Raw genomic sequence first — 115,343 nt, 5'->3', positions numbered from 1 at the left:
TGCCGGCTCGAAGCTGAAAAAAGCGCAAGAACTGAATATAGACATTTGGGATGAGGAAAAGCTTCTGGAAGAACTCAATGATTAAAGGTGGAAGAATGAATGAAAAAATGGTTTTCTCTGCTGTTGGGAGCAGTTTTAATAACAGGGTGTGCACCTGGGTTTAAAGATGAAAAGGAAGTTGTCAAAAAGAAGGATGATCAAAAAGGAACATCCATCATTCCGAATTACCAGCTTCCTGATTCCTATCGTTCACTTATTCCTTTTGAGCCGAGCAAAGCAAGGGGGATGGTCGTTTCAAATCTCAATTCACGATACGATATCAATGAGTTTGAGACGGGATTGATGCGAGTAGCGACGGGACAATTCTCACCGGATAAATACGTATTCCAAGAAGGGCAGCATCTGGATAAAGAAACGGTTGGACTGTGGCTGAACCGAAAATTCACGAAGGAGCAGCTGAAGGAAAGAGGCCTCAAGGAAGAACAGAATGTGGGCTTGAATCCGTTGAACGACGGGAAAGGGTCTGTTGAGGAACAGAATGAAAAAAATCCGATTTACCTAGCTCATGTTTTGGAGCATAATTATTTAATCAAAAATGAAAAGTCAGTAAAATTGAGCGGGGTCGTTGTAGGGCTTGCCCTTAACTCTGTTCACTATTACCAAAAAGAGAAGTACGGGGCAACATTTGAACAAAAAATTTCTCACGACAAGCTCGAAGCCGAAGGGAAAAAGATGGCTGATGAAGTGCTGACACGGATGAGGGGCATGAAGGGAATGGGAGATGTCCCAATCGTCATCGCTTTGTTTGAACAAAAAGGAAAAAATGACGTCGTTCCTGGAAACTTCTTCACATATGCCGTATCAGATAAGGGCGATTCGTTGGGGGATTGGAAAAAGATCGATGAGAAGTATGTCCTCTTCCCATCTGAAGAAGCAGAAAAAAATCATCGCGATGACTTGACTTTTTATATGAGATTTAAAGATGACATTGAAGAATATTTTCCGAATTACAATGGTGTCATCGGACGGGGCTTTTATAAGGACGGTCAGCTCGTAGACATGAAAATTGAAATCCCGGTCCAAATGTTCGGTGAAGCTGAGGTCGTTGGATTCACACAGTGGGCTACATCATTAATTATCGACCACTTCCCGGATTATCTAAATGTCGAAGTGGAGATCAACTCAGTAAACGGGGCTGAAGCGCTTATAGTCAGAAACGCCGGCGAGGAGAAGCCGTTTGTGCATATTTACTAGAAAAGCGGAAGCGCTCGTTAAGCGACGTACAGACTGGACGCCTCCTGACGAGATAAAGGAAACACGGCAAGCCAAAGGCTTGCCGATGTTGACTTATCGTAGGAAGGAGAAGGAAGTCTGCTAGTCGCTGAGCGCTGCAGCTGGACAAAAGAAAAGCGGAAGGCGGCTGCTTAGCAGAGTTCGCACAATAAACGCCGATTTCGCACGATAAAATCGTTTTTCGCACGATAATCCTGAAATTCGCACAATTAGGGATGGAACAGTCAAGATGTTAAGCAATGGACTAATGATTTTTACAAGAGTAGAAAAAGCATGATCAAATGCAGCGCCAACACGTTGTATCTCTTGCCTGGCGCTGGCTTTTTCTGATATTATCAATAGTATTGCGATTGGTTCGAAATATAAATGGAGGTGTAAATAGATGTCAAGAATTACCAAAGAGCAAGTGTATCATATCGCGGATTTAGCCCGCTTGGAAATTAATGAAGAAGAGGCCGAATTGTTTACTAGCCAGCTTGATGACATGATCAATATGGTTGAGAAGCTGGATCAATTGGATGCTACGAATGTCAAACCGATGTCACATGTTTTCATCCAAGAGAACGTCATGCGGGATGATGAGACGGTTGAAGGACTTCCAATTGAAGAAACGATGAAAAATGTACCGGAATGCGAAGGCAGACTAATCAAAGTTCCGCAGATTTTGGAATAGGGAGGAAACCACATGTCATTGTTAGACCGTAAGATATCCGAAGTAAATGAACTTTTACATAAAAAAGAAGTTACGGTTTCTGACCTTGTCGATCAGTCTCTTGCACGGATCAACGAGGTGGAAGACAAAGTAAAAGCATTTATTACAGTTGACGAAGAAAATGCACGCGCGCAAGCGAAAAAACTGGACGAGCAGATTGGAACAGATTCATCCAACCAAGCTCTTTTCGGGATACCTTCAGGTATCAAAGATAATATTGTAACGAAAAAACTGGTCACAACCTGTGCGAGCAAAATGCTCGAAAACTTCGATCCTATTTATAACGCAACCGTTATGGAGAAGTTGAATTCAAAAGGTACGGTTACGATCGGAAAAACGAATATGGACGAGTTTGCAATGGGTTCGACAACGGAAACATCCTTCTTTCATCCTACATACAATCCTTGGAATCTGGATTATGTTCCGGGAGGTTCTTCTGGAGGCTCTGCTGCGGCAGTGGCGGCTGGAGAAGTCATGTTTTCCCTTGGAACTGACACAGGCGGCTCCATTAGACAGCCGGCAGCTTTTTGCGGTGTAGTTGGATTGAAACCTACGTATGGAAGAGTGTCCCGCTCCGGAGTCGTAGCATTTGCATCTTCTTTTGACCAAGTTGGTCCGATTACACGTACAGTTGAAGACAACGCGGCTGTGTTAGAGGCAATTTCCGGCCACGATGATCGCGATTCCACATCCATCAAGCGTGAGATTCCAAACTATGTGAACAGCCTCACAGGCGATGTTCGTGGGTTAAAAATCGCCGTTCCAAAAGAATATATTGGAGAAGGTGTGAGCAAGGAATCCAAAGAAGCTGTCCTTGCCGCATTAAAAGTCTTGGAAGGCCTTGGCGCGACTTGGGAAGAGGTATCCCTTCCATATTCTGATTATGGATTGGCATCTTATTATATCGTAACGTCTTCCGAAGCATCGTCCAACCTTGCCCGTTTTGACGGTGTCCGCTACGGATACAGAACTGAGAATCCGAAAAACCTTATGGACTTGTATAAAAAGACCCGTTCCGAAGGTTTCGGTGACGAAGTAAAACGCCGCATCATGCTAGGAACGTTTGCTCTAAGTGCTGGCTATTATGATGCCTATTATAAAAAAGCCCAACAGGCACGAGCTCTAATCAAGCAGGACTTTGACAACGTCCTTTCCAAATATGATGTTGTCATCGGACCGACAACTCCGACTCCTGCCTATAGGATGGGCGAAATGATCGACGACATTATGACGATGTATGCGGGCGATTTATTGACAATCCCTGTCAACCTTGCCGGACTTCCAGCGATTTCTGTTCCGTGCGGTTATAGTAACGGATTGCCGCTTGGTCTTCAAATCATCGGAAATTACTTTGACGAAGAGACCATTTATCGCGTGGCTCATGCATTCGAACAGGCAACAAACTATCATGAACAGAAACCACAACTGTAAGGGGTGAAAAAAATGAACTTTGAAACGGTTATCGGACTTGAAGTACACGTAGAACTAAAAACAGATTCAAAAATATTTTCACCGGCACCGAACCATTTCGGGGCTGAACCGAATGCGAACGTAACAGTGATTGACCTTGCTTATCCGGGAGTATTGCCGGTATTGAATAAACGTGCGGTCGAATATGCAATGAAAGCAGCCATGGCTTTGAACTGTGAAATTGCGACTGAAACCGATTTTGACAGAAAGAACTATTTTTACCCAGATAACCCAAAGGCATATCAAATTTCTCAGCAGGACAATCCAATAGGAAAGAACGGATGGATTGAAGTCGAAGTGAACGGCGAGAAGAAAAAAATCCGCATCAATCGCGTCCATATGGAGGAAGATGCAGGGAAGCTTACGCATACAGGAAAAGGCTATTCTTTGGTGGACTTAAACCGTGCGGGAACTCCGCTCATCGAAATCGTATCTGAAGCGGATATGCGTTCTCCGGAAGAGGCTTATGCTTACTTGGAAAAATTGAAAGCCATTGTCCAATTCACAGGCGTATCGGATTGTAAAATGGAAGAAGGCTCCCTCCGTTGTGACGCGAACATCTCTTTGCGTCCAGTTGGACAGGAAGAATTCGGTACAAAAACAGAATTGAAAAACCTGAACTCTTTTAACTTCGTAAAAAGAGGACTGGAATACGAAGAAAAACGTCAGGAAGAAGTACTCCTTTCAGGCGGAGAAATTTTACAAGAAACACGCCGATACGACGAAGCAACAGGGAAAACAATCCTGATGCGTGTCAAGGAAACAGCGGATGATTATCGCTATTTCCCTGAGCCGGACCTTGTCAACCTCATCATCGACGATGAGTGGAAAGCAAGAGTCCGCGCGGAAATTCCTGAACTTCCAGATGCGAGAAAACAGCGCTATGTCGGAGAACTTGGACTTCCGGAATACGATGCGATGGTACTTACGCTCACAAAAGAAATGTCCGATTTCTTTGAAGCAGCGATCGCTCAAGGTGCTGATCCGAAGCAGGCATCCAACTGGCTCATGGGAGAAGTATCCGCCTATTTGAACGCGGAGCAGAAAGAACTCCAAGACGTTGAGTTGACTCCTGAAGGATTGGCCGGCTTAATCAAGCTGATCGAAAACGGCACAATCTCTTCGAAAATCGCCAAAAAAGTATTCAGTGAATTGATTGAAAAAGGCGGAGATCCTGAAACAATCGTCAAGGAAAAAGGACTTGTCCAAATTTCCGACGAAGGAGCACTTTTGAAAATCATTGCTGAAGTACTCGATGCTAACGAGCAGTCCGTTGAAGACTTCAAGAGCGGAAAGGGGCGTGCGCTGGGCTTCTTGGTTGGTCAGGTGATGAAAGCTACAAAAGGACAGGCCAACCCGCCGCTTGTTAACAAATTGCTTGCTCAGGAAATTGAAAAAAGATAAGCTTAAAATGAAAGACAGTTTAATGCAGCTTGTGCTGATTAAACTGTCTTTTTTATTACGAATCCATACTTCCTGGAATTCATATTTTTTCGAACCAGATCTTATTTAGGTCAAGAGATGATTCAAAATGCAAAGAATACTGTTATTGATTCATCAAGGAGTTTTTTTATAGAATGAAAGGAGAAATTGACTTAGCTCTTTGAAACCAATGAGGAGGTGCCAAGATATGAAAACGGCTGTCCGTCAATATTTACAGCATTTACGATTGGAAGAGGAGTTACCAAGCATCAATTATTTACAAAGACTAATTCAGCACCATCTCTCGCTGGTTCCTTATGAAACTTTCAGCAAGTTTCACTATTATTTAAATGGACCTGAGCTGGTTCCTTCACTGCCCGATTTTGTAAAAAATTTAACAGAGAGAGGGTGGGGGGGAACCTGTTTTACCTTAAATATGAATTTCGCACGCTTGCTCTCTGAACTTGGCTTTGATTGTTCCCTGGTCAGGGTGCAGCCATCACACTTGGCAATTATGGTTAGAATCAACGGTAAGCGCTTATATGTGGATGTAGGCTACGGGTCTCCTATTACGAAGCCTGTCGAACTTGAGGCAAAACCTCACCATGTTCTGCATGGCTTTGGCGAAGAAATTATTTTTACAAAAATAAGATTTGGCGAATATGAAATAGACCGGCGCTCAAACGGAAAATCCTTCGTGAAAAAGTTGATCAAATGGGAGCCCCTTTCGGAGGAACAAATATCGCATGATATAGATGAGTCTTATGTTGATTCAGAAGAAAACATCACGATGAGAAGAATAACAGCTGTCCGTTTTAATGGACATCAGTGCTTTTTTCTTAGAAACCGCACGATGAAGGTGATGACCTACCGCAACATAAGTGAGCTGCAGATCAATGAACAGGAAAAATGGATCAACCTTATCCATGAAGTCTATCAAATTGATAGAAATTCAATAGAGCCGGCACTGGATTTTTTAAAAAAGAGAGGCGTAAATTTATTTTAGGGCTTCAAGTTTTGTCGAAGTTACCGATAAATAGATATAGTTACACAAAAATAGATTAATAAATGCATATTTATTCCAGCCAAACCGAATTATGGTAGAATAACAGTATATCTTTTTCGATCTAAAGGAAGTGATAGTGTGAAAAGAAAGCTCGTCATTCCCGGTTTGTGTTTTGCAGCATTATCGACAATAGCCTTTGAAGAGGCTGTACTGGCTGCTGAACCTCCGGCCATAAAAGCCCAATTAGAAACGAAATATGTTTCCGTAGACAAAGGTTCAGTACTTAACGTTCGGAGTAGTTCGTCACCGAGCAGCAGTGTGATTGCCAAATTGCCAAATGGAACGAAGGTATCCGTTCAATCAGAATCTGGCGGCTGGGCAAAAATAACAATCAATGGGAAGACAGGATATGTTAGTGCACAATTTTTGACGTCCGGCGCCTCAAAAAGCCAATCGGCTACAAAGCAGGCAGAAGCACCTGCACCAGTAGAACCAGCACTTGCTCCTGCACCAGCAGCAACACCAGCAGCAACACCAGCAGCAACACCAGCTAAAGAAGTGACAAAATACATAAGTGTAAATTCAGGTTCTTCACTGAACATGCGAAGCAGCGCTTCAACAAGCGGGAATGTAATTGCCCAATTGGAGCGAGGAACGAAAGTATCCGTTCAATCAGAATCTAACGGCTGGGCTAAGATTGTTGTTAATGGAAAGACAGGCTATGTAAGTACCCAATACTTGTCAGCCAGTATTCCCGTCAATCAGCCAAAAGCCAATAATAAACAAGCAGCGACGCCAATGGCAGCCGCTCCATCAAGGGTAGCTGCCCCATCAACGGTAGCTGCTCCATCAACGGTAGCTGCTCCATCAACGAAAAAAGCTGTTACAAAATATGTGAACGTTCAATCCGGCTCATCATTAAATGTGCGGAGCAACGCCTCAACAAGCGGAAGCATTATCGCGAAATTGTCTTCTGGGTCCAAAGTATCGGTTCAATCAGAATCCGGCGGTTGGGCGAAGGTAACAGTTAATGGAAAGACGGGTTATGTAAGCAGTGCGTATTTATCTGCGAGTGCACCTGCAACCAGCAAGCCTTCAGCTAATAAAGTGTCGTCAACATCATCCAAGGCCGTTACAAAGTATGTGAACGTTCAATCTGGTTCGTCATTAAATGTACGAAGCAAAGCGTCAACGAGCGGAAGTATCATAGCTAAATTGTCCTCCGGGTCCAAAGTATCGGTTCAATCAGAATCTGGCGGTTGGGCGAAGGTAACAGTGAATGGAAAAACAGGTTATGTAAGCAGCACGTATTTATCTGCGAGTGCACCTGCAACCAGCAAGCCTTCAGCTAATAAAGTGCCGTCAACATCATCCAAGGCCGTTACAAAGTATGTGAACGTTCAATCTGGTTCGTCATTAAATGTGCGGAGCAAAGCGTCAACGAGCGGAAGCATTATAGCTAAATTGTCCTCCGGGTCAAAAGTATCGGTTCAATCAGAATCTGGCGGTTGGGCGAAGGTAACAGTGAATGGAAAAACAGGTTATGTAAGCAGCACGTATTTATCTGCGAGTGCACCTGTATCTAGTAAGCCAACGGCCAATAAAGTGCCGCCAACGTCATCCAAGACTGTCACAAAATATGTGAACGTTCAATCTGGTTCATCATTAAATGTACGGAGCAAAGCGTCAACGAGCGGAAGCATCATAGCTAAATTGTCCTCTGGGTCAAAAGTGTCGGTTCAATCTGAAGCAAATGGTTGGGCGAAGGTAACAGTGAATGGAAAAACAGGTTATGTAAGCAGCACGTATTTATCTACGAGTGCACCTGCATCCAGCAAGCCCTCAGCTAATAAAGTGCCGTCAACATCATCCAAGACTGTCACAAAGTATGTGAACGTTCAATCTGGTTCGTCATTAAATGTACGAAGCAAAGCGTCAACGAGCGGAAGTATCATAGCTAAATTGTCCTCCGGGTCAAAAGTATCGGTTCAATCGGAATCTGGTGGTTGGGCGAAGGTAACAGTGAATGGAAAGACAGGCTATGTAAGCAGCACGTATTTATCTGCGAGTGCACCAGCATCTAGTAAGCCAACGTCCAATAAAGTGCCGCCAACGTCATCCAAGACCGTAACAAAATATGTGAACGTTCAATCTGGTTCATCATTAAATGTGCGGAGCAAAGCGTCAACGAGCGGAAGCATCATAGCTAAATTGTCTTCTGGGTCCAAAGTATCGGTTCAATCAGAATCTGGTGGTTGGGCGAAAGTAACAGTGAATGGAAAGACAGGCTATGTAAGCAGCCAATATTTATCTACGAGTGCTCCATCTGTTACGAAGCCTCCTTCCACGCAAAATAAAACGGTCACTAAATATGTAAATGTCAAATCCGGTTCATCGCTGAATGTACGGAGCAAAGCGTCGACGAGCGGAAGCATTATCGCAAAATTGTCTGCTGGAGCGAAAGTATCGGTCCAATCAGAATCTGGCGGTTGGGCGAAGATAACAGTGAATGGAAAGACAGGCTATGTAAGCAGTGAGTATTTGACAGCAAAGGCCCCAACTGAGGTTTCTCCAGTCGAAAGGCCTATTAACAAAACGATTAAATATGTGAATGTAAATGCTGGTTCAATCTTATATTTGCGAAGTCAGGCTTCTGCGAGTGCCAGTGTGGTTGATCGACTTACACGTGGAACTGCAGTTGAAGTTCAATCTGAAGCAAATGGTTGGGCGAAGGTAAAAGTAAATGGGAAAACAGGTTATGTAAGCAGTCAATTTTTAGCCAAGACCAATGGAAACACTGAGACTGCCGAACCAAAAACTAAATACATCAATAGTTCTTCTGTATCTGGAGCAAGTATGTATAAGAGCGCATCAACCAATTCGTCTATCGTCATTCAAATTGCTTCAGGAGTAGCTGTTCAAGTACTATCTGAAGAAAACGGCTGGGCCAAAGTCAAGGCCTACGGTTCTACTGGGTATGTTCAATCCAAGTTCCTCTCAGATAAAAAGCCCGTTAATAAACCGGATGAAGGATTGCCAGGCTCAACTGATCAAATTAGATATGTGACAGTTAATTCCGGATCTAATTTAAACATGCGATCTGCTCCTTCAACAACAGCAAATATAATTGCTAAATTGGCAAACGGCACCAAGGTAACTTATCATTCAGACGCTGGCGGCGGCTGGGCCAAGATTACAGCGAACGGCAAAACGGGTTATGTGAGCCTTCAATATTTATCGGCGGCTACTAATCCACCGGGAGATTTGGACAATGGCTCCAAAACAACCGATTACTCCAATTACAATCTTACTTTGGATGAAATGGTTAAAATTCAAATGGCTGCAAATCCACAGACAGATAAGCAGTATCCAACTTACATAAGAGAAGATGCATTAAAGCTAAACTCTGGTGCTAAGTCAGGAACTGTTTTAAGCGGTACTTGGAACGTCCGAAGTGGAGCCGGGGCTGATTTTAATTCCCTCGGAAAAGTCAGTGCAGGAAGCACTTTAAACATTATATCTTCCCAAAAAGGAAAAGATGGATATACTTGGTATCAGGTGCAATATAAAACCGGATGGGTAACAGCTAAGCCGGAAGATGTAAAATATTATCTTGATCCAAACAATTTCATCAATGATCCTGTAAAATCGCTTCAGTTTATTAATCTATCAAAAACAGCGAATGCCCAAGCAGCCGAAATAAATGAGAAAATCCTTTCCGGAAAAGGTATTTTAGCCGGAAAAGCTGCTTCATTCATAGAAGCGGGTAAAATTCATGGTGTCAACGAAATGTACCTGATTTCCCATGCTTTGCTTGAGACGGGTAATGGGGCTTCACAATTGGCCAAAGGCGTAAAGATTAACGGCAAAACAGTTTACAATATGTACGGCATCGGTGCTTACGATGGGGTAGCGGTACAAAAGGGAGCAGAGTTTGCCTACAATGCAGGATGGTTCACTCCTGAGGCCGCCATTATTGGAGGAGCTCAATTTATTGGTCAAAACTATATCAATGCCGGACAAAACACTCTCTATAAAATGAGATGGAATCCAGCAGCAGCAAGCAATACAGGGAAAGCCACCCACCAATATGCAACGGATATCGGATGGGCGGTAAAACAAATTACACAAATCCACAATTTATATATGTTGGTCAATTCATATACACTTGTTTATGATATCCCGGTCTATAAAAAAATGTAACCGAATGTTCGATATATCGAAGCACTCCCGATGTTTACGGTGAGTGCTTCGTTCATTTTAATAAACTTATATTTCCCTTCGCATTGCTTGCAAGACATCAATTCGTGTAGCTCGCTGAGCAGGCCTCCATCCGGAAAATATAGTGATGATCAAACAGATGGCAATGCTGATGAGTGCAAGGGTCCATGGGATATATGAAAATAGTAAATTCTCAGGCGGCGCCTCGTTAAACATACTTTCAACGACTATCGGCAATGAGAAATTGACTGCGAAGCTCACTCCATAGGCAACCACCGTTCCAACCAATGCACCGATCAATCCGATGTAGCTGCTTTCCAACAGAAATATCTTTTTGATGGTACTAGGGTTGGCGCCGATTGCCTTCATGATGCCAATATCAGGCGCTCGTTCCGTGACCGCCATTGTCATCGTGTTATAAATACCAATTGAAGCAATAATCAGAGCGATTGTACCTACTAATATCAATCCGATTTTCATGATGGTAAAGATCATATTCACTTGTTTCATTTCGTTGACGATTGAAAATGTCGCGTATCTGTCCATGTCCAGTTTTTCGATAATGCCTTCCACATCTTGAACACTGTTGGTATAAATATTCACCTGATCGTAAGTTTTTTCCTCCTCAGCTTTTATTTCTTTCTCTTCCACGTCTAATGAGCCTCCACGAGTCCCAGTAAAAGCCTCAATGTCCTTTAAAACGGAATCCGAAATAAATACATCAGAATTAGTCAGCCAATCTTTTGCAGGTTTTTTAGCAATCCCTACAATGGTAAGCGGAATCGTAGTTGTGGAATCCTTTCTATCCTTCACTTCCATACTGACAGTTTTTCCGATTAAGCTTTCTTTAAAGGCATATTTCTCTTTAACCGTTCCGTCATCGTTATATGGGTTGACGTCATCCTCAACTTTTTTTGCCAACTCATTTAGGAAGGAATAACCAACAATAATTTCATCTGATTTCTCAGGGAGGCGGCCTTCAGACAACTCAAATCCTGCTTTAACTTCTGCAGGGAAAAAAGCGGAAAAAGTGTTAGCTTGAATACTGTATTCTCCCAATTCATATATGGGAGTCTGCTGAAGCATCTGTCTCCTAGTGACTGCCTTGACATCATCTAATGCCTCAAAATATTCGATATGCCGATCATTGATTGCTTTATAGTTCTCTTTATCATCGATTTGGGCATGAACTTCTATTTCAGTCACAAGCCGATCTTCCATCAACTCCTGGATGATTGATTTGTGAAGACCAAAGCCAATTGAGGCAAGCACAATTAGGAATGCACAGCCAATGGCTGTTGCCAACATCGTCATAAAAATCCGGGACTTGTTCTTTTTCATATTTTGTCTGACAAACTTGATCTGATCTTTGAGCGTCATACCAACACCGCCTCCAATATTTTCCCATCGGCAATTTCAATCGCCCGGTGCCCGATTTCTGCAACCTTATCATCATGCGTAATAATTAAAAAAGTGATGCCCTCTTCATTCAATTCTTTGATGAATTGAAGAAGTTGCTCCTCTGTTTCGCTGTCAAGGCTGCCGGTCGGCTCATCTGCAAGAATAAGAGGAGGATTAACGGCAAGAGCCCTCGCAATGCTGACACGCTGCTGTTGTCCGCCTGACAGCTCATTTGGATAATGATTTTTGTATTCCAGCAAACCTACTCTTTGTAGTGTTTCATCTGTTTTTAGTTTACGCTTCTGCTCGTTCATTCCTTTTAAAACGAGTGGAAGCTCAACGTTTTGGAAAGCTGTCATACTAGGGATGAGTTGAAAGTTTTGAAAAATAAATCCAAGATGCTCTAATCGGAAATCTGCAAATTTCGTTTCATTCAGATCACTGACTTTTTCTCCGGCAATCCATACCTCTCCTTGAGTCGGCTTGAGGAATCCGCTGATTATATTTAATAGAGTTGACTTGCCTGAACCACTTCTTCCAACGATGGTGACCATCTCACCTTCCTTAACTGTAAGGGAAACGTCCTTGAGAACAGGTATCTTGTGTTTATGTCCTCTCTTTCCAACCTCGAAAGCATGACTTACATTTTTAACAACAATCACGATTTCTCCCACCTTTAACTAATTGCTCTAATCTATTAGACGAGCCGAACACAGAAAACACTACAAATAGATATAAAGGTTTTTTGAACAAAATAGAGAAGAGTTAATGGTGGAGGAGAACTTTGAAAATATAATTGTCGTTTTTATGCATAAATGTTCGGAGGGGCTGCACTTTACCGACTATCTTATTAGAAACAATGAGGATTTCACTAGGTTGAGGGTGATGACCTTGAGAACGGGGAATATGAAACTTCCATTTTAACTTCATTCAGCAGAAATCTCCCACTTCTGTAAGTGGTGAGATGAATGCGTATTGGTATTCCATTCAGTGGGGGTTCAAACCCCGGCTGAATAAAGTCAAAACCTCCGGCGGATGCCACAGATTTTCAGAGGAAATTTATCGAGCGGAGCTCGATAAAATCTGGGCGCAAATACGCCAAGGCGCATTTGATATGGTGATCAAGTCCACATGGAGGTGGATCAAATTGAGGAATCTAACCTGGCGAAAATTGAAGTAGGTAGAATATAGCAGGGGCTAGAAAAATAAACGGCTGTTCCTTTATGTGGAGCAGCCGTACACTCTCATTTTTTCAATAATTTCATTAATACTGCAAATAGGACGATGCCTGCCAAAGAACCAAGCACAAAACTCCAGGAAAAATAACCTGTGACTAAGTAGATGATTAGCATGCATGCGAAATAGCCTAAAGAAAAGCCGATTACATGATTTTTTATTTTCATTTCGAGCAACTCCTTTTTTACATAAATAGGGAAATAGAGCTTACAATTAGCGTAATCATAGATAGGAGCTGAAGTACATTGTGCTGGGCGTCGGGAATGATATGGTCTTTTATAGGTGGCAGCCATTTGATTGTGTCTTTGAAATGGGATTCGTAAAGAGATTTGGGAAACTGCTTTAAATGAATCCCGGTACAATAGGGCATCCACCAGGTAAGAATCTGCATTACAAGGAAGACAAGGTAAAAAATAACCGAAATAGCCATGAGCCATTTGATTTTTGTTGCAAACAGTCCGATACAAAGAAGGATGAATAAACCATTGGTGATGGCTTCCGTGAATGTCTCCTTACGGATATATTTTGATAGATCATTCCAGGGAAAAAGGTTGAGCAAAGTTGTCACTTCAAAATAAAAAAATAGTAAAATTTGAAGAACTATGGCAATGTTATAATAACCCATATATATTTCTCCTTTCTATAAATCTTAAATAAAATAATTTTTGATCTTATATAATACAATTTATTGACATGATGACTTTGAAAGGCGGTAGTTGAATGTCTGAAAAAAATGATCAGCCAGCTTGGCTGCAAAAGTATATGAAGTCCCCGTCAAAGCAGCAGGAGCTTTATAAGCGGACTCTCGTAATTGTCATGCTTTCCCAGATTTTTGGTGGTGCAGGACTTGCTGCCGGTATAACGGTGGGAGCGCTGATTGCACGCGATATGCTGGGAACAGACAGTTTTGCAGGAGTTCCTGTTGCATTGTTCACACTTGGTTCTGCTGCGGCAGCCCTGATTGTGGGACGGCTCTCTCAGAGATTTGGCCGGCGTTTCGGACTGGGAGCAGGATTCATAACGGGAGGCATTGGTGCAATTGGAGTAGTGGCTGCCGCAGTTATGAATAATGTTTTCCTGCTTTTTGTTTCATTGTTTATCTATGGAGCAGGAACGGCCACCAATCTTCAGGCACGCTACGCTGGGACGGATATGGCTAATGCGACCCAAAGAGCTACTGCTGTCAGTATCGCGATGGTTTCAACCACATTTGGTGCAGTAGCGGGCCCTAATCTTGTAGGTGTGATGGGCAGGTTCGCGGAGGGAATCGGCATTCCTCCTTTGGCAGGGCCCTTCATATTGGCTGCGGCAGCGTATCTGCTTGCTGGGCTTGTTCTAATTACTATGCTTCGTCCTGATCCTCTAGTAGTTGCAAAAGCGATAGCGGATGCGTCGGCCAAGAAAGAAACGCATTCTTTCAATAAAGAGGAAGTTACATCCGACAGGCGCGGAATTGTCATCGGAGCTACAGTGATGATCCTTACTCAAATCGTTATGGTTGCTATCATGACGATGACTCCGGTACATATGGAACATCACGGCCACGGATTGAGAGATGTAGGGATTGTGATTGGAATCCATATCGGTGCCATGTACCTGCCATCACTTGTTACAGGGATACTGGTGGATAAAATCGGGCGAATGACCATGGCTGCCGCAGCAGGTGCCACCTTGTTGGCAGCAGGTTTGGTATCTGGATTGACGTCTGGCGAATCGATGCTAATGCTTATCATCGCACTCGCTTTGCTTGGACTTGGCTGGAATTTTGGATTGATCAGCGGGACAGCTCTCATAGTCGATTCAACTAATCTGTCTACCCGGGCAAAAACCCAAGGTGCCATCGACGTCTTCATCGCTCTTGCAGGAGCTGCTGGCGGAGCGTTATCCGGCATCATTGCGGCCTATTTTAGTTATGCTGTATTATCACTTGCAGGCGGGCTCTTGTCCCTGCTGCTGGTTCCGGTTGTCATCTGGTCACGAAGTAAAAGAAAATCCAGAAAAGCGGCTTAATTTTTTAATCCAACAAGTCCCTATTGGTTTCAGATAATCGCTATCTGATGACCAACTGGGACTTTCTTGATTTTTCACTGAAAAATTGTAAATCTTTCGTCTGATCCTGCCGAGACAAGCCGTACTCTTTTTTAAACTGGGCGACTTTCTATTATCTTGTAACGCTCTAGGAGACACTAATTCAGGCTGTTGAACCAGACTTGAAACTCCTTCTCTCCATCTTTTTCATTCTATTTTTTAAAACCTCAAGGACTCTCAAATCAACTTCCTTTATTTTTTAAGACGAATCAAATGCGCCTTGGCGTGTTTACGCCCAGATTTTATCGAGCTCCGCTCGATAAATTTCCTCTGAAAATCTGTGGCATCCGTCGGAGGCTTTGACTTTATTCAGCCCGGGGTTTGAACCCCGCTGAATGGAATACCAATATGCATTCATATTACCACTTACAGAAGTGGGAAACTTCTGCTGAATGAAGTTAAATCCCACTGATTTCCTTCTTTATCTCTACGGCTTGCACTATGAAAAGTTTCCTTAAATGGTAAAATAGGAGGGTTGAGTTCTAATTGAAATATAGATTTTGACCTGAAAATACATGGGTATTATGATCAAATCCACGAACTCGGATCAAAATAGGACGTTCTCAAAAAAAATTTTATAAATAGTGTAGTGACCATACCACCAGCCGGCGTCTATAAGGGTGACGCATGAAAGGGGGGAGAGAAGTTTTGGATGATGTGCTCATTGAAAAAATCAAGAGCGGAAATGACCATGCATTCCGATTGATTGTGGAGAAATACCGCAATTACATTTTTCACTCAGTGTACGGTGTCCTGCGCAATGAAAAAGATGCCGAGGACGCTGCGCAGGAAGTGTTCATGAAAATCTATACTTCTCTCCCCCAATATGAGAAGCAAGGTTTTAAAACATGGATCACAAGAATTGCAGTTAATCATGCCATTGATATAAAGAGAAAAAAGGTTCGACGGCAGGAAGAGATGAATGTTGAGTATGAAGAGACGAGTCATGCGCCGCCCGGCGAAAGTGTCGAATTCCTTGTTTTGAAAAGGGAGCGGCAAAACCTTCTAAGGAAGCGGCTTGACGAACTTCCGGAAAATTACAGAGGGGTCGTCGAAGGATTCTACATAAAGGAGCAAACCTACGAGGAATTGGCACAAGAGCTGGATGTGAAAGTGAAGACGGTCGAAGTGAGGCTCTATCGGGCAAGACAATGGATGAAGAAGCACTGGAAGGAGGATGATTTTTCATGAACCATATCAATTATGAAAAATGGATGTTATATGCGACTGATTCTCTTAATGAAGAAACTCGCTCTCAATATGAAAACCATCTTTACAGCTGTGATCACTGTTTGGAGCTTTACTTGAAAGCTGTAGAAGAAGCTGAATCACAGATGCCGGTGCTGACTAATCCGACAGGATTTACAGATTCCATCATGAAAGAAATTGGCTGTGTACAAGAAAAAACGCAGAACAAAGTGAAGCCGAGGAAAAACTTGCGAAGGCAGACTTTGGTCCATTACACGATAGCTGCAGCAATGACACTTGTTCTTATGTCAACAGGTATCTTCTCACAATTGACGTCGACTATCAGCACTTTCGAAAATACAGCTGCTGAACAAGAACAGTCAGTTATAAATGACTGGTTAAATAAAACAGAGTCCATTACAGAAAAAATTGATGACAATCTTAGGGAGGGAAACAAGCATGAATAAAAATCCTATCATAGCTTTTCTTCTCGCCTTTTTTCCCGGCGGAGGATTGATGTATCTTGGAAAAGTATTGCGAGGGTTATTCTATACAGCGGTTGTTTTTGGCATACCTGCTTTGGCGGTAGTAGCTGTAGCTGTCACAGGTTCTCAGTTTTTTCTTGTCTTTGCTCTAGGCGGGCTACTCATGTATATCGTCAACTTTATTGATACAGTGGTGACAGCTTCGAAGCTGTATAATCGCACTGAGCCGATGGATGAAGGAGCAGTAATTGAAAAAAATCCAGATTCTGAACGCTTTTTCACTATTGTTCTATCCTTTGTTCCGGGGCTTGGGCACTTTCAGTTAGGCCTTGTCTATCGGGGAATCACGTTGCTAGCTGTGTTTTTGGGGCTTGGTGTTATGATTCTTTTTGTCACCATGATGACAGGACAGTCGGAGTTTCTCATTTTCTTAGCTTCGTTGCCAATTATTTGGATCTACGGATTTTTCGATGTCATGCAGCTGCTGGACCGCAAGTCAAAAGGGGAAGTTTTGCAAGACCGGTCAGTACTTGAAGAACTGGAAAGCAAACGGCCTGATGGCAGAAAGAGCAAGTCAATTGCTACATTGCTTTCAATCGTGCCTGGCGCAGGGCATTTGTACCTTGGTCTTCAAAAACGCGGGATCCAGTTAATGGCGGCGTTCTTGTTCGCCATCTATATTCTCGATGTGCTGAGGCTGGGGATTTTTCTCTTCATCGTCCCGATCATTTGGTTTTACAGCTTTTTTGACGGACTGCAGAAAGCCTCGCAATATGAAAGCGGGGAAGTGGAGGATGAACCGATTGTGTCTTATTTAGTCAATCATCAAAAATGGCTTGGCATCGGGCTGATCGTATTGGGTTTGTATTATATCGGAGCGAGTGTCATCTTTCCGATGATAGATCCGATCTTGGACGAAAAATATGGTATCAATCTTTATTTCTGGATTCAGTCATATGTTAAGCCTGCAATCATCTGCCTTATCCTAATAGGCGGGGGCATCAAGCTTTTGTCAGGTAGAAAAACAAAGTATAGCAGGGAAGGTGAATCAAAATGAGAACATGGAGAGTCGGTTCTTTTTCAATGGGGGCGGCCCTTTTATTGCTCGGCATCTTCCTGTTGCTGTCACAGGTTTTCAAATGGGGGGACCCGGCGGTAGCCCTTCTTTCTTGGTGGCCGTTCATTTTCATTGTTCTTGGTGTTGAGATTATTGTGTACTTGGCCCGCTCCCAAAAAGAGAAGGTAGCAATACAATATGATTTTATCAGCATTATTTTCATAGCAGCCCTTGGAACCTGCGGGCTGGCAATGGCGATGCTGAGTGCGAGCGGCCTTTTGGAATTGGCAGGTAATGTGGTGAGAGCTGAAGTCCAGACTGCCGATCTTCCGAAGTATGAAGAAGCCTCATTAAATGGAATTGATCGGATTGTCGTTGATACGGGAACCTTTCCTCTAACCGTTGAAAGTACTGAGGAAAAGGCTGTTTCTTTATTTGGAACCTATCAAGACGAGGCCATCAATGGTGAAAAATTGATCAAAAACGCTTCGGAGTATGTGCTGGCAGAGAAAAAAGGAGATACGCTTTTTATTAAACTGAAGGAATTACCTCGTCAGAGGTTTATAGATCATTACAGTGATGCAGACGCAACTTTGCTCATACCTGCAGACAAGGAGGTTGAGTTCAAAGGGAGTGAGAGAAACCTAACGTTTAAACCTAGGGGATTGAAAAATGATTGGGAGATTAATACCTCAGGCTGGGTAAAAATCGAGTCGGGCGAAAAGGCGGATATGAAGATTGAAGCGAACAAAGTATATGAACTGGAAGGCGAATGGAAAAATATCAAAGATATAAATGCAGAGGGCATAAAATCTGGACACATCTCTTTCGGAAAAGGGACAAATACTATCACGATTAATCATGCTAATATGGTAGAGGTAGACTAAAAAGTGATAAAAAGGTATGATTATTTAGTGGAAGCATCTAGATCAACGCTTCGGTATATAGAGTTCGAAGGATGATGTGAATTGAAAAGAGCACGTATTATCTATAACCCGACAGCCGGCCGTGAAATCTTTAAGCGGCGTATTGCTGATGTTTTACAAAAGCTAGAGAAAGCAGGATATGAAGCATCATGCCATGCTACAACGGGTGCTGGTGATGCGACAGCTGCCGCTCGTACGGCTGTGGAAAGAAAATATGATGTCGTCATCTGTTCAGGCGGCGATGGAACGATCAATGAAGTGGTTAATGGCCTGGCGGAGCAGGAATACCGTCCGAAGCTGGGCATTATTCCAACAGGAACGACGAACGACTTTGCCCGAGCCTTGCATATTCCACGGGATATTGATGCCGCTGTCGATGTTATCACAGCGGGTGATACGATACCGATGGATATCGGGCGAATGAATGATCATTATTTTATCAATATTGCCGGTGGCGGAAAGCTGACCGAGCTTACATACGAAGTACCGGCGAAAATGAAAACCGTCCTGGGACAGCTTGCCTATTATTTAAAAGGGATTGAAATGCTGCCGTCCATCCGCTCGACGGATGTAACCATCGAATACGACGGCAAACTTTTCGAAGGGGAAATCATGCTGTTCCTTATTGCGCTGACCAACTCGGTTGGGGGCTTCGAAAAACTTGCACCGGATGCCTCCATCAATGATGGCCTTTTCTCATTACTGATCTTGAAAAAGACTAATCTGGCGGAGTTCATCCGTGTGGCTTCACTCGCATTAAGAGGGGAACATATAGATGATCCGAATGTGATTTATTCAAAAGCGAATCATATAAAAGTCAAATCGAAAGAAAAAGTCCAATTGAACATTGACGGGGAATACGGAGGGCTGCTTCCAGCAGAGTTTTACAACTTATACCGCCATTTGGAAGTGTTTGTTCCTATTCATGATATTCGTCCGGAAGATAAAGTCTAAGCAGCCGTTGTCCGATTTCCGGCTGCTTTTTCGTGGTATAGGAATTATAAAATTCTATGTTTGTGTATAACTTGTTTATCAAATTGTGCATCGTCCAGCTCCAGCGCCTATCAACTAGCCTACACCTTCTTCAGCGCTCGTCTAGCTTTGAGCCGATAATCAGGTTACTCTCGCACTTCGTGTTTCTTTATCTCGTTGGAGTCACTATTGTCTAATTGCAGACGGTAGGGGCTCGAGGTCGCTTCGATCAATCCAATGAAGTCAAAGAACGACTTTACTGGATTGATCTCCGACGGACAGGATGTCCTAGTGCCGCCGACGTCACAGGACGTGGCGACATTCGGCGGCCAGCGCTTGTCGCCCCTAAACGCCGTCTTCACATTTCAGCTCAGTCTGTACGTCGATGAACAGGTGATTACGCTTTTGTTCTGGTGGTGGATGAGAGGATAAGAGCGGGGCCGGATCGAAATGGTGTCGCCCTAGCATAAATTGTTCTAGTGAAATGGTCTAAATCCCGAAATTTACAACAATTTATATAAGTAAAATTCATCAATCGGTTTGCCATTGATCATCAATGACTGGAACTTTTCACCTTCCACCTCGAATCCCATTTTTAAATACAGACTAAAAGCTCTTTCATTGTGTTTCATTACCGTTACTCCAAGCCGAGATAGTCCCACTTCTTTCGACCAACGGAATGCTTCTTTCAACAAGCGCGTTGCCACACCCTTACCTCGGAATTCCTCAGTTACTCCAACAGAAATGCGCGCGGCATGCTGACTTCGAGAAGACTCCCCTCCAAGTATCGTTACAAATCCAATCAGACGCTCATTGTCTTCTGCGACAATGATAGTGGAATTGCCCTGAAGAAGGATCTTCTCAATATTTTGCTCTTCCTGCTCTTTACTGGTTTTTCTTTCACCAGGTTCAAATAACATCATATTAGAGGAGTCGACGCTGGCAATTAAAGTGGAAAATTGCTCTGCATCCTCCAGGCGTATGTGCCTGATCTCCATAAGGCAATCCTACTTTCTTTATTTTACTTTGAGTTCTCTTTTTCGTGATAATACCCTATGAAAAATGCCAATCCTGACGCGAAAAAACAGCCCGAAGCAAGCAAAATCCAAGACATAACCAAATCAATATTATGGGAAAATTTCTTCGCAAAAATAATATAACCGACAGCTACCACTATCCCCAGCAGAAGAAGATATTTTGCTGCTGCAAACTTCTTTTTTCTGTCCTCATGGATATGCCTTCGAGTATATTTAACCCCCCATATCGCCAATACTCCTACTAAGATAAATGAAACAATCATAACCCCCAGGCCGATCAGCATACATAAATACCTCCCGTTCGCCAAATTTATTTTACCATAATTCAAAAATATACGCAGTTTTATAGGACATAAGTTCACTGACCTGTTAGAAAAAGGAGCGGCATCATGTTGAAATTCTTGTTTTAAAAAAGTACACTTTTTGTATAAATAACCATGAGAGGAAGTCATACAGGATGAAGAAGCTGTTCATTGTAGCTTTGATCATGATAAATATGGTGCTGGCAGCATGTTCAAGTACAGAGAAGGAACACGCAGATGACCAACATGTGAGCGAGGGGCAGGAAATGCAGCACGGTGATATTCGGGAAGAGACAAGCGGCCCACAGGAATTGCCGGAATTTCTCGAAGGCAAGCCTGAAGACATGCAAATCGTTTACCAGGCGGCTGCACTCAATAAAGAACTATTGGAAAAAATGCCATGTTATTGCGGATGCGGAGAATCTGTTGGACACAAGGATAACTATGACTGCTTCATACACGATAATAAGGATGACGACCGCATTGTTTGGGATGACCATGGAACCAAATGCATCGTCTGCCTTGAAATTGCTGCCCAATCAATCAGCGACTATAAAAATGGCAAATCCATAAAAGAAATCCGAAAAGAGATTGATGAGAAATACAAAGAAGGATATGCGGAACCGACACCAACGAAAGAAGTTTAAGAATGAAGGGCACAGGCTGAGGTTTGTGCCTTTTTTGGTTAGAAAAAAATATAAGGTGAGAAATACTATACTTGTTGTGCGGAAAAGAAACGCTGTCCACTTTGAGAAGATACTGTCTCAGGTAAGAGGAATACTATCCGGAAAAAAGCAATACAATCCAGTTTGGCCGAGATACTGTCCAAAAAAATGAAATACTGTCCAAGAAAAAGGAATACTATCCAATCCTCAAGTCAACTAAGGGATTCTTTTCCAGATAATGAAACAGCCGGGCCCGCAGCACTTAAAAACCGCTGTTGGGTGGTGGCTGTGATATCCCGAGAGTTTTAGCTGTCTCCCTGGTATTGGGATGATGTGTAGGATATACGCTTTCCTTGATTCAATAATGAATCGAGTAAATGAGTTTATCGCTCATTTGATTCAAATTTGAAGCCTTATATAAGTGTTTGCTTCAATGATGAATCACAAGTAGCTGTTTCTCATATCAATCCAATTCATCCCCTCATCTTCCGTGCTATACTTGTATGAGAACGGAAAGGAGTGCTGAAACGGTGCTGCTTGAGAAATTGAAAGAATCTACTTATACCGTTGTGCTGACAGGTGCAGGTATGTCAACTGAGAGTGGACTTCCTGATTTTCGATCTTCCGACGGTCTTTGGGAAAAAGAGGATCCAAGCCGGATCGCAAGCACGGATGCGCTGAACCGCAATATCGAGAAATTTTTTGAGTTTTACCGTCATCGCGTCTTGGGGCTGCAGGAATGTAAACCGCATGCCGGACATGACATTTTAGCTAAATGGGAAAAAACAGGAATCATTAAAAGTGTCATTACGCAAAACGTTGATGGCTTTCATACTGAAGCAGGTAGCAAGAATGTGGCCGAGCTTCATGGAACTTTGCAAAAAGTTCATTGCCATTCGTGCGGGAAAGAATACGATAGCGACAAGTATGTAAATAAACAATATCAATGCGATTGCGGAGGCAAACTACGCCCATCTGTCGTACTTTTTGGAGAAATGCTGCCTGAAAATGCCCTGCTGAGGGCTACTGAAGAAAGTAAGAAGGCTGATCTCTTTATCGTTTTAGGTTCATCGCTGACTGTAACACCGGCCAACCAGTTTCCTTTGATAGCCAAGCAGAACGGAGCCTACCTTGCCATCGTTAACATGGAACCAACGGACCTGGACATTTATGCAGATGAAACGATTCATGGCCGTAAAATCGGAGAGTTGTTGGAAGAGCTGGACGAGGGACTGGTGACTCAAAAATAGTAGCGGAAGGCTTCAGCCTTCCTTATTTTTATGGTATCGACTCATATGGTACAATCGTAAAAGCACATTAGCTGGAAAAGGACGAAAAAAATGAGCAAACAATATGTACCTATTAAGAAAAATGATGAAATAGATGTGATTTTTGAAGATTTGACCCACGACGGAAAAGGCGTGGCCAAAGTAGACGGGTATCCGTTATTTGTAGCCAATGCTCTTCCGGGAGAAAAAGCAAAAATCAAAGTGTCGAAGCTGAACAAAGGCTATGGCTTCGGCCGTTTGATTGACTTATATGAAAAAAGTGAGTTCCGAATCGAACCAGCCTGTCCAATCTTTGTGGAATGCGGAGGATGTCAACTACAGCATCTCAGTTATGAAGGGCAGTTGCAAGCGAAGGAAAAGCAAGTGCGGGATGTACTGGAGCGGGTTGGCAAGCTGGAAAATGTAAAAGTCCATCCAGTTTTTGGAATGGAAAATCCTTGGCACTACAGGAACAAAGCGCAGGTGCCAATTGGAGAACATGAAGGTGGACTCGTTGGCGGCTTTTACAAACAACGTTCCCACGAAATTGTTGATATGGAAGCTTGCCTCATTCAGCAAGAGGAGAACGATGCAGTTTTACAAAAAGTAAAGTCCATCTGCGGAGAATTTGGAGTCAGGGCTTATAATGAAAAAACGCACAAAGGAACATTGCGGCATATTATGGTCCGTTCCGGAAAAGTGACAGGGGAAATCATGGTCGTATTGATCACCCGTACGCCGGACATTCCGAACAGGAGAAAACTCGTCGAAAGAATTGTGAAGGAAGTTCCGGGAATCAAGTCGGTGGTGCAGAACGTCAACACGAAGCGAACCAATGTCATCTTCGGTGAGCAGACGAATGTACTGTGGGGAGAAGAATTCATCTTTGACTATATCGGAGACGTGAAATTTGCAATCTCGACCCGCTCTTTTTACCAGGTCAACCCAGAGCAGACGAAGGTACTGTACGACAAAGCGCTGGAATACGCCGGATTGAACGGTGAAGAAACCGTCATCGACGCCTATTGTGGAATTGGGACCATCTCGTTATTTTTAGCGCAACGTGCGAAAAAAGTGTACGGTGTAGAAATCGTGCCGGAAGCCATCGAAGACGCAAGGAGAAACGCTGAACTGAATGGCATTACAAACGTGGAATTCGAAGTGGGAGAGGCGGAGAAAGTCATACCTCGATGGTATGAACAAGGTGTGAAAGCCGATGTTTTGGTTGTCGATCCCCCTAGGAAGGGCTGCGACGAAACCTTGCTGCAGACCATTATTGAAATGAAACCTGAGAAAGTCGTCTATGTGTCATGTAACCCAGCTACTTTGGCGAGGGATCTCCGGGTTTTGGAAGATGGTGGATATGAAACCGTGCAGGTGCAGCCTGTGGATATGTTTCCGCAGAGTGTGCATGTCGAGGCGGTGGCGTTGCTGCAAAGACGATTGTCCCACTAAATATAAACATTTCTCAGGGCGGGGGATTTCGGTGATTAACTTTTTTGTTATACAAAAATGTAAAGCAAAAATCTTTTCCGATTGCAGCCCTGATTTTGTGAAGAAATACTTTTCCTATTTCGAGGCTGTTTCATGCTCAATCCCTTGTCCTTCCTGGATTTTCTCGTTATTTTTGAAGACATTATTTTAAAATGTGAAAAAATGCGGAAACCTGGACAATATGTCTATATCTGTGTCTCAAATCACCTCAACTTCCCCGATTTTTTTGCACTATTTATTTGTTAATATTAAAATGTATAATGATTAAAATTTACTGTTATTTGATAAAAGGTACTTAAGCACGATATAGGTGTAATAAAAGCAGGGAAATCCTTGCTTTTTATTTTTGGGGACAAGGGCTTGCCCAGGTGTCCGATAATGAGAGGATTTGAATATGAAAGATAATTTTTGGCGTGATTTACCAAGGCCGTTTTTTGTACTGGCACCAATGGAAGATGTGACAGATGTTGTTTTCCGCCATGTAGTGAGTGAAGCAGCCAGACCTGATGTGTTTTTTACAGAGTTTACAAACACGGAGAGTTATTGTCACCCACAGGGGATTCAGAGTGTGCGTGGGCGTTTGACTTTTACAGAGGATGAACAACCAATTGTAGCCCATATATGGGGGGATAAGCCTGAATACTTTCGGCAAATGAGTATTGGTATGGCGAAACTAGGCTTTCGGGGGATAGATATCAATATGGGCTGTCCTGTACCTAATGTGGCACAGAATGGGAAGGGAAGCGGCCTTATCCGTCGTCCAGAAGTTGCGGCAGATTTAATACAAGCAGCAAAAGCAGGAGGACTACCCGTAAGTGTAAAGACAAGGCTTGGCTACACGGATGTAGACGAATGGCAGGATTGGCTGACACACATATTGAAACAAGACATTGTCAATCTATCCATTCATCTGCGTACAATGAAGGAAATGAGTAAAGTAGATGCTCATTGGGAGCTGATCCCGGAGATCAAGAAACTGCGTGACAGGACGGCACCAGAAACATTTTTGACGATCAATGGGGATATTCCTGACCGTCAAACTGGCTTGAAGCTCGTTGATCAATATGGTGTTGATGGGGTTATGATTGGGCGTGGTATTTTCAATAATCCATTTGCCTTTGAAAAAGAGCCGAAAGATCATAGCAGTAAGGAATTGCTTGACCTTTTAAGATTGCATCTGGATCTCCATGATAAATACTCAAAATTAGAGCTACGTCCGTTCAAGGCTCTTCATCGCTTTTTTAAGATATATGTCAAAGGATTTCGAGGGGCGAGTCAATTAAGAAATCAATTAATGAGTACAGAGTCAACAGATGAAGTGCGTGCGATGCTCGATAATTTTGGGCCAAAGAATCTTGATGAAATGGGGGAACAGTAGATGATGTGACCCCCTGTATAAAATCGGGGGGCTTTGGTTCAATTCTTATGGCCCCAAACTGATTCATTCGGCTGGTTTTCCTGGTTGCTTTATTTAAGGAAATTAAGCAAATGGAATGGACTTAAATTCATTGTTTTTCTTCGCATTCGCTTTTATTTCAACAATGTAACCCAAAAATAAACTCTTCTTACATAAAATAAACATTTCCGATTTCGGGGTCTTTTTCTGTACAAACCTTTGCTGCTCCAGTCTTTACTCGATGTTTTTCTTCCTTCCATTATCGGTGGTCTATATTTTAAAACCGAAAAAAAGGTGAAAAAACAGGCGGAAAAGTGGCGGAAAAACAGGTAAAACTTTATCCTGAAAGTATGAAAAAGTGGTTTGGGATGAAATCTTAATTTTCACTCGAACGGAGGAATGCGGGTTGAGGACGGGTGAAATGGGAAGAGTATATTTTGGTTGCACAGAAATTGTCTCACTAAAATTGTTGGGATTTTCTGTCTGATCCTTTGATCTGTTCGGTTTTCTTTCTTTGTGATACATTGAGAAAACTTTATTTTAAATACGAAAAAAGGTGAAAAAGGGCGGCATTTTCCTCGAATTGGAGGGAAAATCAAGTTCTATAGGAAGTCTTTATTTATCGGCAATGGAATGGGGTTTTGTGAGAAAGTTTATTTTTGTTGCACAAACATAGGTAAGGAGCGGTTTTTATGTCGGGAACTAAACGAGAAAATATAAAACAAGGTACCAAAGTAAAAGTTGTACAAAAACAAGACCAGCGTTCTGGAAAATTAACAGAAGGTGTGGTTCTGGACATATTAACAAACTCAGCCACTCATCATCATGGTATTAAAGTCCGGCTTGAAAGCGGCATTGTTGGTAGAGTGAAGGAAATATTGGAGTAGTATACTACCCCAAGTTGATGTTTTCTTATATATCATTTATCCTATTTTGGGAGTAGTGGCCAGCCTATACGATTAAGTATTTCTTCCATTTTTCATCCGCGTTACATTAATAAAAAACTTTGGGTATTGCACGCAATAAGATCTAAAGTTAATATCCTCAATTCAATAATTAATTTCGATTCCAACCCCGATTTCGTGAAAATAAACATTTCCGAAGTCGGGGTCTTTTTCTGCTTAAACCCGGAATAGAACAAAGATTTCGGGTGTTTCCTCGTGTGCAATAATTTGAGAGGAATTTATTTAAAATACAAAAAAAGGTGAAAAAAGGTTTGCATGGTCTCGTGAAGCAACACCAATCCAATCCAATGCCTATTCAATGGGCAGAATTAGCACTTGCAGCTATCAGAAATATTATTATTTTTAGTCAAATCCGAAACAGGAAAGTTCATCTCCTTCCAAGCTGCAATACCTCCGGTCAGTTCTTTCACTTTATAGCCACGTTCTAATAAAAATGAGGCTACTTTGGCGGCTGTGTTACACCAAACATCCCAACAGTAAACAATAATTTCCTTATCTTTCGGTATTTCATTTAAACGATCTTGCAGCTCTTGTTGAGGAATAATGTGTGCATCCTTAATTGTTAAAGTTTTTACATGATCAGGACCATTTCTCACATCAATCAAAAAGTATTTATCTGGCTCGCTTGACGCTAATTTTAAATAATCCATAGGGCTAATTGTTGCTTCTAGACGTGCATTAAAATACTCAAGTGCATTCATAATTGTTACCTCCAGTTTTATAGAGTAATCCAAACTTTAATAAGGATCTCTTTCAATAATTGTTTTTCTGGCTCGCTTAAAGGGGCTAAAATTTCTGATTCTGTATGAGTCAAAAACTCCCAACGTGAGTCTAATACATCTTTTCCTTTAGCTGTAAGCAAAAGACTATAAGACCTTCTGTCATTTGGATTCTTTGTTCTCTCTACATATCCTAAACCTTCTAAGTGGTCAATATGACTAACCATTGTCGTTCGGTCGATTTGTAGTTTTTCAGAAATATCTTTTTGTGAACAATGAGGGTTCCCTTCAATAAATAAAAGAACACCATATTGTCTAGCATTAATCTCAAATGGAGAAAGGCCTTCAACAAATTTAATTTCCATTTTTTGAAGAACTTTTCCCAGCAAAAAACCATAGGATTGATTCCACTTTTCCATTAATTAATATACACCTCCGAATATTAATCAGCACATTATATAATCAGTATAACTGACTATATTTCGAAATTCAAGCAGAGGATATTCAATAACACATCAAAGAAACTATAGAAAAGCTTGCTAAGAAAGAGACCCAAACTCCGGGGGCTTTAGTTAAATTAGAAATGATCAAACTTTATTTTTTAAATAGATACTTTATCCCCTATCGGAAAACTATATTTTAAAACTGAAAACGGGTAAATATTCATGAAATTAAGGAAAGGTATGGTTCGGTAGGATATCTTTATTTTCACTCGGACGGAGGAATGCGGGTTAAGTGGCGGATAAAATGAGAGGGGTTTATTGCCAAACTTTTTAATTCGTATCTATGGATAGGATCCTTTTTCGATTACCTAAAAGTAATGATTGAAAATCCGATTAGACATGCTATAATAACAATATTCTACAATATATGACACACTCATATAATCGCAGGAATAGGGCCTGTAAGTTTCTACCGGTTTGCCGTAAACAAATCGACTATGGGTGGCAAGTGATTGGAAAAATAAGATTATGTGGAAATCTTGTTTTTCTATTTCTTTAAGAATTAAACTCGAAGACTTTGCTACCCTGCATTTAAAGAGGGGCGTTGTCTGCGAGTTTTTTGTATTTTAACTTCATTCAGCAGAAGTCTTCTTCTGTAAGTGGTGAGATGAATGCATATTGGATTTCATTCAGTGGGGGTTCAAACCTCGGCTGAATAAAGTTAAAGCCTTCGGCGGATGTCACAGATTTTCAGAGGATATTTATCGAGCGGAGCTCGATAAAATCTGGGCGCAAATACGCCAAGGCGCATTTGATATCAGTTAGTTGAAAGGGGACAACATTGTGAAGGCATTACAGGAAAAAATTGTTACAGAAGGAAAAGTTTTATCAGATACGGTGTTAAAAGTAGATTCGTTCTTGAATCATCAAATAGATCCACATTTAATGAAGCAGATTGGCGAAGAATTTGCCGCTCGCTATCAGGAAGCCGGTGTTACAAAAATTATTACAATCGAGTCATCCGGTATTGCTCCAGCAACGATGGCTGGACTTATAATGAACGTCCCTGTTGTATTTGCGCGGAAAAGGAAATCATTAACGTTATCTGAAAATCTTTATACTGCCAAAGTCCACTCTTTCACCAAAAAAGAAACAAATGAAATTTCCATTTCCGGTGATTTTATTCAACAAGATGATGTTGTATTGATTATTGATGACTTTTTGGCAAATGGACAAGCTGTTTTGGGTTTACTGGATATGATTGAGCAAGCAGGAGCAAGACTTGCGGGAGTTGGAATTGTTATTGAAAAAGGTTTCCAATCAGGTGGTCAATTGATCCGGGGTCGTGGAATTCGGGTTGACTCACTTGCAATTGTGGCCTCCTTACAAAATGGAAAAGTCGAATTTATGGAGGAGACTTCCACCTTATGAAAAATGCACTGAAGTCGACCACATTAGGAATCCAGCATCTATTGGCTATGTACGCAGGTGCTATTCTTGTTCCGTTAATTATTGGAAATTCGTTGGGATTCGATCATAAACAATTAACGTACCTTGTGTCGATTGATATTTTAATGTGTGGAGTTGCAACACTCTTACAAATCATAAGTAACCGATTTATCGGTATAGGCCTTCCCGTTGTGCTTGGCTGTACATTTACTGCGGTAGGTCCGATTATGAAAATTGGTGAGGAATTTGGTATATCTGCTATTTATGGTTCCATCATTGCCTCTGGCTTGATCATCATGTTGATTAGTGGTTTTTTTGGCAAATTGATCAAGTTTTTTCCGCCTGTTGTAACAGGTTCCGTTGTGACTATTATTGGGATTACGCTAATTCCAGTAGCAATCAATAATATGGGCGGTGGCCAAGATGCCGCAGACTTTGGATCATTGTCGAATATTCTATTAGCTTTTGGAACCTTACTAACGATTATTATAATCTTCCGTTTTTCCACAGGCTTTATTCGGTCCATCTCTATATTGCTCGGTCTTGGTGTTGGTACAATTGCAGCTAGTATCATGAATAAAGTTGATTTTATGCCAGTGCAAGATGCGGCTGTTGCACAAATCGTAAGGCCCTTTTATTTTGGATATCCAACATTTGAATGGTCAGCTATCCTAACGATGACAATAGTTGGAATGGTATCTTTGATAGAGTCTACAGGTGTTTATTTCGCCTTAAGTGATATTTGTGATAAGAAGTTGAGGGAAGATGACTTGGCAAAAGGCTATCGTGCAGAAGGGCTAGCCTCCGTCATTGGAGGTCTCTTCAATGCTTTTCCATATACAACATTTTCGCAAAATGTCGGTCTAATTCAAATGTCAGGTGTTCGGTCTCGAAAAGTAATTTTTATTACGGGTTCCATGTTAATCGCCCTTGGATTCTTGCCCAAAATTGCCGCATTTACAACCATTATTCCAACATCTGTCCTAGGGGGAGCGATGATGGCGATGTTTGGGATGGTCGTTTCTCAAGGGATTAAAATGCTGGGTAAAACTATTTCTGATTCTCAAGAAAACTCGATGATTATTGCTTGTTCTGTCGGCCTCGGTCTCGGTGTTACAGTTGCGCCTAACTTATTTTCAGCACTTCCATCAGGACTGCAAATATTGACAAGTAATGGGATTGTTGCGGGCAGTGTAACAGCGATTGCACTTAATATTTTATTTAATATGTTGCCAAATCGAAAACGGCAGGAAACTGTTGTTGTATCAAAGCGAAGTGCTTAAGCAGGTTAATTCATTTTGAAAATCATGTAGATGAATGGAACAGACAAAGAAGTTTTGTGGAGATGGTCATTTTAGATTTTGCAGGAATGCCTTATTTTGGGGTAATACAGGCGATGAAAACGAACCAGAAATTTATGTAGCGTCAAAGTGCTCTGCCGGATGTTGCATATAAGGTTAAGAGAAATAGATGTGAGTGGATCAAGTTGTTATTTTCAAAGTAAAATGAGTCTAACATTCATGTTTGACTTATGAATTTTTCTTTGTTACTATGAAGAACAATTTCATATTAAATTCTATGACGAGAAAGAGTAGTTATGTTTATCTTATCTACAGAGAGTTGACGATTTGCTGAAAGTCAACGTTAAGACCATAATGAAAATCCTCTCCGAGAAGCAAAGTTGAAAGTACATTAAACTTTGACGGCATTCTACCGATACCCAGGACACGTATGATAGTGCGTAGTGTGATATTAACTGATTAAAACCAACCACTACTGTGGTTTTTTTTATTTTGTTGATTGAAGGTTTTATCCTGATATAAACTCGGCCCTGCGTAAGTGGGGGCGAGTTTTTTTATTAAAATGAGAAATGAGGCGATGATGTTGAAGGAGTCTAGTGTTGAAAGAGAATTAAGAGTTCGTAAAAGCTGATTCACTAAGATGGGCTTTGTTAGCTGACAGTTCACCATGGAATAATAAACGTTTTTCTAAAAAAACTGTCAGTCATGCCAAGTCCAAAGTTATAGATACACTTTTGAATGTTTATTCCTTTTACTCAATGTATGCGGAAATTGATCAATTTAATCCAGAAAGTGACGTGGGTGGGGTTCAGACAACTCTCGATAAATGGATTATTTCTCGCCTAAATACTGTTATTAAGGAAGTTACACAAAGTATAGATGACTATGATATAACCAAAGGGGCGAGATCAATTTCAACATTTATTGATGAACTTAGTAATTGGTACGTAAGGCGTTCCAGGCAACGTTTTTGGAGTAATGGCATGACTGATGATAAGAGGTCAGGATTTAGCACCTTATATGAGGTCTTAAAGAAGTTGTCACAGCTCATGGCTCCTTATACACCTTTTGTTACAGAAGACATATACTCAAATTTAGTGAAAGATAGTGTTCATTTATCAGATTATCCTATACTAGATGAAACTCTTATTGATAAGCAATTAGAGTAGGATATGAATGCTGTCTTAGAAATAATAGAACTTACACGTTCAGTTAGAAATACAGTGGGGATAAAAACAAAACAGCCATTAGCTCAATTAGTAGTAATTCCGTCAGAAAAAGTTACGTTATCTCAGTTACAAAAGTATTCGTCGATTATTAAAGAAGAAATGAATATAAAAGAAGTGGAATTCAGGAAGGATTCCCAGGATTTGTTACAGCTTGATCTAAAATTAAATTTTTCTAAAGTTGGCCCAAAGTTAGGTAAACCAGTTGGAGAAGTAAAAAATATAGTTGATAAATTAGATGAAGAAAATAAGAAAAAATTCATTGGTGACAAAGAAATACAGTTATCATTGAATTCAGGTGAAACTGTAACTCTTACAACAGAAGATGTACTTGTTGAAAAAAAAGGAAGAACAGGTTATGAGTTATCAGAAGGAAGTAATTTTATTGTCCTATTAGAAACAACATTGACGCAAGAATTAAAAGAAGAAGGATTGGTAAGAGAATTCGTTCGAGCTGTTCAAAGCTATCGGAAAGAATTGAATCTTCCAGTTGATCTAAGAGTAGATCTTTTTGTTCAGACTGATTCGTGGCTTCAAAAAGTATTGATTAAATTTGATGAATTAGTTCAAAGAAATCTCATTATTAATTCGGTTCATTTTGAAAGTAAACCAGATATGAAAAGTTTCACGGTAGAGGGAATTGAAATAAAATTGTACATTAAATCATAGGACGGCCCCTGCTTAATTGATAAGAAAAAGCTGATTCTCTGGGTTTGTCAAATAGAGTGTACTTACACACTTTATTTGACAAACCCTATTACTTTTCCCATTTTTTACCTTTTTCTAGAGTTGGAGGAAGTCTATCACCTTTGTCTATAGTGACAATCCTAGGATTATCGACATTTCCCCCTCTAGGACCGACCTCTTTGTATTTTCCGGGCCTTTGAGTGTCCATACCAGGCTTTATTAAATTAGATATTGAGATAACCTCCTTTCTTTTGTAGTCGTTCTACTTTTAAAGTTTACCTAGGAATCTTATAAAGTGGGTAGCCGAAGACAAAGGGATTTAGGTAAGACACGATTTCCATGATAAAAAGTCGGTATTGAAACGGCAAGGAATTAAGGAATAACCTTCTACATCCCAAATTGGTCACATACTCGGAATGGATGGGGATATGAAGAAATCTATGGTGCTGACTTTTCCACTCTATTTTCCAAATGCCCAAAATATCTACTACATTGTTTATCGTCACCCATAAAAGTAAGAAATTGTTGGCGGTCGCAGGGATTAATTATATACTTACCATATATTTTAAGTAATAAATATTTTAATAGGCTGTGATAATATGTCGGAAAACGATCAAATGAACAAAGTAAAATTAATTATGAGTGAGATGCTTGAACTACAACAAAAATCCAAGAGATTTGTAAATTTACTTTCTGAAGGAGAATCACTCTCCCAAAACCAGCTTATTCTTCTTTTACAGTTAGAAATCAATGGTGGAATGAAAGCAACTGATATTGCTGATTTTTTCAATGTGACCCCTGGAGCCGTTACATCAATGTGCGATAAACTGGAGAAACTGAATTTAGTACAACGGGTAAGAAAAAGTGAGGATCGAAGAGTTGTAAAAATGGTTCTAACAAATATAGGTAGGGATAAGGTTCATGAAATATTTTTGAAATTCCCACAAGAAAAATTAACCAATATAGCAAAGGTACTAATGGATATCAATAAGTTAATGAATAAAATTTTTTAAGGATTTCACGATGTTGAAATCTTTTTTTTATTGTATGAGTAGATGTATGCCTTGCTTCAGTTTCTTCTAGTACTTTCCTTGCCCTACATTTTTTAGTGGTAGCTCGTATTAAATAGGGGTATATAATGGGATCTTCTATTCTTGCCACAATAAATCTGATATGATTTAATTAATATATATTTTAGTAAGTGAAATATATATTAATTAAACTATGGTGGTGTTAAAAAATGAAAGATGAACAAAATCAGAAGTTACGTAGCATAACCCTTACAAGTGGCACTATTAAAGATTTTTCAACAACATATGAACTATTAAAAATTCGTGGCTCTGTTGCTTTCCAGCAGGATATACATACTAATAAAATTTCAACTCATGGACATAGCTCCTTTCAAAATGATGTTGTAGCAGATGTTTTAAAAAACTCAGGATCATGTGTTTTAAAAAACAATTGCGATATTAAAGAAATTGTAAATACAGGTAATATAAAAATTAAAAAAGGGCAAACAACAAAGATTAACAGTTCTGGAAAGTTAACGGTAGAAGAAATTATTCAATCGGAAAATGTTGATTTAATAGGCATTGTTCAAGCGAAGGAAATTATTACAAAAAAGTTTCAGTTAAAATTATCAGGTGAAAGTGTTATTGAACGGCTTATAGCTGATGAAGCCTATGTAGAGAAGGAAAGGGTAACGTTTTCTTTATTAAGGAAAAAACTATTCTGCAAGTATATAAAAGCAGGTTGCCTGCGAATTTCCTATACAGATGCGGAAATTGTTGAAGGGGACACGGTAGTAATTGGTAAAAATTGCAATATCCAAAAACTTTATTATAAAGAAAATTATACAATCTCTCCAAACGCTAAAGTCCAACATATCATAAGGAGTGAAAAATAATGAACCTTAAAAAATCATTTACTCCTTTCTCACTAACAATCCCTGTCCTTCCATCCTTTACGTAGGATTAATAGTTAGTACGATCATTTGCATGCTTGCTGGGATACTGAGAACATTCGGTTTTGAGCAAATCGAAAACGGCAGGAAACTGTTGTTGTATCAAAGCGAAGTGCTTAAAAGGTAAAAACACAAGTCCTATTTAGCTTGAGGGATTAAATTCGCAAGCAAATAGGACTTTTTATTCTCCGTGAATGGCAAACGGACTTGTTATCGATATGATGTTTTGGGGAAGGTGTAAAATGTACTCTACACATGTCGAGGCGGTAGCGTTGCGTCAACGGCGACCCAGTAAAAACATCTCTCAATCCAACCCCTATTTGGTGATAATCAACATTTCCGAAACCGGGGTGTTTTTCTGTGCGAACCCTTGCTGCTTCAGTCTTTTCTCTTATTTGTAAGGAGATTTCCCTAAAAACAAAAAGAAACTGATTCCATATCTTAAGAATCATTTTCTTTTTTCTTGAGCAGCTCAATTAATTTGTATAAGTAATATGCTCCACGAAGTTGTTGTTCGATTTGGTGGTCCATATATGCCAAGGAATCCATTGTAATTTTTCTTGCTTCAGAAATACTATGTTGGTTGATTTTTTCTAAGACTTCTCTGACTGAATCAAGGAAATAGAGAGAGGGTTGGACGGTTCGAATAATTAATAAACGGCGAATATCTTCACGGTCATATACACGATAACCACTCTCCGGATGTCTACCAGGTTTAATTAATCCTTCCTTTTCCCAATGTCTAAGTGTTGAAGCAGGAACCTCTATCTCCTTTTCCACTTCGCCAATCGTATACCACTTTTTACTCCTTCTATCCAAAAAATTTTGTATATTTTCAGGTTTCAAAATTTCCAATGCTTTTGTTGCTTGTTCTTTTCTTTGAAATAAACTGGCTTGGACTCTATTTACTTCCCATAAGGCTTGAGTAAATTTATGCTTTTGAACCATTGGCATTATTTTTCGAACTGTTGTCATCCCAAAACCATGATACATTGCTCGTATACATTGGAAATATGCCTCGTGTTCTTCCGTATAAACACGATAGCCATTTGATTTCCGTTTGGCTGGCGGAACGATCCCCCATTCTTCATAATGACGTAATGCACTTGTGCCTACATCTAGTTTTCGAGAAATATCTATTGGTCTTAGTTCCATATGAACCTCCGGGAGTCACATTTTGTGCTGAAGATTAAATTAAAACATTAAAGCTCCATGACGAGATTGTTAGTTTAAAACTCCGCCATAATAGTAACATAATGCATAAAACCTTGCACTTGCATAAATGTTGTATGCTTGATTTAGAAGTTGAAAAGGAGGCGTTAGGTTTGAACGATGTCATTCATGTAAAGGGTGCAAGAGAAAACAACCTAAAAAATCTGTCGGTAACTTTACCAAAAAATAAACTGGTTGTGTTGACAGGTCCATCCGGTTCGGGAAAGTCCACACTTGCGATGGATACTCTATTTAAGGAATGTCAAAGACAGTATTTAGAATCTATGGGGTTACAAGGGATAAATAAGCCAAAGGTTGATTCGATGAGCGGACTTTCTCCGGCCATTAGTATCAACCAACAAAATACAAATAGAAATCCACGTTCAACTGTAGGTACAGTAACTGATATGTACACAAGTTTACGGATGGTTTTTGAAAAACTTGGTCAGAGACATTGTCCTGTTTGTCATCATGAAATTGATCCAACATTTAATTCTGAAGAGATTGAAAAAGAAGAAGGTAGTTTTAAAGAATACATTTTCTGCCCCAACTGTCATGATCGTATGGAAAAATTAACACGGACCCACTTTTCTTATAATAAGACGGAAGGAGCTTGTCCTACTTGTAAAGGGCTTGGAGAGACTGTAGACATACATCAGGAATCTGTCTTTCACCAACAACTTTCTATTGAAGAAGGAGCAGTTGATTTATGGAAAGGCCGTTATGCTGAATGGCAGATATCTGTTGTAAAAGCTGCAATGTCTTATTATGGTGTACCACTTGAAGAAAGAGTTCCTTTGCAAGAATACAGCCCAGAACAAAAAGCAATTCTATATTACGGTGTAGAGAGTGAAGAAGTGAAAGAGCACTTTCCTGATATGAAGCCTCCCAAAACTGTTGAAAAAGGTAAATTTGAAGGTGTTTTAACTGGAATGTGGAGGAGGTTTACAGAAAAGTCCGGTTCATCTACCGAGGCGGAAGAGTATTTTTATTCACAAGTTTGTCCTGATTGCGAAGGAGAGAGATTAAATGAAATAAGTAGAAATGTAACAGTAGAAAATATGACAATTCCAATGTTAGTCAGCCATTCTTTGGAAGAAATGTTCAACTGGACGCTTCATCTTGAGAAAACATTAGATAAAAAAAGTTACAAACTCGTTGAAAACTTTATACAAGATCTGAAAACGAAACTTACCAGAATAATAAAAATTGGGCTAGGCTATTTGACATTGGATCGTCAAGTAATCACTCTGTCAGGAGGAGAAGCACAAAGGTTAAAATTGTCCGCCCTTCTTGATTCAGCATTGACAGGTGTACTTTATATCATGGATGAACCGACTGTTGGACTGCATCCAAAGGATACCATGGGTCTAGTAAGTGTATTAAAAAGGCTAAGAGATTTAGGAAATACTGTTTTACTTATTGAGCATGATGTAGATGTAATGAAAGAAGCAGATTATATTATTGATATTGGACCAGGAGCGGGTAAACAAGGAGGAACAGTAGTTGGTCAAGGTACTCTGCAAGAGTTGATCAATATAGAAAGATCTGTGACAGGAAAGTTTTTACGTGAAGAAGGAGTTATAAAGAAAACATATCGAGATGGAACTGGCGAAGGTATAACTGTACATCATGCAGAGGTACATAATTTAAAGGATGTAACAGTAACTTTCCCAATTGGTTGTCTCACAGCTGTGACAGGTGTGTCTGGTTCAGGGAAATCGTCACTCGTTTTTGATGTTTTAGCAAAAGGCGATAACAAAATACATGAAGGCTTTGATAAGGTAACAGGACTTGACCATTTTGACCAGATGATCATAGTTGGTCAATCCCCACTTAGCAGGATGAAACGATCCAATATAGCAACTTATATTGATGTGTTTACACATATTCGAGGTATTTTTGCTAAGGATAGATCTGCGAAAGCAAAAGGGTTCTCGGCAAAGCACTTTTCTTTTAATACTGTAGGTGGGCGTTGTGAAAACTGTCAAGGGCTGGGGTATGTAACAACGAATATGCTCTTCTTTCCAGAGATGGAGGTGGTTTGTCCCGTTTGTCATGGCAAGCGATTTCAACAAAAGGTACTATCCGTAAAATATAATGGGCTTTCCATTAATGATATACTTGAAAGTTCTATTCTGGATTGTTCAAGTATTTTTAAAGAAGAGAAAAAAGTGAGAGGAGTTCTCGAATTACTTGTTGAGATAGGTTTGGGTTATTTAAAGATGGGACAATCATTAACGACCCTATCAGGTGGGGAAGGGCAACGGCTAAAACTAGCAAAAGAACTAATAAAGCAAGGAAATAAAAGGTCATTATATTTATTAGACGAACCAACAACTGGTTTACACCCAAATGATGTCACTCAATTATTAAAACTCTTGAATCGTCTCGTAGATGCAGGTAATACGGTTATTTTGGTTGAGCATAATAGCCAAATGATTAAAGGAGCTGACTGGATTGTTGATTTGGGGCCAGAAGGAGGAGATCACGGTGGTCAAATTATTGCTGAAGGAACACCGGATATAATTGTCAAAAATCCAAAATCTTATACAGGCAAGTATTTGTAACTGTAACATATATTATGATTTAACTTCATTAGGCAGAAATCTCCCACTTCTATAAGTGGTGAGATGAATGCCTATTGGTATTCTATTCAGTGAAGGTTCAAACCCCGGCTGAATAAAGTCAAAGCCTCCGGCGGATGCCACAGATTTTCAGAGGAAATTTATCGAGCGGAGCTCGGTAAAATCTGGACGCAAATACGCCAAGGCGCAGTTGATAAAAAAATCTTCTTAATTTAAGAGGTGGAAAGGATATTTTGCTAAGAAAGTGAGCTTTCCCTTAACTCTATAGGGAAATTCTTTGCAGTGAGAATTCCCTTTGTAATTAACTAATAATAATCGGGGGCGCTGGATAAATTCATTTATCCAGCGCCCCCGATTAAAATATCCTTTTTATTTATTGTCTTCAAAAACAGCCTTTTCCAAATTTCTGCGACGTTGATCCGCACGTTCGTTTTGAAAGTATTTTGGAGTATGTTCACCTTGTAGCAGCTAGTCTAATAGATTATATAAAAATATGAAGCCCTTAAGAACGTCACGGTATTCTTAAGGGCTGTACTGCAGGTGCCAGGCACCCGTATAATCCTGAATTATGTCTAAATTGCGCGGGTTCTTGGCACCACAACAACTCTACGCAATTTGCGTCCGTCAGCCAGCTAAGGCCGGCTCTTTCTTTAATTCCTCAATAAGGACCGGAATCACTTCTGCTTTGTCTGCCCCCATGGCAAGGGCGGTGCGAAGCTGCTTTTCCGCTTCTTCATCGCCTGCGGTGATGACCGTCACTGCCCCGCCGTGCATGTCTCGAAGGCTGACCGCCTCTTCCACTGCATATTCATCGTAAGGATTCATAATAAATTCGGCGTTGCTGTCGTCGATAGCGTCATTTGCAATCACGATGTTTTCTTCCGAATCAAATGTCCGTCAATAATACAAAAATCCATTATAGACCTCCGCGCAATCAGATTATAGTAAATCCATGCCGAACCTGGGAAAAACAGAATCTGTTTTGGCAGCTGTGGAAATATTGGCGTACCGCAAGCCCGGTAAGTGATTAATGAATGGCTGTTTCAAGTATCAACTGGTTATTGGCAAATCTTTCAACAGAGAGGGAAGACAGATCCATTGTTTCATATTTTCCAAGACGGATCAGTTCAGATAACCCTTTTCCCGCTGCAGGTGCTTGCTGGAACCCATGTCCGCTGAAGCCGGTAATGACGTAATAGCCATTCATTTCCGGATGTCCGCCGATAATCGCATTCTGGTCTACTGTATTGAAATCATATAATCCAGCCCAGCTACGTTCCACTTTCAGCTGTTCGAACAGCTGGCTTCTTTCATAGAAAATCGGCCATACTTCCTCTTCGAAAGTGGACTTATTCGAAGAGAATTCAAAGCTGTACGGATCTTTATGAGGCATACCAGTAATTACCTTCTCTCCTTCTTCGCGGAAGTAGAATCCGGTCGGATCGAAAACGAGCGGCAGTGATTTAGAGAATTTCTTTGTCAAATCCAGGCAGAAAATCTGATAGCGGAACGGCTTAACAGGAATGTTGACTTCGATTGTCTCGCTCAGTGCGCCTGACCATGCGCCGCATGCATTGACAACGATCGGAGCATGATACTCCTCTCCAGATTCAAGTCGGACACCTGTTACTCTCCTGTTTTCAGCAAGGAGTGACTGGACTGGTTGGTAGATATAATCCACTTCCATGGATCTCGCTTTTTTCGCATAGAACTGAAGGATTGTATACGGGTCCATGTATCCTGCATCTGTATCAAATGTGGCTCCGGCCAGATCCTCCGTATTCAGTTCCGGAACGATATGATGGATTTCTTCCACGGACAGGACTTCCATGTTGGCTCCGCACTGGTTTTGGAAGTTGGCTTCCTCTATCAATCTCTGCATTGTTTCGCTTGTACCGAGGTACAGATACCCGTTCTGCTTGAAATCGATCTGCGGTGTTTCGCCATTCACTTCCATCTCTTTTGCAAAATTTTTGTAAAAGTCCAGACTGTAACGGCTCATCTGTATATTGATTTCCGTTGTGAAAGAAAGGCGGATACCACCCTCACTCCGCGGAGTGGAAGAGAATTCGTACATCTGATCTTTCTCAAAAACCGCAATGCTTCCAGTGAATCCGTCTTTGCGCAGGTTGTAGGCCAGACTGGAGGCCATGATGCCTCCGCCAGCAATAATGACATCATATTTATTCATTTGAACCATCCTTTGCAAGGCATATTTTCATAAATGCAACGGTGAAGTGGTAAAAGGAAGATCGGAATTAGTCAAACATCAATGGGCGTGCGATTTTGTTGACGGCTGCCCCATCTACCATGAGTGTTTGTCCGCTGACATAAGAGGCTTCGTCCGAACACATGAACAGGCAGGCGTTGGCAATATCGTCTACTGTTCCGATTCTTCCCATTGGCTGAAATCTGAGCGTTTCTTCAAACGCTGCGTCGGGATCCTCCAGGCTGGCGAATGTTTGATGGAGTAGTGGGGTGTCCACTGAACTTGGGCATACAGCGTTTACGCGGATATTCAGTGGGCCGCAGTCAAGGGACATCTGTCTTGTAAGGGCGGTCATTCCTCCTTTTGATGCCGCATAGGCTGCTAGTCTTGTAATTGTTTTCTCTGCATGCCAGGAAGCGATATTGACAATGGCTCCGCCGCCGCGCTTTTCCATCTCAGGGATTGCATATTTTGAGCAAAGGAAAGCTCCTGTCAAATTGACTCCGATCACTTTATTCCATTCTTCAAAAGAGGTGTCTACAGCTGATTTCCGAATGTTGACCGCAGCATTATTGACGAGGAGATCTACCCCGCCAAAATGTTCGGCTGCTGTGCTGATCAAGTTTTTTACATCCTCTTCGCTGCTAACATCCGTTTTGACGAAAAGACAGTCAATTTCTTCGTCGATAAACCGGTCTATTACCAGTTTACCTGCTTCTTCGTTCACATCGGCAATGACAACCTTTGCTCCATTCTTTCCGAACGTCCGGGCGATCCCTTCACCAATTCCTTGGCTCCCGCCCGTAATAATTGCCACTTTATCTAGTAATCTCATTCTGTAACCCTCCAGTTGTTTTTCCGAAATTCGGACCAAATAGACCTTTTTTCGGAATTCGTTAAAGTGATTATATTATAAATTTTCTACCTTTTGCAAGCGTTTTTTTTAAATGTAGGAGAGTGGAGGATGTTGTCTATGTGAGGGTGTGGGCGGTATTTAGGGGAGCGGATGAGATTCTTTTCCATAAATAAGATGGCGGGCCATGGAAAAGCCTGAGTATTTGTTAAGAAATACCTAAGAAGAGGCGGCTGGAGAGGCTGCAAAGTGTGGATTTTTTAAAGAGAGAGCTGTTAAACCGCAAGAAAGAAATAAAAAGTTAGCAAAATAGATAAATTACAAGCGCCTTTTTTGTTGATTGTGCCCATATGAATTTCCGTTCTAAGTCGTTATAATGATAGATTAGTCAGTTATTTCTGAAATATAGGCAAGCGGTTGTCGTAAAAAGTAATGTAGCTAATACTGCTAGTCTGTTAACGATGACTGCTGATGCGAAGGAGGGTAATCCATGCTGATCATTAATGCTGAGGACCAGCAAAAGCTGCTGAATATGTCCGAAATGGTAGAAGTTGTAGGCGAGTCGCTGAGAGAATATTCGGCTGCTGGGACCACAACACCGGTTCGGACTGTCCTACAGTTGGAGAAAAAGGAAGGCAATGCCATATTCATGCCTTCTGTCGCGGAGGGTTTAAAAAGTCTTGGAATGAAATATGTTAGTAATTTTCCCGGGAATGCCGTTCTTGGGAAAAAATCTATCAACGGAGTGGTGTTGTTGGTAGATACTGATACGGGAGAGCCGCTTGCACTGTTAGAGGGCTCTTATTTGACGGTTATGCGGACAGGCGCGCTTTCAGGGGTGGCATCCAAATATTTGTCCCGTGCCGATTCGGGAGTTTTGGCTATTCTCGGTACTGGCGAGCAGGCGATCGGGCAATTCAAAGCAATCAAGGCAGTACGGGATATCACCCAGCTGAAATTATATAACCGGACGCAGGAAAAGGCCGAAATCCTTGCAGAATATATTCAATCGAGACATGAAGTGGCCATATCTACCCATTCTGATTCCGATGAAGCGATACGGGGAGCGGATATAATTGTGACGGCCACAAGCTCTAGCAAGCCTGTCTTTTCGGAAACTCTTGAGCCTGGTGTCCATGTCAATGCGATTGGCTCCTATACCCCATCCATGCAGGAGTTGCCTAGCCATGTCATAGCAAATGCGGGCAAGGTGGTAGTGGAATCAATCAACTCAGCATTGGAAGAAGCAGGCGATCTGCTGATTCCAATCAATGAAGGAAAATTTCATAGAGACAGCATCCATGGGGAGCTTGGACATATCATCAGTGGTCAGCTACCGGGGAGGGAGCACGAACGGGAGACTACGGTTTTCAAATCGGTCGGACTGGCTGTAGCTGATGTGGTCGTTGCCAGATACCTTTATGAAAAAGCACTTAAGGAACAGGTTGGCCAAAAAATTTCATTGGATGCACTTTCTCCTTTTTCATCGAAAATGGAGGTTTGATAACAAATACCGGAGCTTCCAAGCGGGGATTTGGCCTCATGAATTTTAACTTCATTCAGCAGAAGTCTCCCACTTCTGTAAGTGGTGAGATGAATGCCTATTGGTATTCCATTTAGTGGGGGTTCAAACCCCGGCTGAATAAAGTTAAAGCCTCCGGCGGATGCCACAGATTTTTATAGGAAATTTATCGAGCGGAGCTCGATAAAATCTGGGCGCAAATACGCAAGGCGCATTTGATATAAAAACAGAGGAACCGTCCAGAACTTCACGGAAAGTGATGCCTGGGCGGTTTTCTGTGTGAGTGAAGTTTGGGGAGGGGGCAAAGCTCAGCAAACGTGCAAATTGTGAACACCGAAAAAAGCGATTTTATGAAATAGTCATGAGACGTATAAATCGTATTTATCTAAAGCAAGAGGTCCCATGGTGATGCCTTGAGTCCTGTGAATCTTGGTCATCAGCAAAGAGGAGTTTCAAATAACCGCCATGGGGGCATGCCAAAACATGAACATCTGCCAAGAGACGCCTCAAGCCCCCCTCCTGCGGACTAACACTGCAGCAAAAAGCGCCGGGGTTGAAATACCCGACGCTTATTCGCTGCGAGGTTAGACGTTGATCGCATTTTCGGCAGATATTTCCTTTTCGTCTTTGGCAGCTGTTGTCTGCTTCTCGGGGAATAATAGACTGAAGACAATACCGAACGCGAGAGCAATAAAGAATGTTGTGAACCGGGAGGAGATGATTTCTTCAAGCGGCGTGGAGATCCACACGACTGTTGACACAAATCCGGAAATAATTGTTGCGATGACTCCGGCTCCGGAATATTTTTTCCAGAAGAACGTAAGAATGATCGCAGGCGACAATGTACATCCGACTCCGGCCCATGCCCATCCGACAACGAGATAGACGAGCGATTTGGAGAAAAGGGCGATCATCAGACCGACGATTCCGGCTCCAACAATGGTCAATCTTGATACTAATACAAGTTGCTTTTCGGTCAATTTGATGCTGAGGGCATTACGGATAATGTCCTCACTTGCTGAGCTTGTAATAACTAGAAGTTGTGAGTCCGCTGTTGAAATGATGGCGGCCAGTATACCGGCAAGCAAGATGCCTGCTGCCCACTCAGGGAAAAGGTCGAGTATCATGAACGGTAGAATCGTTTCCACATCAGCGAATGCCTGTCCCTGGTAAAGGGTCAATGCAGTCAAACCGATGAGAAAGGCGCCTACATAAGCTAAAATAACCCAGACTACCGCGACAGTTGCCCCTGTCCTTGCCTCTTTCTTGTCCTTCAATGCCATGAATCGGGCGCTGAGCTGAGGCTGTCCGCCCAAGAATCCGAAGAACCAGGCGAAGTTATTGAAGAGCAGAATACCCAAAGCGAATCCTGTCAACCCGCCGGTCCAGGAGTCCATTGTCGGACCTGCAGCTACAACGGCATCCATGACTGATAGGCCTTCAGAGTTGATTTTGATTAAAGCCATAATGGGAAGTCCGACGAGTGTAATGAGCATCATGACACTCTGAATCATATCCGTCCAGACAACACCAACAAATCCGCCAAGGTACGAAAGTGCGATGACGATGGCAAAGCTGATGAGAATACCGGTCAGCGGTTTAATCCCAAAGACGGTGAACAATGTCTTTCCAGCTCCAGCAATCTGGGCGCCGAAGTAAAACATCATAAAGCTACCAATTAAGATTGTTGCTAGCCAAAGGATGATTTTTCCTTTTGATTCAAATCTTGCTGCAAGGTATCCAGGAAGTGTCATAACATTATACTTCTTAGCCTCGTCCATAAACCTTCTGGCGAGGAAGAGCCAGGAGAAGGCAACCCCCAATCCAATCCCGACCCCCACCCAGATGGCGGAGAATCCTGTCATGAAGACAAATCCTGTATAACCCAAGAGCAGCCAGGCGGATTCTCCTGTGGCCCTTTCGGAAAAAGCGAGGGCCCAGCCAGGCAATTTGCCGCCGCCGATCAGGAAGTCGGAGTGTTCCATCTCTTTCCTGCTGAAATAATACCCAATGGCGACCATGGCGAGACAGTAGAGGATGAATTCTACTAAAATAGTCGTATGCATATAATCTACTCCCTTTTTGTTTGATTGGGAAAATCCCAGTTTAATAAATCGGCAAAGACGTCAAGTCTGCTGGAGAGCCGATGTCTACCCTGGGAATTTAAACGTTTATAATTTCCCGTTGAAATGTTTGGCAGCCGATTTCACCCGTCGGCTTGGAGTTGATCAGTCCGTTTAAGAGTCCAATGAACGTTTAACTTCATTCAGCAGAAATCTCCCACTTCTATAAGTGGTAAGATGAATGCATATCGGTATTCCATTCAGTGGGGGTTCAAACCCCGGCTGAATAAAGTCAAAGCCTCCGGCGGATGCCACAGATTTTCAGAGGAAATTTATCGAGCGGAGCTCAATAAAATCTTGGCGCAAATACGCCAAGGCGCATTTGATATCCTAGTAAACCTTAAATAAGCTTCGATTGGGTAATAAAAATATAAGAACATGTAAAGCGCTTTCAAAAATGATTACTTCAAGGCTTGCACATTCGTTTGTCAGCACAGACCTCAGGGTTCATAATTCTCCTGAAGACCTGCCACGGATAAAGTCCCTCATATTCGTCAGATCATCCTGTCTTACGGAATGCAGCTCGGATTTTTTCTCTATCAGTCCTCCTCCAGCCTTCCTCGGCCTGTTGTTATGTACATGTAATTATAACTAAGTCTATTTCCCTTTCAAGAAACAACATGCACAAAATTTAGAATACTATATCGTCTGTATTTTGATATAATCATTGCTATGTTGAAGTCTTGACAGTTGGGAGGTAAAGGAAATGAAGCTTTTTGAGCAGGTTGCACAACCTCTAGTAGAACAGGCATCATCATTGCTGGGCATCTCTCTCAGTATTACAGACGAAAAGGGTATTATTATCGGTTCCGATAACAAAGACAGGATAGGGACATTGCATCCGGTATCTTCCCGGGTAATCGAAGAGGGGAGAGAGGTCGTCTTCACGAAAGAGCAGGTGGATAACATGGAGAATGTTCTGCCGGGAATTGCGGCTCCCATCTGCTTTGACCATAAGGTCATCGGTGTTTTGGGCATTGTCGGCGAGCCGGAAAGTGTCAGGAAGTATGTGAAATTTATCCACAGCCATATTGAGATGTTTCTCAGGGAGAGCTTCCGCACGGAGTCAGAGCTTGTCCAAATGAAGACGACAGAATTATTTGTACAGCACCTGATTCATTATGAGGATTGGAAGGATACAAGTAAACTTGAAGAATACTGCCAATTGCTCGGAGTGCATTTCAACAGATTGAGGGTATGCTTGCTGATTCATTTTCCTGTCCTTCAGGAATCATCCTCACAGGCAGACCCGCTGCAGACACAACTGCAGAGCCTGATCGGCTACTTGTTTCGGGAAAGTAATGAGGACATTGTCTGTCCTGTCAATCAAGAGCAGTGGGTGGTTTTCAAAATCATTGATTCGAAGGGTGAGCCGAAATTAAGAAGGACATGTGAAAGCGCCATTGGCAAACTGACTGCCTTTTTGGATCGAGAAGGTGTCCGTGGTCGGGTCACCATCGCTTATGGGAAAAGTTATATGGGACTGGAAGGGGCGGCTCGTTCCTATCAACAGGCCAAGAAAGCCATAATGGCTGGTCTGAGAAGTGACTCGGAGGAAAGTGTGTATTCTTTTGACAGCTGGTCCATCCTGCCGGATATATTTCTGGAAGATATCGACCTTCGCTTTCTTGAGCTGTTTGCCGACGATATACGGAACATTTGGGAGTTCCCCGAATCTGACATGCTGATTGAGACCTTTATCGCTTACTGCGAAAGTAGCATGAATGTCAGCAAGGCTGCGAGAAATCTCTATATCCATCGAAACACTTTGATGTACCGGTTGAACAAGATTAGTGAGCTGAGCCGAATTGACCCCCAATCGTTTGAACAGTGTATTGTCCTTTACATCGCATTGAAAAAAAAGGAGAGAAATCCGTTGTTTATGAAGGTGTCAGGAAAAAACTATTAATAAAATTTTAAAAATAAATTGAAATTTTAAAAGTCAGTCGATATACTGAAACCATAGATTGAAACGATAGTTCATTTAATGAAACACAAAAAGAAAATGTAAGGGTTATCACACCTTCTACCAAAGGGGGCTATGCTCTTGAATTTTATAAAGTTGGACACGCCGATACCCGGACCGAGTTCGCAGGCGGCAGGAGGCTGTTCCGAATGGCATCTCTACGAATATACCGATTGGAACGTTGGAGGCATCCGGCGTTCCCGTCATTGAAGCTCTGAAAGCCCAGTTGGATGATTTCATTCATCCTGTTTTCCCAGTGTCCATGTATGACTCATATATCCAATTGTCAGAAAAAGTGAACAACTTTCCGGAAGATGCCATCATTACAAATGATGCAGCAATTTTGCTGGTTGCATAGCTATTTTTCATTTTCAACAAGCCGAAAATATATATTGGTCTGACTTCGGATGCTTGGGCTTCCGGCTGCAATCGGCGTCAAGACTGCTTACCCAGGAGCTGGAAACAGCGGCAAGGTACGACATTACCGTCATTGCCGTTATATTCAACAATAGTTTATACGGATCCATCCGCATGCATTCAGGAGATGCATTATCCGGAAAGAGTGTTGGCACCGAGCTGAGCCTTGGCGATTTTGCAAAGATGGGGGAATCTCTGGGTGTACATGCCGTGAGGGTCCAATACAAATGAAGAGTTTGATAGGGCTCTTGAAGAGGCTTTGGCTGCAAAAAAACATGCATCATTGAAGTGATGAAGAACCTGGAACAGATTTCAAGAAATAATACAGTCAGTTCCATCAGGAAAAAAAGCAAACAGTACGGTGAATTTCCATTAAGAAAAAAGCTAGGGTGATATTCATGAAATTTATATGTAAGCCGGCGGGTGACCAGGCCGTCCTTGTCGAGTTTGAAAATAAGATTGATCAAGAGACAAACGCAATGGTACGCCAGCTTGCTTATTTGGCGGAGAAGGAATCGGACGTTGGTATGGGCGAGGTTATTCTCGGTTATCGCTCTTTGCTGATCCACTATAATCCTGTGAAGCTTTCCTATGTGGAGGTGCAGGAAAAGCTGCAGGGATGGGGAAAGGACGCTTCTGCCGCCGGTTCATCCGGCGGCCGGGAGGTTCACATTCCTGTTTTATATGGCGGCGAACGGGGACCGGACCTGAAGGATGTAGCCGAACATAACGCCCTTAGTCCAGAGGAGGTCATCTCCATCCATTCAGGTGGAGAATATCTGGTTTATTTCCTGGGCTTTACTCCGGGCTATCCGTTTATGGGAGGCATGTCGGAGAAAATCAGTACTCCGCGACTGCCTTCCCCAAGGGTTTCCATACCCGCAGGAAGTGTTGGGATCGCCAACAACCAAACTGGAATCTACCCTGTTCAGAGTCCCGGTGGCTGGCGGCTGATCGGATGTACGCCTATGCGCCTGTACGATCCGGAAAAAGAGAATCCGTTCCTCCTGGAGTCGGGGGACAAGGTATTTTTCGAGGAGATTACCGAAGAAGAGTTTGAAGAGATAGAGAAAAACAATGAAACCTGGAACATCCACTCTTCCCAACGCATAAAGGGATGATGCAACAAGGGAAAGGAGGAGATTATCATATTTGAAGTATTGAAACCGGGATTATTGGCGACAATCCAAGACTTGGGAAGGCACGGCTATCAAAAATACGGATTGGCGGTATCGGGACCCGCTGATGGGTATTCCCACCGGATGGCCAATATTATAGTAGGAAACGATGAAAACGCAGCGCTGTTGGAAGTGACTCTCATGGGGTTGAAATTGCTTGTGAGCGAACCGGGCATCATCGCCATCACCGGTGGAGACCTCAGTCCGGATATAAACGGGAAAGAGGTGCCGATGTGGAAGTCTATCAAAGTCGAAGAGGGAGACGTGATCCAATTCAAGGGGGCACGCTCGGGATGCAGGTCATATCTGGCTGTGGCCGGAGGCTTTGATGTTCCACAGGTATTGGGGAGCAGAGCTACCGATCTTGTTGGAAAAATAGGCGGAATGAAAGGAAGGGCTCTGAAAAAAGGAGATATTCTCCGGGTTTTTCCGAAATCAAGTGACCACCTGAAGGGGAGGCGCCTACCTGATGACCTTATCCCCGAGTATACAGATGACATCCAGATCCGAGTGATTCTCGGTCCGCAGGGTGAATCTTTTACAGAAGAGGGAATTCGAACGTTCCTCTCTTCCACTTACAAGGTCACACAACAAGTGGACAGGATGGGATGCAGACTGGATGGCCCTGTCATTGAACATGTGGAGTCGGCTGATATCATTTCGGAAGGTATTTTTTACGGGGCCATCCAGGTGCCTAAAAATGGACAGCCCATTATTTTTCTTGTTGGAAGACAGAGTATTGGCGGCTACACCAAAATCGGGGGAGTGATCAGCGTCGATCTTCCGAAGCTCGGACAGGTAAAGCCGGGGGATACAGTTACGTTCACCGAGATTCCCATTGAGGAAGCACAGGAAGAGCTAAAGAAGCAGGAATATAACTTTCGGATTTTACAAGCGACTTGTTAATAAGGAAGGGGAATAGCCATAATGAAGAAAACGATCGATTTGAATTGTGATATGGGTGAAAGTTTTGGCCACTACAAGCTGGGGAATGACGACGAGGTTATTCAATACATCTCCTCGGCCAATGTGGCCTGTGGCTTTCATGCGGGAGACCCGAATATTATGGATCATACCGTAAAGATTGCCAAAGAGCATGGTGTGGAAGTCGGAGCCCACCCCAGCCTCCCAGATTTGGCTGGATTTGGGAGAAGGAACATGGACATTCCAAGAGATGAACTGATGAATCTGATTATTTATCAAATCGGCGCTCTGGATATCTTTTGCCAAAAACACGGGGTAAATATGACGCATGTGAAGCCACATGGAAACTTGAATAATATGGCCGATTCCGACGAACAATTGGCGATCAATATTGTTGATGCCATCCTATCTGTCAGACCCGATCTTACGGTGTTTGTAAAGCCACATTCCCAGCTTCATAAGGTGGCCGAGCGGAAGGGACTTCCGTTTAAGCTGGAAATATTCGCGGACCGTTCTTACCATAAGGACTTCTCATTAGTTTCCAGAAGAGAAGAAGGAGCCGTGATTTCAGATCCGGAGTTCGTAGCAGAACGGATCATCCGGATGGTCACAGAAGGCAAGGTAAAAGCGATCACAGGAGAAGAGATAGAAGTGAACGGGGAAACGATTTGTGTCCACGGAGATACGCCGACAGCATTGGAAATGATTAAGATTATCAAAAGAAGATTGGAAGAAGCCGGAATTGAGGTGAATTCCCCGTTTGCTTAAAAAATAATAACTGAGGTGGTTACCATGAGTTGGTTTACCGATATGTTTTGGATCTGGCTGTTTGGTGCGGCTCCGATCATTTTGTCTCTCGTGTTTGGTACTTACTATTTGAGAAATGATAGGTTTCCTTGGGAAAAAACAGACCAGCTTGAGGATAAAGAAACCGATACAGCAAAAAGTTTTACATCCTAGGGAGGAAACAACTTGAATTCACATATTTTACTCGGTATAGCTATTGTCTTACTGTTGATGTTTGGGGTAGCTGTTTATTCCTATATGAAATCAAAAGATTTGCTTTCTTTTTATATAGCGGAAAGAGGAGGGAAATGGTACCTCATTCTAGGCTCTCTTTTCGCTTCTGGTATTAGCGGTGCTTCCTTTTTGGGAATGATGTCCTACTATTATAACCTGGGAGCGGGGACTCTCTGGATTAACATAGGAATTGCGTGGAGCTATTTCGTTCTCTGTTTCTTTATTGGACCGAAATTGCGTAGGTTTGGTCAACTTACAATTCCTGATTATCTGGCAAGTCGATTTGACAGTCCACTATTAGGACCGATATTTTCCATCATTGCTTCTGTTTGGATGGTTGTTCTCCTGGGATCACTCTATGTACAGGGTGGATTATTGTTCTCAGAACTATTCGGTATGAGTTATTCCTCCAGTACAATTATTGTTTGCGCCATGGTGATTATATTCACGATTTTGGGAGGAATGGTAGTAGTTCTTAATACTGATTTTATCGCCATGATTATACTAACTGCCGCATTGGTTATCACAGTGCCTTTTTTGGTTAAAGCCACCGAAGGCTGGGGACCGGTAACTGAAGCTGTACGTGCGGCGCAGCCCGACTATTTTACAAATGCTGGTGAACTGACTCCTTTCATGGCATTTTCTTGGCTTTTCATCTGGCTGTTTGGCTATTTAGGGAACCCCGGTTATTTAACCAGATTCTATGCGGCTTCAAGTGTCAGGGATATTGTTAAAGCAGGCATGGCCATTGCATTGATTTATCTTCCGGTGTCATTTATATTTTTTGGGTCTTCATTCTTTGCGAAAACAATTTACCCGAATATACAAGATCCAGAAACAATTTGGTTAACCTATACGTTTGATCTTGCTCCTCCATTTATTGTGGGTATTGCAATGGCAGGTCTTTTTGTAGCCATATTATCCTCTGCAAATACCTGGCTTTTGGCAGGAGCAACAAGTTTGGGAAGAGACATTTATCAAAAACTGTTAAATAAAGATGTTTCTGAAAGGAATCTTCTTGTTGTGACCAAATTGCTTGTTCTTTTTTTGGGAGCCCTTTCAGTGCCGATTGGGATCTGGCGCCCAGCTTATATTATGGAGATGATGAATCTTGCTTATCTAATTGCAGGAAGCACAGGTGGCTTAATCATCATTATGAGTATGTACTACCGCAGTATGACAAAAGAGGCTGCCTGGGGCGGAATCATATCCGGCAGTATCATTGCCATCAGTTGGAAGCTCACGCAGAGAGTTGGCGTTATTTCTGCTGGAATTGACCCAATGATTCCGACATTAATCGTTACATGTATTGTCATTATTATTATTAGCAGGCTGACAAAGCCGTCGAAAAAAATGATAGCTGTTTTTGAAAAAATGGTAAGCTAAAAAATTAGTTTATTGTTTTGATGATTCTTTTAAAAATATAATGAACAAAGAGGCATGTAAATGAATCAAAGTGTCATTAAAACGCTAGGTATCTTGAATTTTTTCACTAAAGCTGAGGTTATTTGACACTGAGAGAGTTAGCGGTTCATGGTTCTTGAATGACTATGAAGAGAACGAAAGACAAAAACACCTTAAGGTTTTAGAGGATATGAAGCTGTCAAGACCTGTAAAACATCATCATCTGTCAAAAGTTGTTTCATGAATCCGCAAGAGACATTTCATATGAAGTCGTTAATGAAAGAAAGGAAGTATTCTCCATGTTAAAAGTACAGGAAATCCGAGAAATTATCAAGTTGATTGACGAGTCGGATATTGATGAATTTGTTTATAGGCAAGACGATTTAAAAATTGAATTGAAAAAGAAAGGTAAAAGTCCTGCACAGGAAACCGTACGATATGTGACAGGACCTGTGCCTGCCCTTCAGCCAGCCGCTCAACAGGAAAGCAAATCCAAACAGCCGGCTACGGAACAGGCACCTGTCGCAACTGAGTCCACTCTAGTTTCCAAGGCTGAAGAGAAAAGCAATTTATATGAAATTGTATCTCCGATGGTCGGCACTTTTTATCAGGCTCCTTCCCCTGACAGCGACTCGTATGTGAATGTCGGTTCTGAAGTCACTTCTGGCTCCATCGTATGCATCGTAGAAGCAATGAAGCTGTTCAACGAAATCGAAGCAGAAGTGGATGGGGAAATAGCGGAAATCCTTGTGAAGGATGGAGAGCTTGTGGAATACGGTCAGCCGCTGTTTTTAGTCGAGCCCAAGTAAGGAGCGTAAAATATGATAAAGAAACTTTTAATAGCAAACAGGGGAGAAATTGCTGTCCGTATCATACGGGCATGCATGGAGTTGGGCATTGAAACAGTCGCTATACATTCCGAGGCGGATAAAGAGGCGCTGCACGTTCAATTGACGAATGAAGCCTACTGCATTGGACCGCTCGCATCCAAAGACAGCTATTTGAATTCAGCCAATGTCATCAGTGTAGCTAAGCTGACGGAATGCGATGCCATCCACCCGGGCTATGGGTTCCTGGCGGAGAATGCGGATTTTGCCGAACTGTGCCGTGAATGTAATCTCATATTTGTAGGGCCGAGCCCGGAAGCCATTACGAAAATGGGGACCAAGGATGTGGCGCGCACCACGATGAAAGCTGCCGGGGTGCCGATTGTACCAGGCTCAGACGGGATCGTCGAAACGATGGAGGAAGCGAAGGGAATTGCTGAAGAAATCGGATATCCTGTGATCATCAAAGCGACAGCGGGAGGCGGCGGCCGGGGAATCCGGGTGGCTCATGCGGAGGAAGATCTGATCAAAGGGATTGAAATTACTCAGCAGGAGGCTGCCGTCGCATTTGGAAACCCAGGCGTGTACATTGAAAAATATATCGATGATTTCCGCCATGTGGAAATCCAGGTGTTGGCTGATGTCCATGGAAACACTATCCATTTGGGAGAGAGAGACTGTTCCATCCAGCGGAGGCTTCAAAAGCTGCTGGAAGAAACTCCGTCGCCTGCGCTGACACCGGAAATGCGGGAAAAAATGGGGCAGGCTGCTGTAAGGGCGGCAGAAGCGGTTGATTATACCGGTGCGGGCACAGTTGAATTCATTTTCGACCATAGGAATCAGGAATTTTACTTCATGGAGATGAATACCCGCATCCAAGTAGAGCATCCCGTCACAGAAATGGTGACAGGGATTGATCTCATTAAAGAGCAGATTTATGTTGCTTCGGGCGGAGAGCTGTCCGTGAAACAGGAAGAAGTCGGGTTTAACGGCTGGTCCATAGAATGCCGTATCAACGCAGAAAATCCGGAGAAAGGCTTCATGCCTTCAGCAGGGAAAATTGAGATGTATCTGCCGCCGGGAGGTATGGGAGTACGGGTAGACTCGGGTGTATACCCAGGCTATACGATCCCCCCTTACTATGACTCGATGATTGCGAAAGTGATTACCTACGGTTCTACGCGGGGAGAAGCAATAGCAAGAATGAAACGTGCACTTGAGGAGTTCATTATCGAAGGGGTTTACACAACTATACCATTCCATCTACAATTACTTGAGAATGAAACGTTTGTAGGCGGAGATTTTAACACGAAGTTCCTCGAGTTGAATCCTGTGATGAATACAGATTGATCCATGAAAAAAAGACGTTTCCTGTCTGATAGGTTGGAAGCGTCTTTTCATTGGATAGGTTCTTTAAAAAGTGCCATGGTATCCGAACTTCGAAGAAATAGCAAGAGCTGAGGCTTGAACATCCTTTATAAGTTCCGGTATTTCCTTCTCCGTAAAGTCCGCAGTGATTCCCGCAATGGTAATGGCTGCGAATGCCTCGTTTTTATGGTTGAAGATGGGTGCGGACAATCCTGTTGTATGATCATTAACTTCTGAATGGCTGAGGACATATTTGTCTTTGACATTCTTGTTTAAAACTTCACTTAACTGATCCTTATCCGTAATTGTTTTGGATGCCAACTTTTGAAGGGAGATGGTGTCTAAGTATGTTTTTTGCTTGTTCTCTGGTTGGAAAGCTAAAATAGTTCGTGCAGGAGAACCTGCGTAAAGGGGCGTCTGTCTGCCGATACTTGAACCTATTCTAATTGGATGCTCGGTCTCCAAAGCTGCAACTGTTATCACTTTATCCCCTTGTAGAAGGGATAGCATGATAGTTTTTCCTGTTTTTAGATATAGCTCCTCCATTATTGGCATAGCAATCTGATTGATATCTAACCTTTCCGAAACCAGATGCCCTAGTTGAAGAAGCTTCAATCCAAGGGAATAATCCCCGTGGCTATCTCTTTTCAAAAAACCAACTGCCTCAAATGATTGCAGTATTCTTAATATTGAAGTTTTCGGTCTGCCCGAAAGCTGAATGATTTCCTGTAAGCTTAATTTCGGCTGATCAATAAAAAGATCAAGAACATCTATTGCTCGGACAATCGTTACATTCATCGATTTGTCTCCTTCAAAAGCACATATAAAATTAGTCAGAGAATAATAATTATCCTAATTTTTATTGCTCATTTTGTGATTTAATTCAAGTTTAGCATATTCTTGATAACATTTTAACTTCATTCAGCAGTAATCTCCCACTTCTGTAAGTAGTGAGATGAATGCATATTGGTGCTCCATTCAGTGGGGGTTCAACCCCGGCTGAATATAGTCAAAGCCTCCGGCGGATGCCACAGATTTTCAGAGGAAATTTATCGAGCGGAGCTCGATAAAATCTGGACGCAAATACGCCAAGGCGAATTTGATTGCAGCGCTAGTGAGTTCAAATGTCCAACTTAGAACACTCTGTAAAAATAGGTTTTATTGATGAGTAATATGGCGATTTCTCAGATATTAGGGTTTATTCGAGCACGCCCCGAAACTGATGCCCTTCATAAATTCACGGAATGCAGCTGTTTTTACGATGTCTTTATGATTTATAAATTTTGTGGAAATCATACCGTATTCTTTTGGCAGTGTGAACTGTTTGATATTCTCACTTTGGTGGAGTCGAACTGCCACTGATTTTGTTATAAGAGCTATACCTAATCCGGCTTTAACACAACCAATCACGCCATCCAGAGTGTTCAGTTCCATTATCTTTGTTGGTATAATCCCTTCTGATTTCAGCCACTTCTCAAAAATACCTCTGTAAAAACATCCAGACTTAAATACAATAATGATTTGATTTTTTAGTTGGTTAAAATCTAGGCTGAAAAGGATGTTTTCCTTTGAAATCAAAACCAATTCCTCCTCAAAAACCTCCAGTTCTTCCAATTCTGGATGATTGACTTCACCCGCAACAAATGCTCCATCAATCTCACGATTCAAAGATGATTCTATCAGTTCTTCTGTAGTTCCGGTTCGAAGGGCTAACTCCACTTCCGGATATTGCTCATGATAAACGGATAAAATATCTGGTAAACGACTTGCAGCGGTTGTTTCCATAGTCCCTATTGACAGTGTTCCAGAAGGGGCGGAGCTTTTTAACTTTTTTTCAACTTCGTCCATTAGCTGCAGAACTTGTTCTGTATAGGACAAAAGGATTTTTCCTGGAGAAGTAAGTGTGACCCCATGCTTATGGCGATAAAATAACTTTGTTCCATATTTTTGTTCGATTCGTTTCATTTTTGCCGTTACATTTGATTGGACAAAGTTTAGGTTATTAGCAGTTTTTGTGATGTTACCTTCTTTTGCTACTTCTTTAAAAACACGCAGGTCTTCGATATTCATGAGTTACCTCCCAACATCATCTAATCATCACTTTTTTTGATGGTAAACGATAAAAAATATCATTTTACTTAATGTTTTATCATGATTACAGTAAAGAGTAAAGGATTTGAAAAATTAAAACAGAAAGTGAGGAAATATGAAATGTGGCATGAGAATAAAGTTACCCAAAACCTGAATATAAAATATCCAATTATACAAGCAGGGATGGCTGGCGGTATCACAACACCAGAACTTGTTGCTGCTGTTTCAAATGCAGGTGGACTTGGGACCCTCGGTGCCGGTTATATGACCCCTGACCAATTGCGATCGAGCATTCTTAAGGTTAAACAACTTACGAATAAACCCTTTGGCGTAAATCTATTTATTCCTGAAATCCAGGATGTATCTGAAGAAGAAATTGAAAAAGCGAATGAATGGCTCCGGCCTTTTCGAGAACAATTAAACATATCAGAAATCCCGAAAGTGAAAAAAACAACTGAATCCATTTTTGAAAAACAAATAGAAATCATTATGGAGGAACAGGTGCCTGTATGCAGTTTTACTTTTGGAATTCCATCAAAAGAAACAGTTCAGCAATTAAAAAAGAGAAAAATTGTGATGATCGGAACCGCAACGACTGTACAAGAAGCAATCGCCAATGAAGAAAACGGTATGGATATGGTGGTTGTACAAGGAAGTGAGGCCGGGGGGCATCGTGGAACCTTTATGGGCTCTTTTGAGGACGCTATGATTGGAACGATGGCGCTTGTTCCACAAACTGTAGATCATGTTGAGATTCCAGTGATTGCAGCAGGTGGAATCATGGATGGTAGAGGTGTTTTGGCAGCTTTGGTATTAGGGGCACAAGCTGTCCAAATGGGAACAGCCTTTGTCACCAGTCTGGAAAGCGGAGTAACAAAATCGCATAAAGAAGCGATCTTGAACAGCAATGAGGAGCAAACGGTTGTGACCTCTACATTTAGTGGAAAGCCGGCAAGGGGCATTCGAAATGAGTTCATCTTGAAAATGATGAAGCATGAAAAGGAACTTCCAAAATACCCCATTCAAAATACATTAACAACATCGATTCGACGTGAAGCGTCCAAACAAAAACGGACCGAATGGATGTCCCTTTGGTGCGGTCAAAATTCACGTTCAAGCCAATATCAATCAGCAAGCGAAACGATTTCAGATATTCGTTCTCAGGTGGATGAAATGGTGAAAAATAAAAAAGCAAAGTGGTTGTGATGAGACCTATTTTCGTTTTGCTAGCCGGTATCGCTTCTTTAATGATTTCAATGGGGATAGGAAGGTTTGCATACACTCCGCTTCTTCCATTCATGCAAAATGATGTCCATTTTTCTCATTCAACGGCTGGATACTTGGCTTCTTTTAATTATATCGGTTATCTTTTGGGAGCATTAATGCCTGGCTTTTTTAGCTGGAATAAAGGAGCAGCCAAGCGTTTAAAAATATATCTGGTCATCAATATAATCACGACTATATGGATGGGGGTGACAACAAACGTAGCGATTTGGCTGATTCTAAGACTTGTTTCTGGTTTTAGCAGCGGTATCGTATTTGTTTTATCTTCAAGTATTGTTCTGGAATCGCTCAAGGCAGCCAAACGGCCACATTGGTCGGGAATCTTCTATGGCGGTGTAGGGTTGGGGATACTTTTGTGTGGTCTTGTCATACCGGTCTTTAATCGTACTTTAGGTTGGAAGGGTTCATGGATTTGCTTGGGAATCATTTCTGCTTTGCTCAGCATTGTTTCGTTTCTCTGGACAAAGGACAATGAATTGAACAAACAATTGGTACGTCCCGAGAAGCCTGCGAGTAATCATAAAGGTCAGAAAGAACCTATTTTCAAATGGTTGCTTTTCTCATACGGATGTGAAGGCATTGGTTACATCATTACTGGCACGTTTATTGTAGCTATTGTGCAAGGAATCCCGCAGTTAAAGGATTATGCTTCTTTAAGTTGGGCGTTTGTAGGATTAGCAGCCATTCCTTCCTGTTTGATTTGGACCTTAATGGCCAAAAAACACGGTCATATCAACACTTTGTATGTTGCTTATATTGTCCAGATCATTGGAGTCATTTTACCAGTTTTTACTCAAAGTGCTATTGGTGTTTTTCTAGGTGCTTTCTTATTTGGGGGAACCTTTATGGGGATTACCACATTGATCGTTTCCAAGGGGCAAAGCTTATCCTTTCCAAATACGAATAAATCGATTGGTTATTTAACAGCTGCTTTTGGGATTGGACAAATTATAGGGCCTGTTGTAGCTGGGATTTTGACATCCCACTCAAACAACTATAATGGTGCATTGATTTTTGCTTCCGCTATTCTGTTACTAGGCTTTATCTTTCTGTTTATAGGACATTTGAATCAAAAAATAGTAGTTTCATAGTAGGGATCATAAATAAAGAAGACAAGTCATTCGTAGATGGTTGAGGTTACTACTATCATTTTTAATCTTTTGGGATAAGTAAATCGGAATAGATAATGAATGTTATAACGTTTTTTTAACTTCATTCAGCAGAAAGTCTCCGACTTCTAAAGTGGTGAGATGAATGTCTATTGTATTCCACGAAGTAGGGGTTCAAACCCCGGCTGAATAAAGTTAAAGCCTCTGGCGGATGCCACAGATTTTCAGAGGAAATCTATCGAGCGAAGCTCGATAAAATCCGGGCGCAAATACGCTAAGGCGCATTTGATAAGCCTTACCTCGCAATATCCATTCACTGCATCAATCCCTTCAATATAAACGACTGGTTGGTGACGACTAAAAATGAGTGTCGCGATTTCCTTTCTGATAAGGTGTTAGAATTTCTTGAACACGACTTTAAATAAGAGGAGATATAGAGAGTGAGTTTTTTATTGCCATATTGACAACTTTAATCTATATTGATACACACAAGGGAAGACATTGAGATTTGCCATTTTCCACAGCTCGGTCAATACCTGATGGAGTTTATAATTAAAGGCTTGATGAGTTGATATTTGATTGATTTGTCTATCGTGGTACAAAGGAAGTTTTGCAAGAAAAGAACAAAAGGATTCATTCACTTGGATGCAAACACTTATCTGGTGCATATTTTCGATACAGCCTTTGCTTTACCGTTTTACTCTATTAGATAAGTAGTATAAAAATTATGTATAGGAGGCGTTTTTATGAAGTACAGTAAATATCATTGGGTGCAATTTAAAGAGGGAGCGTATCATTGACCCTATAAACTACGTTAACCCTCATTAATGGAGGGAAAAAGTGTATACACCTTATTCACAGTCCGTTTTACGCCATAATCAAATTTTAATATGGCTTTGTGTTCTTTCATTTTTTAGCGTATTAAATGAAATGGTTCTGAATGTCTCTTTACCTGATATAGCCCATGATTTTAATAAAGCCCCAGCAAGTACAAACTGGGTGAATACAGCTTTTATGTTAACCTTTTCTATAGGAACAGCTGTATATGGAAAGCTGTCTGATCAGCTTGGTATTAAAAAATTACTCCTATTTGGGATTATAGTGAATTGTATAGGATCATTGATTGGATTTACTGGACATCATTTTTTTCCTATACTTATTTTGGCTCGATTGATACAAGGAGTTGGCGCAGCTGCATTTCCTTCACTAGTAATGGTTGTCGTTGCCAGATATATTCCAAAGGAAAACCGAGGGAAGGCATTTGGCCTTATCGGATCTATAGTAGCAATGGGTGAAGGGATAGGACCGGCTATTGGAGGAATGATTGCCCACTATATACATTGGTCTTACTTACTGCTCATTCCTATTGTTACATTTATAACTGTTCCATTCTTGATGAAATTATTAAAAGAAGAAGAAACGATAAAAGGTTCCTTTGATGTTGCAGGGATTATTTTTATGTCCATTGGTATCGTGTTTTTTATGCTATTTACAACGTATTACAAAATGACTTTTCTTGTGATTAGTATTCTCTTTCTTTTAATCTTTTTAAAACATATTACAAGAGTATCTAATCCTTTTGTTGAACCTTCATTGGGAAAAAATGCTTCATTTATGATTGGAATCCTTTGTGGTGGGCTTATATTTGGTACAGTAGTTGGATATGTTTCCATGGTTCCTTATATGATGAAAGATGTTTATCAATTAAACACTGCGATGATTGGGAGTATGGTCATTTTTCCTGGAACGATGAGTGTGCTTATATTTGGTTACATTGGAGGATTACTTGTAGATAAGAAAGGACCTTTGTCTGTATTAACACTAGGTATTGTGTTCATTAGCTTCAGCTTTATTGTATCTGCCTTCTTTATGGGAATGACACCTTGGCTTATAACCATTACGTTCGTTTTTGTTTTTGGAGGTCTTTCATTTGCGAAAACCGTTATCTCCACAGTCGTTTCAAGTAGCTTGAAACAAGAAGAGGCTGGTGCTGGAATGAGCTTGCTTAATTTCACAAGCTTTTTATCAGAAGGAACAGGTATTGCCATTGTTGGAGGCCTATTATCGATACGGCTATTGGATCAAAAGTTTTTGCCGATAATTAGTGATCCATCCACTTATTTATATAGTAATATGTTATTGCTTTTTACTGGAGTCATAGTCAGCAGTTGGTTGTTGACAATGACTGTATATAAGCGATTATGAAGACAGTCTAACTAATGTAGTCAATATTAGTTTTTTCTGGACATCAGACAGATAGAAAATGATTTGGGCTAGAGGCTTATGTTCCTTTATAGCTTTTGGCTAATAAAAGCCTTCTTCTTATGATATTTGAATAACAACACTAAGCTATAATAGTTTTTCCTAAGATAGCAAACAGATTGATTTTATATTCTGTTTTATAAAACAAAATAGTTTTGTGTAAAGTGTATATCAATGGGGAAACAAATGATGGAGTCATCCAATAAGTCGATTTACGGCAATTGGATGACTCCATATTTGATGATTAGAAAAGTTAGTCAGTGGATAAGTTCAAACAACCAGTATGTTTTCTTTCTTCAATGCCTGATTACGTATGTCCATAAACTAATACGATGCGAAGATGTTTAAAGTGCTTTCTGATGTCTTTTTCGCCTTTGCATTTTTTAAAAAGGGATTTTCTATTTTTTGAATCATCCACTGCTTCTCTTCATCATCCCCGTCTTCGACCACTTTATTGGTTCGATATAGTTTCCGGGGGATTAGTCTTGCTCGCTGTATCATTAAGCCGTTTACGAGCAGAATTCTGATTTTTAGTTACTGGGATATGTTTTAACGCTTTTCCAAGACCATAAAGTGGCATATTTCCATAAATGGATTCATAATTCCCGCTATTGATCTTATAGGTTTCGTGATATATTCCCACAGCGTCGTTGTTGCCTATTTTTTTATTGAAGTTTGCCCATGCTTTCAAGTGTTTCTCATTTTTGGCATAAGAGAGTAGGTCCTCAGTTGAACGCCAATATTGAATCATAACCGTCGTTCTAAGGCCAAAATAGCTTTCCATTGATAAAAAACCTAATTCATCTTTGTTTGTATACAACTCTTTAATCATCCCCGGCATGCTTTGAAATACTGGAAGCCATTTATGTAGTGCTAACCGCCTGTTCACCCTCATACCAATAATGAAGACGACGATGTCCTCTTGATTCTCAGTCGTGTAACGCCCAGTATAGATTTGTTTGCTCATTTTCATGCCTCCTGATCTGAAATTTGTTCAAGGGTAGAGGTACACCACTCAATTGCAGCCTTTGTCACTCTTTTTCCATAATCTAATGTAAACAACCAAAACAACGAGTCCTTTTCTTTGTCTTTGGATTTGGAAATTGCTTGTTCAATACTTACATACGTTAGGTAACGATCCTCTAGCTTGTGCTTATATTCTTTGAGGAGGGATACGGTGCTTTCTTTGGATTGATAGCGCCCAAAAAATAATTTAAGCAAAATTTCATTTCGTTCAACGGGAATCTGGTGAATGGGCTCCTCCAGCCAGCTTTTTAACGTTTCGATTCCCTTCGAAGTGAGGAAGTACTCATTTCGATCAGGTTTTCCTTTTTGTGAAGAAGTTTGGACTTCTGCTAAGCCATCTTCGACCAATGTTTTTAATGTCGGATATATTTGGCCATAACTAACTTTCCAGAAATGATTTAAGCTATGATCAATTAGCTGCTTAATGTCATAGCCGGATCTACATCCCGTGGTTAAAATTCCTAGAATGGCATATGTTGTATAATTATAATTTTTCAAAGTAGTCCACCCTAACTAAAAGATATATATCATTTAGATATATTATACAAAACCTTTTTGAAAAAAGATACAAAAATGTAGGAGAACGATTAATGGGCCAACAAATATTAGAAAATAAGTTGACAATACGATTTTGAAATTATATTATCATTTTATAAAATGATAATGGTTAGAGGTGTTCAAATGAAAGGAAAGGCTGATTTACTTCTTCATCCTGTACGAATGCGAATCATTCAACAATTGTTACTAGGTAAACCACTCACAATCGCACAACTTGTAGAGATACTTGGTGATATTCCTCAAGCTACGCTATACCGCCATATGAATCTTTTACTTGAAGCAAACCTTGTTGAAGTCATTGAAACGAAAAAGGTGAAGGGGACTGAAGAACGCATGTTCTCAGTAAAAAGAGATAACCTGCACATTCCCGAAAGCGAAGTTGAAAAGACTTCACGCGAAGACCACATCCAGCATTTTTCCGTCTATCATGGCAATTTATTTCAATTAGCCACCTCTTATTTGGCGGAGACGTCCCCTGAACAATATGAAAAAGAAGGATTCAGTTACGCGTATATACCTTTGCATCTATCGGATGAAGAATTTCAAGAGCTTACACAGACCATCCAGCAAGCCCTTGAAAAAGTGGTCCACAACCATCCGACGTCTGCACGAACTACCCGAATTTTTGCTAGCATGTTTATCCCGCAAGACTCACAGGAATCGTAAGGAGGTTTTGACATGCATTATGGCTATCACATTGGGATTGACGAAATTGGTAATTGGTTACCGTTGATTTTACCCATCGTGATCTTACATCTCATTTTATTTTCTGTGGCATTATGGGATCTATTAAAAAGAAATCAAAGCAGAGAATATAAATGGATGTGGGGAATGATTATTGTTTTGATTAATATGATCGGCCCCATCTTGTACTTTATCTTCGGAAGGAGGCACAGCATAGATGCCCCTACTTCAAGTAAGCCAGCTTCAAAAAAAGTATGGAAATCATGAGGTTGTTCAACAGATTGATTTCCATATTAATCAGGGAGAATGTGTCGCTCTTCTCGGTCCCAATGGGGCAGGTAAAACAACGATTATTAAAATGATCCTAGATATAAACAAACTTACTGGTGGTCAAATCTTGATTAATAGAAATAACCATGGCGAAATGCGCAAATATATTGGATATTTACCGCAGCACCCCACTTTTTATCCGTGGATGACAGGGAAGGAACTGCTTAAATTTATGGGGGGCCTTTCAAATATAGAGAAGGAGGTTTTGGAACAAAGAATCCATGAGCTGCTGGAGCTGGTGGGACTGAATGGGATGGAAAATCAGCCTATTGGCACTTATTCAGGAGGTATGAAGCAAAGATTAGGAATCGCACAAGCACTCATCCATCAACCGAAATTACTGATAATGGATGAGCCGGTCTCTGCATTGGATCCATTAGGGCGCAGGGATATATTGGATTTGCTCAAAGTGATCAAACAGAAATCGACCATTCTTTTTTCTACGCATATTTTACATGATGCTGAAGAGCTTTGCGATAAGATGCTGATCATAAATAAAGGGAAGTTACTTGTGAACGGATCGATTAATCAAATCATTCAACAGACTCAAAAACATATGTTTATCATTCAGGCGCCGCGAATAAGCGAGTGGTCAAACCAGTTAGTTAATGAAGACATTGTTGAATCTATTGAACTGACAGGAAATGCTGCCAAAGTGCGAGTTAAAAATATCGAGCAAGGGAGAGACTGGCTGTTACGTAATATTACAAATTTACATCTTCCTATTCAAAAATTTGAATTGGTACAGGAAAGCTTGGAAGAGATCTTTATAAGGATGGTGAAGTCGTCATGAACCGCTTCACAGTTCTGATGAAGAAAGAATGGCTGGATGCTAAAAGAAGTTACAAAATATTATGGCTGCCTGTCGTTTTTATCTTTTTAGGAATCCTTCAACCTTTATCGTCCTTTTATTTACCCGAAATATTGAAAATAGCCGGTGGATTGCCTGATGGATTGGCTATTACCTTGCCCGAGTTAACGGCTGATGAAGTATTAGCTGGTGTTTTAACCAATCAATTTGACCAAATGGGATTAATCGTTATTGTTATTGCAACAATGGGGGTCATCGTATCGGATAAAACTAACGGGATGCTGGCGTTTATTCTTACCCGAGATACGACACTCACTGAGTATTTGCTAAGTAAGTTATTTGGGCATGCAGCTATGATTGCTGGTTCGGTCTTCATCGGATATTTGACGGCTCTATTTTATACTTTTTATTTATATCAAGCTGTTTCCCTTGTTAGGATTGCAGCAGGACTAGGAGTTTACTATATTTGGTGCTTGTTTATGTTGACTTTCGTAATAGCAATAGGCGCTTTATTGGTTAGAACATCCGCCATTGCACTGCTGTCTGTTTTTGTTTTAATACTAATGAAAACTGTTACCTTGTTGGGCGGAGGATTTCAGATTTTGAATCCGGCGCATTTAACAAATCAAGCTGTGAGCATTATTACGTCTGGTAATACGTTACCTCACTTGTTAACAACAATCATTGTAACCATATTACTTATTGTTTTCTGCTTAATATTTGCAACATTGTGCTTATCGCGAAAGGAATTGCCTTCTATGTGACTTGTTTCATCATGTCTAGGGTTGGAAAAAACAGGGGAAAACCGTGTGAATTGGAGGAGTTAACTGATGAGCTTTCAAGTTGTATCGAATGATAATGAGTTATTACTGAAAATTTCGGGTTGGACAGCGGCGTTGACTATGAGGAAGGAAATCAAAATTCCTTACACTATGATTGAAGAGATTCGGGTGGGTTCATATAAATTTCCATGGAAAACTGCCGTTAAGCGAACAGGCATTACGACATCTGGCCATAAAGCTGGAATATTTATGATTGAAGGCAAGAAATACTTTTTAGCCTATCATAGCGCAAATGAAATCGTTATGCTTCGTTTGAAAGAACATGAATTTGATTATGTTGTATTTGAAAGTGGAAATAATGAACAACTCGTAAATGATATTTTAAAGCGCTGCCCTTCAATCAATATTGAGAAAACATAAAAGGGATTGGAAGAATGATTGACAAATTTACTGCCTTTCTCATTTTTTACGCAGCTTCGGGATCTGGCTGGTTGTAGATCATTTTGGCATGGATGATCTCTTCCGGCTTTCCCCGGAGCAAGGATTTCGGTCGCGGGTTTTCACTTTATTCAGCAGAAGTCTCCCACTTCTGTAAGTGGTGAGATGAATGCCTATTGGTATTACCCCAGCTGAATAAAGTTAAAGCCTCCGGCGGATGCCACAGATTTTCAGAGGAAATTTATCGAGCGGAGCTCGATAAAATCTGGGCGCAAATACGTCAAGGCGCATTTGATTATTACATATTTTTCTAAATGGACTGTGTCCACCTTGATTCAGGTTTGTCATTTTACAAATGTGATAGGGTATTCGTTCAGGTTAATAAGATAAAAACTTCACTTCTTAACTCTATTTCATAAGCTTTGACATTTAAACTCTTATGGATTATAGTTTAGTTTAATTAACTTAACTATATTAATAGGAGATGAGATTATTGAGATTATTTGAAGGAGTTTTAATCGCTGTTCATATATTTTGGCTTTTTTCTTTTCTGTTCAGGTTCGACTCAAAAGTAAAAATAAGTACTAATTTAGTAGCGCTCATATTTATTATTATTCATTTTGGGGTAGAGGGTCAGCGGTGGCAAATGGGATTAACCTACGTATTATTTATTTTTTTGACTGTATTCACACTGAAACCGTTCATTCAGAGGAATAGTAAAAAAGTTAAATTGGAAAGTGAGAATAAAAAGAAGGTCAAAAAAATTTCGTGCATTTTGTTTACCCTTATCTATTCGATTAGCAGCTTTGGTTTAGTCATTGCGATGCCTGTATTTCAATTTCCAAAGCCTACAGGACCTTTTGAAGTAGGCATGACTTCAATGCATTTAATAGATGAATCCAGAAGTGAAAGTAGTTTATCAAAACAAGAAGCCCGAGAAATCATGATACAAATATGGTATCCGGGAGAGGTGACAGATGATAATCAAGACATTCAATATGAAGCATTTCCTTATGAAGAATGGTCGGGAACGATGGAGTTCATTTTTTCTGTTCCGCGTTCTTTCTTTGAGTATCTAAAATATTCCGAATCTAACAGTATAAAAGATATTGCAGTCTCCGATCGGGGAAACAAATACCCGATTCTAGTATTTTCTCATGGATTTGGCAGTACCAGAATGCAGAGTTATTCCCAAATGGAGGAACTAGCAAGCCATGGATACTTCGTTGTCAGTATTGATCATACGAATGATGCAGGATATACGAAATTTCCTGATGGACGGGAAGTAATGAATCGCGCGGATGCTTATTCTTATTCCTTTAATATTGAAGATGAGAAAGATGTCAAAACGAGATCAAAAGATGTGAGCTTTGTAGTCGATCAATTAACAAAAATAAATAAACAGGACCCTCAAGGGTTGTTCACTGGAAAGATGGACATAGATAGGATTGGAATTTTTGGACACTCCTATGGGGGATCAACAGCTGCTCAAGTATTGTTAGATGATTCCAGATTTTCATCAGGAATCAATATAGACGGGCCTTTGCATGAACCAGTAGCAAGCTCAGAGCTTGAAAAGCCTTTTATGTTCATATTAGATGATGATTATCTCTATATAACGGATGAAGAAATAAAGTATACAAATGTTACACCAGAGGAATTCCATGAATATCATAATAAAATTACAGAACTTGCAGATTTTCACTATGAAGAAGGAATAAAAGATGACACATATAGGCTCACTTTTATAGCTGGAGATCATTATACTTTTACGGATTTCCCCTATCTTTCACCTTTATTGTCAAGGGGTATCGATGTCGATCAATTCCATCAAGTGATGAATCAATACATTTTGGCTTTCTTCAATCAATATGTGAAAGGTGAAAAAACCGATCCTATACTTCTGAAAGAGAAAAAAGCAGATGAGTTTTATTATTTTGAAACAAATATTAAAAATTGATGTTTAGAGAGGATATAAGTTGAATGAAAGAGCCCTTGATCCATTTACCTTCATTCAGCAGAAGTCTCCCACATCTGTAAGAGGTGAGATGAAAGCCTATTGGTATTCCATTCAGTGGGGGTTCAAACCCCGGCTGAATAAAGTTAAAGCCCCGGCGGATGCCACAGATTTTCAAAGGAAATTTATCGAGCGAAGCTCGATAAAATCTAGGCGCAAATACGCCAAGGCGCATTTGATATACTTTCTCTACAGTGTAATAGAAAACATTAATAATGCCGTCGGATTTTAGCCACTTCCAAAGTCCAAACGGTTGATTGTAAAATTCCTTCTGAACTTGTTCCAAAATGCCCTGTTTGTGATTATGAACTGTCCTATTAAAAGGGGAATTCTCATGAGCAAGATTAATTAGAGTTTTCTGGGATAATAGAGATACTACAATAGGTTAACAGCTTATTTTTACTCAATAAAAACCTTCGTTTCTACTAAACGGTCTATCCATCAAATTGAATAATTTCTAATACACTATTAATGAGTCGCTCGATAAACAATAGGAGAGATGTAAATGTGGTTTGAAGAGGAGTTTAAGGACGAGCGGTTAAGACGGCGGGTAAGATGGATTAATGAATGTCGTGAAGTGAGGCACGAGCGTAAATTCGAATGCAGATGCAGGGGCATACATATATATATACACGTAAAAAGCAGGCCCGGTGCTGATGTGGTGCCCCCTAAAAGTTAGAGTTTTATATCAAGCAGTCAATTTTCTAGTGTGAAATAAATTCAGACAGCTGGATTCCAATACCTGACAGATAGATTTTCCGGTTTGTTCACAAACCACCAATCAGATGTTAACCCTTTGTATTGATAAGCGATCTTGAGTCATCATGACTACTTCTATTGTGGATTTCCTTTACTTTTTTTATGATAATATAGATAAAGTTCAATTTGGATACGTCTTTTGGAGGTATTTATGAAAAAAGTCGCTGTAATACAGGATTTGTCATCTTTTGGTAAATGTTCATTAACAGCTGCAATTCCGGTTCTTTCGGTAATGGGAGTGCAGGCTTGTCCTTTGCCGACAGCAATATTATCTGCGCAAACCGATTATCCAAGTTTTTTTTGTGAAGATCTAACTTCTAAAATGCAATATTTTGAAGAGGAATGGAGCAAACTGAATGTAGCTTTTGACGGAATCTATACCGGTTTCGTTACCGGGAGAGAGCAAATCGATAATATTTTTCGTTTTTTAGATAAGTTTTATAAAAAAGAAACGCTTTTACTTGTTGACCCTATAATGGGAGATAGGGGTGAAGCCTATAAGCTTTTTACAGGTGGAATGCTGGTACGAATGAAAGAACTTGTGAAGTGTGCAGACGTAATTACACCAAATGTTACGGAGTGCTGTCTATTAACAGGATTATCCTATGAAAAATTATATAATTATACAAATGAAAGGGATTTTCTGAAAGCGTTAGAAGAAGTTGGTAATATTATGCAGCAAGAAACTGATGCTCAGGTTATTATCACTGGTGTGAATCCACAAACAACAGATACAGATAATCAGTTTATTGGAAACATGTATTTGGACGGAGATCGAACTTTTTATAGGGCTACGCCCTATAATGGTAAAAGTTATTCTGGTACTGGTGACTTATTTGCATCTGTGATGATGGGAAGCATGATGCGTGGAGAGGATCTTAAAAAATCGATTCAACTTGCAGAAGAGTTCCTGTCAGCAGCAATTAGTGATACCTGCTTGGAGCAGACTCCAGAAGTAGCAGGAGTCAACTTCGAAAAATATTTGAGAATGTTATTATAGAATGTTAACAATGATTATAATAGGGGTGTAAGCTATTACTGGTTCGTATATAGTACTTGCGCCCCTGGTTCTTTAGTTTTTATATCAAATGCGCCTTGGCGTATTTGCGCCCAGATTTTATCGAGCTTCGCTCGATAAATTTCCTCTGAAAATCTGTGGCATCCGCCGGGGCTTTAACTTTATTCAGCCGGGGTTTGAACCCCCACTGAATGGAATACCAATATACATTCATCTCTCCACTTACAGAAGTGGGAGGTTCCTGCTGAATGAAGTTAAACCCCGTTTTCGATAAAAAAGGAGGGGCGTTCTGTCTCTCTATATTTTGCTACTGGCCGAGGCCCCTATTTTAAATGTTCATCAAGCAGAAAACTACGTATATCCTTCTCTTTTTTCCTTCAACTGAAGGTAAACTTCCATTGTTCCGTATTGGCGAGAAAATTTTTTCTTTTAACTTGCACCCCGCTGTATTCTATTTATCCGCAATATCCTTCACCACATCATTAAGGGTTACATTTTTAAAAATCTCTTCCATGGCCGATTGAGCTGCAAGAAATATTGGTTCTATTGTTTGTTGGATATTCTTTCCTACCAGACAGTCTGGGTTTGGATTGTCATGTATACTAAATAACCCGTTCTCATGAACGACATTTACAGCCTTATAAACATCAAACAGGGTAATATCCGATAGTTCCTTAGTAAGTTTAGCTCCTGCAATACCAGGGGATACTTCTATTAAGCCTGCTTTTTTAAGCATGCTCATAATCTTCCTTATCACGGCAGGGTTCGTGTTAACACTCGAAGATAAAAATTCAGAGGAGCTCGTTCCTTCTTTATTTAATTCAATTAAAGTTAATATGTGAATGCTCACTGCAAATCTGCTACTGATAGCCAACCTTAGTCACCTTCTTTATAATTATCTCAACTCGATCTTTATCATTCATGTAATTAATTTGATTACAAGCTTATTATAGCGTAAAAAAGAACGTAAATAGAAATAGTGAATGTTGACAGGAAGAAAACATGTAACTATAATAGTTACATGTAATTATATTGGTTACAGGTATTGGAGGGATTTAAAATGAAGATAGGTATTATTGGGGCAAGTGGTAAAGCCGGAAGTCTTATTTTACAAGAAGCTGTTGAAAGAGGGCATGACGTCACAGCAATTGTTAGGAATGCATCTAAAGTTACAAACAAACAAGTGACAGTAGTGGAAAAGAACATCTTTGACATAAAATCACGAGATATAGAGGCTTTTGATGTCGTAGTGAATGCATTTAATGCTGCACCTGGACAAGAGCAACAACATGTTGAAGCAGGGAGAGTTTTAATCGAAGCATTAAAAGGTACTCAAGATACACGATTGGTAGTCGTGGGAGGAGCGGGAAGCCTTTATGTAGATGAAGCAAAAAAAGTTCGAGTGATGGAAACGCCTGATTTTCCTGAAGCATATCTACCAACAGCTTCAAACATGGCTGCAAATTTACAAGAACTTAAAGATACAAGCGGCATAAAATGGACTTATATTAGCCCGGCAGGATTTTTTAATCCAGAAGGTAAACGAACTGGTTCATACACAAAAGCTCGGGAGATACTCACTCTAAATTCAAAAGGTGAAAGCTACATTAGCTATGCCGATTATGCCATTGCCGTTTTAGATGAAGTTGAAAGTGCCGAACATATAAATCAGCGATTCTCTGTTGTTGGTGAAGCTGAATAAGGTCTTGGAATGCCGGAACATAAATTGACAACTAATGGATTTAAACCGGGTGAAATCGAGTTTTTTTAATTTGATTTCACTCGGTTTATTTATTTGGGGCATGGATCTGGCCTAGCTACGACTACCTATAATTCTTTCTCCCTGAAACCGAAAGTCGTTTTACAGCTAGAAAACAATCTACCATAAGGAAGCGGTGCTTTATCTCATCGGAAGATGAGTAAAGTGCCTATTTTTTATTGAAGTAATAACCATTTCCATGTGATGCTTGGGCGATCAAATAGCCATTGGAATGATGATGATCTAAACGAATACTGATCATAAAATTTTAGTGAAATGGAGAAGAAGCTAGTGACTTACCTCTCTTAAGAAGGGATGGGCAAAAATGGATAATCTTCATGTTTGGGACATATGTCCTTTAATGAAAGCTATAATTTATATATGCTGAAAACAGAATAATGAGGTGCACCAGGTGAAGGGAATAGTTGATAGAAACTTGTGGGGAGATTATTTAAAGAAAATCGATCCCCGAGTATCGCTCGATCAAATCCAGGTAAAGTTGATTGAATTTGAGCCGGGAGAGTGTTTATGTGAGCAAGGATATGCATTGGACTATCTGTTTTTTCTTGTAAAGGGAAAGGTGAAGATTTATGTTACCTCTTCGGAAGGTAAGCGATTAATTGTTACATTTAACCGTCCAGTTCAGATTTTTGGAGATATTGAACTCATCCAAAAGGTGAATGTACTAAATACAATTGAAGCTGTTTCAACGGTACACGCATTTGCTATCCCAGTAGAAACAGCTAATAAATTATGTATGGAAGCAGCATTTAATCAATACTTACTTGAGGTAGTTGGACGTAAGTTTTTGACAAAATCAATGACTCTTTCATTTCACCTGTTGAATGAGGCAGATGCGCGTTTTGCTAGTTATTTATTTTCTATTTCACATAATGAAAATGGGCAGTTTTATCAACCATTTATTGCTAAAAAAGACCTGAAAGAAATAGCTGAATTTATTGGAACAACAGTACGGCATCAAAACCGGATTATACAAATTTTTCAACAAGAAGGTATTCTTGAACGAGCTCCCGATGGCATCAAGATTTCCGACCCCAATTTATTAAAAGAAAAAGCAAAAGATAATTTATATGAAATGCAGTAAGGAGAGAAAATGGACACATTTATTTTTGATTTCGATGGTACGTTAGCAGATTCAAAACAATGCAGTTTACTGGCTACAAAATCGGCTTTTCAAGCAATGGGGCTTACGCTGCCTGCTCAAGAAGTGATTGAATATTATATGGGAATTCCGATCGAAACATCGTTTAAAGAGATGGCTAATAGAGAGTTAACTAATGACGAATTTGAGCAATTGCTAGTAGTGTTCCGTCAAGCGTATAAAGAATTTGAAAATGACTCATTAATGCTTTTTCCACAAATAAAAGAAGTATTAAAGATTTTAACTCAAAACGATGTTGATTGTTTTATTGTATCAAGTAAAAAAACAGATGTATTATTCAGGAATTTAACATCACTGGATATTACTGGATTCTTCAAAGACTGGATTGGGTCAGATCAAGTCAAACTATATAAGCCGCACCCTGATGGCGTTTTATCAATAGTGGAACGATGTGATTTGGATGTTTCAACATGTATAGTAATTGGTGATGCGATATTTGATATTCAAATGGGGAAGGCGGCCGGTTGTAAAACCTGTGCTGTTACATGGGGCAGTCATACGAAGGAACAACTGTTGCAAGAGGAGCCTGACTATTGTATCGACGAGGTTTCGATGTTGGTGAACCTATTAGAAAAGAAATTGTGATGTTAAATAAGTATTCAACAGAAGATAAAGATTGTTGAATTTGTTGAATACTTAATAACTAATCCCGTTGGAAATTATTTCCAATGTTTTCGTATCCAATATACAAATCGCATTGTCTCTTCTTTCGATCACTTTCCTTTCAGTCAGAGAGTGAATCACTCGATTAAGGTGACGGTGTGTCGTACCAAGCAAGTTCGCAATTTCTACAATATTGGACGTTTTTAACTCTTTGCCGAATTCATTCTCAGGTTCATGAGACATCGTAGATAAAAGATAACTTGCAAATCTATTCTCAACTGAGGCTAGTAAATTAACACGAGAAGCCGTCGTACAAGTTTGAAGTTTATAGCTAATATGATCTAAAAGCATGTGTAAGAATTCGGAGTTGTCTTTTTCGTGCTTATCAATATAGTCAAATGGCAGTCCAATGAATAAGCAATCATTCACAGCTTCAATTTGAGATTGGACAGGAATGTTTCGAATCCACTCTAAATCTCCCACAATGGATAAGGGTTCGCTAAAGCGGAGCAATAGTGACTTTCCAGTTTCTATACTTGAAGTGACTTTTATTTTTCCTTTTACCAAAAATAATAAAGTTTGTGCCTTAGCTCCTTCATATAAAATAACTTCACCTGATTTGTATTGGTATAAAGTAAATGGGATTTGTTTACTTAAGTCAAAGATATGACCTAATTGAAATTTATTAAGCATTAACTTCATGAGATCTGAATCACTAATAAGCTTCATTTAAAAACCCCCTACCTGGACAATTGTCCTTTTCATTATAAAATAAACTGTTATGATAAGAACAATTAAAATTTGTTGGAGTGGAATAAATGAAATTTGTTTTTGATTTAGATGGGACTATTTGTTTTAGAGGGATACCTGTTTCAGATAAGATTCTTAACAAGTTGGAGCAATTGGTAGAACAGGGGCATGAAGTACTTTTCGCTTCTGCAAGGCCAATCCGAGATTTGCTTCCAGTTTTGCATGAACGTTTTCATCATTATTCAATGATAGGTGGAAATGGAGCGATTGTTGCAAATCAAGGGAAAATCATCTCCACTACAGGTTTTGATGAAACGACACTTTCCAAACTGAAAGCTTTAATCAATATGTATGATGTTACTTATTTAATTGATGGTTCTTGGAACTATGCATATACGGGGACAACTGAGCATTCTATTATTCGTAATCTTGATCCACACAAATTGGCTAAAAATGTTCCGCTGGGCGAGTTGCACCCGATAATAAAAATATTAATGCTGACTTCAAATAATATGGAAAAAGTAAAACAAGAGCTTGATACCCTGGATGTAGTAGTGAACGTTCATGGAAATGAAGGAGTATTAGACATAAGTCCAAAAGGAATAGATAAATGGGCAGGATTACAACAGCTTGGTGTCATTGATGGAGAATACTTAGCGTTCGGTAATGATGCAAATGATATTACAATGTTTCAACATGCGAAACATTCCATTATGATTGGTGAAAACTCTCAACTAAGACCCTTTTCGACAGAACTATTGCCAATGAATAATCATATAGAGAACACCTTAATAGAAAAATTAAGGGATCTCGGAAGTTTTTATCCGCCTTCTGCCATGAATATGGCAACGTGATCGATAATGCAATTGGTTTTAAGTGATCATCCACGACCGAGGTAAGTATTGAACGTAAAAAATATCAACTTTACATAGTTACACCTTCGGTTTTAAGCAGGAACGAGCTCACATGTGTGAAAACTGACTTTCGCACGATAAACCTGGATTTCGCACGATAAATATGATTTTCGCACGATAATCTTGTTTTTCGCACGATAACTGTGAATTTCACACGAAACCCGGAACTCGCACAATAAATATGATTTTCGCACGATAAACCCAGATTTCGCACAATAAATAGAAATGTCGCACGATAATCTTGTTTTTCGCACGATAACTGTGAATTTCACACGAAACCCAGAACTCGCACAATAAATATGATTTTCGCACGATAAACCTGGATTTCGCACAATAAATAGAAATGTCGCACGATAATCTTGTTTTTCGCACGATAACTGTGAATTTCACACGAAACCCGGAACTCGCACAATAAATATGATTTTCGCACGATAAACCCAGATTTCGCACGATAAACCCAGATTTCGCATAATAAATAGAAATGTCGCACGATAATCTTGTTTTTCGCACGATAACTGTGAATTTCACACGAAACCCGGAACTCGCACGATAAATATGATTTTCGCACGATAAACCTGGATTTCGCTCGATAAATAGAAATATCGCACGATAATCTTGTTTTTCGCACAATAAACCAGAAAATCGCACGATTCCCGGATCTCGAACCAAACATAGGGTTCGCGTTTGTAATACGTGCAGGAATCTGATTTAGGATTTGGTTACATCACAGGACCGTTAGTACAAACAAGTGCGTATGCTCTAAATACTTCTTTTAAAGCTGTGTCATCATTAAACTTGGATAAATGAAAATAAACTGCATTAATCCTTTAAGAACTGGATTAATGCAGTCCCCTAAATATTAAGCTGTTTGCTCCACGAGCTCGGATCGGACAGATTCTTTTTTTACTTTTCTTACCTTACCTACAATGAAAGCGCCGAAAGGCAAATATGCAATCAATTTTATCGTTAAAATGGATGCAGTCAGTGAAACGACAAATAATAATAAAACACTGGCAAAGTAGCTGGAAAACAATCCAACAAAATGTGGGGCGAGAAGCCGCTGGAATTGCCAATGCAATAAATAAATGCCAAATGAGTAATTACTGATAAGATTAACTAGCTTACTTGCTGGAATTTTTTGTCCCCAAGCAAATACTGCTAAGCAGAAGGAAATGACCACTGGAAATAAATCCATCCTTCTGGAATGCGTCCCAGTTACAAGACCAGAACTATATGAAAAATATAGAAAAGCAGCGGATAGTACAAATAATACTAAAGTAAGCCAACGGTATTTCAATAATGTTTTTGAAAGTGTCTTGTAATACTTCCCAATTAGATATGCAGCGGTAAAATAGCCAAACCATGCAAGGAACGGGAGTCTTAGAACATGTGAATAGCCATCAAGCTTAATGAGTTCCTCGTTGATCAGGAATAAATAACTGAACATTGATATTAGACTTAATGGTAACATCCACTTCATCGACAATCTAAATTTAGTAACGAAGTAATGGAGTGCGTAAAACTGAAAGATGACAAGAATGAACCACCCGACAAAATTTCCGGTGAGTATATTTTCTGTGATTTTTTCCTTAATCACAACATTGTTATTCAAATAATGAGTCACGAAGGCATCAACTACAGCGAAAAATAAAAACGGAATAAATATAAAGTTTATTCGTTTTCTCCAGAAATTATCCGGCAGCCGATGTGGATAGCGATTTGCTAAAATCACTATAGATAAAACGATAAAGGCTGGCGTCGCCATACATAAAAAGATTCTGCCATAGTAATAGAGATCAATTTCAGGATGGTCCATTATCTTTGACATCTGCGTTGTGCTATGAAGAAAAACTATACTTAAACAGGCTAATGCCCGCAATAAATTCCATTCTTTGATCATATGGCACCTCCTTAATTTTGGACAGTACCATAATATAATTCATCCTTTTATCATCTTCAATATGGGGGTTTTGGCAGCGGTGGAATTATATTGAAATATTTTTTATATAATACTACTACACTAAATTTTTTAAGCTGCTTCAATCAAATTATAATTTTGCCTACATCAGGGATAAGTAGATCGTTCAATAACTCATGAATCCAAAATAGGAATTTACGCTAATTTTGTTATTACTTATAGATACTAGGACTATCTGTTGGAGGAACTCCTCCCGAAGGAAAAGTTTCAAAGTTCAACATTGTAGAAACCTAACAACAATTCAAAATTACCGTAATTTAAAGCTGGTAGCGATAATCGTTTGCCAGCTTCATTTTGTACCGAGCAGTTAAAAGTACTCAGGATTTCTTATTGACCTGAACCATTCATTTTATTATAGTAGTGATACTGATAACAACTAGGGGGAAGTGCTAGAGATGGAGCATTTAATCGGAAGGTTCGAAGAAATTGGCTTTTCAAAAAATGAAGCGAAGACTTACATGGCATTACTAAAGGAGCCGGGGATGAATGGTTACGAAATTAGTAAAAAAAGTGGTGTACCACGGTCCATGGTCTATGCTGTTATCGATAAATTAGTGGCGAAGGGAGCAATCATAGAGTTGCGTACTGAAACGCCAACCTATATCCCACTATCTGTAAAAGAACTGATAGCAAATAGAAGAAGGAAAGCAGAGAATACACTCGATTTTCTTGAGAGAGAATTGCAATCGGTTGAAAAGCCAGCAATGGTAAATGTAATTAAGCATATTGAGGAACGTTCCCAGATCATCGGTGCTATGAAAAAACTGATATTAAACGCAAATAAGGAAATCTGGCTTTCTGCATGGGAGGAAGAACTCGAAGAACTGCGCAGTTCAGCTGAAATACAATGTGAAAAAGGGATTAATATGTACTCGCTGCTATTTACGCATCAAGAGACAGCGTCTTTCGGAAAAGCATTCTATCATCGTCCGGATACATCTTCCATTGAAAAACAGAGAATGGGGCAAAGATTAACGATTGTTATTCAGGATCATCAGGAAGTGTTGATTTCAGGCTTTATTGATGGTCAGACTCCGCAAGCTATCCAAACAACTGATCCAATGCTGGTTATATTGGCAAAAGAATATATCCGGCACGATATGATGATGAAGGTTGTGACTGAAAAATGGGGGAGTGACGAGCTTGATTCACTATGGCGCGGGAACGAATTAATCACCTACATTGTCCATAATATAAAGTAAAGAGATGAGGATATTTTATGTATATGGAAATTTTTCTGATAGGTATTTTGGCGGCTTTGTCGCCGGGGCCTGATTTTGTAGTTGTTATGAAAAATAGTCTGGGGATGGGTAGAAAAAATGGTATGGCTACGGCACTAGGAATTGCCAGTGCACTAATTGTTCATGTTACCTATACCGTTTTGGGCTTTACGATTCTATTGGAAAAATGGCCGGTTGTCTTTAATATGATCAAACTATTTGGAGCTGTCTATTTACTATGGTTGGGATTACAGGGGATCCGTTCGAAAGCCCATTTGAACAAATTGCATGTAGGGCAACTACTTAGTCGGTCTGCAGGGCAGAGTTTTCGTGAAGGTTTTTTATGTAATGTCTTGAATCCTAAGTCGGCTTTATTCTTTCTTAGCGTATTTTCGCAATTTATTGGACATGGCACTCCTGAATGGATGCGTTGGATATATGGCGGCGAAATTATAGTAGCAGTTGGACTTTGGTTTATTCTACTTGCGATACTTATTTCAAATGATTATTTCAGAGACATTTATAGAAAATATATGCATTGGTTTGACCGTGGTCTTGGTGTCCTTTTAATTATTTTTGCAGTAACTATTGGGATAACTGCATTTTCAGGTTAAAGGGCAATGGGGAAAAAAGTGCCCTTCACTATAGAATTGAATTTTTCCCCAAAATAATTATAATAAAATTAAGAATTTGCTGGCATGATAGCTAATGATTCATTTTGAAAAATGGGAGGGAAATGATGGGAAGATTAGTTCATTTTGAAATTCATGTTGATGACATGGAGCGGGCAAAGAAGTTTTATGGTGAGGTATTTGGATGGTCATTTCAAGACTGGAGTGATTATGCAGGAATGCCTTACTTTGGTGCAGTGACGGGTGATGAAAGTGAACCTGGGATCAATGGTGCATTGATGCAGCGGCAGAGTGCTCCGCCGGAAACAAATCAACCTTTAAATGGATTTGCTTGTACAATGGGAGTGGAACATTACGATTTAACGGAAGCAAAAATTATTGAGTATGGCGGCAAGGTCGCTATGCCCAAATATGCTCTTCCCGGAATGGCATGGCAGGGATACTATATGGATACCGAAGGAAATGTTTTTGGAATTCATCAACCTGATGAAAATGCAAAATGAAACTCTTAATAGGTGAATAAAAATATGAAATCCTTAGATACGGCAGGAATACTTGAAAATTTGCGCAATACCTGTCTTGCACTGCCTGAAGCTGTTGAGCATATCGACGGTTTTGGTCACAATACATTTAAAATCAATGGAAAATCATTTGTGATTTCAGGTGAAAACAAGAACGGATTCGGTATATCCTTCAAGTCAGATCGGGAAACCCAAGCATTATTGCTGCAGAAAGAGAAATTTTTTAAAACGCCGTATATTGGGCGGCATGGCTGGGTGTCTATCCAAAATCCAGTTGAGGAAGACTGGATTGACTTGATAGATCTTATTCAAGAAGCCTATTTACGCGCGGCACCGAAGCGTTTGGTGAAACAATGGATGGAGTTGCAAAATAAGTAAAGAAAGGCCAAATCTTTTGCCTTTCTTTGCTTATATTAGTTTACAGACTTGGTGGACTCCACTGGCATTTCTACTGTTTGACACGTATATCTAAAAGATCATTATAACCATTTGCCTTCTGCTATAACAAAAATACTGCCCCCTACTTGTATTAGAAAGTTGTCATCGTTCTTTTTAGCTTTTATTTTCAATAGTGATGGTCTTCCAATGGAATAACCTTGTTCAACACTATAGCTGATGTTATTTTTATTAAAAAAGTTATGCTTTAATAAGTAACCAGCTAAGTTTCCATTGGCACTGCCAGTTGCAGGGTCTTCTAAGTGACCGGAAGTAAACATAAAAACTCTTGCGTGCAGGTCGTTTTCAGGATGTATCGTTTCTTCTGTAAAAACGAAAAGGTTAGCATCTCCGATTTTTTCTAACATTTCATCATATACTTGATGATTTACTTTACATCTATTCACCGCATCCAAGGTCTTCAGATTCACAATAATGCTCGGTAAACCTGTTGAAACTACTTGAACTGGATAGTCGTTATTTATATCCTCTATATCAATTTGTAAAGATTTGGCAATTGTTTCAACATCAATTTCAGTGCCAAAAACAGGTTGATTTTGTGTCATCCAGGCATATTGATTTTCAAATACTACAGGAACTTGTCCCACTTTAAGATTTAGTTTAATCTCAGCAGCTTTATGATCTTCAAACAATTGTTGAATGATAAATGCAGTTCCAATTGTAGGATGCCCTGCAAACGGTATTTCTGAGTCGGGGGTAAAGATTTTTACATCATACCCACCGTTCTCTTGCAATCCAGACATGATGAAAGTCGTCTCCGAAAAATTGGTTTCTTTTGCAATCGCCTGCATCTCTTCTTGCTCTATATTTTCATCAGGGAGACAAACGGCTAATTGGTTTCCTTCATATTTGTTTTTTGCAAATACATCCACAATATAAAATTTCATCTTCATCTGCTCCTTTTTGAATAATCATAACAGTTATATTCAAGTTTTGATATCTTAATATTCTGAGAAAATGTAGGCGTTTTTGATGTACAAAAAAAGCCCACCGCTATAGTAAGGCTTTTGGAACTCTAAAAAAATTTCTCAATTTCTTCTATGATTATCTTTAAGTTCTTGTCATTTTGAAAATGGCTTGCATTGTTTAAGGTGACGGTTTTAGATAATGAAAGGAAAATGTTCCTTGCCCTTGGTACTACTTTTTTAGCGGGGAAAAACACATCGTTCTCAGCCGCAAAGAGTAGAGTGGGAGCTTTGTAGTTTTCCATCTCTTCCTTGGTGGCATAACTTGGGAATGTGGTCTCTAGTTTAACATAATCATAAACATACTTTATTTGCAGAAGCAGCTCAGGATCTATTTCTGTATCAAACATTCCTTGGCAAGCTTTGTATAAGTTTTTGTCACTGGGGAACATTTTATAAATGGCAAGCGGTAAAGAGGTTCCAATTGAATAGGGAACATAAGTAGCGCCCAACCATTTAATTAAATGTATCTTATTAAGGATATTTCCCTTACAGTGTCTGGAAAAAATCTTTTTCAGTCAGATCTATTAATTTCTTGTTGAGGCCCAATTTCGTTTGCTCATGGAAAATATCATAGCAATATTTGATTGGCGGCACTCTAACACACTTTAGTCTTCTCCCTTTGATGAATTCTTGGCTAGCCTCATCATCAATTTTGGCAGAGTGATTTATGATTTTTTCTTAAGAAGCAAATCTCATCTTTTCAAAAAAATCTATCAACATTTTAAACAACAAAAAAGGCTTCTAGCATTGTAGAAGCCTTGAAATGATAGAATTAATGATGCCGTGAGTGGGAGTCGAACCCACACGCCCTCTCGGACACTAGAACCTGAATCTAGCGCGTCTGCCTTTCCGCCACCACGGCTAAAAACCAACTTCATTATTATAACATATTTTCTTAAAAACAAAATAAATTTTTAAAACGATTTGAGATAAGAATAGAATATTATAGTATTATTGGTACATGTTTACGGTTATTTAGAAATGAGGAATCATAAGCATGAACGCTTCTGAAGGGGGAGCGCCCTTGATTCAAAATAAACACTTGGGAGTGGGGAATATGGGAACCTGGGGAACAGGGATATTTGATGATGATACTACGTGTGATGTAAGAGATGATTTTCTTGATTATTTGGATGAAGGACAATCTGCCGAAGAAGCAGGCCGCGCTATCTTGGAAGGCTATTTGGATGAGTTTAATATTGAGGACGATTTAGAGGTAATGTCTCTGGTGTTCATTGGGCTTGCAGCTGTTCAATTGGATAAAAATTGCCTTCAAGAGCATATCCGTACTCAAGCAATTGATCTGATTAATAGAGGTGCTGACCTTGAATTATGGGAAGAAGCAGATGATGCTGAAGGGTATGAAGAACGGAAAAAAATCTTAAATGAACTGAAGCAAAAGCTAATAACCTTCAAGCTGAAAAAATGACTTTGGTTATTTCCCTTTTAATTACACTCTTTATCGGAGCCATTGTGTTATTCATCTATGGCCGCGAGGATATTGGGTGGCTCAAGGTTCCCTTGCCTATTTTGTTGACAGGGGACTTTTTGCTTTTGCTTGCAAAGTTTTCGACAGGTGATCCTTTCCTAGCCATGCTGCTTTCTTTCTTGATAATGGTGATGCTTATATTTCCTGTATCTTGGCTGCTCATTATTTTTATTAAAAGTATGAAAGAAAAAGTCAGCAATAGAAAGCTGCTTGCCATCGCATTTTCCCTTGTGATAACTTTCAGTCTATTTTTCATTCCTGCAATAAAAAAAGAAAATCAATTCGAACCCTATAGAAATGATTTCTATGCTGTGGCTAATGCTATTTTCGAAGCTTACGATGAGGGAAAAGTATCTATTGGAAATCAGTACCATTCACCGTCATACAGCACAAATGATCTGGAGGAACTTGAATCACTTTTCCCAGGAAATATTATCCAAACAATGGATAGGTTAAACAAGTCGGCTGGTGTCCACACTTATATTGTTGCAGATAAAGATGTCATCTATTTTAGCTATGGGGCTGTTTTCCAGTCCATCAGCGGAATTGCTATCTGCCGTAATGATAAAGATCCATCTTCAGATGAAACATTGAGATCCAGATTTTTTGATGGAGCGATACAATACGAGGACCTAGGAAAGGGAGCTTATCTTTTTAGTGACGGATTATAGGATCATTTTTTGCTGTATTGTAATGAAGGAAGACGATTAGTTAAGGATAAATAAGAAGGAGTTAAAGTAAAGAACGCCATATCCTTAATAACGAACAATCCCAAGGCTGCTTTTAGGCCTTGGGACTTTTTGATGTAAAGGAAAAAGTGATTGGATTATGTTAACTTCATTCAGCAGAAGTCTCCCACTTTTGTAAGTGGTGAGATGAATGCATATTGTTATTCCATTCAGTTGGGGTTCAAACCCCAGCTGAATAAAATCTGGGCGCAAATACGCCAAGGCGCATTTGATTGTAGAAAGAATTAGGGTAATTGACAAAAGATAGAGAAATAAAGGTATATTGATTTTCTGAAATAGCTTTATTTACCTTGTAAACGTTATCATATATGATATACTTATTTGGTATTATTATTCACATAAAATGTTGGAGGGAGTAGAATGTCTGCTATAGACAAGGAAAAAATCGTATCTAGTGTTCCCCAAAAAGGATTTTTCGGACACCCTAGAGGTCTTTTTACTCTTTTCTTTACGGAGTTTTGGGAGCGCTTTTCGTATTATGGGATGAGGGCCATTCTCGTTTTTTATATGTATTATGAAGTATCAAAAGGTGGTTTGGGGCTTGATGAGCAAACGGCTCTTTCGATTATGTCTATCTATGGTTCACTCGTTTATATGTCGGGGGTTATCGGAGGTTGGTTAGCTGACCGGGTTTTCGGTACTTCGAAATCTGTCTTTTATGGCGGGGTATTGATCATGTTGGGCCATATTGCCCTGGCTTTGCCAGGAGGCTTGACAGCTTTCTTTGTTTCCATGGTTCTAATTGTAATTGGGACGGGGTTGCTTAAGCCGAATGTCTCCTCAATGGTTGGCGATATGTATGCTGAACAAGATGATCGCCGTGATGCGGGATTCAGTATTTTTTACATGGGTATAAATTTGGGAGGGTTTCTCTCACCGTTGATTGTTGGATCTGTCATGGGATATAGCTTTCACTTGGGATTTGGCTTCGCTGCGATTGGAATGTTCTTTGGACTTATAATGTTTCTCATTACAAAGAAGAAAAACTTGGGACTTGCAGGTACTTACGTTGCCAATCCTTTATCTCCTGCTGAGAAGAAAAAGGTCTATCTCGTGATGGCAGGAGCCGTGGTTTTACTGGGAATTATTTTAGCTGTCACAATTCCAACAGGATTGCTTACGATCAAGTTATTTATTGCTCTTGTGGGGATTTTGGGTTTCCTTATTCCAACTATTTACTTTATTGTGATGTATCGGAGTCCAAAAACAACTGAGGTGGAGCGCTCCCGCGTTCTTGCCTATATTCCGTTATTTCTTGCATCCGTCATGTTTTGGTCCATTCAAGAACAGGGTTCAACCATTCTTGCTAACTTTGCGGATAAGCGGACACAATTGGACATCGCGGGGATTCATCTATCTCCTGCATGGTTTCAATCATTGAATCCGTTATTTATTATTCTGTTGGCACCGGTATTTGCCTGGTTATGGGTGAGATTAGGAAAACGTCAGCCCTCCATTCCACAAAAGTTTTCTTTGGGGTTATTATTTGCCGGCCTTTCTTTTCTCCTCATTTTAATACCAGCATACTTGGGTGGAACAAATTCGTTAGTGCATCCAATCTGGCTCGTGCTTAGTTATTTGGTTGTTGTGATCGGTGAATTATGCTTATCACCTGTTGGATTATCTGCAACTACGAAATTGGCTCCTGCTGCATTCTCAGCTCAAACAATGAGCCTATGGTTTCTTTCCAATGCAGCTGCCCAAGGCTTGAACGCACAGATTGTAAAATTTTATCGCCCTGAAACGGAAATGTTATATTTTGGAATCATTGGTTTGAGTGCTATATTGCTGGGGATCATTCTATTCTTTGTTACTCCTTTGATTCAAAGACAGATGAAAGGTGTGCGTTAAAGGTCTCTCTTTTGAAAAGAACTCCTTTCAAAAGAGTCAGCTTGTAGAGAAAATAGGTGTTTTTCTCTACGAGCTTTTTTATTTTGCATAGATTTTTAAGGGATTCTTGGTATTTGGATTATCAAGTGGAAAACCTCGACGCTCAAATAATAGTTCTTAAATGTGAAGGAGATAAAGAATGATGAGTTACGCAGACATTAAAACAAAGACCGTTGAAGAAGTTATTTCGGAAGAACATTTTTATACTCTAAAGGAATCTTTACTTCAGTCATATCTATTTATAGATGAACCTAGCAAACAAGTGGTCAAGGAACTTTTACCTTCATTCAGCAGAAGTCTCCCACTTCTGTAAGTGGTGAGATGAAAGCATATTGGTATTCCATTCAGTGGGGGTTCAAACCCTGGCCGAATAAAGTTAAAGCCTCCGCGGATGCCATAGATTTTATCGAGTGGAGCTCGATAAAATCTGTGCGCAAATACGCCAAGGCGCATTTGTTTTACGCTTTTATCATCAAAGAAGAAGAACTTATTGAACGTTCTTCTTCTTTCCATAAACATAAATCTGAAAGAGTAATACTACCATCAGCAATTGAAACGGCTGAACAATGGATGGAAAAGTCGAATATAAAAAAGATATACCCTCACTACTTGAATTGACGCATACGAATGTCAAAATTTTTGGACCAAAAGGTTCGTTTATTGGAAGCCAACATTTAGCTGATTGGTTGGAACGAGCGAGGCTTCATTTAGAAAAGCTTACTCGTTTTGCTAAGGAGCATCATATTGTTCTTGAACAAGATGGTACATGGTATGAAGAAAATGGTGATGTTAGAGGACAAGCCACAGTCTATACTTTTATGAAAAACCGAAGGAAAAGTAGCCTTGATTGCGCGGTATGATAATAAAGAGGACGCCTTTCAAACCAGTGGATTAAATGAAGAAAATAAAATTAATTAACAAAACAACCTATGTAGCGAAGTTTTTTATGGTGAATCAAAAGACTGTTATTTTGAAGATCTGATTAAGTCAATGAAATTCAACTATTTTACAAGCGCCCTGAATCGTTTATTATACAATGAATCATATTGTTAGTCGTTATGAATGAGGTGTGAAGAACTATCGTGCTGACTTTTCCACTCTGATAAAGGCTATGGAAGAGGGGAACTTTCTAACCATCTCTCCACACCTTTTCTGAATGCCGCCTTTCTTCATTGTTAGTACACTAAAGACTCCTCAAGGTATATAACCGGAGGAGTCTCTTAACTCTATTACGGAATATCAAGCAAATCTGGGATGGTCACCATTTTAAATCCTTTTTTTCGCAAATCATCGATTACCATCGACAATGCTTCCACAGTTCCCGATAAATCCCCTCCTTCTCCGGTTCCAGAATGAAGTAAAACAATGGATCCAGGATTCACACCAGAGAGAATATTGTTGACAATCTCTTCAGACTTTAATCCTTTCCAATCAAGGGAGTCAACGTCCCATTCCACGACGACTCTTTTGTATTTTGTCAGCCACTCTATCTGTTTATCATTGATTTCTCCATAAGGAGGCCTCACGATCGTGGGGACGGAGCCTGTCAAAGAGGAGATTAATTTGTCGGTTCTGTTAATTTGCCTTTTGAAATCTGCTTCTTTCATTTGTAGGAAGTTAGGGTGATTATACGAGTGATTTCCTACTGCATGGCCTTCTTGCACAATTCGTTTTGCGATGTCAGGATACTTTTCAATTCGATGCCCCACAAGAAAAAAGGTGGCTTTTACTTTTTTCTCCTTAAGGATATCCAAAATCTTAGGGGTAAAAATATCATCCGGTGCATCATCGAAAGTTAAAGCAATTTCGCGCTTTGTTGAAGGGCCTTTCATGATCAATGCTCTCTCGGATTTATTTTTCATGTTGAATATAGGCTGTTCCAAAGCCAGGGCTTTCTCTTGAAAAGGGCAGTAAAGAAAGTTGATGGATATCAAAAACATACAGGCTAATAGCCAAACATATCTCATTTGGAATTCTTCATCCTTTTCTTAAGAAGGTTTATATGGGTAGAATTTGTAAAACAGCGGGGATTATACATGTCTGAGAAATTGTGTTAGATTGGAGGGAGATTAATGATGATTTTGTTTATCCAACTGATTCAAAAGGAACAGCACTGAACAGGGTTACAGGAGGGTCACCAGAAGTTATCTTCGTTTTGAAGCCTTTTGGATACAGATATTTACTACTCTGATCTCGTGAAAATTCATTCTTGAAATCAGGGTTTTTATATGCTTTTTTATCTCTTTTTTCACTCAGGGAAGATTTAACTTCATTCAGCAGAAATCTCCCACTTCTGTAAGTGGTAGGATGAATGCATGTTGGTATTCCATTCAGCGGTGGTTCAATCCCCGGCTGAATAAAGTTTAAGCCTTTGGCGGATGCCGCAGATTTTCAGAGGAAATTTATCGATCGGAGCTCGATAAAATCTGGGTGCAAATACGCCAAGGCGCATTTGATTGGAGCACTGTTTCGAAAAAAGTTGAAAAATATCTCGAAAAATACCCCTTAATCCGACAAGAATTTCATCTGAAAGTGAGTAAAATAGGGATTCGCGAGGAGTTTCTGTACAGATAAGGATGTTATACTTTTGTTCTATTCGCAATCGCTTTTTCAAAATCCTTTTTCTTTTAGAGGTTTGACAAAATGATTTTCGGGTATTCATTCATTGTTATGATTACATATTAGGGGGAATGTGGTCATGGGGGAGAGTCATCCTAGCCGAAGACAATATAAAGAAGAGAAAGGAAAACAACCAAAAGTAAAAGGGAAATTCCGAAGCCTGGCCATTCGTACCATGTTGGTATTCTTCATTTGCGCGACTTTGATTACCGGGGGCTTTGCCTACACTGCTTTTGCATATGTAAAGGAAGCGCCCAAATTAAATCCCGAACAGCTAAATTCGCCATTGTCGTCCACTATCTACGATATGAATAATAAAAAGATTATGGATGTGGCCGGAGAGGAGTACCGAAAAAAGGCTTCCTTGGATCAAGTGCCAAAAAGCGTACAGAATGCATTTGTATCTGTCGAAGATGTGCGGTTCTGGGAGCACCATGGCATTGATTTCAAGCGGATAGCCGGCGCAGCGCTTGCAAATATTAAAGAAGGATTTGGGGTTGAGGGAGGCAGCACGATCACACAGCAGCTCGTAAAAATGTCTTTTTTATCCCCGGAAAAAACCCTTGAGAGGAAAGTGCAGGAAGCCTATCTCGCTTTAAAATTAGAAAAAAAATATACAAAAGAAGAAATATTGGAGATGTATTTGAATAAGGTATATTTCGGTCAAGGTGCATACGGTGTTGCAACTGCAGCAGATGTGTATTTCGGAAAGTCCGTTAAGGATTTAAATATAAGCGAGGCAGCGCTGCTGGCGGGATTGCCCCAAAGACCGAGTGGGTATAATCCTTACGAACATCCAAAGCTTGCTGAGGATAGGAGGAATCTCGTTCTTTCTTTAATGAAAGAGCATGAATTCATTACGGAAAAGGAAAAAAAGGAAGCGCAATCGATTCCAGTAAAAGATATGCTTAAGAAACAAAGAAAGAAAAATACATATAACAGCTTCACGGACAGGGTTATAGAGGAGTTGAAGGAAAAAGGGATTAAGGAGGACCAGCTTTATACAGAGGGTCTCAAAATTTATACAACATTTGATCCAAAGGCCCAGAAGATAACCGATAAAGTATTAAAGACAGATGATTATATTGCTTATCCTGATGATCAGTTCAGAGCGGGGGTTGTACTTTTAGATACAAAGACAGGGGAAGTACGGGCAATTGGTGGCAGCCGTGAGTCAAATACAGAGGTTCAAAGAGGTTTCAACTATGCTACTCAAATGAAACGGCAGCCCGGTTCGACAGCAAAACCGATTATGGCCTATGGACCCGTAATAGAAAATCTGAAATGGTCCACATATGAACAAATAAAAGATGAAGAAATTGAATTGAATGGCAAGGTCTTTAAAAACTGGGATAACCAGTTCCATGGTAATGTCTCTATGAGAACCGCCTTGCAATGGTCGTACAATATTCCTGCCATCAAAGCAATGCAGGAGGCAGGTGCTGAAGAAGCCAAGGAATTTGCCGGAAAGCTTGGCATTCACTTGGATGAAGTATTTCCGTCTTACGCCATTGGCGGATTTGAATATGGTGTATCTCCGCTTGAGCTTGCTGGAGCTTATTCGGCATTTGGGAATGAAGGAGTGTTTAATGAGCCGCATACCGTTCGTAAGATTGTGTATATGGATGGCAAGGAAAAGAATCTTCAGCCAAAATCAGTTCAGGCGATGAGTGATTATACAGCTTATATGATCACAGATATGCTTAAGACAGTTGTTACAGAAGGTACTGGGGATATGGCAAATATACCTGGACTTCCTTTAGCAGGTAAAACAGGAACAAACGAATTGCCGGATGACATCTATGGATACGGCGTAACGGATGCCTGGTTTGCGGGATATACGACCCAATATACCGCAGCTGTATGGACAGGGTACGATAAGATTGGGCAGGATAGCTTTGTGCGTATGGAAGACTCCCACAATGCCAAATTGATTTTCAAGCATATTATGTCAGAGGTTTCTGAAGGGATTGAAACACCGGATTTTACCATGCCGTCATCCGTTGAAAAAGTGACAATTGGAAATCGGATGGAACTGTTTATAAAAGGAACTGTACCGGAAAGAAAGCCCGTCATCATTAATAAGCCGCCGGCAAAGAAGAATGAAGTGGAAAGCAAGCCAGAGGTTACTGAGGAGGAAGAAGTGGTTGATGAGGATACTGAAGAAGAAGAGGAAGAAGAGGAAGAAGTAGAGGAGCAGGAAAAGAAAGAGGAAGACGAGAATTCAAAGGAGCAGGAAAAAAAGCCTGAACAGAATGTAGAAAAGGAAGAGCCTGATAACAGTAAGACGAAAAATCCGGAAGAAGAAAATCCAAACCATGAAAATACTCAGCCTCCTGAAGGAAACAAAGATCAAGATGGGGGCAATAATGGTCATTCTGATGGGGATAAAGGGGAAAAAGATAAAGAAAATCCGGGAAATAAGGATACTCCACCGAAAGGAGAAGAAGGAGCTACTGGCTCCGACCCAAATAAAGGTAAACCATCGGGGCAGAGTCCACCCCCGAATAGAGAAGACGAAAATAAGAAATAAAGAATTTCGGTAGCTCAGAAACCAGACCTATCAAACACCCCCAATGAACCAAGCTTTCGTTCATTGGGGGTGTTTTTGTAATGCACTCATGAAGTTGGATATAGAAAATGCCAATTCTTTTGCCTCTATTTCCAAAGGGGTGTTCGTAAACGATCCTCCGAAAGCTTGGAGTACAGTTTCTATTAAATGAACTCTGGGTTGGTCGGATTGAATTTCATCCATCAAAAAATCAACATATTGTTTTCCTTTTTGCTCTTCTTCAAGTGAGTCTGAAAAAAAAGATAATCTTTCAAGTATTTTTTCCTTTGTACAAAAGTCATCATATGAAACTTCGTTATCAGGCAAATAAATACGGTCCCCCAGCAGTTTATCTTTCGTTTGAATCATATTGAGAATAATGGAATCTGTTCTGCAAAGGATAAAGTTAATTAGCTTGAATAGGTTGATCTCCTCTTTCAAGGAAGAAACCCAAACATTTATGAAATGCTTGAACATGCCTACTACCATGATGGCACCATCCAATGCATACGGCTCTGCTTCTCGTCCATACAGATCAACGAGTCTTCGGGAAAGCCAAGTCAGCTCCACCATATGGTGTTTCTTAATAAAGTCCCTTAATTCAGGGTCTTTGGAGTGAAATATCGCCTCGAAAAGAGGAACCAATTGATGTTCGCGATTGATTTCCATCCGAACTGCAATTTGTTTGGCGAAAATCTCCCTGTCTGCTGGGTCTTTTCCTATCATTAGTTCTTTTCTTCTCGCATCCGTAATTTCTTGTGCGTGACTTAGGATTGTCATGAGACACTCATTTTTTGATGAAAAATAATTATAAAATGTTCCCTTGGAAATATGGGATTCATTTAATATATCCTGTACAGAAGTAGCAGCGAAGCCTTTTTTGATAAAAAGCCGCTGAGCAATTAATAAAACTCGATGTTTCCGCTCATTCATTCAATCACCTTTAGACATTTAGTATACTTTTATAGTAGCGGTTATTTCTATATTTATCAATGGTTTGAAGAATATAGGAATTTTTTTATTGCAAAAATTGAACGCAGAGTATAAAATGTGAAAAGTGAATTATGAATGAGCGATTTCAAGGTGAAAGAAGGGGAACAAAATGGATATGGAAACACTGCATAAGAAACCGCCGTATGGCATCATTGCTATCCTGTTTTTTGGCGCGTTTGTAGCTTTTTTGAACAATACATTGCTGAACGTGGCGCTCCCGACCATTATGGCTGAATTTGAGGTGAAGCCGGCTGTTGTTCAGTGGCTTACGAATGGATATATGCTTGTTAATGGGATTTTGATTCCGGCAAGTGCATTTTTTATTCAGAAGTTTACTAACCGGAGATTGTTTTTGACGGCCATGTCGTTGTTTACATTAGGAACTGCACTTGCTGCATATGCTCCCCATTTTGGTGTCCTTGTAGCAGGAAGAATGATCCAGGCTTCTGGAGCCGGAATCATGATGCCGCTTTTGATGAATGTGATGCTTGCTGCATTTCCTGTTGAGCGGAGAGGAGCTGCGATGGGGATGTTCGGACTTGTGATCATGGCTGCCCCGGCCATAGGGCCAACACTTTCGGGCTGGATCGTTGAGCATTACAACTGGAGAACACTTTTTGAAATTATCCTCCCGTTTGCTGCGCTGGCTTTGATTCTTGGATTTTTTAAATTGAAAAACATTACTCCAAATCGCGATATTAAAGTGGATGTCTTTTCACTTATTTTGTCAACCATTGGCTTTGGCGCTCTCCTGTATGGGTTCAGTACAGCTGGAGATAAGGGCTGGGGCGCTCTGGAAGTGTATGGAACAATCATCATTGGGGTAGTGGCGATTGTCATCTTCATACTTCGCCAGCTTCGAATGAAAGATCCAATGTTGGAGTTTAGGATTTATAAATACCCGATGTTCGCTTTGTCTTCTGTCATTATGGTTGTGGTTTCTGCCTCCATGTTTTCTGGAATGATTTTAACCCCAATCTATGTTCAGACAGTAAGGGGAATTTCACCGTTCCATGCGGGGCTATTGATGCTTCCTGGTGCCATCTTGATGGCGATCATGTCGCCGATTACAGGAAGATTGTTCGACAAATATGGAGCAAGGGTCCTGGCAACAATCGGTCTTACGATTACAGTGGTGACAACTTATCTTTTCCATCTGCTTGATGTAGACACTGGATTTTATCATATTATGCTCCTCTATACGGTTCGTATGATGGGAATGTCGCTTGTTATGATGCCTGTTATGACGAATGGATTGAACCAACTTCCGATGTCTGCCAACCCTCATGGAACTGCTATGAATAACACTTTGCAGCAAATATCCGGAGCAATTGGAACTGCGGTCCTTGTTACGGTAATGAATAATAAATTGGAAACAAAAGGTACTGAGCTTGCTGAGGCAGCTGCAGCAGCCGGCAAGTCACTGCAAGACCCGGTTGTAATGAAAGAACTAGCGCAGCAGGCAACACTTGGTGGAATTACTTACGCATTTCTTGTTTCAACTTTTATTGCAGCAGTAGCTCTCATTTTGGCCTTGTTCATGAAGCGCGTCACTCCGCCCAAGGCTGAGAGGGCAGGTGCTAAAGAGTTAAAAGCTCAAACGGAATAAAATATTGTTTTACACCATAAGGGATGGATTTGAGCCTAGCTCACCATCCCTTATTTTTTTGCCTCGGTGTAGAGAATGAAAAGTGCCTTGCTTCTCCACATCTGTCCCGTACATCAACGATTTACTCACATACAATAAAGGAGATTATAGGTTGGGAAGTGAAAAAATGTATACTAAACATAAAATCGGAAAGAAGGTTGATCCGTCCAATCCAGATACCGTCCCGAAGTTCGTAGATGAGCTTCCAATTCCTTCGGTTGCCAAGCCAAGAGAAGTCGTGAAAGGAAGTCCGTATTATGAAATTGCGATGAAACAAATTCAGCACCAGTATCATTCATTTTTTCCTCTGACAACGGTCTGGGGATATGACGGACTGCAGCCTGGTCCAACGATAAAAGTCCGGAAAAATGAAAAGATCTATGTGCGGTGGAAAAATAAACTGCCAAGAAAACATCTTTTGCCAATTGACCGAACGCTACATGAATCAGCCGGTCCCCCTGATGTTCGGACCGTTGTCCATTTGCATGGTGCGAATGTCGCCTGGGAAAGCGATGGTCATCCTGAGGCTTGGTTTTCAAGAGATTTTGCTGAAACGGGATCGACCTTCAAGCGCCAAGTATATGAATATACAAACAGGCAAATGGGAGCAACTCTCTGGTATCACGATCATGCGATTGGTATTACAAGATTGAATGTATACGCTGGTTTAGCAGGCTTTTATCTGATTGAGGATCCGGTGGAAAAGCACTTGAAATTACCCAGAGGCGATTATGATATTCCTTTAATGATTCAGGATCGATCGTTTCGTTCTGACGGTTCGCTGCAATACCCTGAAAACACCACTCCTCCAGCACCAGTAAATCCTTCTGTCCAACCGTTTTTTGCCGGAAATACGATAGCGGTTAATGGGAAAATCTGGCCCAAGTTAACAGTCGAACCTCGCAAATACCGTTTTCGGATATTAAACGCATCTAATACAACCGCCTATACATTAAGATTGGGAGATGAGAGGGTTTTCTATCAAATCGCGACAGATGGAGGATTGATGGAAAGACCTGTCGAGCTAACAGACCTTCCTTTAGAACCTGCCGAGCGTTCAGAATTGATCATTGATTTCTCAAAGCATAAAGGAAAGAAAATGATATTGCAAAATACAAATGATGACGGGAATATGGGGGTGATTATGCGTTTTGATGTGCTTCTTCCTTTAAAAGGAATGGACTCAGGCGAAATACCGCGCAAGCTTATTTCGGATGAGGAAATATTGGATGAAAAACAGGCTGATAAAACCAGACTATTGAAGCTTGATGCAATCGAAGATGAATATAAAAGACCAGTGCTGTTGCTGGATGACCGAATGTGGCATGATCCTGTCACAGAGAAGCCCGTTATTGGCGATACGGAGGTTTGGAAGTTTGTTAACGTCACAAATTTTGCTCATCCTATGCATGTCCATTTGATTCAATTTAAAATTTTGCATAGGACACCTTTTGACTTGGAGCGCTTTAACCAGGATGGCCATATTCAATATACAGGTCCCCCGATTAAACCTGAAATACATGAGAGGGGATGGAAAGACACAGTGAAAGCCGAGCCGGGGATGGTTACAAGTGTCATCATGAAATTTACGGAAAATCCCGGTGAATATGTATGGCATTGCCATATACTGGAACATGAAGATTATGATATGATGCGACCGATGAGGGTGGTGGAAAAGGAAAAATCATGATGAGGGCATGTCTCGCGTGCCCTATCCTTGTGCTACAATGAAATGGACAAGTTATATCAGGGTGTGATGGATATGGAGGAGAAAGAGCAGAAATATGACGACAGCGACTTAATTGAAAGAATCGACGAAGAAGAAATGCAGGAGCTTGTCCGTCAAGCCCAGGAAGATGCCTTGTTTAAAGCTGCTCTTGAAAAACAGCCTGAAAAAACATCACGGCGTTTTCCTAGATGGTTGTTTTGGCTGATCTCCAGTGTGTTTTTATTCAGTACCTTTTCCTTTGTTTTTCAAATTTATTCGATACCTGCGATTGAATTCTTGGCAGCATCGGCCCGGCTGTCAACGGATGAAAAGGTTAAAGAACATAAAAAATCAGTTGTTACAATTGCCGCTGGTGAAAGTAAAGGAACGGGGTTTTCCATCTCAAGTGATGGAACAATTTTAACAAATTATCATGTTATTGAAGGCCATGAGCACGTGACGGTGGACTTTCCGGAAGCCGGGGTCTTTCAGGCTGAAGTTGTTGAGACGTATGAAGTAGTCGATTTGGCTCTCCTTAATGTTGATGGAGAAAATTTGCCTTATTTGGAGTTGGCGGAACATCCGGACTTTCCCGTGGATGAGCAGATAATGTTCATCGGGAATCCCCTTTATTTCCACGGCATTGTGAACGAAGGAGTGATTATTGATTCCATCCGTTTACGTGACTGGGATCATGACGTCGTAATGATGAAAGCTCCAGTATATCATGGAAACAGCGGGAGTCCAGTGATTGATGAAAATGGCCAGGTCATAGGAGTGGTTTTTGCGACTATGAAGTATGAGGGATATGGGAAAGTCGGTCTCTTTATACCGATTAGGTTATTTCTTAAACATAAAAAAACTTGAACTGATGGAACTTTAAAGTCTATAGTTCATTTATGTTGCTTTAAAGCGTTCAGTTCAAGCTCTGCATCCGCAACTCTACGATTTACAAAGATAACATTTTCACGCATTGTCCTTATTTCATGTATAAGGATGTTTTCAGCATTTATGTTTTCAATATGATAATCATCAACCTTTTTGATTAATCGGTCCAGCTTACCTTCGACGTTACTCATATTGGTTTCAAGATTAATCATTTTGTCAGAGAGCTTACCTTCGACGTTACTCATATTGGTTTCGAGATTAATCATTTTGTCGGAGAGCCTATCTTCGACGTTATTCATATTGGTTTCGAGACTAATAATCTTGTCAGAGAGCCTATCTTCGACGTTACTCATATTGGTTTCGAGATTAATCATTTTGTCGGAGAGCTTACCTTCGACGTTACTCATATTGGTTTCGAGATTAATCATTTTGTCGGAGAGCTTACCTTCGACGTTATTCATATTGGTTTCGAGACTAATAATCTTGTCAGAGAGTCTATCTTCGACGTTACTCATATTGGTTTCGAGATTAATCATTTTGTCGGAGAGCTTACCTTCGACGTTACTCATATTGGTTTCGAGATTAATCATTTTGTCGGAGAGCTTACCTTCGACGTTATTCATATTGGTTTCGAGATTAATAATCTTGTCAGAGAGTCTATCTTCGACGTTATTCATATTGGTTTCAAGATTAATCATTTTGTCAGATAGTTTATCTTCGACGTCACCAATATTGGTTTCGAGATTAATCATTTTGTCGGAAAGCTTACCTTCAACTTTATTAATACGGGTAGTCAGTCTTTCCCCAAGGGAGGACATTTTGCCTTCAACGGCTTTAAGGTCTTGTTTAGTGGCTGTTTTCTCTTCCAAATTGGAGAATTTTTGATTCAAATTTTGCAGTTCGCTGATAATAAAATCAAGCTTTTGTTCCAATTCAAGTGACTCCTTTCACCCTTGTTTGCCATTTGACATCATTATATTCTATTACGATAGAAATCGGCAACAAGACAAAATTCAATTATGGGGAGTGTTTTTGCTGCTCTAGTTGAATCCATTTCTTTCAATAACATCTGCGTTTTTTATCGTGAAAGAAACCTTTAAAAATTAATTACATAAGCCGCCGGAGGGGATGAAGATGATTAGGAGAAGAATCAAACATACCCAGCGCTATCAGGAAATCACTAATGCTTTTTTAAAAAACGGGCTAAGCCACTTTTTGTTTCGCATGGGTTTGATTGACCGTTCAAAAAAAACGCAAAATTCAGAGGAGAACATACACCTGAAAGACATAGGGATCAGGCTACGCTCTACCTTGCAGGGCTTAGGGCCGACTTTTATTAAGCTTGGCCAGATTGCAAGCTCACGCCGTGATCTGATTCCGGAAGAAATTGCTTCTGAATTGGAAAAGCTACAGGATGATGTTCAGCCTTTTTCCTATGAGGAGGTTCATGAAATTGTAGAGGTCGAGCTTGGAGAGCCGATCGAAAAACTTTTTCAGACTTTTAACCAAGAGCCGCTAGCGACGGCTTCTATTGGTCAGGTTCATGTGGCACAGCTTTTCACAGGAGAGGAAGTAGCTGTAAAAGTCCAGCGGCCAGATATTCGGTCAATTATTGAAACGGACTTGGAGATATTGCACGATTTGGCCAGAGTAGCCGAAAAAAGGGTGGAATGGGCAAGAAGGTACCGTATTCGGGAAATGATTGAAGAGTTTTCCTTTTCTTTGCGCAATGAGCTGGATTACGAAGTGGAGGGCCATAATGGAGAAAGGATTGCGAAGCAATTTGAAAATGTACCAACCATCCATATACCGAAGGTTTATTGGGACTTTATATCAAAGAAAGTCCTGACAATGGAAATGATCAAGGGGATCAAAGTAACGCATATAGATACACTGGATGAAAAAGGCTATGATCGGGAATTGATTGCTGCCCGGCTTGCCGATTCAATGTTCACCCAGATTCTGGAATATGGATTTTTCCATGGTGATCCGCATCCGGGCAATATTTATATTTTACCTGATAATGTGATTGCTTATTTGGATTTTGGAATGGTAGGCCAGTTAAGGGAGGATTTGAAGTATCATTTCTCCTCTCTTTTGATTAACCTGCAGCAAGGGAGTTCTAAGGGAATGATCAAGACATTCTCCGCAATGGATCTTCTTAATGAGCACACGGATGTGACGGAGCTGAAATATGATTTGGATGGTTTGATCACCAAATACTATGACACTTCCTTAAACGAAATCAGTATGGGAGCTGCGCTCACAGATGTATTTGCCATCGCTTATCAGCACCGGGTGAGTATTCCAACTGAAATTGCCATTTTAGGCAAAGCGATTCTTACAATGGAGGAGATCATTAAAAAATTGGATCCCGGTTTCAGTGTGATGAAAGCGGTCGAGCCTTTTGCTGAGAAATTGTTCAAACAAAGATTAAATCCCAAAAATATACTAAGCAGATCGTGGGACGAGTTCCTTGAAAACATTGAAGTCGTCCGGGATTTACCAAAGGATTTAAAGGAAATTGCGACAACAGTCAAAAGAGGCAGATTGCGTTTCGATATCAATGTGAAAGACCTGCAGACATTTCTACAAAGGCTTGATAAAATCAGCAACCGTCTTTCTTTCAGTATCATCCTGCTCTCCTTCAGCATCTTAATGGTCGGCTTGATCATCGGAACCGCCATCGCTGACAAGCAATCACTATTATTTAGGCTCCCTGTCATTGAGATAGGCTCAATTATTGCAACACTCATGTTTTTATTTATGATTTTTTCCATTTTTAGATCCGGAAGGATGTAGCAAAAAGCCCGATTTCGGGTTTTTTTGCGTTTATATGGAATAAGCTGTCCAGAATCCAAGAATCAAAGTCGCTTCCCTCTTGCGATTGGAGATCTGCATGGTTCGTAGGGAGGACAGGCCTTTTTTGCATTTCTTAAAAGATAGCAATTTAAATCAAAAAGTCCCTTTTTCATTTTGTTATCTTATAGTCAAGGAGGCTTGGAGATGAGTTACAGCTCTTATATTCAAGAAACCATACAATATATAGAAAATCATTTATCAGCAGATTTAACTTTGGAGAGCATTGCTCACTTTGCAGGGTTTTCCAAATATCATTATCACCGGGTTTTTCAAAAAGAGGTAGGGGTGTCCATATCAGAATACATACGATATCGAAGGATTGCAAACTCAGCTAATCTGTTGCTTTATACTGATGAAAAGATCATTGATATTGCTCTTTTTTACCGTTTTGAATCGCAAGAATCCTATTCTCGAGCCTTTAAGAAATATTATAACCTGCCCCCTGGACAATACCGCCGATTCATGGGCAAATTGATTATTCAAAAGGAGGAAGTGAAAGTGAAAAACGATCAATTGTTAAAAGGATGGCAAATGAGTGGAAGCCACCCATTTAATTATCAAATGGGTATTGACCGCGAGGTGTTTCATAAAGGGAAGGCATCTGGTTTTTTAAAATCGGTCACTGTTGAAGAACAAGGAGAATTTGCGACAATGATGCAGCAGTTCAAAGCCGATAAATATCTTGGAAAAAGGTTAAAACTCTCTGGTTTTATCAAGACAGAAGCAGTGGAGGGATTTTGCGGATTTTGGATGCGGGTTGATGATCATCTTCATGATGTTCTGCAATTTGACAATATGAGTGATCGTCCCATAAAAGGAGATAATGGGTGGAACCATTACTCCATTGTCTTGGATGTACCCGAAAATAGTGCGGTGATTGCTTTCGGTATACTTCTTTCAGGGAGAGGGAAGGTATGGGCTGACGAAATTACGTTTGAAGAAGTGGATCGCAATACTCCAACAACAAATATAGACTACTCTAGTGATCTTTTGGATGAACCGATCAACTTGTCGTTTGATGAATGAGAGAGGAGTATTGGAACCCGAAATGGAAAATACAAAACAGCGGGTAATATCATTCGTTATAAGTTTGGCTATAGTCATCACCATCACGGCTTTTAAATTTACGGGAGGTACTGTTATTACTTATTTTATAAAAAATACCTTCGGTTGGATTTGGGAAAGTCTGACCGGTTAGCAGATGAAGAAACAAGCAGTCAAATAGGTAACCACTCCTTTTGGACTGCTGTTTTCTTCATATTTTCTTGAAATCTGACAGAAAATTAATGATATAATAGAATAAAAGATTTCCAGGAAGGGGACCGTCCGTTTTATGAAGATTAATAAATTTGTCATGCCAGAGCTTATATTTGGAAACGGTTCCATCAATCTGGTAGGTGAAAGCTGTGCAAGGCTTGGGGCAAGGAAAGTTTTTATCACCACTGATTCAGGAGTACTGTCTTCAGATTGGTTTGAGCAGGTGACGGAAAGCTGTCATAACGCCAAGCTCTCCTATGTAATTTATTCTGATATTACGACGAACCCGAAAGATTATGAGGTAGATAAAGGGGTACAAAAATATTTGCAAGAAGAGTGTGATGCGATTGTCGGTGTAGGAGGTGGCAGCGCTATTGATGTGGCGAAAGCAATCGCTGTACTGGCAACGAACGGTGGAACCATTCAAGAGTATGAGGGCGTCGATAAAATCAATCTGCCCCTGCCTCCGCAGGTGATGGTGGCAACCACTGCCGGATCGGGGTCAGAGGTTTCTCAATTTTCAATTATTACAGATTCAGAGAAAAAGAAGAAGCTGACGATTATCTCGAAATCTCTCGTCCCTGATATTGCAATTGTTGATCCGCAAACTTTGATGACAAAAAGCCCCCATTTGACAGCAACGACGGGATTGGATGTTCTCACTCATGCAATTGAGTCATTTGTCAGTATTGCAGCGACACCTCTGACAGATGTGCAGGCAAAAAGCGCTATTTCACTCGTTGCCAAATATTTGCGGCCATCTGTCGCTTCCCGAATGAATAAAGAGGCAAAGGAAAAGATGGCGATGGCGAGTGTACAGGCAGGTCTGGCTTTCTCAAACGCGATTCTTGGAGCGGTCCATGCCATGAGCCATGCAATTGGCGGCCGATTTCTCCTACCGCATGGGGATGTGAACGCCATTTTACTTCCTCATGTAATGGAATTTAATTATTTGGCCTGTCCTGAAAAGTTTTTACAAATTGCGGAGTTGTTTGGAGAAGAGGTCAGCAGCCGATCTACGATTGATTTAGGGCAAAGGGCGATTGAATATGTTAGAAAGCTTTCGGTGGACATTGGAGCTCCCCAGAGGCTATCCGAAATGGGGTTGTCTGAATCTGATGCAGCTATCATTGGCCAGGTGGCCATTGAAGATGCCTGTATGATTACGAACCCGCGTGATATTACCGCAGCGGACGTTGAACGGCTATTTAAACTCGGACTATAGGAGGGCACCTTATGTCAGACAGACTACAGATGATTGAGCGGCTAGTCGGAGTTTCGTCGTCAAAAATCAATTATTATACGGAACTCAAAAAAACGATCGAAGAAATGAAAAAGAAAAATACGCAACTTGAGATCATCAATGAAGTGATGAGAAGTTTTAATATCGATATGTCGATGGACGACATGCTGAAAAATATATTAGAAAAGCTACAGCAGATTTTTCCCCTTAAAAGATTAAGTCTTGCTATTTTTAAGAGCGGCCAACTCATATTGACCAATGTATACCCCCGCGATTATGCGCATGTTGATGTCGGCAATCCGATTCAGAAGGCAGGGTCTCTTTATTGGGAAGTGGCGGACTCAGGCAACTCTTATGTGTATTTGGTCGATCAGGATAATAGGAAGAAATACAATGAAATTTCGGCTTTTGAAAAACTAGAATTGCGTCAGGTGCTTGTCTTCCCACTATTTGGAAAAGGACGGATTCTGGGTGTCTTAAGTCTTGGAAGCACCTGGAAAAAAGAGTACGACGGAGAAGATCTCTCTTTTTTGCAGCAGCTTTCGGACCAATTGGCGGTCTGTATTGAAAATGTCCGTTTATATAATGAAGTACTGAACAGTAAAAAAGAATGGGAACAAACATTTCTTGGGGTTGCTGATCCCATCATGTTAGTCGATTTGAATGGTCATATCCTGAGGTGTAATGGATCCGCCTATTCATTTTTTCAGCTAAGCGGAAAAAATGTCTCATACATAACATTGGATGATTTATTATACGGTCAACAAGTAGAGTCTGACAGTCCGTTTCAAGAAACTAGGAATACGAAGGAGATGGCCTACCGGGAAATTACCTTAGATGACCAAACGATTTGCGAAGTACATACATATCCGATTATGAACGAAAAGGAAGAGATGTATGGAGTCATCGCCTATATAAAAGATGTAACTGAAAAACGTCACTTCGAAGCGCGTATGATGCAGTCAGGAAAATTGGCTGCACTGGGAGAAATGGCTGCAGGAGTCGCCCATGAATTAAATAATCCTTTGACGGCGATCCTCGGAAATACCCAGTTGCTGATGAGGAAAATGAATGAAAACGAGCCTTCCCATGTGTTGCTGGCAGATATTTTTAAATGCAGTAAACGGTGCCAGGACATCATTCGAAACTTGCTCACTTTTTCCCGACAGGACGAATATCTTTTTCAGACCTGCTCAATCAATGAGGCGGTTGAACAAGTGCTGAGCTTGATTGGGTATCAAATTCGTCAAAGCCATATCGAACTGGAGGTCAGCCTGGATCCAGATGTCTCTCTTATTGATGGGAGCATTCAACAATTGGAGCAAATCATCATCAATTTACTTTTAAATGCAAAAGACGCGCTGGATGATGTGAATAGGACCAGTAAAAAAATCTTTCTCCAGACAGCAGCTAGTAAGGAGGAAGTCACTCTTTCGGTCATTGATAATGGAACGGGGATCGATTCGGGCGGATTAAAAGAAATATTCCATCCCTTTTATACAACGAAAGAAGCGGTAAAGGGGACAGGGCTCGGTTTATCAGTCAGTCTTGGTATTGCTGAAGCTCACGGCGGAACGATTGATGTAAAAAGCGAACTAGGAAAAGGAAGTGAATTTATCCTTCGTTTGCCAGTCAAAAAAGATTCGGTGTAAAGGCGGTGAAAAGTGTGGCCAACATTTTGATAGTTGATGATGATCAGGAGGTAGGAAATTTTTTACGATATTTTTTAATGGAAAAAGGCTTAGAGGTGTACATAGCGTATAGCGGCAAGGACTTCAGACAGCTATTTGTGCAGCGGGCCTATCACTTGGCATTAATCGATGTGAAGCTTCCTGATACAAGCGGATTGGACATTTTAAAGGATTTGAAGGAACAAATGCCTTCGTGTCAAACAATCGTTATGACTGGTTATAGTACGGTTAAAGTGGCAGTTGAAGCAATAAAGCTTGGCGCCAATGATTTTATTGAAAAACCGTTTGATGACTTGGATGCTTTGGAAAGAACAATCGATCATCTACTGGCGAATAAGGCGACAACGGCGGAAATCAACATCGATGAACTGGCAAGGCAGAGCGGTATCGTGACAGAAAAAAGCGAAGCGATGAATCGCTTACTGACGCTTGCTTATAAAATCGCTCCGAAAAATATAAACGTTCTTATCCAGGGAGAGACAGGAACAGGAAAGGAGCTTTTTGCACAATTCATTCACCAAGCGAGCCAGAGAATTGGTCAGCCATTTATCGGGATCAACTGCGGCGCTTTATCAGAGACGCTGTTGGAAAGCGAATTGTTCGGTCATGAAAAGGGAGCTTTCACCGGAGCCGCGAAGGAAAGGAAAGGCGTGTTTGAAATTGCGGAAAAAGGGACTTTGTTTTTGGATGAAATCGGAGAGGCGTCGATGTCCACGCAGGTGAAGCTACTGCGGGTTTTGGAGACCGGAGAGTATATGCGTGTGGGCGGTGAAAATGTACAAAAGACCAATACTCGTATTGTCTCTGCCACTCATGTCGACCTGGCTGAAGCAGTTGCCAGTAAAACGTTCCGTGAGGATCTCCTGTATCGGTTGGATGTCGTAAAACTAGTTATTCCTCCATTGCGGGAGAGGCGGGAAGACATCCGGTTGATTGCCGAACATCTGTTGAAAAAAACAGGATTAGTCATCCAGTTGAGTGAGGCCGCTGCGATTCTCCTTGAACAGTATGAGTGGCCTGGGAATGTAAGGGAGTTGTCCAATGTCATTAAACGAGCCATATCGATTATGGACGAGGGAACTGGAGTAATAACAACAAAGCATTTACCGAAAAAAATTCTGTCGGGAAAGCCTCTGTTGATGGAAAAAGCAAAATCATCAGAACAGAGTTTTGAGGAATTTTTAAGACATTGGACTGATGATATGTTGGGAGCTTGGAATGATGAAGGGAAAGTGGAGATGGAGATGGTCCTCAACAAGGTGAAGTTGCTGGAGCGTGAAATTGGTAAGGCATTTGTCATGAAGGTTTTAAAAGAAACGGTGGGGGATCGTCAGGATGCCGCTAGAAGATTGAACATAAGTATGCGAAAGCTTCGATATTTATTGAATGAAAAGGGGCAGCCGTCGATTAAATGACCGGCTGTCCCTATTTATGGGTAAATATGCTGTAACTAGCTCCGAACCGGATGATGCACCTGGGATTGCATATCCGGGTCATCTGTTGGAAGCGGATGACCAGAGTTTCCTTGCAAGAATGTGTTCCAGCTAAATTTTTTTTGTTAAACTTTACTGGAGAAGCTGCCTAGTTTTAAAATGTTAACACAACACGTCCATTGATTTGTCCTTTTTCCATTCGATCAAATACTTGGTTAATTTCATCAAGCTCTGCAGTAGAAACGATGGCTTTCACTTTCCCGTCTGCAGCAAATTGAAGGGCCTCTTGCATGTCTTTCCTCGTACCAACAATCGAGCCTTTGACAGTGACACCGTTTAAAACTGTATCGAAAATTGGAACAGGGATTTCATCGTTAGGCAACCCAACAAGTACTACCGATCCGCCTCGTTTGACGGAATGGTAAGCTTGTTCAAACGCGGTTTTGTTTACGGCAACGCTGATAGCAGCCTGCACACCGCCTACTTGATCTTTAATGACCTGGGCTGGATCGGAAGTTTTTCCGTTGACAGCCAAATCAGCACCTAAGTCTTTAGCAAGCTGAAGCTTATCGTCGTTGATATCAACAGCCACTACATTGAAGCCCATGGCTTTTGCATATTGAAGTGCAATATGACCTAACCCGCCGATACCATATACGGCCACCCAATCACCAGCCTTGGCACCTGACACTTTTAAAGCTTTATAAGTGGTTACTCCTGCACATAAAATCGGGGCAATTTCTACTGGATCGACGCCATCTGGAATTCTTGCGACGTAATCGGCGGGCGCCACGCAATATTCTGCAAAGGCACCATCAGCGGAATAGCCGCCGTTCAATTGATTGGGGCAGAGCGTTTCATTTCCAGATAGACAGTATTCACACTCTCCGCAAGCTCTAAAGAGCCATGGAACCCCAACGCGGTCTCCTTTTTTCAAAGAAGTGACACCTTGTCCAATTTGTTCAACAATACCAACACCTTCATGACCAGGAATGACTGGAAGCTTTGGTTTGACCGGCCAGTCTCCATGTGCGGCATGCAGGTCAGTGTGACAAACTCCGCAGGCTTCCATTCTGATCAATACTTCACCAAGCTTCGGTTGAGGAATTTCCACCTCCTTGATTTCAAGCTTTTCTTGAAACTCATTGACGACAGCTGCTCTCATTACTGATTCCTCCTTGTGTATGATGGCTTGCTTATAAATTTAATATTGCAAAAATAATGCCAACTTGAGATTGTGCATAAATTGGGAGAATGAGAGCTTTCTCTGCCATTTTATTGTTTCATTTTGCCGAAAATTTGGCTTAGATGGCCGAATTTTCGTTAAAGAATTTTTAGCGAAAATTTAAAACGTGAAGCGAGTCTCCCTAAGAAGGCTCGCTTCACGTTTTTAGACGCTCAGTTTTTTGTTTTTAGGAATAAACTTAATATAATTATGACAAACGTACAAACAAATGTTACTATACCGATTATTAGGATTGTGGTATCCGAAAAATTAGAAAATCGAAACAGAACATCTGGTATGAACAATATGCCAGGTAGCCAAATGGTCAGCCATGTTTTACTCCATACGGCAAGCAGGATAAAAATAGCTGAACAAATTCCCACAATGATCCAATTTACAGTGGCGCTCCCAGTATAAAAAGGTTGAACGAAAAGCCCGCTTCCCAACAATAAAAGTAAAAATAGGATTGTCACACAGGCGCTGGCAATCATTCCAATGAGAAAAAGCCTTTTTGTTGAAAATTGTTTTTTTCCCGCCTGCTGCAAAAAGAAAACATAAATAAGCAAAGCAGCAATGGCGGTTAGGGGAAAGCCTATGACTTGCACGATATTTAAGGTTAACTCTCCTCTAATGGCAGGTCCCATGATAAAGTATGCTGTGACACCGGCAAAGAAAATGGGCAAATATTTTGCAAGGCTTTTAAAGTCTGTATCCATCTCTCTTTTTAATGAATTCATATACTGTTCTGGTGTGCAATCAATAATTTCATCGATGTTTTTCCCGTCTTTTTCAGCTTCTATTAAATGTATCTTTAATTCCCCGGTTAGATCATTTATCTCTTTTTCTTTTTTACCTGAGGTCACTAAGTAAAGCCGAAGGTTTTCAATAAAGGTTTCGCTTTTGGCGGATAGCAATTTTTCCCCTCCTATAGGTCTATTTCTTTTCTACATAAATAATAAGCCAGAGGATTGCCCCTCCTATTAATGAAGCCCACCATGGAAAATCGAGGGATGGTCCGATTTCCGGAGTGAATTTTGCCAGAAGCAATACGGCCCCCATGCCCGCCGCTCCCGTTATCCCAGCTTTCAGCATATTCCTCTTTGTGTTTCGCTTTTCTTTAAACAAGGAATTATTTATTAGCCTTAAAATGAGCCAGATCGTAAGACTGACGAAACATGCGATGCCAAAAGAGACAACGCCAGTTACAAATAAGTTGACCTCCGTTTTAACCTCAAGAAATTGTGAAAGGACCAAAATAAGAATCCCTCGTATGATAAGAACCCAACTAACTATATTACCTACGATCCCTGCAACGAAAGGTATAGCAGCCCGTTTTTTCTCTTTTGGGAGCTGCTCGATAATTTCATCGGCAAAGCCTTTCGGATCATCGCCAAAAATATCTTTGGCTGTTTTTCCTTCTTCCTGTCCATCGAGCAAATGATCCAGTATTTCCATCAGTATTTCTTCCGACTGTTGTTCCGAAAGGGTGAATTGTAGACGGATATAGATCAACAAATCACTGTAATAGGCCTCATTTCCTGGTGTCAATAACTCTCTTTTTCGATTGTTTTCTTCAATTAGTTTTTCTGCATCCATGGTTTCACCTTCTTTTTAATAATTCATTGACAGGAACAGATATTTGATTCCATTCCTCAATAATGGTTGCCAAAGTTTCCTGCCCCGTATCTGTTAAAAAATAATATTTCCGGTTCGGCCCGGAATCGGACGGCCTCATTTCTCCCCGTATCCATCCATTTTTTTGAAGCCTTAATAAAACCGGATAAATGGTGCCTTCGCTGACATCTTGTAAGCCGATGTCTTGCAATTTTTTGGACAATTCGTATCCATAAACAGCTTCTTTTTCAATGACGGCCAATACACAGCCATCTAATATTCCTTTCAATAACTGACTTCGTACAGACATATGCACCATCCATTCTATTGCTATTATGTTATACAAGATAGCAAAACGAAAAAACAAAACTTTCTCAGATTAAGTATTTGGTTATACAAGGTAGTTTGGTGAAAACATGACTACTTGGTTATGCAAAGTAGTCATCTTAAATATATACGTATGTTTTGTTTTTGTCAATCCAAAGTACAGAATCGCAATGTTTTCGGTAATCGGATAATAAGGTGGAGCAGTTAGCTCCACCTATTATCAAACTGGCTTCTTTAACTAGCTTTATTTCAAAAAGATGCCAGTTTAACTTCATTCAGCAGAAGTCTCCCACTTCTGTAAGTGGTGAGATGAATGCATGTTGGTATTCCATTCAGCTGGGGTTCAAACCCCGGCTGAATAAAGTTAAAGCCTCCGGCGGATGCCACAGATTTTCAGGGGAAATTTATCGAGCGGAGCTCGATAAAATCTGGGCGCAAATACGCCAAGGCGCATTTGACATACATATCAAATATGGTCTAATTTCGCTTTTTTATCTTTGGCCATCTAAATTTTGGAACATGCTTTACCATTGTTTTAAAGATGATACCCCATTGTTGTTCTGATAAAGATGCTACTGGCCTATCATTTTTTACTCCAAGATTTCTTTTTAATTGCTTTATTTGAGGTGGCGTAAATATCCCTTTGAATGCTAAATCAATAGATGACCGTGGGCTTTTAAACAAATAATTGACCATTCCCCAAAAGATTAAATAGTCCGAAGTCGGGACAATTGGTCTTGCTTTTCTATTTATCGAGATCATAGCTGAATCCACCCTTGGCGGTGGAGAGAAGTTTTTTCGTGAAATCTCTTTAGAGTATCGAATATCAAACCACATTCTCCAAGCGATCACATATGGATCTTTTACCATATTTGAAGTAAACCTTTTAGCTGCACCTTTTTCCATCACAATGACTCCTCTTTGAAATCCAATTGAAGGATTATTAAGAAGCATTTTCATAATGGGTGTTGTAATGGAATACGGAATATTGGAGACAACAATAAATGGCTCCTTTGGCAAACGAAATTGCAAAATATCTTCATGAATGATTTTAGTATTCTTTTGTTGAAAAAATTTTCGCTTCAAAACCTCAACAAACTCAATATCATATTCTACCGCCAAAACTTTTCCAGCTCTTTGACTCAAAACTGAAGTTAAAGCTCCTTTTCCAGCACCTAAATCTAAAACTGTATCGTGTCTACTTATTTTTACCTGATCCACAATCTCATGAATCAATTTGTTGCTGTGCATTAAATGTTGTCCAGAAAAATTACGGGGGGCTCCACGGGTTATTTTCTTCGTACTCTTATATTTATTTGTGGTCATGTTTCATCTTCCTTCCTTAAATAAAAAATCACATGCATCTGCCTGTGATTCAGAGTAAGGGGAAGAAGCCCGAACTTTTTTAGATGTGAACTATAAAAAGCAGCCAGCAAATAAACCTTCTTTGATAAAAAAAGGAAATAAATGGAGACACAAATAAAGAAAGGCAGAACAATCCGCCTTTCTACATGTCATATATTTTGCATGAAATGAAGATTATTAAAAAAGGACAGACTTATCCCATTTACTCTGTGAACACAAAACAGAGCCTTTGAACGTATTTAATTACTGGTTCAAAGTTGGGAAACGAAGTCTCATAGAATGCGTCATTTTTTAATAATCCTCCTAGAATTTTGAATACATTTTCATTATATGTTTCCCTCTTGAATAAGTCAAAGTAAAAAGGGAAAGAAGTGCTTATTTTCGTTCGCATTTCGAAGAGGGAAAGCTGAATAAATAAGGACAATCCGGATTAACTGCAAAATATCTGTCTTTTTGTTGAGCACTTCCTAAAACGCCATATTTTTCACGGCATCTGCGGCGTTGCTGTATTCAGGAGTGCTTGTTCTTCCCGGGACGATTCATCCATTTTTTACCTAATTTTGGGGTGTCAATAAGTTCAAATATAGTAAACCATTGGCTTTTTTCATTTTCTTCATGGGTGAAGTGTCCATTTCTCTTTGAAAATACAGGAAAACCTGCTGTTGCTCACTTGCCTCTCTTTATAGATCGGCAATAAAACCAAAGAAACAATAGATGATAACCAGAGAAAAAAATCATATCCCCTTTTGTTCACAATACTCATCGACCAATATTTCTATCTGTTCTAATCCCGGGTACTTGCCTGAGAAAGAAAATTGCAGTTCCTCAATGAACTCACCTTCATGATAAACGTGTATGGCTCCATTTTGTTCGATAACACTGTATTCCGGTTCAAATCTATATCCGTTTCTTTCAATTGCTCCCATTTTAAACAACTCCTAATCGAAATATATGAACTTATCCTTTCACATCTCCGTCGAATCCATACAGTGCATAGAAAACCATAGGATTTATTTGTAAAATGAAAGAAACAAAACTCGGATAACTTTCCTTTTAGGATGGGAGGTAAATATTTTATTTCGATTATGGTCTATGTTGTCCCGAAAATCGAAGTGACGGCAACGACAGTAACATATTATTGGATAGTTGACTGGCAGCCTGCGATCGATCATTAGGGCAGGTTTTTTACAGACGTAAGTTCATTCAGTTTGAATAAAGGGCTGGTGATTATGTTATTGTTAGGATCGCTCTTTTTTGTGTATAAAGATAGGGAGAAGGAAGAAGCTGTTTCTGACTTGAAAAAATCAGCCCAACAACCTATGGCTCCATAGTATGTTAAAATAATTAAACTACATATTGAAGGGTTGGATATAATCATGACAAGTTCTTCACCTGTAAAATTGACCTCCTTGTCTTCCAAAGGAGGCTGTGGATGCAAAATCGGGCCTGCGGATTTGGCAAAGGTTTTGCAAGAACTCCCGCAGGGCATTTCCGATCCGAACTTACTTGTGGGGTTGGATACAAGCGATGATGCTGGTGTGTATCGTTTAAATGATACGACAGCTATTGTTCAGACCGTTGATTTTTTTACTCCGATTGTAGATGATCCTTATGATTTTGGCCAGATTGCTGCTGCGAATGCGATTAGTGATGTTTACGCTATGGGAGGAAAGCCGATCACAGCCTTGAATGTTGTTGCTTTCCCGATTGCTGCCCTCGATAAAAGCATTCTGGCAGACATTTTAAGAGGGGCGGGCGATAAACTGAAAGAGGCAGATGCTGTTCTAGTTGGAGGGCATTCCATTGATGATCAGGAACCGAAATTCGGCATGGCTGTCACTGGACTTATCCATCCTGATAAAGTGAGAACGAATGCGGGTGCCCAGCCTGGGGACAGTCTTGTGTTGACAAAGCCTATCGGTGTTGGAATCATGACAACGTCATTGAAAAAAGGACTGCTGTCAGAAAAGGAAATTGAACGTGTTACAAAGGTGATGACAACATTGAATCGGAAAGCTGCTGAAATCAGCGAGAAGTACACGGTTCATGCTTCAACAGACGTAACAGGATTCGGACTTCTGGGACATGCGTCCGAAATGGCGAAAGGAAGCAATGTTGGAATCCGGATTTTTTATAAACAGGTACCAATACTGGAACGTGTTCAAGAATTGGCTAAGTCTGGGGCTGTACCAGGAGGAACAAAAAATAATTTTGCCCACTTGGAAGATGTAGTGACCTATCCCGAGTCCATGAGCCAAGTTGAGAAATGGATCTTATGTGATGCCGTCACATCTGGCGGATTACTTTTATCTGTTGATTCGGAAGAAGCCAAACGGCTTGCAGAGGAATTGCGAGACAATGGGGTTGAAGCACAGGTAATCGGAGAGGTGCTTGGGGAAAATAAAGGAAGGATTACGGTCCAGTAGCTTGGAGTGAAAAATAATGTTTCATGATATTACTGTATCTGATTTACTCTCAAAAAAAGATACAGAACCGCATACAATAATCGATGTCCGCTCACCCAAAGAATTCAAAGAGGCGACGATTCCAAGCAGTATCAATATCCCTGTCTTCAACGATGAAGAGCGTGCTGAAGTTGGAACGATTTATAAAAAAGTGGGAAAAGAAGCTGCGATGGAGAGAGGCTTGGCTATCTTTTCAAAAAAGCTCCCCGAATTCATTGGTGAATTCAAAAAGATTGAAACGCCTATGACGGTATTTTGCTGGCGCGGAGGAATGCGGAGCAAAACCGCGGCAACTGTCCTTGATTTGATGGGAATTCGTGCAAATCGGCTAGGCGGAGGTATCCGGTCTTATCGACGCTGGATTGTCAATTACCTGGAAACAGGGAAATTCCGTCCGAAGTTGCTTGTTTTAAATGGATATACTGGGACAGGCAAGACATATATTTTACAGAAATTGAAAGAAAAAGGGTATCCAGTAATAGACCTTGAAAAAATGGCGGGACATCGTGGATCAATCTTCGGTCAGATCGGGCTGACGCCGAGCAATCAAAAGAAGTTCGATTCTGCACTTGTGACAGAAATGCTGGAATATGAAAATGAGCAGTTTGTTTTTATAGAGGGAGAGAGCAAACGGATTGGTAGAGTTTATTTGCCAGATATCATTTATGATAAAAAAGAAAAGGGTCTGCAAATTTTTATAGACTTGCCGCTAGAAGAGCGGGTGAAAAACATCATTGAAGAATATGAACCTTGGGGCCATCCGGAACGGTTTCAAGAGGCATTCCGTTACATTAAAAAGAAGATCCATACCCCTGTCGCAAAGCAAATAGAAGCGCATCTAGAAGAAGGAGAATTCACACAGGCTGTCCGGCTGCTGCTGGAATATTATTATGATCCAAGATATGAATATTCCGCCTCCCATTATCCTGAATCCCAAAAAATTACGGTTCAAGCGGATTCTGTTGATGATGCATTCAATAAGCTGCTTGAAGGCATACAGCAAAGCAAAATGGGAGCCTAAACAAAAAAAGAAGATCGTCCAGACAACTTTGGATGATCTTCTTTTTTTATAATACGATCGAATATATGAGCTACTGTTTCTCCACTAAACCAGCTAATAGTTTGTCGATATTTTTATAAGAATTTAACTTCATTCAGCAGAAGTCTCCCACTTCTGTAAGTGGTGAGATGAATGCCTATTGGTATTCCATTCAGTGGGGGGTCAAACCCCAGCTGAATAAAGTTAAAGCCTCCGGCGGATGCCACAGATTTTCAGAGGAAATTTATCGAGCTTAAGCTCGATAAAATCTGGGCGCAAATACGCCAAGGCGCATTTGATGAGAATCGCTCGCCTAAAATTAAGAGGTAGTTAAGGAGGAAGATAAAACGGATTATAAAAGGTTTTAGTTGGTAAGTTGGTTGGGATTAATTTCTTGTTTTTAATTACTTAACCTTGCATTATATTAAAGTTGTATTTATAATAAATTTATGTTTATATTAAAGTTGAATTTATAATTAAGGGAGTGTTAATACATGAAAAGTGATGATGGAGATAAATTATTTGAACTCGTTACTGAAATTAGTGAGATGCATTATACAATGAATAAAATCATCATTAAAGAATATCAATCTTTACTTGATGATGATTTTTCTAATAATCAAACGATTCTAATGGATATTGTTAAAGATCATGAAAAAATTTCTATTGGAGAAATTGCTCGACTAATGAAAATAACATCGAGTGCTGTTGGACAGATCGTTAATAAGCTCGAAGATGAAAATTATTTAATGAGGACGATTAATCCCAAAAATAGACGTGAAATACTTGTGCAACTAGCAGATAAAGGAATTCGACATTTTGAAAAGGAAGAAAAAATAAATCGTGAAATTATTAATCGTTTTTACTCGGAAATGGACTTGAGTGAAATAGAAGAACTTAAAAAAATCCTTACAAAACTAAGTAAGATTGTAGAAAAAAAATGTACAAAACAAGATTGGGAGGAAACTAATCATGGCAGACATAAAAGCTAACTTAGAAAACTTATTCCAATATATTAAAGAAAAACAATTATTAAATGGTACAGTTCTTGTCGCTAAAAAAGGCGAGATTCTTTACGAAGGTGCTTTCGGTGATGCTGACATGTCAACAAATCGTCCATTAACATCTCGATCTGTTTTTAATCTTGCATCTGTTTCAAAGCCGATTACAGCAACCGCAATTTTACTACTTGTTCAAGAAGGTAAGCTGAGTCTTGATGATTACCTGAATAAATGGATACCAGATCTCCCTTATGGAGGCATTACGATTCGACATTTACTTAACCACACGAGCGGACTCCCTGATTATTTAGATCTATTTGAGGTGTACTGGGATAAAGCGAAAATCGCTGACAATGACGACTTACTTAGGTATTTAATCAAATACAAACCTGAGCGTCTATTTGCACCAAATGAGCGTGTTGAATATAGCAATACTGGCTATATTTTACTCGCACTCATCGTTGAACGTATAACCGACATGGATTTTGCTGATTTTTTACAAGAGAATATTTTTAAACCACTTAAAATGACTCGTACTCAAGCTATTGGCGTTAGAAAAGAAAATATAGAAATTGACGATTATGCATTCGGGTATGTCTACGACGTATATGAAGGCGAGTATGTTTTAGCAGATGATTTTGAGGAGTCAAAAATGGTTACCTATCTGGATGGAATGCTTGGTGATGGTGGTATTCAATCAACTGTTGGTGATCTATACCTTTATGAGCGTGCACTAAGCACGGGTGCTCTTATCAATGATGTGTTACTAAGAGAAGCTTATACACCACCAAAAACAGGAATTGATACACCATATAAATATGGGTTGGGTTGGATTATAGAGGATAATGAAGAAAAAGGTCAAATTATTTGGCATAGTGGAGGTTGGCCAGGGTACGTAACTATTCTTAAACGCTTCATGGACCATGAAATTGTTATTATCGTGCTAAGAAACAAGGAACAAGATTTCGATTTTGATCAACATATCTTACATGCGATTGAGCAAGCTGCTTTTGATCTGCCTTATGAAATTGCTAAGGAAAGACCTCGATTAGAACATGCTCAAGTTTTACCAGAAGATATTTTAAAACGTCACGTCGGTAATTATGCCCTAATAGACCATCCAGATTTAATCATTAATGTTTTTTTAGAAAACAACAGACTATTTATCAAGATGCCTGGTTCAATGAAACTCGAACTGCACGCTAAAACAGAGAATAATTTCTTCATAAGAGGACTAACAATAGATGTTGATTTTACGACAGAAGGAAGTAAGGAACTAGTAAAAATTATCGATGGTACCGAAGTACAAATAGCAGAGACAATAAGTAACTAAAGAAAAACGGGTCTTAAAATATGTATCTTACAATGGAAAGACTAATTAATCGGCAATTTTAAATAAGAAAATTTTGGGGATATTCGGATTATCGTGTGGAAAATATTAACTTCATTCAGCAGAAATCTTCCACTTCTGTAAGTGGTGAGATGAAAGCATATTGGTATTCCATTCAGTAGCGGGTCAAACCCCGGCTGAATAAAGTTAAAGCCTCCGGAGGATGCCACAGATTTTCAGAGGGAATTTATCGAGCTTAAGCTCGATAAAATCTGGGCGCAAATACGCCAAGGCGTATTTGATTGATTAGTTTATTAAAAAGATCAATCTGAAGAAAGGATATAAGATGGATAAGAAACGCACTATAGTAACATTAAAAGAGCGTCCGGATTTAGAAGACGAATTTGACGAGCTGCATAGTATAGGATGGGCAAAATTTATGAGAGAGGATCCAATAGGAGCGAAATATTGGGATAATTTATATTCTTGGTTTCCTGAATTTCAATATATTCTGTTGAATGAAGAATTAACACCTATGGCTTGTGGTAATTCAATCCCTTTTGATTGGGACGGTAATGAAGATAGCTTACCACCAGGATGGGATGGAGTCTTTGAAAAAGGAATATTAGATTATCAAGATAATATATCCCCTAATTCACTGTCAGCCTTAGCTATTGTCATTCATCCTGAATTTAGAGGGAAGGGTCTAAGTGAGTTAATGGTTAAGGAAATGAAAGGATTGGCTATTAAAAATAGAATTAAAAATATGGTAGCTCCTGTTCGTCCTTCATTAAAATACAAGTACCCACTTATTCCTATGGAAGAATATATTAGTTGGGTAAGGGAAGATGGTTTCCCTTTTGATCCCTGGATTAGAACACATTATAAGACTGGTGCTTCGATTATTAAAGTGGCAGAAAGATCTATGATAATTCCAGCATCAGTTGAAATGTGGGAAGAGTGGGCTGGTATGAAGTTACCCTCTTCAGGAAGTTATATTATAAATGAGGGATTAGTGCCATTGGAGGTAGATAAGGCGGCTAATAAAGGTGTTTACGTTGAACCGAACGTTTGGATGAGACATCATTTGGGTTAATGTGACTGATTCTGATCGGTTTGCGTTAGTTCAATACATGTTGACAAAAGTACATTTCCGCACTATTTTCCGATTAATCCTTATATTTAACGATCTTCTAAAGAAGTCCCTACTTTAATCGGCGATAGCCGATAAGTGGGGGATGAATTTTAGTTTGACGAAGCCAAAAGGTTTTTGGATAAGAACTAAAATATCACCTGCACAAAACAACGAAGCACTTTGTAGAGTGGTGCGTAGAAAATAATACAAAAACTATTTTGCTAGGGGACACCGAAGGCGTCCAGAGGAATACCAAAAAGAAAAAAGTAAGAAACAAAAACGCACGTCAAAAGCTATCCAACTGGAGTTTCGGAAAAATCAATCATTACATCAAATATAAAGCTGAAACTTACGACATAAAAATCATCAAACGAAAAGAACATTATACGTCGCAAGAATGTCCTTCTTGCGGGAACCGCAAAAAACAAAAGGCCGAGTTTATAAATGCCGCTGCGGTTATGAATGTCACCGCGATCTCCACGGTGCGGGGAACATCCTAACGGAGTACCTTTACGGAAACTTCCGGGGAATCAAACACAAAGATCCATATATCTACGGGCCTCCTAGAAAATCGTTGATTTTCCGGGAAGAAGTAGTAGACGGGCAGAACCGCTCCAGAAGGAGAAGCTTTCATCGTGGTATAGGAAATTATAAAATTCTATGCT

115 protein-coding genes, 1 tRNA gene, 3 pseudogenes, 1 riboswitch and 1 other annotated feature (1 of these 121 running past the window's edge) are annotated in these 115,343 nt (G+C 40.3%); of the genes and pseudogenes, 83 read left to right on the top strand and 36 right to left on the bottom strand.

What is annotated here, in order from left to right; all coding sequences use genetic code 11:
* From ligA to D5F11_RS12590, 7 genes are all read left to right on the top strand, one after another.
* Window positions 1–85, top strand: partial view of an NAD-dependent DNA ligase LigA gene (gene ligA, locus D5F11_RS12620; protein WP_120116608.1) — the 3' end only. It extends 1,922 nt beyond the left edge of the window; 85 of the gene's 2,007 nt are visible here — the last part of the coding sequence; its start codon lies off the left edge, out of view; the stop codon is at window positions 83–85.
* A 14-nt stretch (window positions 86–99) separates the two neighbouring features.
* On the top strand, window positions 100–1,254 hold the full coding sequence (locus tag D5F11_RS12615; RefSeq protein WP_120116610.1) for a CamS family sex pheromone protein: 1,155 nt from the start codon (window positions 100–102) through the stop codon (window positions 1,252–1,254).
* A gap of 421 nt (window positions 1,255–1,675) precedes the next feature.
* Complete coding sequence (gene gatC / locus D5F11_RS12610) at window positions 1,676–1,966, top strand: Asp-tRNA(Asn)/Glu-tRNA(Gln) amidotransferase subunit GatC (protein WP_120116612.1); 291 nt, start codon at window positions 1,676–1,678, stop codon at window positions 1,964–1,966.
* A gap of 12 nt (window positions 1,967–1,978) precedes the next feature.
* Window positions 1,979–3,436: an Asp-tRNA(Asn)/Glu-tRNA(Gln) amidotransferase subunit GatA gene (gene gatA / locus D5F11_RS12605; RefSeq protein ID WP_120116615.1), complete on the top strand. Its 1,458-nt coding sequence runs from the start codon at window positions 1,979–1,981 to the stop codon at window positions 3,434–3,436.
* Between the two features lie 12 nt (window positions 3,437–3,448).
* Entirely contained in the window at window positions 3,449–4,879 is a 1,431-nt protein-coding gene (gene gatB, locus D5F11_RS12600) for an Asp-tRNA(Asn)/Glu-tRNA(Gln) amidotransferase subunit GatB (protein WP_120116617.1), read from the top strand.
* Window positions 4,880–5,105: 226 nt separating this feature from the next.
* On the top strand, window positions 5,106–5,903 hold the full coding sequence (locus tag D5F11_RS12595; RefSeq protein ID WP_120116619.1) for an arylamine N-acetyltransferase: 798 nt from the start codon (window positions 5,106–5,108) through the stop codon (window positions 5,901–5,903).
* Between the two features lie 138 nt (window positions 5,904–6,041).
* Window positions 6,042–10,106, top strand: a complete 4,065-nt coding sequence (locus D5F11_RS12590; protein ID WP_126646573.1) for an SH3 domain-containing protein — start codon at window positions 6,042–6,044, stop codon at window positions 10,104–10,106.
* Between the two features lie 66 nt (window positions 10,107–10,172).
* Here D5F11_RS12590 and D5F11_RS12585 read toward each other — a convergent pair whose 3' ends face one another.
* Window positions 10,173–11,504 carry an ABC transporter permease gene (locus tag D5F11_RS12585; RefSeq protein ID WP_120116624.1) on the bottom strand — a complete coding sequence of 444 codons (1,332 nt, stop codon included), beginning with the start codon at window positions 11,502–11,504 and terminating at the stop codon, window positions 10,173–10,175.
* Window positions 11,501–12,187, bottom strand: coding sequence for an ABC transporter ATP-binding protein (locus tag D5F11_RS12580; RefSeq protein WP_120116626.1), 687 nt, complete (start codon window positions 12,185–12,187; stop codon window positions 11,501–11,503). Before D5F11_RS12580 ends, D5F11_RS12585 begins: the two co-directional genes overlap by 4 nt.
* 302 nt (window positions 12,188–12,489) lie before the next feature.
* Between D5F11_RS12580 and D5F11_RS12575 the strand changes: the two genes are divergently transcribed.
* Window positions 12,490–12,705 (top strand): hypothetical protein, encoded by a 216-nt coding sequence (locus D5F11_RS12575; RefSeq protein ID WP_120116629.1) that lies wholly within the window; start codon window positions 12,490–12,492, stop codon window positions 12,703–12,705.
* A 64-nt stretch (window positions 12,706–12,769) separates the two neighbouring features.
* Here the strand turns inward: D5F11_RS12575 and D5F11_RS26435 are convergent, their stop codons facing one another.
* Together D5F11_RS26435 and D5F11_RS12570 are read right to left on the bottom strand one after the other, a co-directional pair.
* Window positions 12,770–12,928 carry a hypothetical protein gene (locus D5F11_RS26435; protein WP_185830671.1) on the bottom strand — a complete coding sequence of 53 codons (159 nt, stop codon included), beginning with the start codon at window positions 12,926–12,928 and terminating at the stop codon, window positions 12,770–12,772.
* 17 nt (window positions 12,929–12,945) lie between these two features.
* Window positions 12,946–13,386, bottom strand: a complete 441-nt coding sequence (locus D5F11_RS12570) for a hypothetical protein (protein ID WP_120116631.1) — start codon at window positions 13,384–13,386, stop codon at window positions 12,946–12,948.
* Between the two features lie 95 nt (window positions 13,387–13,481).
* Between D5F11_RS12570 and D5F11_RS12565 the strand changes: the two genes are divergently transcribed.
* Window positions 13,482–14,771, top strand: a complete 1,290-nt coding sequence (locus D5F11_RS12565) for an MFS transporter (protein WP_120116633.1) — start codon at window positions 13,482–13,484, stop codon at window positions 14,769–14,771.
* A 307-nt stretch (window positions 14,772–15,078) separates the two neighbouring features.
* Here D5F11_RS12565 and D5F11_RS25700 read toward each other — a convergent pair whose 3' ends face one another.
* On the bottom strand, window positions 15,079–15,258 hold the full coding sequence (locus D5F11_RS25700; RefSeq protein WP_120116635.1) for a hypothetical protein: 180 nt from the start codon (window positions 15,256–15,258) through the stop codon (window positions 15,079–15,081).
* 239 nt (window positions 15,259–15,497) lie between these two features.
* Between D5F11_RS25700 and D5F11_RS12560 the strand changes: the two genes are divergently transcribed.
* The 5 genes from D5F11_RS12560 to D5F11_RS12540 all read left to right on the top strand — a co-directional run bounded on the left by D5F11_RS12560 (window position 15,498) and on the right by D5F11_RS12540 (window position 19,459).
* Entirely contained in the window at window positions 15,498–16,040 is a 543-nt protein-coding gene (locus D5F11_RS12560) for an RNA polymerase sigma factor (RefSeq protein WP_120116637.1), read from the top strand.
* The gene (locus D5F11_RS12555; protein WP_120116638.1) at window positions 16,037–16,504 is read left to right on the top strand and encodes an anti-sigma factor; all 468 of its coding nucleotides are present in this window, start codon (window positions 16,037–16,039) and stop codon (window positions 16,502–16,504) included. The genes D5F11_RS12560 and D5F11_RS12555 overlap by 4 nt, the downstream gene beginning before the upstream one ends.
* Entirely contained in the window at window positions 16,497–17,579 is a 1,083-nt protein-coding gene (locus tag D5F11_RS12550; protein ID WP_120116640.1) for a hypothetical protein, read from the top strand. Before D5F11_RS12555 ends, D5F11_RS12550 begins: the two co-directional genes overlap by 8 nt.
* Window positions 17,576–18,466 (top strand): hypothetical protein, encoded by an 891-nt coding sequence (locus D5F11_RS12545; RefSeq protein WP_120116642.1) that lies wholly within the window; start codon window positions 17,576–17,578, stop codon window positions 18,464–18,466. The genes D5F11_RS12550 and D5F11_RS12545 overlap by 4 nt, the downstream gene beginning before the upstream one ends.
* Window positions 18,467–18,547: 81 nt before the next feature.
* On the top strand, window positions 18,548–19,459 hold the full coding sequence (locus tag D5F11_RS12540) for a diacylglycerol kinase (RefSeq protein ID WP_120116644.1): 912 nt from the start codon (window positions 18,548–18,550) through the stop codon (window positions 19,457–19,459).
* Between the two features lie 521 nt (window positions 19,460–19,980).
* Here the strand turns inward: D5F11_RS12540 and D5F11_RS12535 are convergent.
* Window positions 19,981–20,475 carry a GNAT family N-acetyltransferase gene (locus D5F11_RS12535; RefSeq protein ID WP_120116645.1) on the bottom strand — a complete coding sequence of 165 codons (495 nt, stop codon included), beginning with the start codon at window positions 20,473–20,475 and terminating at the stop codon, window positions 19,981–19,983.
* A gap of 23 nt (window positions 20,476–20,498) precedes the next feature.
* Window positions 20,499–20,798 (bottom strand): hypothetical protein, encoded by a 300-nt coding sequence (locus D5F11_RS12530; RefSeq protein ID WP_120116646.1) that lies wholly within the window; start codon window positions 20,796–20,798, stop codon window positions 20,499–20,501.
* 173 nt (window positions 20,799–20,971) lie between these two features.
* Here D5F11_RS12530 and D5F11_RS12525 point away from each other — a divergent pair, with 173 nt between their 5' ends.
* The 5 genes from D5F11_RS12525 to D5F11_RS12505 all read left to right on the top strand — a co-directional run bounded on the left by D5F11_RS12525 (window position 20,972) and on the right by D5F11_RS12505 (window position 26,526).
* Window positions 20,972–21,463: a PCYCGC motif-containing (lipo)protein gene (locus D5F11_RS12525; RefSeq protein WP_120116648.1), complete on the top strand. Its 492-nt coding sequence runs from the start codon at window positions 20,972–20,974 to the stop codon at window positions 21,461–21,463.
* 548 nt (window positions 21,464–22,011) lie between these two features.
* Window positions 22,012–22,731 carry an NAD-dependent protein deacylase gene (locus D5F11_RS12520; RefSeq protein ID WP_185830669.1) on the top strand — a complete coding sequence of 240 codons (720 nt, stop codon included), beginning with the start codon at window positions 22,012–22,014 and terminating at the stop codon, window positions 22,729–22,731.
* A 90-nt stretch (window positions 22,732–22,821) separates the two neighbouring features.
* Entirely contained in the window at window positions 22,822–24,204 is a 1,383-nt protein-coding gene (rlmD, locus tag D5F11_RS12515; RefSeq protein ID WP_120116650.1) for a 23S rRNA (uracil(1939)-C(5))-methyltransferase RlmD, read from the top strand.
* Between the two features lie 433 nt (window positions 24,205–24,637).
* Window positions 24,638–25,621: a tRNA dihydrouridine synthase gene (locus tag D5F11_RS12510; RefSeq protein ID WP_120116651.1), complete on the top strand. Its 984-nt coding sequence runs from the start codon at window positions 24,638–24,640 to the stop codon at window positions 25,619–25,621.
* Between the two features lie 710 nt (window positions 25,622–26,331).
* On the top strand, window positions 26,332–26,526 hold the full coding sequence (locus D5F11_RS12505; RefSeq protein WP_120116653.1) for a YwbE family protein: 195 nt from the start codon (window positions 26,332–26,334) through the stop codon (window positions 26,524–26,526).
* Window positions 26,527–26,912: 386 nt separating this feature from the next.
* Here the strand turns inward: D5F11_RS12505 and D5F11_RS12500 are convergent, their stop codons facing one another.
* Together D5F11_RS12500 and D5F11_RS12495 are read right to left on the bottom strand one after the other, a co-directional pair.
* Window positions 26,913–27,305: a rhodanese-like domain-containing protein gene (locus tag D5F11_RS12500; RefSeq protein ID WP_120116655.1), complete on the bottom strand. Its 393-nt coding sequence runs from the start codon at window positions 27,303–27,305 to the stop codon at window positions 26,913–26,915.
* Between the two features lie 17 nt (window positions 27,306–27,322).
* On the bottom strand, window positions 27,323–27,742 hold the full coding sequence (locus tag D5F11_RS12495; protein WP_120116657.1) for a MarR family winged helix-turn-helix transcriptional regulator: 420 nt from the start codon (window positions 27,740–27,742) through the stop codon (window positions 27,323–27,325).
* A gap of 440 nt (window positions 27,743–28,182) precedes the next feature.
* Window positions 28,183–28,284: riboswitch (purine riboswitch) on the top strand.
* A 160-nt stretch (window positions 28,285–28,444) separates the two neighbouring features.
* Here D5F11_RS12495 and D5F11_RS26430 point away from each other — a divergent pair.
* The 4 genes and pseudogenes from D5F11_RS26430 to D5F11_RS12480 form a co-directional block, all read left to right on the top strand.
* On the top strand, window positions 28,445–28,591 hold the full coding sequence (locus tag D5F11_RS26430; RefSeq protein ID WP_185830668.1) for a hypothetical protein: 147 nt from the start codon (window positions 28,445–28,447) through the stop codon (window positions 28,589–28,591).
* Window positions 28,592–28,609: 18 nt separating this feature from the next.
* Window positions 28,610–29,197: a xanthine phosphoribosyltransferase gene (locus D5F11_RS12490; protein ID WP_120116661.1), complete on the top strand. Its 588-nt coding sequence runs from the start codon at window positions 28,610–28,612 to the stop codon at window positions 29,195–29,197.
* Window positions 29,194–30,498: a nucleobase:cation symporter-2 family protein gene (locus D5F11_RS12485; RefSeq protein ID WP_126646572.1), complete on the top strand. Its 1,305-nt coding sequence runs from the start codon at window positions 29,194–29,196 to the stop codon at window positions 30,496–30,498. Before D5F11_RS12490 ends, D5F11_RS12485 begins: the two co-directional genes overlap by 4 nt.
* A 286-nt stretch (window positions 30,499–30,784) precedes the next feature.
* Window positions 30,785–31,051: a binding site (T-box leader), on the top strand.
* 91 nt (window positions 31,052–31,142) lie between these two features.
* Window positions 31,143–32,411, top strand: a pseudogene (locus tag D5F11_RS12480) (DUF5915 domain-containing protein); the annotation flags it as partial.
* Window positions 32,412–32,499: 88 nt separating this feature from the next.
* Here D5F11_RS12480 and D5F11_RS12475 read toward each other — a convergent pair.
* Window positions 32,500–32,637: a YjzC family protein gene (locus D5F11_RS12475; RefSeq protein WP_221768453.1), complete on the bottom strand. Its 138-nt coding sequence runs from the start codon at window positions 32,635–32,637 to the stop codon at window positions 32,500–32,502.
* A gap of 391 nt (window positions 32,638–33,028) precedes the next feature.
* On the opposite strand from D5F11_RS12475, the gene D5F11_RS12470 reads away from it, so the two are divergent.
* Complete coding sequence (locus D5F11_RS12470; RefSeq protein ID WP_120116667.1) at window positions 33,029–33,442, top strand: MarR family winged helix-turn-helix transcriptional regulator; 414 nt, start codon at window positions 33,029–33,031, stop codon at window positions 33,440–33,442.
* Window positions 33,443–33,669: 227 nt separating this feature from the next.
* Entirely contained in the window at window positions 33,670–34,335 is a 666-nt protein-coding gene (locus tag D5F11_RS12465; RefSeq protein WP_120116671.1) for a hypothetical protein, read from the top strand.
* Between the two features lie 498 nt (window positions 34,336–34,833).
* Here the strand turns inward: D5F11_RS12465 and D5F11_RS12460 are convergent, their stop codons facing one another.
* On the bottom strand, window positions 34,834–35,547 hold the full coding sequence (locus tag D5F11_RS12460; RefSeq protein WP_120116674.1) for a MerR family transcriptional regulator: 714 nt from the start codon (window positions 35,545–35,547) through the stop codon (window positions 34,834–34,836).
* A gap of 170 nt (window positions 35,548–35,717) precedes the next feature.
* On the opposite strand from D5F11_RS12460, the gene uvrA reads away from it, so the two are divergent.
* Window positions 35,718–38,174 carry an excinuclease ABC subunit UvrA gene (uvrA, locus tag D5F11_RS12455; protein ID WP_120116677.1) on the top strand — a complete coding sequence of 819 codons (2,457 nt, stop codon included), beginning with the start codon at window positions 35,718–35,720 and terminating at the stop codon, window positions 38,172–38,174.
* A 690-nt stretch (window positions 38,175–38,864) separates the two neighbouring features.
* Here uvrA and D5F11_RS12450 read toward each other — a convergent pair.
* The 3 genes and pseudogenes from D5F11_RS12450 to D5F11_RS12440 all read right to left on the bottom strand — a co-directional run.
* Window positions 38,865–39,065, bottom strand: a pseudogene (locus D5F11_RS12450) (electron transfer flavoprotein subunit beta); the annotation flags it as partial.
* 154 nt (window positions 39,066–39,219) lie between these two features.
* Window positions 39,220–40,383: an NAD(P)/FAD-dependent oxidoreductase gene (locus tag D5F11_RS12445; protein ID WP_120116679.1), complete on the bottom strand. Its 1,164-nt coding sequence runs from the start codon at window positions 40,381–40,383 to the stop codon at window positions 39,220–39,222.
* A gap of 67 nt (window positions 40,384–40,450) precedes the next feature.
* On the bottom strand, window positions 40,451–41,236 hold the full coding sequence (locus D5F11_RS12440) for an SDR family NAD(P)-dependent oxidoreductase (RefSeq protein WP_120116681.1): 786 nt from the start codon (window positions 41,234–41,236) through the stop codon (window positions 40,451–40,453).
* Window positions 41,237–41,744: 508 nt separating this feature from the next.
* Between D5F11_RS12440 and D5F11_RS12435 the strand changes: the two genes are divergently transcribed.
* Entirely contained in the window at window positions 41,745–42,758 is a 1,014-nt protein-coding gene (locus tag D5F11_RS12435; protein WP_120116683.1) for an ornithine cyclodeaminase family protein, read from the top strand.
* Window positions 42,759–43,360: 602 nt separating this feature from the next.
* Here the strand turns inward: D5F11_RS12435 and D5F11_RS12430 are convergent.
* The gene (locus D5F11_RS12430) at window positions 43,361–44,842 is read right to left on the bottom strand and encodes a sodium/proline symporter (protein WP_120116685.1); all 1,482 of its coding nucleotides are present in this window, start codon (window positions 44,840–44,842) and stop codon (window positions 43,361–43,363) included.
* A gap of 234 nt (window positions 44,843–45,076) precedes the next feature.
* Here D5F11_RS12430 and D5F11_RS26425 point away from each other — a divergent pair, with 234 nt between their 5' ends.
* The 12 genes from D5F11_RS26425 to accC all read left to right on the top strand — a co-directional run bounded on the left by D5F11_RS26425 (window position 45,077) and on the right by accC (window position 53,985).
* Window positions 45,077–45,247, top strand: coding sequence for a hypothetical protein (locus tag D5F11_RS26425; RefSeq protein WP_185830667.1), 171 nt, complete (start codon window positions 45,077–45,079; stop codon window positions 45,245–45,247).
* Window positions 45,248–45,605: 358 nt separating this feature from the next.
* Complete coding sequence (locus tag D5F11_RS12425; protein WP_120116687.1) at window positions 45,606–46,808, top strand: CdaR family transcriptional regulator; 1,203 nt, start codon at window positions 45,606–45,608, stop codon at window positions 46,806–46,808.
* Window positions 46,809–46,946: 138 nt separating this feature from the next.
* Window positions 46,947–47,075 carry a hypothetical protein gene (locus D5F11_RS27775; RefSeq protein WP_281277087.1) on the top strand — a complete coding sequence of 43 codons (129 nt, stop codon included), beginning with the start codon at window positions 46,947–46,949 and terminating at the stop codon, window positions 47,073–47,075.
* On the top strand, window positions 47,047–47,223 hold the full coding sequence (locus tag D5F11_RS26420; RefSeq protein ID WP_185830666.1) for a hypothetical protein: 177 nt from the start codon (window positions 47,047–47,049) through the stop codon (window positions 47,221–47,223). Before D5F11_RS27775 ends, D5F11_RS26420 begins: the two co-directional genes overlap by 29 nt.
* Window positions 47,224–47,276: 53 nt before the next feature.
* Complete coding sequence (locus tag D5F11_RS12415) at window positions 47,277–47,513, top strand: thiamine pyrophosphate-dependent enzyme (protein ID WP_185830665.1); 237 nt, start codon at window positions 47,277–47,279, stop codon at window positions 47,511–47,513.
* A 167-nt stretch (window positions 47,514–47,680) separates the two neighbouring features.
* Window positions 47,681–48,403: a 5-oxoprolinase subunit PxpB gene (gene pxpB / locus D5F11_RS12410; RefSeq protein WP_120116691.1), complete on the top strand. Its 723-nt coding sequence runs from the start codon at window positions 47,681–47,683 to the stop codon at window positions 48,401–48,403.
* A gap of 39 nt (window positions 48,404–48,442) precedes the next feature.
* Window positions 48,443–49,366, top strand: coding sequence for a 5-oxoprolinase subunit C family protein (locus tag D5F11_RS12405; RefSeq protein ID WP_120116693.1), 924 nt, complete (start codon window positions 48,443–48,445; stop codon window positions 49,364–49,366).
* Window positions 49,367–49,387: 21 nt separating this feature from the next.
* Window positions 49,388–50,152 carry a LamB/YcsF family protein gene (locus D5F11_RS12400; protein ID WP_120116695.1) on the top strand — a complete coding sequence of 255 codons (765 nt, stop codon included), beginning with the start codon at window positions 49,388–49,390 and terminating at the stop codon, window positions 50,150–50,152.
* Window positions 50,153–50,176: 24 nt separating this feature from the next.
* Window positions 50,177–50,344: a hypothetical protein gene (locus D5F11_RS26415; RefSeq protein ID WP_185830664.1), complete on the top strand. Its 168-nt coding sequence runs from the start codon at window positions 50,177–50,179 to the stop codon at window positions 50,342–50,344.
* A 12-nt stretch (window positions 50,345–50,356) separates the two neighbouring features.
* Entirely contained in the window at window positions 50,357–51,790 is a 1,434-nt protein-coding gene (locus D5F11_RS12395) for a sodium:solute symporter family protein (protein WP_120116697.1), read from the top strand.
* Between the two features lie 317 nt (window positions 51,791–52,107).
* Window positions 52,108–52,617 carry an acetyl-CoA carboxylase biotin carboxyl carrier protein gene (accB, locus tag D5F11_RS12390; protein ID WP_120116699.1) on the top strand — a complete coding sequence of 170 codons (510 nt, stop codon included), beginning with the start codon at window positions 52,108–52,110 and terminating at the stop codon, window positions 52,615–52,617.
* 12 nt (window positions 52,618–52,629) lie between these two features.
* The gene (accC, locus tag D5F11_RS12385; protein ID WP_120116701.1) at window positions 52,630–53,985 is read left to right on the top strand and encodes an acetyl-CoA carboxylase biotin carboxylase subunit; all 1,356 of its coding nucleotides are present in this window, start codon (window positions 52,630–52,632) and stop codon (window positions 53,983–53,985) included.
* Between the two features lie 63 nt (window positions 53,986–54,048).
* Here accC and D5F11_RS12380 read toward each other — a convergent pair whose 3' ends face one another.
* On the bottom strand, window positions 54,049–54,801 hold the full coding sequence (locus tag D5F11_RS12380) for an IclR family transcriptional regulator (RefSeq protein ID WP_120116703.1): 753 nt from the start codon (window positions 54,799–54,801) through the stop codon (window positions 54,049–54,051).
* Window positions 54,802–54,969: 168 nt separating this feature from the next.
* On the opposite strand from D5F11_RS12380, the gene D5F11_RS26410 reads away from it, so the two are divergent.
* Complete coding sequence (locus tag D5F11_RS26410) at window positions 54,970–55,140, top strand: hypothetical protein (RefSeq protein ID WP_185830663.1); 171 nt, start codon at window positions 54,970–54,972, stop codon at window positions 55,138–55,140.
* A gap of 54 nt (window positions 55,141–55,194) precedes the next feature.
* Here the strand turns inward: D5F11_RS26410 and D5F11_RS12375 are convergent, their stop codons facing one another.
* Window positions 55,195–56,073, bottom strand: a complete 879-nt coding sequence (locus tag D5F11_RS12375) for a LysR substrate-binding domain-containing protein (protein WP_120116705.1) — start codon at window positions 56,071–56,073, stop codon at window positions 55,195–55,197.
* A 141-nt stretch (window positions 56,074–56,214) separates the two neighbouring features.
* Here D5F11_RS12375 and D5F11_RS12370 point away from each other — a divergent pair, with 141 nt between their 5' ends.
* The 3 genes from D5F11_RS12370 to tet all read left to right on the top strand — a co-directional run bounded on the left by D5F11_RS12370 (window position 56,215) and on the right by tet (window position 60,692).
* Complete coding sequence (locus tag D5F11_RS12370; RefSeq protein WP_120116707.1) at window positions 56,215–57,300, top strand: NAD(P)H-dependent flavin oxidoreductase; 1,086 nt, start codon at window positions 56,215–56,217, stop codon at window positions 57,298–57,300.
* A complete protein-coding gene (locus D5F11_RS12365; RefSeq protein ID WP_120116709.1) occupies window positions 57,300–58,469 on the top strand; it encodes a YbfB/YjiJ family MFS transporter in 1,170 nt (389 codons plus the stop codon). The genes D5F11_RS12370 and D5F11_RS12365 overlap by 1 nt, the downstream gene beginning before the upstream one ends.
* 858 nt (window positions 58,470–59,327) lie before the next feature.
* Window positions 59,328–60,692 (top strand): Tet(L)/Tet(K)/Tet(45) family tetracycline efflux MFS transporter, encoded by a 1,365-nt coding sequence (gene tet / locus D5F11_RS12360; protein ID WP_120116711.1) that lies wholly within the window; start codon window positions 59,328–59,330, stop codon window positions 60,690–60,692.
* Window positions 60,693–61,200: 508 nt separating this feature from the next.
* Here the strand turns inward: tet and D5F11_RS12355 are convergent.
* Together D5F11_RS12355 and D5F11_RS12350 are read right to left on the bottom strand one after the other, a co-directional pair.
* Window positions 61,201–61,716: a DUF4188 domain-containing protein gene (locus D5F11_RS12355; protein ID WP_120116713.1), complete on the bottom strand. Its 516-nt coding sequence runs from the start codon at window positions 61,714–61,716 to the stop codon at window positions 61,201–61,203.
* Between the two features lie 2 nt (window positions 61,717–61,718).
* Window positions 61,719–62,273, bottom strand: coding sequence for a PadR family transcriptional regulator (locus D5F11_RS12350; RefSeq protein WP_120116715.1), 555 nt, complete (start codon window positions 62,271–62,273; stop codon window positions 61,719–61,721).
* A 183-nt stretch (window positions 62,274–62,456) separates the two neighbouring features.
* Here D5F11_RS12350 and D5F11_RS12345 point away from each other — a divergent pair, with 183 nt between their 5' ends.
* The 9 genes from D5F11_RS12345 (at window position 62,457) to D5F11_RS12310 (ending at window position 69,154) form a co-directional block, all read left to right on the top strand.
* Complete coding sequence (locus D5F11_RS12345) at window positions 62,457–62,999, top strand: helix-turn-helix domain-containing protein (protein WP_185830662.1); 543 nt, start codon at window positions 62,457–62,459, stop codon at window positions 62,997–62,999.
* Between the two features lie 12 nt (window positions 63,000–63,011).
* Window positions 63,012–63,284, top strand: a complete 273-nt coding sequence (locus tag D5F11_RS12340) for a PLD nuclease N-terminal domain-containing protein (protein ID WP_120116718.1) — start codon at window positions 63,012–63,014, stop codon at window positions 63,282–63,284.
* Entirely contained in the window at window positions 63,235–64,140 is a 906-nt protein-coding gene (locus D5F11_RS12335) for an ABC transporter ATP-binding protein (RefSeq protein ID WP_120116720.1), read from the top strand. The genes D5F11_RS12340 and D5F11_RS12335 overlap by 50 nt, the downstream gene beginning before the upstream one ends.
* Window positions 64,137–64,922: an ABC transporter permease gene (locus D5F11_RS12330; protein WP_120116721.1), complete on the top strand. Its 786-nt coding sequence runs from the start codon at window positions 64,137–64,139 to the stop codon at window positions 64,920–64,922. Before D5F11_RS12335 ends, D5F11_RS12330 begins: the two co-directional genes overlap by 4 nt.
* Before the next feature lie 66 nt (window positions 64,923–64,988).
* Complete coding sequence (locus D5F11_RS12325; RefSeq protein WP_120116722.1) at window positions 64,989–65,360, top strand: hypothetical protein; 372 nt, start codon at window positions 64,989–64,991, stop codon at window positions 65,358–65,360.
* A gap of 194 nt (window positions 65,361–65,554) precedes the next feature.
* The gene (locus tag D5F11_RS26405) at window positions 65,555–65,692 is read left to right on the top strand and encodes a hypothetical protein (RefSeq protein ID WP_185830661.1); all 138 of its coding nucleotides are present in this window, start codon (window positions 65,555–65,557) and stop codon (window positions 65,690–65,692) included.
* A gap of 179 nt (window positions 65,693–65,871) precedes the next feature.
* Window positions 65,872–67,338 (top strand): alpha/beta hydrolase family protein, encoded by a 1,467-nt coding sequence (locus tag D5F11_RS12320; protein WP_185830660.1) that lies wholly within the window; start codon window positions 65,872–65,874, stop codon window positions 67,336–67,338.
* Window positions 67,339–67,357: 19 nt separating this feature from the next.
* On the top strand, window positions 67,358–67,627 hold the full coding sequence (locus D5F11_RS12315) for a hypothetical protein (RefSeq protein ID WP_120116724.1): 270 nt from the start codon (window positions 67,358–67,360) through the stop codon (window positions 67,625–67,627).
* A gap of 678 nt (window positions 67,628–68,305) precedes the next feature.
* Window positions 68,306–69,154, top strand: coding sequence for a pyridoxamine kinase (locus D5F11_RS12310; RefSeq protein WP_120116725.1), 849 nt, complete (start codon window positions 68,306–68,308; stop codon window positions 69,152–69,154).
* A 79-nt stretch (window positions 69,155–69,233) separates the two neighbouring features.
* On the opposite strand, the gene D5F11_RS26400 is transcribed toward D5F11_RS12310, so the two are convergent.
* Both D5F11_RS26400 and D5F11_RS12305 read right to left on the bottom strand, forming a co-directional pair.
* The gene (locus D5F11_RS26400) at window positions 69,234–69,386 is read right to left on the bottom strand and encodes a hypothetical protein (protein WP_185830659.1); all 153 of its coding nucleotides are present in this window, start codon (window positions 69,384–69,386) and stop codon (window positions 69,234–69,236) included.
* A gap of 237 nt (window positions 69,387–69,623) precedes the next feature.
* Window positions 69,624–70,046: an Rrf2 family transcriptional regulator gene (locus D5F11_RS12305; RefSeq protein ID WP_120116726.1), complete on the bottom strand. Its 423-nt coding sequence runs from the start codon at window positions 70,044–70,046 to the stop codon at window positions 69,624–69,626.
* Window positions 70,047–70,232: 186 nt separating this feature from the next.
* Here D5F11_RS12305 and D5F11_RS12300 point away from each other — a divergent pair, with 186 nt between their 5' ends.
* The 3 genes from D5F11_RS12300 to D5F11_RS12290 all read left to right on the top strand — a co-directional run bounded on the left by D5F11_RS12300 (window position 70,233) and on the right by D5F11_RS12290 (window position 72,699).
* Complete coding sequence (locus D5F11_RS12300; RefSeq protein ID WP_120116727.1) at window positions 70,233–70,874, top strand: NAD(P)-dependent oxidoreductase; 642 nt, start codon at window positions 70,233–70,235, stop codon at window positions 70,872–70,874.
* 469 nt (window positions 70,875–71,343) lie between these two features.
* Window positions 71,344–72,036, top strand: a complete 693-nt coding sequence (locus tag D5F11_RS12295) for a Crp/Fnr family transcriptional regulator (RefSeq protein WP_185830658.1) — start codon at window positions 71,344–71,346, stop codon at window positions 72,034–72,036.
* A 9-nt stretch (window positions 72,037–72,045) separates the two neighbouring features.
* Window positions 72,046–72,699 carry an HAD family hydrolase gene (locus D5F11_RS12290; RefSeq protein ID WP_120116729.1) on the top strand — a complete coding sequence of 218 codons (654 nt, stop codon included), beginning with the start codon at window positions 72,046–72,048 and terminating at the stop codon, window positions 72,697–72,699.
* A gap of 51 nt (window positions 72,700–72,750) precedes the next feature.
* Here D5F11_RS12290 and D5F11_RS12285 read toward each other — a convergent pair whose 3' ends face one another.
* Entirely contained in the window at window positions 72,751–73,446 is a 696-nt protein-coding gene (locus D5F11_RS12285; protein ID WP_120116730.1) for a Crp/Fnr family transcriptional regulator, read from the bottom strand.
* Between the two features lie 89 nt (window positions 73,447–73,535).
* On the opposite strand from D5F11_RS12285, the gene D5F11_RS12280 reads away from it, so the two are divergent.
* Window positions 73,536–74,321, top strand: coding sequence for an HAD-IIB family hydrolase (locus D5F11_RS12280; protein ID WP_120116731.1), 786 nt, complete (start codon window positions 73,536–73,538; stop codon window positions 74,319–74,321).
* A 919-nt stretch (window positions 74,322–75,240) separates the two neighbouring features.
* Here D5F11_RS12280 and D5F11_RS12275 read toward each other — a convergent pair.
* Entirely contained in the window at window positions 75,241–76,281 is a 1,041-nt protein-coding gene (locus D5F11_RS12275) for an acyltransferase family protein (RefSeq protein WP_120116732.1), read from the bottom strand.
* Between the two features lie 473 nt (window positions 76,282–76,754).
* On the opposite strand from D5F11_RS12275, the gene D5F11_RS12270 reads away from it, so the two are divergent.
* The 4 genes from D5F11_RS12270 (at window position 76,755) to D5F11_RS12255 (ending at window position 79,110) form a co-directional block, all read left to right on the top strand.
* Entirely contained in the window at window positions 76,755–77,561 is an 807-nt protein-coding gene (locus D5F11_RS12270; protein WP_120116733.1) for a TrmB family transcriptional regulator, read from the top strand.
* 17 nt (window positions 77,562–77,578) lie between these two features.
* Window positions 77,579–78,193: a LysE family translocator gene (locus D5F11_RS12265; RefSeq protein WP_120116734.1), complete on the top strand. Its 615-nt coding sequence runs from the start codon at window positions 77,579–77,581 to the stop codon at window positions 78,191–78,193.
* A gap of 125 nt (window positions 78,194–78,318) precedes the next feature.
* On the top strand, window positions 78,319–78,714 hold the full coding sequence (locus tag D5F11_RS12260; protein ID WP_120116735.1) for a VOC family protein: 396 nt from the start codon (window positions 78,319–78,321) through the stop codon (window positions 78,712–78,714).
* A gap of 24 nt (window positions 78,715–78,738) precedes the next feature.
* Entirely contained in the window at window positions 78,739–79,110 is a 372-nt protein-coding gene (locus D5F11_RS12255; RefSeq protein WP_120116736.1) for an MmcQ/YjbR family DNA-binding protein, read from the top strand.
* Between the two features lie 101 nt (window positions 79,111–79,211).
* Here D5F11_RS12255 and D5F11_RS12250 read toward each other — a convergent pair whose 3' ends face one another.
* The 3 genes from D5F11_RS12250 to D5F11_RS12240 all read right to left on the bottom strand — a co-directional run bounded on the left by D5F11_RS12250 (window position 79,212) and on the right by D5F11_RS12240 (window position 81,018).
* A complete protein-coding gene (locus tag D5F11_RS12250) occupies window positions 79,212–80,075 on the bottom strand; it encodes a PhzF family phenazine biosynthesis protein (RefSeq protein ID WP_185830657.1) in 864 nt (287 codons plus the stop codon).
* Window positions 80,076–80,203: 128 nt separating this feature from the next.
* Window positions 80,204–80,503 (bottom strand): hypothetical protein, encoded by a 300-nt coding sequence (locus D5F11_RS12245; RefSeq protein WP_126646571.1) that lies wholly within the window; start codon window positions 80,501–80,503, stop codon window positions 80,204–80,206.
* 432 nt (window positions 80,504–80,935) lie between these two features.
* Window positions 80,936–81,018 (bottom strand) — tRNA-Leu (locus tag D5F11_RS12240).
* A gap of 195 nt (window positions 81,019–81,213) precedes the next feature.
* Between D5F11_RS12240 and D5F11_RS12235 the strand changes: the two genes are divergently transcribed.
* The 6 genes from D5F11_RS12235 (at window position 81,214) to D5F11_RS12220 (ending at window position 84,902) form a co-directional block, all read left to right on the top strand.
* The gene (locus D5F11_RS12235) at window positions 81,214–81,585 is read left to right on the top strand and encodes a DUF4259 domain-containing protein (protein WP_120116752.1); all 372 of its coding nucleotides are present in this window, start codon (window positions 81,214–81,216) and stop codon (window positions 81,583–81,585) included.
* Window positions 81,582–82,316 (top strand): hypothetical protein, encoded by a 735-nt coding sequence (locus tag D5F11_RS12230; protein WP_120116739.1) that lies wholly within the window; start codon window positions 81,582–81,584, stop codon window positions 82,314–82,316. The genes D5F11_RS12235 and D5F11_RS12230 overlap by 4 nt, the downstream gene beginning before the upstream one ends.
* Before the next feature lie 150 nt (window positions 82,317–82,466).
* Complete coding sequence (locus tag D5F11_RS26395; RefSeq protein ID WP_185830656.1) at window positions 82,467–82,622, top strand: hypothetical protein; 156 nt, start codon at window positions 82,467–82,469, stop codon at window positions 82,620–82,622.
* A 132-nt stretch (window positions 82,623–82,754) separates the two neighbouring features.
* A complete protein-coding gene (locus D5F11_RS12225; protein ID WP_120116740.1) occupies window positions 82,755–84,245 on the top strand; it encodes a peptide MFS transporter in 1,491 nt (496 codons plus the stop codon).
* A gap of 178 nt (window positions 84,246–84,423) precedes the next feature.
* Complete coding sequence (locus D5F11_RS26390) at window positions 84,424–84,597, top strand: hypothetical protein (protein ID WP_185830655.1); 174 nt, start codon at window positions 84,424–84,426, stop codon at window positions 84,595–84,597.
* A gap of 8 nt (window positions 84,598–84,605) precedes the next feature.
* A complete protein-coding gene (locus D5F11_RS12220; protein WP_126646570.1) occupies window positions 84,606–84,902 on the top strand; it encodes a hypothetical protein in 297 nt (98 codons plus the stop codon).
* Between the two features lie 611 nt (window positions 84,903–85,513).
* Here the strand turns inward: D5F11_RS12220 and D5F11_RS12210 are convergent.
* The gene (locus tag D5F11_RS12210) at window positions 85,514–86,251 is read right to left on the bottom strand and encodes a polysaccharide deacetylase family protein (RefSeq protein WP_120116742.1); all 738 of its coding nucleotides are present in this window, start codon (window positions 86,249–86,251) and stop codon (window positions 85,514–85,516) included.
* A 731-nt stretch (window positions 86,252–86,982) separates the two neighbouring features.
* Here D5F11_RS12210 and D5F11_RS12205 point away from each other — a divergent pair.
* Window positions 86,983–89,436 carry a PBP1A family penicillin-binding protein gene (locus D5F11_RS12205; protein WP_120116744.1) on the top strand — a complete coding sequence of 818 codons (2,454 nt, stop codon included), beginning with the start codon at window positions 86,983–86,985 and terminating at the stop codon, window positions 89,434–89,436.
* Window positions 89,437–89,496: 60 nt separating this feature from the next.
* Here the strand turns inward: D5F11_RS12205 and D5F11_RS12200 are convergent, their stop codons facing one another.
* Window positions 89,497–90,387, bottom strand: coding sequence for a TetR/AcrR family transcriptional regulator (locus D5F11_RS12200; RefSeq protein ID WP_120116745.1), 891 nt, complete (start codon window positions 90,385–90,387; stop codon window positions 89,497–89,499).
* A gap of 169 nt (window positions 90,388–90,556) precedes the next feature.
* Between D5F11_RS12200 and D5F11_RS12195 the strand changes: the two genes are divergently transcribed.
* The 3 genes from D5F11_RS12195 to D5F11_RS12185 all read left to right on the top strand — a co-directional run bounded on the left by D5F11_RS12195 (window position 90,557) and on the right by D5F11_RS12185 (window position 94,670).
* Window positions 90,557–92,056 carry an MDR family MFS transporter gene (locus D5F11_RS12195; RefSeq protein WP_120116746.1) on the top strand — a complete coding sequence of 500 codons (1,500 nt, stop codon included), beginning with the start codon at window positions 90,557–90,559 and terminating at the stop codon, window positions 92,054–92,056.
* Between the two features lie 151 nt (window positions 92,057–92,207).
* On the top strand, window positions 92,208–93,785 hold the full coding sequence (locus D5F11_RS12190; protein WP_280519793.1) for a multicopper oxidase family protein: 1,578 nt from the start codon (window positions 92,208–92,210) through the stop codon (window positions 93,783–93,785).
* Window positions 93,786–93,857: 72 nt separating this feature from the next.
* Window positions 93,858–94,670, top strand: coding sequence for a S1C family serine protease (locus D5F11_RS12185; RefSeq protein WP_120116747.1), 813 nt, complete (start codon window positions 93,858–93,860; stop codon window positions 94,668–94,670).
* A 26-nt stretch (window positions 94,671–94,696) separates the two neighbouring features.
* Here D5F11_RS12185 and D5F11_RS12180 read toward each other — a convergent pair whose 3' ends face one another.
* Window positions 94,697–95,623, bottom strand: coding sequence for a hypothetical protein (locus tag D5F11_RS12180; RefSeq protein ID WP_126646569.1), 927 nt, complete (start codon window positions 95,621–95,623; stop codon window positions 94,697–94,699).
* A gap of 202 nt (window positions 95,624–95,825) precedes the next feature.
* On the opposite strand from D5F11_RS12180, the gene D5F11_RS12175 reads away from it, so the two are divergent.
* From D5F11_RS12175 to D5F11_RS12155, 5 genes are all read left to right on the top strand, one after another.
* Window positions 95,826–97,493 (top strand): ABC1 kinase family protein, encoded by a 1,668-nt coding sequence (locus D5F11_RS12175; protein ID WP_120119449.1) that lies wholly within the window; start codon window positions 95,826–95,828, stop codon window positions 97,491–97,493.
* Window positions 97,494–97,697: 204 nt separating this feature from the next.
* Window positions 97,698–98,579 carry a helix-turn-helix domain-containing protein gene (locus D5F11_RS12170; protein WP_120119448.1) on the top strand — a complete coding sequence of 294 codons (882 nt, stop codon included), beginning with the start codon at window positions 97,698–97,700 and terminating at the stop codon, window positions 98,577–98,579.
* 307 nt (window positions 98,580–98,886) lie between these two features.
* The gene (locus D5F11_RS12165; RefSeq protein WP_120119447.1) at window positions 98,887–100,035 is read left to right on the top strand and encodes an iron-containing alcohol dehydrogenase; all 1,149 of its coding nucleotides are present in this window, start codon (window positions 98,887–98,889) and stop codon (window positions 100,033–100,035) included.
* Between the two features lie 11 nt (window positions 100,036–100,046).
* Window positions 100,047–101,705, top strand: a complete 1,659-nt coding sequence (locus D5F11_RS12160; RefSeq protein ID WP_120119446.1) for a sensor histidine kinase — start codon at window positions 100,047–100,049, stop codon at window positions 101,703–101,705.
* Window positions 101,706–101,719: 14 nt separating this feature from the next.
* Complete coding sequence (locus D5F11_RS12155; protein WP_120119445.1) at window positions 101,720–103,159, top strand: sigma-54-dependent transcriptional regulator; 1,440 nt, start codon at window positions 101,720–101,722, stop codon at window positions 103,157–103,159.
* A gap of 172 nt (window positions 103,160–103,331) precedes the next feature.
* Here D5F11_RS12155 and adhP read toward each other — a convergent pair whose 3' ends face one another.
* The 4 genes from adhP to D5F11_RS12135 form a co-directional block, all read right to left on the bottom strand.
* Window positions 103,332–104,342 carry an alcohol dehydrogenase AdhP gene (adhP, locus tag D5F11_RS12150; RefSeq protein WP_120119444.1) on the bottom strand — a complete coding sequence of 337 codons (1,011 nt, stop codon included), beginning with the start codon at window positions 104,340–104,342 and terminating at the stop codon, window positions 103,332–103,334.
* A gap of 233 nt (window positions 104,343–104,575) precedes the next feature.
* Window positions 104,576–105,316, bottom strand: coding sequence for an HAAS domain-containing protein (locus D5F11_RS12145; RefSeq protein WP_120119443.1), 741 nt, complete (start codon window positions 105,314–105,316; stop codon window positions 104,576–104,578).
* 19 nt (window positions 105,317–105,335) lie between these two features.
* The gene (locus tag D5F11_RS12140; protein ID WP_120119442.1) at window positions 105,336–105,998 is read right to left on the bottom strand and encodes a DUF1129 family protein; all 663 of its coding nucleotides are present in this window, start codon (window positions 105,996–105,998) and stop codon (window positions 105,336–105,338) included.
* A gap of 4 nt (window positions 105,999–106,002) precedes the next feature.
* Window positions 106,003–106,326, bottom strand: a complete 324-nt coding sequence (locus D5F11_RS12135) for a PadR family transcriptional regulator (RefSeq protein ID WP_120119441.1) — start codon at window positions 106,324–106,326, stop codon at window positions 106,003–106,005.
* A gap of 212 nt (window positions 106,327–106,538) precedes the next feature.
* Here D5F11_RS12135 and D5F11_RS12130 point away from each other — a divergent pair, with 212 nt between their 5' ends.
* Window positions 106,539–106,907 carry a hypothetical protein gene (locus D5F11_RS12130; RefSeq protein WP_126646568.1) on the top strand — a complete coding sequence of 123 codons (369 nt, stop codon included), beginning with the start codon at window positions 106,539–106,541 and terminating at the stop codon, window positions 106,905–106,907.
* On the opposite strand, the gene erm is transcribed toward D5F11_RS12130, so the two are convergent.
* From erm to D5F11_RS12115, 3 genes are all read right to left on the bottom strand, one after another.
* Window positions 106,821–107,669, bottom strand: coding sequence for a 23S ribosomal RNA methyltransferase Erm (erm, locus tag D5F11_RS12125; protein WP_120119440.1), 849 nt, complete (start codon window positions 107,667–107,669; stop codon window positions 106,821–106,823). The genes D5F11_RS12130 and erm overlap by 87 nt on opposite strands.
* 282 nt (window positions 107,670–107,951) lie before the next feature.
* Window positions 107,952–107,996: an erythromycin resistance leader peptide gene (locus D5F11_RS28130; RefSeq protein WP_105980607.1), complete on the bottom strand. Its 45-nt coding sequence runs from the start codon at window positions 107,994–107,996 to the stop codon at window positions 107,952–107,954.
* Window positions 107,997–108,442: 446 nt separating this feature from the next.
* Window positions 108,443–108,634, bottom strand: coding sequence for a YbxH family protein (locus tag D5F11_RS12115; RefSeq protein WP_120119439.1), 192 nt, complete (start codon window positions 108,632–108,634; stop codon window positions 108,443–108,445).
* 450 nt (window positions 108,635–109,084) lie between these two features.
* Here D5F11_RS12115 and selD point away from each other — a divergent pair, with 450 nt between their 5' ends.
* The 7 genes and pseudogenes from selD to D5F11_RS28125 form a co-directional block, all read left to right on the top strand.
* On the top strand, window positions 109,085–110,134 hold the full coding sequence (gene selD, locus D5F11_RS12110) for a selenide, water dikinase SelD (RefSeq protein ID WP_120119438.1): 1,050 nt from the start codon (window positions 109,085–109,087) through the stop codon (window positions 110,132–110,134).
* 16 nt (window positions 110,135–110,150) lie between these two features.
* Window positions 110,151–111,194, top strand: a complete 1,044-nt coding sequence (gene mnmH / locus D5F11_RS12105) for a tRNA 2-selenouridine(34) synthase MnmH (protein ID WP_120119437.1) — start codon at window positions 110,151–110,153, stop codon at window positions 111,192–111,194.
* A gap of 512 nt (window positions 111,195–111,706) precedes the next feature.
* Window positions 111,707–112,204, top strand: coding sequence for a MarR family winged helix-turn-helix transcriptional regulator (locus D5F11_RS12100; RefSeq protein ID WP_120119436.1), 498 nt, complete (start codon window positions 111,707–111,709; stop codon window positions 112,202–112,204).
* Window positions 112,185–113,546 (top strand): serine hydrolase domain-containing protein, encoded by a 1,362-nt coding sequence (locus tag D5F11_RS12095; protein ID WP_126646567.1) that lies wholly within the window; start codon window positions 112,185–112,187, stop codon window positions 113,544–113,546. Before D5F11_RS12100 ends, D5F11_RS12095 begins: the two co-directional genes overlap by 20 nt.
* Window positions 113,547–113,889: 343 nt before the next feature.
* Window positions 113,890–114,639: a GNAT family protein gene (locus D5F11_RS12090; RefSeq protein ID WP_120119611.1), complete on the top strand. Its 750-nt coding sequence runs from the start codon at window positions 113,890–113,892 to the stop codon at window positions 114,637–114,639.
* A 197-nt stretch (window positions 114,640–114,836) separates the two neighbouring features.
* Complete coding sequence (locus D5F11_RS12085; RefSeq protein WP_126646574.1) at window positions 114,837–115,178, top strand: IS200/IS605 family accessory protein TnpB-related protein; 342 nt, start codon at window positions 114,837–114,839, stop codon at window positions 115,176–115,178.
* Window positions 115,085–115,343: pseudogene (locus tag D5F11_RS28125) on the top strand (zinc ribbon domain-containing protein); the annotation flags it as partial. The gene D5F11_RS12085 and the pseudogene D5F11_RS28125, both read left to right, overlap by 94 nt.

The organism is Siminovitchia terrae, from assembly GCF_003605405.2.
GTDB lineage: Bacteria > Bacillota > Bacilli > Bacillales > Bacillaceae_C > Siminovitchia > Siminovitchia terrae.
This window is presented reverse-complemented; position numbering and strand designations above follow the sequence as displayed.

Bases quoted from the DNA above. Each gene is read 5' to 3' on its own strand.
- D5F11_RS12615 (WP_120116610.1), top strand. From the start codon at position 100: ATGAAAAAATGGTTTTCTCTGCTGTTGGGAGCAGTTTTAATAACAGGG.
- gatC (WP_120116612.1), top strand. From the start codon at position 1,676: ATGTCAAGAATTACCAAAGAGCAAGTGTATCATATCGCGGATTTAGCC.
- gatA (WP_120116615.1), top strand. From the start codon at position 1,979: ATGTCATTGTTAGACCGTAAGATATCCGAAGTAAATGAACTTTTACAT.
- gatB (WP_120116617.1), top strand. From the start codon at position 3,449: ATGAACTTTGAAACGGTTATCGGACTTGAAGTACACGTAGAACTAAAA.
- D5F11_RS12595 (WP_120116619.1), top strand. From the start codon at position 5,106: ATGAAAACGGCTGTCCGTCAATATTTACAGCATTTACGATTGGAAGAG.
- D5F11_RS12585 (WP_120116624.1), bottom strand. From the start codon at position 11,504: ATGACGCTCAAAGATCAGATCAAGTTTGTCAGACAAAATATGAAAAAG.
- D5F11_RS12575 (WP_120116629.1), top strand. From the start codon at position 12,490: ATGAATGCGTATTGGTATTCCATTCAGTGGGGGTTCAAACCCCGGCTG.
- D5F11_RS26435 (WP_185830671.1), bottom strand. From the start codon at position 12,928: ATGAAAATAAAAAATCATGTAATCGGCTTTTCTTTAGGCTATTTCGCA.
- D5F11_RS12570 (WP_120116631.1), bottom strand. From the start codon at position 13,386: ATGGGTTATTATAACATTGCCATAGTTCTTCAAATTTTACTATTTTTT.
- D5F11_RS12565 (WP_120116633.1), top strand. From the start codon at position 13,482: ATGTCTGAAAAAAATGATCAGCCAGCTTGGCTGCAAAAGTATATGAAG.
- D5F11_RS12555 (WP_120116638.1), top strand. From the start codon at position 16,037: ATGAACCATATCAATTATGAAAAATGGATGTTATATGCGACTGATTCT.
- D5F11_RS12550 (WP_120116640.1), top strand. From the start codon at position 16,497: ATGAATAAAAATCCTATCATAGCTTTTCTTCTCGCCTTTTTTCCCGGC.
- D5F11_RS12545 (WP_120116642.1), top strand. From the start codon at position 17,576: ATGAGAACATGGAGAGTCGGTTCTTTTTCAATGGGGGCGGCCCTTTTA.
- D5F11_RS12535 (WP_120116645.1), bottom strand. From the start codon at position 20,475: ATGGAGATCAGGCACATACGCCTGGAGGATGCAGAGCAATTTTCCACT.
- D5F11_RS12530 (WP_120116646.1), bottom strand. From the start codon at position 20,798: ATGCTGATCGGCCTGGGGGTTATGATTGTTTCATTTATCTTAGTAGGA.
- D5F11_RS12525 (WP_120116648.1), top strand. From the start codon at position 20,972: ATGAAGAAGCTGTTCATTGTAGCTTTGATCATGATAAATATGGTGCTG.
- rlmD (WP_120116650.1), top strand. From the start codon at position 22,822: ATGAGCAAACAATATGTACCTATTAAGAAAAATGATGAAATAGATGTG.
- D5F11_RS12510 (WP_120116651.1), top strand. From the start codon at position 24,638: ATGAAAGATAATTTTTGGCGTGATTTACCAAGGCCGTTTTTTGTACTG.
- D5F11_RS12505 (WP_120116653.1), top strand. From the start codon at position 26,332: ATGTCGGGAACTAAACGAGAAAATATAAAACAAGGTACCAAAGTAAAA.
- D5F11_RS12500 (WP_120116655.1), bottom strand. From the start codon at position 27,305: ATGAATGCACTTGAGTATTTTAATGCACGTCTAGAAGCAACAATTAGC.
- D5F11_RS12495 (WP_120116657.1), bottom strand. From the start codon at position 27,742: ATGGAAAAGTGGAATCAATCCTATGGTTTTTTGCTGGGAAAAGTTCTT.
- D5F11_RS12485 (WP_126646572.1), top strand. From the start codon at position 29,194: ATGAAAAATGCACTGAAGTCGACCACATTAGGAATCCAGCATCTATTG.
- D5F11_RS12475 (WP_221768453.1), bottom strand. From the start codon at position 32,637: ATGGACACTCAAAGGCCCGGAAAATACAAAGAGGTCGGTCCTAGAGGG.
- D5F11_RS12470 (WP_120116667.1), top strand. From the start codon at position 33,029: ATGTCGGAAAACGATCAAATGAACAAAGTAAAATTAATTATGAGTGAG.
- D5F11_RS12465 (WP_120116671.1), top strand. From the start codon at position 33,670: ATGAAAGATGAACAAAATCAGAAGTTACGTAGCATAACCCTTACAAGT.
- D5F11_RS12460 (WP_120116674.1), bottom strand. From the start codon at position 35,547: ATGGAACTAAGACCAATAGATATTTCTCGAAAACTAGATGTAGGCACA.
- D5F11_RS12445 (WP_120116679.1), bottom strand. From the start codon at position 40,383: ATGAATAAATATGATGTCATTATTGCTGGCGGAGGCATCATGGCCTCC.
- D5F11_RS12440 (WP_120116681.1), bottom strand. From the start codon at position 41,236: ATGAGATTACTAGATAAAGTGGCAATTATTACGGGCGGGAGCCAAGGA.
- D5F11_RS12435 (WP_120116683.1), top strand. From the start codon at position 41,745: ATGCTGATCATTAATGCTGAGGACCAGCAAAAGCTGCTGAATATGTCC.
- D5F11_RS12430 (WP_120116685.1), bottom strand. From the start codon at position 44,842: ATGCATACGACTATTTTAGTAGAATTCATCCTCTACTGTCTCGCCATG.
- D5F11_RS26425 (WP_185830667.1), top strand. From the start codon at position 45,077: ATGAATGCATATCGGTATTCCATTCAGTGGGGGTTCAAACCCCGGCTG.
- D5F11_RS12425 (WP_120116687.1), top strand. From the start codon at position 45,606: ATGAAGCTTTTTGAGCAGGTTGCACAACCTCTAGTAGAACAGGCATCA.
- pxpB (WP_120116691.1), top strand. From the start codon at position 47,681: ATGAAATTTATATGTAAGCCGGCGGGTGACCAGGCCGTCCTTGTCGAG.
- D5F11_RS12400 (WP_120116695.1), top strand. From the start codon at position 49,388: ATGAAGAAAACGATCGATTTGAATTGTGATATGGGTGAAAGTTTTGGC.
- D5F11_RS26415 (WP_185830664.1), top strand. From the start codon at position 50,177: ATGAGTTGGTTTACCGATATGTTTTGGATCTGGCTGTTTGGTGCGGCT.
- accB (WP_120116699.1), top strand. From the start codon at position 52,108: ATGTTAAAAGTACAGGAAATCCGAGAAATTATCAAGTTGATTGACGAG.
- accC (WP_120116701.1), top strand. From the start codon at position 52,630: ATGATAAAGAAACTTTTAATAGCAAACAGGGGAGAAATTGCTGTCCGT.
- D5F11_RS12380 (WP_120116703.1), bottom strand. From the start codon at position 54,801: ATGAATGTAACGATTGTCCGAGCAATAGATGTTCTTGATCTTTTTATT.
- D5F11_RS12375 (WP_120116705.1), bottom strand. From the start codon at position 56,073: ATGAATATCGAAGACCTGCGTGTTTTTAAAGAAGTAGCAAAAGAAGGT.
- D5F11_RS12370 (WP_120116707.1), top strand. From the start codon at position 56,215: ATGTGGCATGAGAATAAAGTTACCCAAAACCTGAATATAAAATATCCA.
- D5F11_RS12365 (WP_120116709.1), top strand. From the start codon at position 57,300: ATGAGACCTATTTTCGTTTTGCTAGCCGGTATCGCTTCTTTAATGATT.
- D5F11_RS12355 (WP_120116713.1), bottom strand. From the start codon at position 61,716: ATGAGCAAACAAATCTATACTGGGCGTTACACGACTGAGAATCAAGAG.
- D5F11_RS12345 (WP_185830662.1), top strand. From the start codon at position 62,457: ATGAAAGGAAAGGCTGATTTACTTCTTCATCCTGTACGAATGCGAATC.
- D5F11_RS12340 (WP_120116718.1), top strand. From the start codon at position 63,012: ATGCATTATGGCTATCACATTGGGATTGACGAAATTGGTAATTGGTTA.
- D5F11_RS12335 (WP_120116720.1), top strand. From the start codon at position 63,235: ATGCCCCTACTTCAAGTAAGCCAGCTTCAAAAAAAGTATGGAAATCAT.
- D5F11_RS12330 (WP_120116721.1), top strand. From the start codon at position 64,137: ATGAACCGCTTCACAGTTCTGATGAAGAAAGAATGGCTGGATGCTAAA.
- D5F11_RS12325 (WP_120116722.1), top strand. From the start codon at position 64,989: ATGAGCTTTCAAGTTGTATCGAATGATAATGAGTTATTACTGAAAATT.
- D5F11_RS12310 (WP_120116725.1), top strand. From the start codon at position 68,306: ATGAAAAAAGTCGCTGTAATACAGGATTTGTCATCTTTTGGTAAATGT.
- D5F11_RS26400 (WP_185830659.1), bottom strand. From the start codon at position 69,386: ATGAATGTATATTGGTATTCCATTCAGTGGGGGTTCAAACCCCGGCTG.
- D5F11_RS12300 (WP_120116727.1), top strand. From the start codon at position 70,233: ATGAAGATAGGTATTATTGGGGCAAGTGGTAAAGCCGGAAGTCTTATT.
- D5F11_RS12290 (WP_120116729.1), top strand. From the start codon at position 72,046: ATGGACACATTTATTTTTGATTTCGATGGTACGTTAGCAGATTCAAAA.
- D5F11_RS12285 (WP_120116730.1), bottom strand. From the start codon at position 73,446: ATGAAGCTTATTAGTGATTCAGATCTCATGAAGTTAATGCTTAATAAA.
- D5F11_RS12280 (WP_120116731.1), top strand. From the start codon at position 73,536: ATGAAATTTGTTTTTGATTTAGATGGGACTATTTGTTTTAGAGGGATA.
- D5F11_RS12275 (WP_120116732.1), bottom strand. From the start codon at position 76,281: ATGATCAAAGAATGGAATTTATTGCGGGCATTAGCCTGTTTAAGTATA.
- D5F11_RS12270 (WP_120116733.1), top strand. From the start codon at position 76,755: ATGGAGCATTTAATCGGAAGGTTCGAAGAAATTGGCTTTTCAAAAAAT.
- D5F11_RS12265 (WP_120116734.1), top strand. From the start codon at position 77,579: ATGTATATGGAAATTTTTCTGATAGGTATTTTGGCGGCTTTGTCGCCG.
- D5F11_RS12260 (WP_120116735.1), top strand. From the start codon at position 78,319: ATGGGAAGATTAGTTCATTTTGAAATTCATGTTGATGACATGGAGCGG.
- D5F11_RS12255 (WP_120116736.1), top strand. From the start codon at position 78,739: ATGAAATCCTTAGATACGGCAGGAATACTTGAAAATTTGCGCAATACC.
- D5F11_RS12250 (WP_185830657.1), bottom strand. From the start codon at position 80,075: ATGAAATTTTATATTGTGGATGTATTTGCAAAAAACAAATATGAAGGA.
- D5F11_RS12245 (WP_126646571.1), bottom strand. From the start codon at position 80,503: ATGTTTGATACAGAAATAGATCCTGAGCTGCTTCTGCAAATAAAGTAT.
- D5F11_RS12235 (WP_120116752.1), top strand. From the start codon at position 81,214: ATGGGAACCTGGGGAACAGGGATATTTGATGATGATACTACGTGTGAT.
- D5F11_RS12230 (WP_120116739.1), top strand. From the start codon at position 81,582: ATGACTTTGGTTATTTCCCTTTTAATTACACTCTTTATCGGAGCCATT.
- D5F11_RS12225 (WP_120116740.1), top strand. From the start codon at position 82,755: ATGTCTGCTATAGACAAGGAAAAAATCGTATCTAGTGTTCCCCAAAAA.
- D5F11_RS26390 (WP_185830655.1), top strand. From the start codon at position 84,424: ATGATGAGTTACGCAGACATTAAAACAAAGACCGTTGAAGAAGTTATT.
- D5F11_RS12220 (WP_126646570.1), top strand. From the start codon at position 84,606: ATGAAAGCATATTGGTATTCCATTCAGTGGGGGTTCAAACCCTGGCCG.
- D5F11_RS12210 (WP_120116742.1), bottom strand. From the start codon at position 86,251: ATGAGATATGTTTGGCTATTAGCCTGTATGTTTTTGATATCCATCAAC.
- D5F11_RS12205 (WP_120116744.1), top strand. From the start codon at position 86,983: ATGGGGGAGAGTCATCCTAGCCGAAGACAATATAAAGAAGAGAAAGGA.
- D5F11_RS12200 (WP_120116745.1), bottom strand. From the start codon at position 90,387: ATGAATGAGCGGAAACATCGAGTTTTATTAATTGCTCAGCGGCTTTTT.
- D5F11_RS12195 (WP_120116746.1), top strand. From the start codon at position 90,557: ATGGATATGGAAACACTGCATAAGAAACCGCCGTATGGCATCATTGCT.
- D5F11_RS12185 (WP_120116747.1), top strand. From the start codon at position 93,858: ATGGAGGAGAAAGAGCAGAAATATGACGACAGCGACTTAATTGAAAGA.
- D5F11_RS12175 (WP_120119449.1), top strand. From the start codon at position 95,826: ATGATTAGGAGAAGAATCAAACATACCCAGCGCTATCAGGAAATCACT.
- D5F11_RS12170 (WP_120119448.1), top strand. From the start codon at position 97,698: ATGAGTTACAGCTCTTATATTCAAGAAACCATACAATATATAGAAAAT.
- D5F11_RS12165 (WP_120119447.1), top strand. From the start codon at position 98,887: ATGAAGATTAATAAATTTGTCATGCCAGAGCTTATATTTGGAAACGGT.
- D5F11_RS12160 (WP_120119446.1), top strand. From the start codon at position 100,047: ATGTCAGACAGACTACAGATGATTGAGCGGCTAGTCGGAGTTTCGTCG.
- adhP (WP_120119444.1), bottom strand. From the start codon at position 104,342: ATGAGAGCAGCTGTCGTCAATGAGTTTCAAGAAAAGCTTGAAATCAAG.
- D5F11_RS12140 (WP_120119442.1), bottom strand. From the start codon at position 105,998: ATGGATGCAGAAAAACTAATTGAAGAAAACAATCGAAAAAGAGAGTTA.
- D5F11_RS12135 (WP_120119441.1), bottom strand. From the start codon at position 106,326: ATGTCTGTACGAAGTCAGTTATTGAAAGGAATATTAGATGGCTGTGTA.
- erm (WP_120119440.1), bottom strand. From the start codon at position 107,669: ATGACCACAAATAAATATAAGAGTACGAAGAAAATAACCCGTGGAGCC.
- D5F11_RS12115 (WP_120119439.1), bottom strand. From the start codon at position 108,634: ATGGGAGCAATTGAAAGAAACGGATATAGATTTGAACCGGAATACAGT.
- selD (WP_120119438.1), top strand. From the start codon at position 109,085: ATGACAAGTTCTTCACCTGTAAAATTGACCTCCTTGTCTTCCAAAGGA.
- mnmH (WP_120119437.1), top strand. From the start codon at position 110,151: ATGTTTCATGATATTACTGTATCTGATTTACTCTCAAAAAAAGATACA.
- D5F11_RS12100 (WP_120119436.1), top strand. From the start codon at position 111,707: ATGAAAAGTGATGATGGAGATAAATTATTTGAACTCGTTACTGAAATT.
- D5F11_RS12095 (WP_126646567.1), top strand. From the start codon at position 112,185: ATGGCAGACATAAAAGCTAACTTAGAAAACTTATTCCAATATATTAAA.
- D5F11_RS12090 (WP_120119611.1), top strand. From the start codon at position 113,890: ATGGATAAGAAACGCACTATAGTAACATTAAAAGAGCGTCCGGATTTA.